This window comes from Microbacterium sp. Ag1 (assembly GCF_001005635.1).
Classification (GTDB): domain Bacteria; phylum Actinomycetota; class Actinomycetes; order Actinomycetales; family Microbacteriaceae; genus Microbacterium; species Microbacterium oxydans.
Genome location: NZ_LBCR01000027.1, coordinates 109890 through 221714 on the forward strand (window position 1 = coordinate 109890; position 111825 = coordinate 221714).

Annotated in this window: 110 protein-coding genes and 1 tRNA gene (1 of these 111 cut by a window edge); 70 read left to right on the top strand and 41 right to left on the bottom strand. The window is 69.0% G+C overall.

The annotated features are described in order from the left end of the window. Positions 1–10: 10 nt before the first annotated feature. The 6 genes from AAY78_RS06645 to AAY78_RS06670 all read left to right on the top strand — a co-directional run bounded on the left by AAY78_RS06645 (position 11) and on the right by AAY78_RS06670 (position 7016). Positions 11–997 carry an EamA family transporter gene (locus AAY78_RS06645; protein WP_046747542.1) on the top strand — a complete coding sequence of 329 codons (987 nt, stop codon included), beginning with the start codon at positions 11–13 and terminating at the stop codon, positions 995–997. A 40-nt stretch (positions 998–1037) separates the two neighbouring features. Next, positions 1038–1703, top strand: a complete 666-nt coding sequence (locus AAY78_RS06650) for a GntR family transcriptional regulator (RefSeq protein ID WP_046747543.1) — start codon at positions 1038–1040, stop codon at positions 1701–1703. A gap of 3 nt (positions 1704–1706) precedes the next feature. Next, a complete protein-coding gene (locus AAY78_RS06655; RefSeq protein WP_046747544.1) occupies positions 1707–3233 on the top strand; it encodes an MmgE/PrpD family protein in 1527 nt (508 codons plus the stop codon). Then, on the top strand, positions 3233–4141 hold the full coding sequence (gene prpB / locus AAY78_RS06660) for a methylisocitrate lyase (RefSeq protein WP_046747545.1): 909 nt from the start codon (positions 3233–3235) through the stop codon (positions 4139–4141). The genes AAY78_RS06655 and prpB overlap by 1 nt, the downstream gene beginning before the upstream one ends. 77 nt (positions 4142–4218) lie before the next feature. Next, positions 4219–5349 carry a bifunctional 2-methylcitrate synthase/citrate synthase gene (locus AAY78_RS06665; RefSeq protein ID WP_046747546.1) on the top strand — a complete coding sequence of 377 codons (1131 nt, stop codon included), beginning with the start codon at positions 4219–4221 and terminating at the stop codon, positions 5347–5349. A gap of 173 nt (positions 5350–5522) precedes the next feature. Further along, complete coding sequence (locus tag AAY78_RS06670) at positions 5523–7016, top strand: MFS transporter (protein WP_046747547.1); 1494 nt, start codon at positions 5523–5525, stop codon at positions 7014–7016. A gap of 21 nt (positions 7017–7037) precedes the next feature. On the opposite strand, the gene AAY78_RS06675 is transcribed toward AAY78_RS06670, so the two are convergent. Further along, positions 7038–7622, bottom strand: coding sequence for an antibiotic biosynthesis monooxygenase (locus AAY78_RS06675; protein ID WP_046747548.1), 585 nt, complete (start codon positions 7620–7622; stop codon positions 7038–7040). 414 nt (positions 7623–8036) lie between these two features. Between AAY78_RS06675 and AAY78_RS06680 the strand changes: the two genes are divergently transcribed. From AAY78_RS06680 to AAY78_RS06695, 4 genes are all read left to right on the top strand, one after another. Further along, entirely contained in the window at positions 8037–9539 is a 1503-nt protein-coding gene (locus AAY78_RS06680) for a CoA-acylating methylmalonate-semialdehyde dehydrogenase (protein WP_046747549.1), read from the top strand. A 41-nt stretch (positions 9540–9580) separates the two neighbouring features. After that, complete coding sequence (locus tag AAY78_RS06685) at positions 9581–10783, top strand: acyl-CoA dehydrogenase family protein (protein WP_046747550.1); 1203 nt, start codon at positions 9581–9583, stop codon at positions 10781–10783. Further along, positions 10780–11685: a 3-hydroxyisobutyrate dehydrogenase gene (mmsB, locus tag AAY78_RS06690; RefSeq protein ID WP_046747551.1), complete on the top strand. Its 906-nt coding sequence runs from the start codon at positions 10780–10782 to the stop codon at positions 11683–11685. Before AAY78_RS06685 ends, mmsB begins: the two co-directional genes overlap by 4 nt. Positions 11686–11796: 111 nt before the next feature. Next, positions 11797–12573 (top strand): enoyl-CoA hydratase-related protein, encoded by a 777-nt coding sequence (locus AAY78_RS06695; RefSeq protein ID WP_046747679.1) that lies wholly within the window; start codon positions 11797–11799, stop codon positions 12571–12573. Between the two features lie 96 nt (positions 12574–12669). Here AAY78_RS06695 and AAY78_RS06700 read toward each other — a convergent pair whose 3' ends face one another. The 3 genes from AAY78_RS06700 to AAY78_RS06710 are packed head-to-tail and all read right to left on the bottom strand — an operon-like array spanning position 12670 to position 14118. Beyond that, positions 12670–13113: a YdeI/OmpD-associated family protein gene (locus AAY78_RS06700; protein WP_046747552.1), complete on the bottom strand. Its 444-nt coding sequence runs from the start codon at positions 13111–13113 to the stop codon at positions 12670–12672. Beyond that, on the bottom strand, positions 13110–13622 hold the full coding sequence (locus AAY78_RS06705; RefSeq protein WP_231589673.1) for an SRPBCC family protein: 513 nt from the start codon (positions 13620–13622) through the stop codon (positions 13110–13112). Before AAY78_RS06705 ends, AAY78_RS06700 begins: the two co-directional genes overlap by 4 nt. Then, positions 13582–14118 (bottom strand): MarR family winged helix-turn-helix transcriptional regulator, encoded by a 537-nt coding sequence (locus AAY78_RS06710; RefSeq protein WP_045264412.1) that lies wholly within the window; start codon positions 14116–14118, stop codon positions 13582–13584. Before AAY78_RS06710 ends, AAY78_RS06705 begins: the two co-directional genes overlap by 41 nt. Positions 14119–14275: 157 nt before the next feature. Here AAY78_RS06710 and AAY78_RS06715 point away from each other — a divergent pair, with 157 nt between their 5' ends. Genes AAY78_RS06715 through AAY78_RS06735 form a run of 5 tightly spaced genes read left to right on the top strand, consistent with a single transcriptional unit; the run spans position 14276 to position 19412 of the window. Then, positions 14276–15052, top strand: coding sequence for an electron transfer flavoprotein subunit beta/FixA family protein (locus AAY78_RS06715; RefSeq protein WP_046747554.1), 777 nt, complete (start codon positions 14276–14278; stop codon positions 15050–15052). A 1-nt stretch (position 15053) separates the two neighbouring features. Continuing rightward, positions 15054–16025: an electron transfer flavoprotein subunit alpha/FixB family protein gene (locus AAY78_RS06720; protein ID WP_046747555.1), complete on the top strand. Its 972-nt coding sequence runs from the start codon at positions 15054–15056 to the stop codon at positions 16023–16025. 2 nt (positions 16026–16027) lie between these two features. Then, entirely contained in the window at positions 16028–17764 is a 1737-nt protein-coding gene (locus AAY78_RS06725; protein WP_046747556.1) for a cytochrome b/b6 domain-containing protein, read from the top strand. A 4-nt stretch (positions 17765–17768) separates the two neighbouring features. After that, positions 17769–18227, top strand: a complete 459-nt coding sequence (locus tag AAY78_RS06730; RefSeq protein WP_046747557.1) for an ASCH domain-containing protein — start codon at positions 17769–17771, stop codon at positions 18225–18227. Positions 18228–18260: 33 nt separating this feature from the next. Next, positions 18261–19412 carry an acetyl-CoA C-acetyltransferase gene (locus tag AAY78_RS06735; protein WP_046747558.1) on the top strand — a complete coding sequence of 384 codons (1152 nt, stop codon included), beginning with the start codon at positions 18261–18263 and terminating at the stop codon, positions 19410–19412. A gap of 76 nt (positions 19413–19488) precedes the next feature. Here the strand turns inward: AAY78_RS06735 and AAY78_RS06740 are convergent, their stop codons facing one another. Next, positions 19489–19998 carry a GNAT family N-acetyltransferase gene (locus AAY78_RS06740; protein ID WP_045264712.1) on the bottom strand — a complete coding sequence of 170 codons (510 nt, stop codon included), beginning with the start codon at positions 19996–19998 and terminating at the stop codon, positions 19489–19491. A gap of 131 nt (positions 19999–20129) precedes the next feature. Between AAY78_RS06740 and AAY78_RS06745 the strand changes: the two genes are divergently transcribed. Both AAY78_RS06745 and AAY78_RS06750 read left to right on the top strand, forming a co-directional pair. Then, on the top strand, positions 20130–20690 hold the full coding sequence (locus AAY78_RS06745; RefSeq protein WP_046747680.1) for an acyl-CoA thioesterase: 561 nt from the start codon (positions 20130–20132) through the stop codon (positions 20688–20690). A 117-nt stretch (positions 20691–20807) separates the two neighbouring features. Beyond that, entirely contained in the window at positions 20808–22208 is a 1401-nt protein-coding gene (locus AAY78_RS06750; RefSeq protein ID WP_052748676.1) for a hypothetical protein, read from the top strand. Here AAY78_RS06750 and AAY78_RS06755 read toward each other — a convergent pair. The 3 genes from AAY78_RS06755 to AAY78_RS06765 are packed head-to-tail and all read right to left on the bottom strand — an operon-like array spanning position 22163 to position 24011. Then, entirely contained in the window at positions 22163–22762 is a 600-nt protein-coding gene (locus AAY78_RS06755) for a hypothetical protein (protein ID WP_156172621.1), read from the bottom strand. The two genes, AAY78_RS06750 and AAY78_RS06755, sit on opposite strands and share 46 nt — an antisense overlap. Next, entirely contained in the window at positions 22759–23319 is a 561-nt protein-coding gene (locus AAY78_RS06760) for a hypothetical protein (protein ID WP_052748677.1), read from the bottom strand. Before AAY78_RS06760 ends, AAY78_RS06755 begins: the two co-directional genes overlap by 4 nt. Continuing rightward, complete coding sequence (locus AAY78_RS06765) at positions 23316–24011, bottom strand: hypothetical protein (RefSeq protein ID WP_046747560.1); 696 nt, start codon at positions 24009–24011, stop codon at positions 23316–23318. Before AAY78_RS06765 ends, AAY78_RS06760 begins: the two co-directional genes overlap by 4 nt. Positions 24012–24191: 180 nt before the next feature. Here AAY78_RS06765 and AAY78_RS06770 point away from each other — a divergent pair, with 180 nt between their 5' ends. The 6 genes from AAY78_RS06770 to rocD all read left to right on the top strand — a co-directional run bounded on the left by AAY78_RS06770 (position 24192) and on the right by rocD (position 31897). Beyond that, complete coding sequence (locus AAY78_RS06770) at positions 24192–27842, top strand: proline dehydrogenase family protein (RefSeq protein WP_046747561.1); 3651 nt, start codon at positions 24192–24194, stop codon at positions 27840–27842. A 51-nt stretch (positions 27843–27893) separates the two neighbouring features. Then, the gene (locus AAY78_RS06775; protein ID WP_230977797.1) at positions 27894–28358 is read left to right on the top strand and encodes a hypothetical protein; all 465 of its coding nucleotides are present in this window, start codon (positions 27894–27896) and stop codon (positions 28356–28358) included. Beyond that, the gene (locus AAY78_RS06780; protein WP_046747563.1) at positions 28358–28588 is read left to right on the top strand and encodes a helix-turn-helix transcriptional regulator; all 231 of its coding nucleotides are present in this window, start codon (positions 28358–28360) and stop codon (positions 28586–28588) included. The genes AAY78_RS06775 and AAY78_RS06780 overlap by 1 nt, the downstream gene beginning before the upstream one ends. Further along, positions 28585–29601 (top strand): NAD(P)-dependent alcohol dehydrogenase, encoded by a 1017-nt coding sequence (locus tag AAY78_RS06785; RefSeq protein WP_052748678.1) that lies wholly within the window; start codon positions 28585–28587, stop codon positions 29599–29601. The genes AAY78_RS06780 and AAY78_RS06785 overlap by 4 nt, the downstream gene beginning before the upstream one ends. A gap of 215 nt (positions 29602–29816) precedes the next feature. Then, the gene (gene ddaH / locus AAY78_RS06790; protein WP_046747564.1) at positions 29817–30695 is read left to right on the top strand and encodes a dimethylargininase; all 879 of its coding nucleotides are present in this window, start codon (positions 29817–29819) and stop codon (positions 30693–30695) included. Then, the gene (gene rocD / locus AAY78_RS06795) at positions 30692–31897 is read left to right on the top strand and encodes an ornithine--oxo-acid transaminase (RefSeq protein ID WP_046747565.1); all 1206 of its coding nucleotides are present in this window, start codon (positions 30692–30694) and stop codon (positions 31895–31897) included. Before ddaH ends, rocD begins: the two co-directional genes overlap by 4 nt. An 87-nt stretch (positions 31898–31984) precedes the next feature. Here rocD and AAY78_RS06800 read toward each other — a convergent pair whose 3' ends face one another. From AAY78_RS06800 to AAY78_RS06810, 3 genes are all read right to left on the bottom strand, one after another. Continuing rightward, positions 31985–32272, bottom strand: a complete 288-nt coding sequence (locus AAY78_RS06800) for a hypothetical protein (protein WP_045264425.1) — start codon at positions 32270–32272, stop codon at positions 31985–31987. Between the two features lie 62 nt (positions 32273–32334). Continuing rightward, positions 32335–33669, bottom strand: coding sequence for an MFS transporter (locus AAY78_RS06805; protein ID WP_082108607.1), 1335 nt, complete (start codon positions 33667–33669; stop codon positions 32335–32337). Positions 33670–33674: 5 nt separating this feature from the next. Next, entirely contained in the window at positions 33675–34115 is a 441-nt protein-coding gene (locus AAY78_RS06810; protein ID WP_046747567.1) for a MarR family winged helix-turn-helix transcriptional regulator, read from the bottom strand. 59 nt (positions 34116–34174) lie between these two features. Here AAY78_RS06810 and AAY78_RS06815 point away from each other — a divergent pair, with 59 nt between their 5' ends. The 5 genes from AAY78_RS06815 (at position 34175) to AAY78_RS06835 (ending at position 38962) form a co-directional block, all read left to right on the top strand. Then, entirely contained in the window at positions 34175–34912 is a 738-nt protein-coding gene (locus AAY78_RS06815) for a copper homeostasis protein CutC (protein WP_046747568.1), read from the top strand. Positions 34913–34947: 35 nt separating this feature from the next. Further along, positions 34948–35799 carry an alpha/beta fold hydrolase gene (locus tag AAY78_RS06820; RefSeq protein WP_046747569.1) on the top strand — a complete coding sequence of 284 codons (852 nt, stop codon included), beginning with the start codon at positions 34948–34950 and terminating at the stop codon, positions 35797–35799. A gap of 264 nt (positions 35800–36063) precedes the next feature. Then, complete coding sequence (locus AAY78_RS06825; protein ID WP_046747570.1) at positions 36064–36801, top strand: DUF1684 domain-containing protein; 738 nt, start codon at positions 36064–36066, stop codon at positions 36799–36801. A gap of 38 nt (positions 36802–36839) precedes the next feature. Further along, positions 36840–37889 (top strand): lipoate--protein ligase family protein, encoded by a 1050-nt coding sequence (locus AAY78_RS06830; protein ID WP_046747571.1) that lies wholly within the window; start codon positions 36840–36842, stop codon positions 37887–37889. A 122-nt stretch (positions 37890–38011) separates the two neighbouring features. Then, a complete protein-coding gene (locus tag AAY78_RS06835) occupies positions 38012–38962 on the top strand; it encodes a DNA-methyltransferase (RefSeq protein ID WP_052748689.1) in 951 nt (316 codons plus the stop codon). 34 nt (positions 38963–38996) lie between these two features. Here the strand turns inward: AAY78_RS06835 and AAY78_RS06840 are convergent, their stop codons facing one another. Continuing rightward, complete coding sequence (locus tag AAY78_RS06840) at positions 38997–39566, bottom strand: TetR/AcrR family transcriptional regulator (RefSeq protein WP_046747572.1); 570 nt, start codon at positions 39564–39566, stop codon at positions 38997–38999. Positions 39567–39732: 166 nt separating this feature from the next. On the opposite strand from AAY78_RS06840, the gene AAY78_RS06845 reads away from it, so the two are divergent. After that, positions 39733–41040: an MFS transporter gene (locus AAY78_RS06845; protein WP_046747573.1), complete on the top strand. Its 1308-nt coding sequence runs from the start codon at positions 39733–39735 to the stop codon at positions 41038–41040. A 29-nt stretch (positions 41041–41069) separates the two neighbouring features. Further along, a complete protein-coding gene (locus AAY78_RS06850; protein ID WP_046747574.1) occupies positions 41070–42578 on the top strand; it encodes a carboxylesterase/lipase family protein in 1509 nt (502 codons plus the stop codon). 24 nt (positions 42579–42602) lie between these two features. Here AAY78_RS06850 and AAY78_RS06855 read toward each other — a convergent pair whose 3' ends face one another. From AAY78_RS06855 to AAY78_RS06865, 3 genes are read right to left on the bottom strand one after another with little or no spacing between them, the layout of a single operon-like run. Further along, positions 42603–42950, bottom strand: a complete 348-nt coding sequence (locus AAY78_RS06855; protein WP_046747575.1) for a cupin domain-containing protein — start codon at positions 42948–42950, stop codon at positions 42603–42605. Further along, positions 42947–44350 carry an NAD(P)/FAD-dependent oxidoreductase gene (locus AAY78_RS06860; RefSeq protein WP_046747576.1) on the bottom strand — a complete coding sequence of 468 codons (1404 nt, stop codon included), beginning with the start codon at positions 44348–44350 and terminating at the stop codon, positions 42947–42949. The genes AAY78_RS06855 and AAY78_RS06860 overlap by 4 nt, the downstream gene beginning before the upstream one ends. Before the next feature lie 28 nt (positions 44351–44378). Beyond that, positions 44379–44846: an Lrp/AsnC family transcriptional regulator gene (locus tag AAY78_RS06865; RefSeq protein WP_046747577.1), complete on the bottom strand. Its 468-nt coding sequence runs from the start codon at positions 44844–44846 to the stop codon at positions 44379–44381. A 99-nt stretch (positions 44847–44945) separates the two neighbouring features. On the opposite strand from AAY78_RS06865, the gene AAY78_RS06870 reads away from it, so the two are divergent. Further along, positions 44946–46397 (top strand): gamma-aminobutyraldehyde dehydrogenase, encoded by a 1452-nt coding sequence (locus AAY78_RS06870; protein WP_046747578.1) that lies wholly within the window; start codon positions 44946–44948, stop codon positions 46395–46397. A gap of 26 nt (positions 46398–46423) precedes the next feature. Here AAY78_RS06870 and AAY78_RS06875 read toward each other — a convergent pair whose 3' ends face one another. Then, complete coding sequence (locus tag AAY78_RS06875) at positions 46424–46948, bottom strand: GNAT family N-acetyltransferase (protein WP_046747579.1); 525 nt, start codon at positions 46946–46948, stop codon at positions 46424–46426. A gap of 50 nt (positions 46949–46998) precedes the next feature. Next, positions 46999–47766 (bottom strand): M23 family metallopeptidase, encoded by a 768-nt coding sequence (locus AAY78_RS06880; RefSeq protein WP_046747580.1) that lies wholly within the window; start codon positions 47764–47766, stop codon positions 46999–47001. A 968-nt stretch (positions 47767–48734) separates the two neighbouring features. On the opposite strand from AAY78_RS06880, the gene AAY78_RS06885 reads away from it, so the two are divergent. The 4 genes from AAY78_RS06885 (at position 48735) to AAY78_RS06900 (ending at position 53986) form a co-directional block, all read left to right on the top strand. Then, a complete protein-coding gene (locus AAY78_RS06885) occupies positions 48735–50261 on the top strand; it encodes an HNH endonuclease signature motif containing protein (RefSeq protein ID WP_082108596.1) in 1527 nt (508 codons plus the stop codon). 207 nt (positions 50262–50468) lie between these two features. Continuing rightward, positions 50469–51617 carry an ROK family transcriptional regulator gene (locus tag AAY78_RS06890; protein WP_046747582.1) on the top strand — a complete coding sequence of 383 codons (1149 nt, stop codon included), beginning with the start codon at positions 50469–50471 and terminating at the stop codon, positions 51615–51617. 90 nt (positions 51618–51707) lie between these two features. Beyond that, positions 51708–52637 (top strand): polysaccharide deacetylase family protein, encoded by a 930-nt coding sequence (locus AAY78_RS06895; protein WP_046747583.1) that lies wholly within the window; start codon positions 51708–51710, stop codon positions 52635–52637. Next, on the top strand, positions 52634–53986 hold the full coding sequence (locus tag AAY78_RS06900; RefSeq protein ID WP_046747584.1) for an MFS transporter: 1353 nt from the start codon (positions 52634–52636) through the stop codon (positions 53984–53986). Before AAY78_RS06895 ends, AAY78_RS06900 begins: the two co-directional genes overlap by 4 nt. Before the next feature lie 47 nt (positions 53987–54033). Here AAY78_RS06900 and AAY78_RS06905 read toward each other — a convergent pair whose 3' ends face one another. From AAY78_RS06905 to galT, 4 genes are all read right to left on the bottom strand, one after another. Continuing rightward, positions 54034–54621 (bottom strand): protoglobin domain-containing protein, encoded by a 588-nt coding sequence (locus AAY78_RS06905; RefSeq protein ID WP_046747585.1) that lies wholly within the window; start codon positions 54619–54621, stop codon positions 54034–54036. Between the two features lie 162 nt (positions 54622–54783). Further along, positions 54784–55770 carry a UDP-glucose 4-epimerase GalE gene (gene galE / locus AAY78_RS06910; protein ID WP_046747586.1) on the bottom strand — a complete coding sequence of 329 codons (987 nt, stop codon included), beginning with the start codon at positions 55768–55770 and terminating at the stop codon, positions 54784–54786. A 48-nt stretch (positions 55771–55818) separates the two neighbouring features. After that, a complete protein-coding gene (galK, locus tag AAY78_RS06915; RefSeq protein WP_046747587.1) occupies positions 55819–57006 on the bottom strand; it encodes a galactokinase in 1188 nt (395 codons plus the stop codon). Next, entirely contained in the window at positions 57003–58205 is a 1203-nt protein-coding gene (gene galT, locus AAY78_RS06920; protein ID WP_046747588.1) for a galactose-1-phosphate uridylyltransferase, read from the bottom strand. The genes galK and galT overlap by 4 nt, the downstream gene beginning before the upstream one ends. A 162-nt stretch (positions 58206–58367) precedes the next feature. Between galT and AAY78_RS06925 the strand changes: the two genes are divergently transcribed. The 6 genes from AAY78_RS06925 (at position 58368) to AAY78_RS06950 (ending at position 64970) form a co-directional block, all read left to right on the top strand. Further along, positions 58368–59324: a LacI family DNA-binding transcriptional regulator gene (locus AAY78_RS06925; protein ID WP_046747685.1), complete on the top strand. Its 957-nt coding sequence runs from the start codon at positions 58368–58370 to the stop codon at positions 59322–59324. Between the two features lie 147 nt (positions 59325–59471). Next, positions 59472–60635: a Gfo/Idh/MocA family protein gene (locus tag AAY78_RS06930; protein WP_046747686.1), complete on the top strand. Its 1164-nt coding sequence runs from the start codon at positions 59472–59474 to the stop codon at positions 60633–60635. 7 nt (positions 60636–60642) lie between these two features. Beyond that, entirely contained in the window at positions 60643–61806 is a 1164-nt protein-coding gene (locus AAY78_RS06935) for a dihydrodipicolinate synthase family protein (protein ID WP_046747589.1), read from the top strand. After that, positions 61803–62681 carry a sugar phosphate isomerase/epimerase family protein gene (locus AAY78_RS06940; protein ID WP_046747590.1) on the top strand — a complete coding sequence of 293 codons (879 nt, stop codon included), beginning with the start codon at positions 61803–61805 and terminating at the stop codon, positions 62679–62681. The genes AAY78_RS06935 and AAY78_RS06940 overlap by 4 nt, the downstream gene beginning before the upstream one ends. 76 nt (positions 62682–62757) lie before the next feature. After that, positions 62758–63822 carry a LacI family DNA-binding transcriptional regulator gene (locus tag AAY78_RS06945; protein WP_052748679.1) on the top strand — a complete coding sequence of 355 codons (1065 nt, stop codon included), beginning with the start codon at positions 62758–62760 and terminating at the stop codon, positions 63820–63822. Continuing rightward, on the top strand, positions 63819–64970 hold the full coding sequence (locus tag AAY78_RS06950; RefSeq protein ID WP_046747592.1) for a glycerate kinase: 1152 nt from the start codon (positions 63819–63821) through the stop codon (positions 64968–64970). The genes AAY78_RS06945 and AAY78_RS06950 overlap by 4 nt, the downstream gene beginning before the upstream one ends. A gap of 31 nt (positions 64971–65001) precedes the next feature. Here the strand turns inward: AAY78_RS06950 and pgm are convergent, their stop codons facing one another. Continuing rightward, a complete protein-coding gene (gene pgm / locus AAY78_RS06955; RefSeq protein WP_046747593.1) occupies positions 65002–66645 on the bottom strand; it encodes a phosphoglucomutase (alpha-D-glucose-1,6-bisphosphate-dependent) in 1644 nt (547 codons plus the stop codon). Between the two features lie 169 nt (positions 66646–66814). Between pgm and pheA the strand changes: the two genes are divergently transcribed. Next, complete coding sequence (gene pheA, locus AAY78_RS06960) at positions 66815–67765, top strand: prephenate dehydratase (protein ID WP_046747594.1); 951 nt, start codon at positions 66815–66817, stop codon at positions 67763–67765. Between the two features lie 30 nt (positions 67766–67795). Here pheA and AAY78_RS06965 read toward each other — a convergent pair whose 3' ends face one another. The 3 genes from AAY78_RS06965 to AAY78_RS06975 form a co-directional block, all read right to left on the bottom strand. Then, complete coding sequence (locus AAY78_RS06965; protein WP_045264467.1) at positions 67796–68005, bottom strand: hypothetical protein; 210 nt, start codon at positions 68003–68005, stop codon at positions 67796–67798. A gap of 83 nt (positions 68006–68088) precedes the next feature. Further along, positions 68089–69129 (bottom strand): LLM class flavin-dependent oxidoreductase, encoded by a 1041-nt coding sequence (locus tag AAY78_RS06970; protein WP_046747687.1) that lies wholly within the window; start codon positions 69127–69129, stop codon positions 68089–68091. A gap of 113 nt (positions 69130–69242) precedes the next feature. Further along, positions 69243–69665, bottom strand: coding sequence for an Hsp20/alpha crystallin family protein (locus tag AAY78_RS06975; protein WP_045264469.1), 423 nt, complete (start codon positions 69663–69665; stop codon positions 69243–69245). Between the two features lie 133 nt (positions 69666–69798). Here AAY78_RS06975 and AAY78_RS06980 point away from each other — a divergent pair, with 133 nt between their 5' ends. Together AAY78_RS06980 and AAY78_RS06985 are read left to right on the top strand one after the other, a co-directional pair. Beyond that, positions 69799–70125: a MerR family transcriptional regulator gene (locus AAY78_RS06980; protein WP_046747595.1), complete on the top strand. Its 327-nt coding sequence runs from the start codon at positions 69799–69801 to the stop codon at positions 70123–70125. 54 nt (positions 70126–70179) lie between these two features. Next, complete coding sequence (locus tag AAY78_RS06985; RefSeq protein ID WP_046747596.1) at positions 70180–71910, top strand: cation:proton antiporter; 1731 nt, start codon at positions 70180–70182, stop codon at positions 71908–71910. A 149-nt stretch (positions 71911–72059) separates the two neighbouring features. Here the strand turns inward: AAY78_RS06985 and AAY78_RS06990 are convergent, their stop codons facing one another. The 4 genes from AAY78_RS06990 to AAY78_RS19210 form a co-directional block, all read right to left on the bottom strand. Further along, a complete protein-coding gene (locus tag AAY78_RS06990) occupies positions 72060–73484 on the bottom strand; it encodes a dicarboxylate/amino acid:cation symporter (RefSeq protein WP_171011061.1) in 1425 nt (474 codons plus the stop codon). Positions 73485–73645: 161 nt separating this feature from the next. Continuing rightward, the gene (locus tag AAY78_RS06995) at positions 73646–73882 is read right to left on the bottom strand and encodes a helix-turn-helix domain-containing protein (RefSeq protein WP_046747597.1); all 237 of its coding nucleotides are present in this window, start codon (positions 73880–73882) and stop codon (positions 73646–73648) included. Further along, a complete protein-coding gene (locus AAY78_RS07000; protein ID WP_046747598.1) occupies positions 73879–74526 on the bottom strand; it encodes a hypothetical protein in 648 nt (215 codons plus the stop codon). The genes AAY78_RS06995 and AAY78_RS07000 overlap by 4 nt, the downstream gene beginning before the upstream one ends. Then, positions 74526–75155 (bottom strand): hypothetical protein, encoded by a 630-nt coding sequence (locus AAY78_RS19210; protein ID WP_052748680.1) that lies wholly within the window; start codon positions 75153–75155, stop codon positions 74526–74528. The genes AAY78_RS07000 and AAY78_RS19210 overlap by 1 nt, the downstream gene beginning before the upstream one ends. A gap of 204 nt (positions 75156–75359) precedes the next feature. Between AAY78_RS19210 and AAY78_RS07010 the strand changes: the two genes are divergently transcribed. The 4 genes from AAY78_RS07010 to AAY78_RS07025 all read left to right on the top strand — a co-directional run bounded on the left by AAY78_RS07010 (position 75360) and on the right by AAY78_RS07025 (position 80147). Further along, on the top strand, positions 75360–77894 hold the full coding sequence (locus AAY78_RS07010) for an ATP-dependent Clp protease ATP-binding subunit (protein ID WP_046747599.1): 2535 nt from the start codon (positions 75360–75362) through the stop codon (positions 77892–77894). A gap of 245 nt (positions 77895–78139) precedes the next feature. Next, on the top strand, positions 78140–78640 hold the full coding sequence (locus AAY78_RS07015) for an amino-acid N-acetyltransferase (RefSeq protein ID WP_046747600.1): 501 nt from the start codon (positions 78140–78142) through the stop codon (positions 78638–78640). Positions 78641–78711: 71 nt separating this feature from the next. Next, entirely contained in the window at positions 78712–79362 is a 651-nt protein-coding gene (locus AAY78_RS07020; protein WP_046747601.1) for a hypothetical protein, read from the top strand. A 374-nt stretch (positions 79363–79736) separates the two neighbouring features. Beyond that, positions 79737–80147, top strand: a complete 411-nt coding sequence (locus AAY78_RS07025; protein ID WP_046747602.1) for a hypothetical protein — start codon at positions 79737–79739, stop codon at positions 80145–80147. A gap of 80 nt (positions 80148–80227) precedes the next feature. Here the strand turns inward: AAY78_RS07025 and radA are convergent, their stop codons facing one another. Then, positions 80228–81595 (bottom strand): DNA repair protein RadA, encoded by a 1368-nt coding sequence (radA, locus tag AAY78_RS07030; protein ID WP_046747603.1) that lies wholly within the window; start codon positions 81593–81595, stop codon positions 80228–80230. A gap of 100 nt (positions 81596–81695) precedes the next feature. Between radA and AAY78_RS07035 the strand changes: the two genes are divergently transcribed. The 5 genes from AAY78_RS07035 to cydC are packed head-to-tail and all read left to right on the top strand — an operon-like array spanning position 81696 to position 88203. After that, complete coding sequence (locus AAY78_RS07035; RefSeq protein WP_046747604.1) at positions 81696–82406, top strand: helix-turn-helix transcriptional regulator; 711 nt, start codon at positions 81696–81698, stop codon at positions 82404–82406. Then, positions 82393–83808, top strand: coding sequence for a cytochrome ubiquinol oxidase subunit I (locus AAY78_RS07040; protein ID WP_029259882.1), 1416 nt, complete (start codon positions 82393–82395; stop codon positions 83806–83808). The genes AAY78_RS07035 and AAY78_RS07040 overlap by 14 nt, the downstream gene beginning before the upstream one ends. 14 nt (positions 83809–83822) lie before the next feature. Then, positions 83823–84851, top strand: a complete 1029-nt coding sequence (gene cydB / locus AAY78_RS07045) for a cytochrome d ubiquinol oxidase subunit II (protein WP_029259883.1) — start codon at positions 83823–83825, stop codon at positions 84849–84851. Continuing rightward, positions 84848–86518: a thiol reductant ABC exporter subunit CydD gene (cydD, locus tag AAY78_RS07050; RefSeq protein ID WP_046747605.1), complete on the top strand. Its 1671-nt coding sequence runs from the start codon at positions 84848–84850 to the stop codon at positions 86516–86518. Before cydB ends, cydD begins: the two co-directional genes overlap by 4 nt. Further along, positions 86515–88203, top strand: a complete 1689-nt coding sequence (gene cydC / locus AAY78_RS07055; RefSeq protein ID WP_046747606.1) for a thiol reductant ABC exporter subunit CydC — start codon at positions 86515–86517, stop codon at positions 88201–88203. Before cydD ends, cydC begins: the two co-directional genes overlap by 4 nt. Before the next feature lie 40 nt (positions 88204–88243). On the opposite strand, the gene AAY78_RS07060 is transcribed toward cydC, so the two are convergent. Then, the gene (locus tag AAY78_RS07060) at positions 88244–89020 is read right to left on the bottom strand and encodes a hypothetical protein (RefSeq protein ID WP_046747607.1); all 777 of its coding nucleotides are present in this window, start codon (positions 89018–89020) and stop codon (positions 88244–88246) included. A gap of 128 nt (positions 89021–89148) precedes the next feature. Between AAY78_RS07060 and AAY78_RS07065 the strand changes: the two genes are divergently transcribed. The 4 genes from AAY78_RS07065 (at position 89149) to AAY78_RS07080 (ending at position 91274) form a co-directional block, all read left to right on the top strand. Then, complete coding sequence (locus AAY78_RS07065) at positions 89149–90195, top strand: hypothetical protein (RefSeq protein WP_046747608.1); 1047 nt, start codon at positions 89149–89151, stop codon at positions 90193–90195. Between the two features lie 51 nt (positions 90196–90246). Next, positions 90247–90337, top strand: a tRNA-Ser gene (locus tag AAY78_RS07070). Between the two features lie 104 nt (positions 90338–90441). Beyond that, on the top strand, positions 90442–90780 hold the full coding sequence (locus tag AAY78_RS07075) for an HNH endonuclease (RefSeq protein WP_156172622.1): 339 nt from the start codon (positions 90442–90444) through the stop codon (positions 90778–90780). Continuing rightward, entirely contained in the window at positions 90777–91274 is a 498-nt protein-coding gene (locus tag AAY78_RS07080; RefSeq protein WP_156172623.1) for a hypothetical protein, read from the top strand. The genes AAY78_RS07075 and AAY78_RS07080 overlap by 4 nt, the downstream gene beginning before the upstream one ends. Positions 91275–91740: 466 nt before the next feature. Here AAY78_RS07080 and AAY78_RS07085 read toward each other — a convergent pair whose 3' ends face one another. Beyond that, positions 91741–92352 carry a TetR family transcriptional regulator gene (locus AAY78_RS07085; RefSeq protein ID WP_046747610.1) on the bottom strand — a complete coding sequence of 204 codons (612 nt, stop codon included), beginning with the start codon at positions 92350–92352 and terminating at the stop codon, positions 91741–91743. A 90-nt stretch (positions 92353–92442) separates the two neighbouring features. On the opposite strand from AAY78_RS07085, the gene AAY78_RS07090 reads away from it, so the two are divergent. Then, a complete protein-coding gene (locus AAY78_RS07090; RefSeq protein ID WP_231589674.1) occupies positions 92443–93084 on the top strand; it encodes a hypothetical protein in 642 nt (213 codons plus the stop codon). 131 nt (positions 93085–93215) lie between these two features. Here the strand turns inward: AAY78_RS07090 and AAY78_RS07095 are convergent, their stop codons facing one another. Further along, positions 93216–94157: a LysR family transcriptional regulator gene (locus AAY78_RS07095; protein WP_046747612.1), complete on the bottom strand. Its 942-nt coding sequence runs from the start codon at positions 94155–94157 to the stop codon at positions 93216–93218. Between the two features lie 121 nt (positions 94158–94278). Here AAY78_RS07095 and AAY78_RS07100 point away from each other — a divergent pair, with 121 nt between their 5' ends. The 5 genes from AAY78_RS07100 (at position 94279) to AAY78_RS20165 (ending at position 102282) form a co-directional block, all read left to right on the top strand. Next, on the top strand, positions 94279–95283 hold the full coding sequence (locus AAY78_RS07100; RefSeq protein WP_046747691.1) for a DUF1852 domain-containing protein: 1005 nt from the start codon (positions 94279–94281) through the stop codon (positions 95281–95283). Between the two features lie 20 nt (positions 95284–95303). After that, positions 95304–96338, top strand: a complete 1035-nt coding sequence (locus tag AAY78_RS07105) for a methionine synthase (protein WP_046747692.1) — start codon at positions 95304–95306, stop codon at positions 96336–96338. A 141-nt stretch (positions 96339–96479) separates the two neighbouring features. Next, entirely contained in the window at positions 96480–97229 is a 750-nt protein-coding gene (locus AAY78_RS07110) for a hypothetical protein (protein ID WP_046747613.1), read from the top strand. A 389-nt stretch (positions 97230–97618) separates the two neighbouring features. Then, a complete protein-coding gene (locus AAY78_RS19215; protein WP_197077677.1) occupies positions 97619–100759 on the top strand; it encodes a DUF7507 domain-containing protein in 3141 nt (1046 codons plus the stop codon). A 122-nt stretch (positions 100760–100881) separates the two neighbouring features. Beyond that, positions 100882–102282, top strand: coding sequence for a serine/threonine-protein kinase (locus tag AAY78_RS20165; protein ID WP_046747614.1), 1401 nt, complete (start codon positions 100882–100884; stop codon positions 102280–102282). A gap of 14 nt (positions 102283–102296) precedes the next feature. On the opposite strand, the gene AAY78_RS07125 is transcribed toward AAY78_RS20165, so the two are convergent. Beyond that, entirely contained in the window at positions 102297–102731 is a 435-nt protein-coding gene (locus AAY78_RS07125; protein ID WP_046747615.1) for a hypothetical protein, read from the bottom strand. A gap of 216 nt (positions 102732–102947) precedes the next feature. Here AAY78_RS07125 and AAY78_RS07130 point away from each other — a divergent pair, with 216 nt between their 5' ends. Further along, on the top strand, positions 102948–103286 hold the full coding sequence (locus tag AAY78_RS07130; RefSeq protein WP_046747616.1) for a DUF7882 family protein: 339 nt from the start codon (positions 102948–102950) through the stop codon (positions 103284–103286). Between the two features lie 68 nt (positions 103287–103354). Here the strand turns inward: AAY78_RS07130 and AAY78_RS19885 are convergent, their stop codons facing one another. Beyond that, complete coding sequence (locus tag AAY78_RS19885; protein WP_164734118.1) at positions 103355–103504, bottom strand: hypothetical protein; 150 nt, start codon at positions 103502–103504, stop codon at positions 103355–103357. A gap of 103 nt (positions 103505–103607) precedes the next feature. Here AAY78_RS19885 and AAY78_RS07140 point away from each other — a divergent pair, with 103 nt between their 5' ends. The 3 genes from AAY78_RS07140 to AAY78_RS07150 all read left to right on the top strand — a co-directional run bounded on the left by AAY78_RS07140 (position 103608) and on the right by AAY78_RS07150 (position 105109). Then, complete coding sequence (locus AAY78_RS07140; RefSeq protein ID WP_046747618.1) at positions 103608–104138, top strand: hypothetical protein; 531 nt, start codon at positions 103608–103610, stop codon at positions 104136–104138. A gap of 65 nt (positions 104139–104203) precedes the next feature. Continuing rightward, positions 104204–104500, top strand: a complete 297-nt coding sequence (locus AAY78_RS07145) for a DUF7882 family protein (RefSeq protein WP_046747619.1) — start codon at positions 104204–104206, stop codon at positions 104498–104500. 36 nt (positions 104501–104536) lie between these two features. Beyond that, positions 104537–105109 carry a hypothetical protein gene (locus AAY78_RS07150; RefSeq protein WP_046747620.1) on the top strand — a complete coding sequence of 191 codons (573 nt, stop codon included), beginning with the start codon at positions 104537–104539 and terminating at the stop codon, positions 105107–105109. A gap of 50 nt (positions 105110–105159) precedes the next feature. Here AAY78_RS07150 and AAY78_RS19705 read toward each other — a convergent pair whose 3' ends face one another. The 3 genes from AAY78_RS19705 to AAY78_RS07155 all read right to left on the bottom strand — a co-directional run bounded on the left by AAY78_RS19705 (position 105160) and on the right by AAY78_RS07155 (position 107056). Next, positions 105160–105330, bottom strand: a complete 171-nt coding sequence (locus AAY78_RS19705; protein ID WP_156172624.1) for a hypothetical protein — start codon at positions 105328–105330, stop codon at positions 105160–105162. Between the two features lie 46 nt (positions 105331–105376). Continuing rightward, positions 105377–105520, bottom strand: a complete 144-nt coding sequence (locus AAY78_RS19710; protein ID WP_156172625.1) for a hypothetical protein — start codon at positions 105518–105520, stop codon at positions 105377–105379. A gap of 135 nt (positions 105521–105655) precedes the next feature. After that, positions 105656–107056 carry a threonine/serine ThrE exporter family protein gene (locus tag AAY78_RS07155; RefSeq protein ID WP_046747621.1) on the bottom strand — a complete coding sequence of 467 codons (1401 nt, stop codon included), beginning with the start codon at positions 107054–107056 and terminating at the stop codon, positions 105656–105658. A gap of 361 nt (positions 107057–107417) precedes the next feature. On the opposite strand from AAY78_RS07155, the gene AAY78_RS07160 reads away from it, so the two are divergent. From AAY78_RS07160 to AAY78_RS07170, 3 genes are all read left to right on the top strand, one after another. Continuing rightward, entirely contained in the window at positions 107418–107768 is a 351-nt protein-coding gene (locus AAY78_RS07160) for a hypothetical protein (protein WP_046747622.1), read from the top strand. Positions 107769–107831: 63 nt separating this feature from the next. Further along, positions 107832–108086: a hypothetical protein gene (locus tag AAY78_RS07165; RefSeq protein ID WP_046747623.1), complete on the top strand. Its 255-nt coding sequence runs from the start codon at positions 107832–107834 to the stop codon at positions 108084–108086. Next, a complete protein-coding gene (locus tag AAY78_RS07170; RefSeq protein WP_231589675.1) occupies positions 108083–108526 on the top strand; it encodes a BLUF domain-containing protein in 444 nt (147 codons plus the stop codon). Before AAY78_RS07165 ends, AAY78_RS07170 begins: the two co-directional genes overlap by 4 nt. Before the next feature lie 18 nt (positions 108527–108544). Here AAY78_RS07170 and AAY78_RS07175 read toward each other — a convergent pair whose 3' ends face one another. The 3 genes in view from AAY78_RS07175 to AAY78_RS07185 are tightly spaced (each overlapping or abutting the next) and all read right to left on the bottom strand, a layout consistent with a single transcriptional unit that may run on beyond the window. Beyond that, positions 108545–109195 (bottom strand): TetR/AcrR family transcriptional regulator, encoded by a 651-nt coding sequence (locus AAY78_RS07175; RefSeq protein ID WP_046747624.1) that lies wholly within the window; start codon positions 109193–109195, stop codon positions 108545–108547. After that, positions 109192–111372 (bottom strand): YhgE/Pip domain-containing protein, encoded by a 2181-nt coding sequence (locus tag AAY78_RS07180; protein WP_046747625.1) that lies wholly within the window; start codon positions 111370–111372, stop codon positions 109192–109194. The genes AAY78_RS07175 and AAY78_RS07180 overlap by 4 nt, the downstream gene beginning before the upstream one ends. Beyond that, positions 111369–111825: the end of a YhgE/Pip domain-containing protein gene (locus tag AAY78_RS07185; RefSeq protein ID WP_046747626.1), read on the bottom strand. It continues 2510 nt past the right edge of the window; only the last 457 of its 2967 coding nucleotides appear in the window; its start codon lies beyond the right edge, outside the window — the gene reads right to left on this strand; the stop codon is at positions 111369–111371. Before AAY78_RS07185 ends, AAY78_RS07180 begins: the two co-directional genes overlap by 4 nt.

Here is a 111825-nt window from a genome sequence, read left to right on the forward strand (position 1 = left end):
GTCATCGATCATGAGTACGGTGAGCAATGACGCGGTTGTGCACTCCGCCAGGGGTGTGCGTCTCGGGCTGCCGCTCGCCCTCGCCGCGGCCTTCGCCTTCGGCATGTCGGGCGGATGGGCGCGGGGGCTCATCGACGCAGGGTGGAGTCCCGGTGCCGCCGTCACCGCGCGCATCTGGGTCGCCGCCCTCGTGCTGCTCGTCCCCACGATCCTGTCGCTGCGAGGACGGTGGACGCTGCTGCGGCGCAATGCGGGCATGATCCTCGCCTACGGGCTGCTCGCGGTCGCCGCGACCCAGCTCTTCTACTTCCAGGCGGTCGCGGTCATGGACGTCGGGCTGGCGCTGCTCATCGAGTACACCGCCCCGGTCGCGGTACTGCTGTGGCTCTGGCTGCGGAGAGGGGAGCGGCCGAGCCGCAAGAGCCTGCTCGGTGCGGCGATCGCTTTCGTCGGGCTCGTGCTCATGCTCGACGTCCTCACGGGTGCCGACGTCAACGTGCCCGGAATCCTGTGGGCCCTCGGCGCCATGGTGGGCGCTGCCGCCTACTTCGTGCTGTCCGCCAAGGCCGACACGGGATTGCCGCCCCTCGCCCTGGCCGGCAGCGGGCTCCTGCTCGGGGCGCTGGGGCTGACTGCGGCCGGCGCGATCGGCGTGCTGCCGATCGCATGGACGACCGACGACATCTCCTACCGGTTCGGCAGTGTTCCCTGGTTCGTCCCGGTGCTCGCGATGGGGGTGGTGGCGACCGCTCTCGCCTATCTGCTGGGCATCGCCTCGACGCGCATGCTGGGGTCGCGGCTCGCTTCCTTTGTCGCACTCGCGGAGGTCGTGGCCGCGCTGCTGTTCGGCTGGCTGCTGCTCGGCCAGCTCCCCGACCTGCTGCAGGCCTTCGGCGGTGTGCTGGTGTTGATCGGCGTGGTCGTGGTGAAGCTCGGCGAGCCCGCCCCTCGCGACCAGAGCGGAGTTTTGTATACGTACAGTCGGCGTAGGGGGTGACAGGAGGCACGCAGGGCGGGTTTATGTATACACTGAGGGGATGAGTCTCGTCGCCGAACGCACCTCCGCGGGTGACCGCGCGTATGCGGCGCTGCTCGACGGCATCCAGTCCGGTGCCCTGCCGGCCGGCTTCGTGCTCGGCGAGGTCGAGCAGGCCGAGCGCCTGGGAGTGAGCCGTACACCGATGCGCGAGGCACTCCGTCGCCTGATCGCCGACGGGCTCGTGGTGCAGCAGTCTCCGCGCGTCACCGTCGTGGCAGACCTCGACGCCGACGACATCCGCTCCCTCTTCGAGATCCGTCGGGCGCTCGAGGAATCCTCGGCACGCCTCGGCGCCGCCCGGGGCGACGCGCAGCTCTTCGCAGCCCTCGCCGACGAGTTCGCGCATGTCGACCTCGACGCCGTCGAGGGTCGAGACGCCTATTACGCGCTCATCGCCCGCTTCGACGCGGCCCTCGACGCGGCCGTCGCCAACGACTACATCGCCTCCGCGCTGCGCACCGTGCGCACCCACCTCGTGAGAGTGCGGCGGATGGCCAGGGACAAGCCCGCCCGACTCGCCGCCTCCGCCGCCGAGCACCGCACCATCGCGGAAGCCCTCGCCGCCCGCGACGGCGACCTCGCCGCCCATGCCACGCACGTGCACCTGCACAACGCGCTCGCCGGCATCCTCGACTCCCTCGATTCCCGTAACAGTGAAGGATAAGAAATGACCGTCAGCCACCACGTCCGTGTGCACCGCAGCGACGAGAACCTCGCCAGGGAAGACCAGCTCGCCTGGAAGATCGCCGAGGTCGCCGCCGACCGGGTCGAGGTCGAGCAGCCCGTCGTCGACATGATCATCAACCGCATCATCGACAACGCGTCGGTGGCCGCCGCTTCCCTCACCCGTGCGCCGATCAACGCGGCTCGTGCGCAGGCGTTCAGCCACCCCGTCTCGACCGGCGGCGTCGGCGCGAACCTCTTCGGCGCCGAGCTCGACCACCGCACCAGCCCCGAGTGGGCGGCCTGGGCGAACGGCGTCGCCGTGCGTGAACTCGACTACCACGACACGTTCCTCGCAGCCGAGTACTCGCACCCCGGCGACAACATCCCGCCGATCCTCGCGGTCGCTCAGCACACCGGCAAGGACGGCCAGGCTCTCGTGCGCGGCATCGCCACCGGCTACGAGATCCAGATGGACCTGGTGCGCGCGATCTGCCTGCACAAGCACAAGATCGACCACGTCGCCCACCTCGGCCCGTCCGCGGCCGCCGGTATCGGCACTCTCCTCGGTCTCGACGTCGAGACGATCTACCAGGCGGTCGGCCAGGCGCTGCACACCACGACCGCCACCCGCCAGAGCCGCAAGGGTGAGATCTCCACCTGGAAGGCGCACGCCCCGGCGTTCGCCGGGAAGATGGCCGTCGAGGCGGTCGACCGGGCGATGCGCGGTCAGACCAGCCCCGCGCCGATCTACGAAGGCGAAGACGGCGTGATCGCGTGGATGCTCGACGGCAAGGACGCCTCGTACGACGTGCCGCTGCCCGCCGCCGGCGAGCCCAAGCGCGCGATCCTGGACTCGTACACGAAGGAGCACTCCGCCGAGTACCAGGCCCAGGCGCTGATCGACCTCGCCCGCAAGCTCGGCCTGCAGAACCCCGCGCTGCGCGACCCTGCGAACATCGAGTCCATCGTCATCCACACCAGCCACCACACGCACAACGTGATCGGCTCGGGCGCGAACGACCCGCAGAAGTACGACCCCACCGCGTCGCGCGAGACCCTCGACCACTCGGTGCCGTACATCTTCGCGGTGGCCCTGCAGGACGGCGGCTGGCACCACGTCGACTCCTATGCCCCCGAGCGCGCTGGTCGCGCCGACACGGTCGCGCTGTGGCACAAGATCACCACGGCCGAGGATGCCGAGTGGACGCGCCGCTACCACTCCGAGGACCCGGCCGAGAAGGCGTTCGGCGGTCGCGTCGAGATCCGTCTCACCGACGGTGAGGTCGTGGTGGACGAGATCGCCGTGGCCGATGCGCACCCCCTCGGAGCGCGCCCGTTCGCCCGCGAGAACTACATCGCGAAGTTCCGTCTGCTGGCGGAGCCCGTGCTCGAGCCCGCCGAGATCGAGCGTTTCCTCGCCCTCGTGCAGCGCCTGCCCGAACTGACCGCCGCCGAGGTCGGCGAATTGTCGATCGTCGCGAAGCCCGGACTGCTCGAAGCCGCCGACGCCCCCAAGGGTCTGTTCTGATGCTGTACTCCACCGTCACACCTGCCGAGAAGAGGCGCCTCTTCCGGGAGCGACTGGCCTCCGGGGAGCTGCTGCGCCTCCCCGGCGCGTTCAATCCGCTGAGCGCCCGACTGATCGAGCAGAAGGGCTTCGACGGCGTCTACATCTCCGGCGCCGTGCTCTCCGCCGACCTGGGGCTCCCCGACATCGGCCTCACCACGCTCACCGAGGTCGCCGGCCGCGCCAAGCAGATCGCCCGCATGACCGACCTCCCCGCGATCGTCGACGCCGACACCGGCTTCGGGGAACCGATGAACGTCGCCCGCACGATCCAGGAGCTCGAAGACGCGGGTCTCGCCGGCACCCACATCGAGGACCAGATCAACCCGAAGCGCTGCGGTCACCTCGACGGCAAGGCCGTGGTCGACGAGAACACCGCGATCAAGCGGATCCGTGCCGCGGCCGACGCCCGCCGCGACGAGAACTTCCTCATCATGGCGCGCACCGACATCCGGGCCGTCGAGGGGTTGGACGCCGCGATCGACCGCGCGAAGGCGCTGGTGGATGCCGGCGCCGACGCCGTGTTCCCCGAGGCGATGCGCACCCTGGGCGAGTTCGAGGCGATGGCCGAGGCGCTCGACGTGCCGATCCTGGCGAACATGACCGAGTTCGGCAAGAGCGAGCTGTTCTCCGTCGACAGCCTCCGCGACGCCGGAGTGAACCTGGTCATCTGGCCGGTGTCGCTGTTGCGCATCTCGATGGGGGCCGCCGGCCGCGCACTGGATACTCTGAACGACGAGGGGCACCTGACCTCGAAGCTCGGCGAGATGCAGCACCGCGCCGATCTCTACGATCTGATCGACTACGAGTCGTACAACCACTTCGACTCGGGCGTCTTCAACTTCACAGTCGACAACACCGGTCGCTGAGCGCAGCGAAGCGGACACACGACGCGGTTGCTGAGCGAGGAGCGCAGCGACGAGTCGAAGTACACGAAGGAGTGACCATGACCGAGCCGGACATCAAGAAGGGGCTTGCGGGCGTCGTCGTCGACACGACCGCGATCTCGAAGGTCAACCCCGAGACGAACAGCCTGCTGTACCGCGGCTACCCGGTGCAGGAGCTGGCGGACACCCAGCCCTTCGAAGCGGTGGCGTATCTGCTGTGGAACGGCGAGCTGCCGACCCCCGAAGAACTCGCCGCGTTCCGGCTGGAGGAGCGGAAGCACCGCGCGCTCGCCGACAACGTGAAGGCGGCGATCGACCTGGTCCCGCTCGAGGCGCATCCGATGGACGAGGTGCGCACCGCGGTCAGCCTGATCGGCGCCTCTGACCCCGGTGCCGGCGGCTCGGTGCTCGACGCGGGTGGAAGCCCAGAGCAGAACCTCGAGCGCAGCATCCGGCTGTTCGCCGCGCTGCCGGCCATCGTCGCGTACGGTCAGCGTCGCCGTCGCGGTCAGGAGCTCATCGCCCCGCGCGACGACCTCGACTACTCGGCGAACTTCCTCTGGATGACCTTCGGGGAGGAGGCGGACGACGTCGTGGTCGACGCCTTCAACCGGTCGATGATCCTCTACGCCGAGCACTCCTTCAACGCTTCGACCTTCACCGCGCGGGTGATCACCTCGACGCTGAGTGACATCTACTCGGCCGTCGTCGGTGCCATCGGTGCACTCAAGGGTCCGCTGCACGGAGGGGCCAACGAGGCCGTGCTGCACATCTTCGACGAGATCGGGTCGGCGGACGCGGTGGAGTCCTGGCTCGACAAGGCCCTCGCGGAGAAGCGCAAGATCATGGGCTTCGGGCACCGCGTCTACAAGAGGGGCGACTCCCGCGTGCCGACCATGAAGGCCGCGCTCGACACCCTGGTGGAGCACTACGACCGCCCGGAGGTCGCGGCTCTGTACGACGCGCTCGAGTCGGAGTTCGTCGCCCGCAAGGGCATCTACCCGAACCTCGACTACCCCTCTGGTCCCGCGTACAACCTGATCGGCTTCGACACCCTCACCTTCACGCCGCTGTTCGTCGCGGCACGCGTGACCGGGTGGACGGCCCACGTGATCGAGCAGGCCGGATCGAACGCGCTCATCCGCCCCCTCTCCTTCTACGACGGCCCTGACGAGCGCCACGTCGGCTGACCCGCCCTTCGAATCGCGCGAATGGCTCCATCTCCACCCGGGATGGAACCTTCGCGCGATTCCAACGCTGTAGCGCCCCGGAGGCTCCCGGGTCAAGGTGGCTGCGGCGAAGTCGGCGACGGGAGTAGGACAGACCCCGGGGACGGAAGCACGTCCCGTACGAAGGAGGGTCCATGTCCGCATCCGACGCCGCCGTCAAGGAGGTCAGGTCACTCGTCCCCGCACGTATGGACCGGCTGCCGTGGTCGCGATTCCACTGGTTGATCGTCGTCGGGCTCGGGTTCTCGTGGATCCTCGACGGCCTCGAGGTGCAGATCGTCGCCGCGAACGGATACGCCGCGACCCTCGGCATGGGGCCGGCCGAGGTGGGGCTCGCCGGCACGTGCTACCTGCTCGGTCAGGTCTTCGGTGCCCTCTTCTTCGGACGCCTCACCGATCGCCTGGGACGCAAGAAGCTCTTCCTCGTCTCCCTTGCCGTGTACCTCGTGGGCTCCGCGGTCGCAGGGCTCGCCTTCGCGCCGTGGTTCTTCTACATCTGGCGCTTCGTGGCCGGCGCCGGTATCGGCGGCGAGTACGCGGCCATCAACTCGGCGATCGACGAGATCATCCCGGCGCGCTACCGCGGACGTGTCGACATCGCGATCAACGGCACCTACTGGGGTGGTGCGGCGCTCGGTGCCGTGGCCAACGTGTTCTTCCTGAACACCGACATCCTTCCCGAGGACATCGGGTGGCGGCTCAGCTTCTTCCTCGGACCCCTCCTCGGACTGCTGCTCATCTACATGCGCCGGCACATCCCGGAGAGCCCGCGCTGGCAGATGACGCACGGACGCGAAGAGGCAGCGGAGCGCAATGTCGACGAGATCGAGGAGCGCATCCGCAAGGAGGGCAAGACGATCCCACCCGTCGACGAGAGCAAGGCCATCACGGTCAAGGAGTACGGCCGCGTGCCGTTCCTCGTGATCGCGAAGGTGCTGTTCAAGAAGTACCCGCGGCGCACGCTGGTGGGCATCACGATGATGGTGACGCAGTCCTTCCTCTACAACGCCATCTTCTTCACGTACGCGCTGGTGCTGGAGAACTTCTACGACACCCCGCCCGCTTCGGCGTCGCAGTACTTCATCGTGTTCGCCGTCGGGAACCTTGCCGGGGCGCTCATCCTCGGGCACTTCTTCGACACCTGGGGTCGCCGTCGCATGCTGTTCGGCACCTACATGCTCGCCGGCCTGATCCTGCTGGTCAGCGCCTTCCTGTTCAACGCCGGGGTGCTGAACGCCGCGACGCACACGGCGTTCTGGTGCGCTTCGTTCTTCTTCGCGTCGGCCGGAGCATCCGCCGCCTACCTGACGGTCAGCGAGATCTTCCCGCTGGAGCTGCGCAGCCAGGTCATCTCGTACATCTTCTCGATCGGTCAGCTGGTCGGCGCGATCGCTCCGGTGCTCTACGGTGCCTTGATCGGGCAGAGCGCCGAGAGCGGCGACCGCGGTCCGCTCTTCTGGGGCTATGTGCTCGGCGCGTCGATCATGATGTTCGGCGGCATCGTCTGCGGCGTCTTCGGCGTGAGCGCCGCGGGCAAGTCACTGGAGGACATCGCGGATCCGCTCTCGCTGGTGGGCTCAGGAGAGAAGGAGGCCGAGAGGAAGGGCGCGTCGTCCGGCGAGAGGTGAGAGGCGTGTCCGGGGCGGCGCTCAGCGCGCGAGCCAGCTCCGCAGCGACCGGGTGACGAACGGGAGAACCCAGTACGCCATGATCGGCGTGAGCACGAGCGTGGTGACGAGCACCCGCAACCAGATCGGCAGTTCGTTCCATCCCGGAACCGGGCTCATCGCGTAGGTGAAGGCGAGGTTGACGGGGAAGAAGCCCAGCCAGATCGAGGTCGCCTGCTTCCAGCGCGGCGGGGCGGGTGCGACCGTGACCGTCTCGGTGGTGCCGTCGGAGGACGGAAGCGTGATCGTCCCGGTGGTCGGCTCGTCGAACCAGCCCTCGATCCCGGTGCGGCGCTTGGAGCGCTCGCTGCGCACGAAACCTTCGCCCATCGACAGCCACCATGCCCGCTCGGCCGACTGCTCCCACGCGGTGAGCGAATCCTCGCTCGCGAAGCGGTAGAGCATGTGCCAGACCTGCGAGTCTTCGCCGGCGCGCACCCAGCCTGAGCCGAGGAAGCCCGGATACTTCGTCGCGAGGTTCACCCCCGTCTGCACCCAGGCGGTCGCCTCGACGATGCGCTCGGGGTCGACTTCGCGGCGGATGGACACGGTGAGGGGTTCGGACATGGTGCGGTCCTCGGGAACGGGCGCCAGGGGTCGGGGCGCCGGAGCGGATGCGCCAGGGTGACGGCGCTTGGTCGATTCTAATTCGGTTGCGGGAGGTTCCCGACCGGATCCGCCCGTGCACAGAGAGACCCCCGCCGACCCGATTCGGCGGGGGTCACGCGGCGTGGGAGCCGCGACGGGAGCGAGAACGCTCACCGTGCGCGCGGTGGACGTGACACCCGATCCGGTCTGAGTCTCTGTCCGCGCATCTGCAGTTCTACCCGGGCGAGATGGCCGGACGGTGAACGCGATGCGAACACCCAACACTGCCGAGAGCGAGGTCGATCCGGAAGATACAAGGATGTCCTAGTAAATGTCCGGTCCTCCGAGTAAACTCCCCAATGTGCCAACGACGGCACGGAGGGATGTCACACAATGACTCGTACTATCCCGCACTTCGTGGGCGGATCGCTTCTCACTCCCGATTCGGGTCGGTTCGCCGACGTGTTCGATCCGAGCACGGGCGCTGTGCAGGCCAGGGTTCCGCTCGCATCGGCCGACGAGGTGCGCCGCGTGATCGCGAGCGCCGAAGAGGCGCAGGTGGCGTGGGCAGCGACCAACCCGCAGAAGCGCGCCCGCGTGCTGCTACGCTTCCTCGACCTGGTGCAGCGCGAGATGACGTCTCTGGCCGAACTCCTCGCGAGCGAGCACGGCAAGACGGTCGACGACGCGAAGGGCGACATCCAGCGGGGGCTCGAAGTCATCGAGTTCTCCGCCGGTGCTCCGCACCTCCTCAAGGGCGAGTACTCCACCGGCGCCGGAGCCGGCATCGACGTGTACTCGATGCGGCAGCCGCTCGGGGTCGTCGCCGCGATCACGCCCTTCAACTTCCCCGCCATGATCCCGCTGTGGAAGGCCGGCCCCGCGCTCGCCGCCGGCAATGCGGTCGTGCTCAAGCCCAGCGAGCGTGACCCTTCCGTGCCGGTGCGCATCGCCGAACTCTTCCTTGAGGCGGGCCTGCCCGCCGGCGTCCTCAACGTGGTGCACGGCGACAAGGAGGCGGTCGACACGCTGCTCACCGACGACCGCATCCGCGCGGTCGGCTTCGTCGGGTCCACGCCCATCGCGGAGTACATCTACGCGACGGCCGCAGCCCACGGCAAGCGCGCGCAGTGCTTCGGCGGTGCCAAGAATCACATGATCGTGATGCCGGATGCCGACCTCGACCAGGCCGTCGACGCGCTGATCGGCTCCGGCTACGGCTCGGCGGGCGAACGCTGCATGGCCATCTCGGTCGCCGTGCCGGTGGGGCAGGAGACCGCAGACGCCCTCGCCGCGAAGCTCACCGAACGTGTCGCCCAGCTGCGGGTGGGCCCTTCCCTCGCCGCGGACGTCGACTACGGACCTCTGGTCACGCGGGCGGCCGTCGAACGGGTGGAAGGCTACATCCAGCAGGGGATCGACGAAGGTGCGACGCTGCTCGCCGACGGTCGCGGCTTCACGGTCGAAGGGCACGAAGAGGGGTTCTATCTCGGACCGACCCTGTTCGACCACGTCACCACCGACATGGCGATCTACCGCGAGGAGATCTTCGGCCCTGTGCTCGTGATCGCCCGCGCCGCCGACTACGAGGAGGCGCTGCGCATGGCCTCGGAGCACGAGTACGGCAACGGGGTCGCCATCTTCACGCGCGACGGCGACGCGGCTCGTGACTTCGCCGCCCGCGTCGAGGTCGGGATGGTCGGGGTGAACGTGCCGATCCCCGTGCCGATCGCCTATTACACGTTCGGCGGGTGGAAGCGCAGCGGCTTCGGCGACCTCAACCAGCACGGCACTGACGCCTTCCGCTTCTACACGAAGACCAAGACGGTGACGAGTCGCTGGCCCGCTGCGGGCATCCGCGACGGCGCCAGCTTCGTCATCCCCACGATGCACTGACCCTTCGACAAGCTCAGGGGCCCAACTTCTAAGGAAAAGCGATGACCATGACCACCGTCACCACCACCGCCGAGGAGCGCGAGGCGATCATCGGCGCCGTCCGCGAGTTCGCCGAGACCGAGCTCGCCCCCTACGCCGCGGAACGCGACGAGAAACACCTGTTCCCCCGGGAATCGCTGAACCGTGCAGGAGAGCTCGGGCTCGGCGGTATCTACGTCGACGAGGAGTTCGGGGGCAGTGGACTCAGTCGGCTCGACACCGTCGCGATCTTCGAGGAGCTCGCGAAGGGTGACCCGGCGGTCGCGGCGTACATCTCCATCCACAACATGGTCGTGTGGATGATCGATACCTACGGTGATGACAGCCAGCGCGCGACGTGGTTGCCGCAGCTCACCGCGATGTCGGAGTTCGGCGGCTACTGCCTCACAGAGCCGGGGGTGGGGTCTGATGCGGCCAACGTCGCGACGAGTGCGGTCCGCGACGGCGACGATTACGTGCTCACGGGAGTGAAGCAGTTCATCTCCGGTGCGGGCGAGGCCGCCGTCTACGTCGTGATGGCGCGCACGGGAGAACCGGGAGCACGCGGTATCAGCGCGTTCCTCGTGCCGGGAGACTCCGAATCCCTCAGCTTCGGCGCACCGGAGAAGAAGATGGGGTGGCATGCGCAGCCCACCCGACAGGTGATCCTCGACGGCGTCCGAGTCCCGGCATCCGCCATGCTCGGCGACGAGGGACGCGGGTTCGCGATCGCGATGTCCGCGCTCAACGGCGGTCGGCTCAACATCGCCGCGTGCTCGCTGGGCGGGGCGCAATGGGCGCTCGACAAGGCTGTGCAGTACGTCCACGAGCGGATGGCGTTCGGCGAACCGCTCGCCGAGAAGCAGTCGATCCTGTTCGCGATCGCCGACATGCGCACCGACCTGCACGCTGCCCGGCTGATGGTGCGCGATGGCGCGCAGGCGGTCGACGAGCACGCGCCGGACGCGACGATGCGTTGCGCCATGGCCAAGCGGTTCGCGACCGATGCCGGATTCGACGTCGCCAATCGCGCCCTGCAGCTGCACGGCGGCTACGGCTACCTGCAGGACTACGGGATCGAGAAGGTGGTCCGCGACCTGCGGGTGCACCAGATCCTGGAAGGCACGAACGAGATCATGCGTCTGATCGTCGGACGCGAGATGCTGCGACCGGCGGGCTCGGCGTCCGTGCAGCGTGGCGGAGATCAGATGCGGAGCGCATCATGACCGGGTCGTCGTCGAAACCGGCCGTGGCCTTCCTCGGACTCGGGCACATGGGACTGCCGATGGCGAAGAACCTCGTCGCCGCCGGTCATGAGGTGCACGGCTTCGACCTGGTTCCGGCGGCGATCGAGGCAGCGCGGGCGGCCGGCATCGCGGTGGCGGCGAGCGGGGCGGAGGCCGTGGCGGAGGCGGATGTCGTCATCACGATGTTCCCCGCCGGGAAGCACGTGATCGAGGCGTATCGCACCGAGCTGCTCGCGGCTGCGCGACCCGGCACGCTGTTCATCGAGTCGTCCACCATCGCGGTCGACGAGGCCCGTGCCGCGCACGCGCTCGCTCTCGCCGCCGGACACCGCAACGTCGATGCCCCGGTGTCCGGGGGAGTGGTCGGCGCGGAGAACGGCACTCTCGCGTTCATGGTGGGCGGGTCGGACGAGGACTTCGCCGCGGCACTCCCGCTCCTCGAGGTGATGGGAAAGCGCATCGTGCACTGCGGCGGATCTGGGCTCGGACAGGCGGCCAAGGTCTGCAACAACATGGTGCTCGCGGTCTCGCAGATCGCCGTCGCGGAGGCATTCGTGCTGGGGGAGCGCCTCGGGCTCGAGCACCAGGCGCTCTTCGACGTCGTGTCTCAGGCGTCAGGGCAGTGCTGGTCGATCACGACGAACTGCCCCGTGCCCGGACCGGTGCCCACGAGCCCGGCGAACCGCGATTACCAGCCCGGATTCGCCGGTGCATTGATGGCGAAGGACCTCGGTCTCGCGCTGCAGGCGATCGAGCAGACGTCGACGGATGCGCGGATGGGCCGACTCGCCCAGGAGATCTACGCCGCGTTCGCTGCCGGAGACGGGGCGAGCCGCGACTTCTCCGGCATCATCACCGACATCCGCGACGACCGCGTGTGATGACGGCCGTTCGAATCGCGCGAATGGTTCCATCGGGCACCTGAGAGCCACCATTTGCGCGATTCGAACGCAGGGGTGAAGGTGGAACGCAACCACGACGGAGAGGGCGACATGACCGAGTACGAGACGATCCTGGTCGAGCAGCGCGGACGGGTGGGGTGGATCACCCTGAACCGGCCGGAAGCGCTGAATGCGTTGAACAGCAGAATCGCCGAGGAGGTGACCGCCGCCGCGCTCGCTTTCGATGCGGACGAGGGCGTCGGCGCGATCGTGGTCACCGGGTCGGAGAAGGCGTTCGCCGCGGGTGCCGACATCAAGGAGATGGAGGGCATGTCGGCGGCGCAGATGCTCGAGACCGATCACTTCGGTGTGTGGCATGAGTTCGCCGCGGTGCGCACCCCCGTGATCGCGGCCGTCTCCGGGTTCGCGCTGGGCGGCGGGTGCGAGCTGGCCATGATGTGCGACATCATCCTCGCGGCCGACAACGCCAAGTTCGGGCAGCCCGAGATCAACCTCGGCGTGATCCCCGGCATGGGTGGCACGCAACGTCTGATCCGTGCAGTCGGCTACTACAAAGCAGCCGAGCTCGTGCTCTCCGGCCGGTTCATGGGGGCGGAGGAGGCCGAGCGCTCCGGCCTCGTGTCCCGTGTCGTGCCGACCGCGGAGCTCCTGACCGAGGCGACGAAACTCGCCGACACCATCGCCTCGAAGTCGCTCCCGTCCGTGTTCGCCGCCAAGGCCGCGCTGGACGCGGCGATGGAGACGACCCTCGCCGAAGGGCTCGCGCACGAGAAGCAGGCGTTCGCCGCGCTGTTCGACACCGCGGATCAGAAGGAGGGCATGTCGGCCTTCCGGGAGAAGCGGTCACCGGACTTCCAGAACCGCTGACCGCTCGTGGACGACTCCGCAGAACTGAGGGCGCCATGCCGGAAGCGACGCTCTGCGTGGTGCCCGATGAGTACTTCTGCGGAGTTCGTCACGCCGTCAGCTGCGGAGTGCGTCGACGATCTTCGTGATCCGGCGTTCGCGCGTCGCTTCCTGCTTCGCCTCGGCCACACTTCGCGCGTGCTCCTTGCGCACCGAGTACGACAGGGCGTCGAAGGCGGAGCGCAGTGCGGGGTCAGCGTCCAACGCGGCGGCGAGCTCGGGCGGAACGTCGACCGTGCGCTCGGCCGCATCCACTCTGATCACGGCGTCGATCTCCTGGCCGATGTCGAGCCCGAGGTCGGCGCGGACGGCCTTGCTGAAGCCGATCATGTTCTCGCTGCCCATGCGTGCCAAGCGCAAACGCGCGGTGCGCCCACCGATCGTCACGGCCACGGGGAACGCCTTGCCCGCACCCAGGGACGCGACCTGATCGTCGGTGAGCAGGATGGCCGCCGCGGGGCCGCGGCCGGTGAGGACGGTGTGCATGCGCAGTTCGCTCATGCCGAAAGAGTACGCCCGGGCTCCCCGAACTCGGCGGCGAGAATCGCGTTGCGCTCGGAGATCAGGCGGCGCATGTACCTGCCGAGGACCAACGCGTCGACCAGCCGACCGAGCGGACCGAACGGTGAGCGGAACGTCACGGTGTCGCGCATGAGCGTGCCGTCCGGATGCTCCTCGAAGCGGTGCTCGTGCAAAAACGCGGCGAACGGCCCGGCGATCTGCCGATCCGAGAACCCGTGCGGCGGATCGACGTCGAACACCAGCGAGCGCAGTCGGAACGGGATGCCGAAGTGGCGTGCTCGCCAGGTCGCCGTCGTCCCCTCGGTGAAGACGCCGCCCGCCGGCGCCTCGACCATCGTCTCGCCGAATCGGGCCATGCTCTTCACGTGCAGTTCGGGGTCGAGCGAGGCGGCGAACACCTCGGCGGGCGTCGCGCCGATGACCGTCTCGAGCGCGAACCGCGGCATGTCAGAGCGCTTCGGGCTGCGGACGCGGGTCGGCGAAGTCACCGGCGTCCTTGCGCAGCCGGGCCACGATCGCCACGAGCTCCGCCGCGTCGTCGCGGCTCAGGCCGGGCTCGGCGAAGACGTCGGCGTTGAGAGCCCGGGTGGCGCGCTCCACGAGTTCCCGACCGGATTCGGTCAGCACGAGGAGTGCGGCGCGTCCGTCGTGCGGGTGCGGCTCACGCGCGATCAGACCATCGCGGACCAGACGCTCGGCCGTGCTCGTGACCGTGGTCGGGTGCACCTGGAGGCGGGCGACCACGCTGGACAGCGGAAGGCTGCCCGCGCGGCTGAACGCGAGCAGTCGCAGCACCTCGTAGCGGGCGAAGCTCAGGGCGAACGGCTTGAGCGCCGCGTCGACGCGTGCGAGCAGCAGCTGCTGGGCCCGCATGACCGAGGTGACCAGGGCCATGCCGTCGGCGGCCTCCGTCCATCCGTGCGCGAGCCACTGCCGCTTCGCCTCGGCGAGCGGATCGATGGGGAGCGGACGGGGTCTGGCCATCTCTCTACGGTAGTGGCGGGAGTGCGGGGCGCGGCGACGGCGCGCGACGCACTCGATCTCGGCACATCTCAGCCCCGGTCAGCACTGAGTCTCAGTCGCAAGTGGGTTGGTACTCAGTATCGCGGTCTAGAATTGCAGGAGTCGTGAGGAGCAATCGATGAAGATCTTCGTCCTGGTCAAAGAGGTGCCGGACACCTATGGCGATCGCAAGCTGAATCTCGAGACCGGACTCGCCGATCGCGCGGCGGGCGACGTCGTGCTCGACGAGATCACTGAGCGGGCCCTCGAGGTCGCGCTCAGCTACGCCGACAAGAACGACGGCACCGAGGTGGTCGCGGTCTCGATGGCTCCGGAGAGCTCGACCGCGTCCGTGCGCAGGGCTCTCGCGATCGGTGCCGGATCCGCCGTGCACATCGCCGATGAGCAGCTCACCGGCGCCGATCTCGGACTCACCGCCGAGGTGCTGGCCGCGGCCATCCGCCGCGGCGCTCCCGACCTCGTCATCACCGGCAACCTGTCGACCGACGGCTCCGGTGGAGTGATCCCCGCGATGCTCGCCGAGCACCTCGGATTCGCCCAGGCCACCGCTCTCACCTCGGTCGAGATCGCCCCCGACGGCATCTCCGGAGTGCGAGGCGCCGACGCCGGGAGCCAGCCGGTCTCGGCGCCGCTGCCCGCCGTGATCTCCATCACCGAGGCGCTCCCCGACGCACGCTTCCCGAACTTCAAGGGCATCATGGCGGCGAAGAAGAAGCCGCTCGAGGTGCTCTCCCTCGCCGACCTCGACGTCTCGGCCGATCCGTCCGTCGCCCCGCGCACCATCATGACCTCGGTGGCGGAGAAGCCCCCGCGCGCGGCCGGAGTGAAGATCATCGACGAGGGCGACGCCGCCGACAAGCTCGTCGACTACCTCGTGCAGAACAGGCTGGTGTGAGATGACCTCTTCCGAGAACCCGATCCTCGTCCTCGTCGACATCGACCCCTCCGGTTACGTCGCGACCAGCACGGCCGCCCTCATCGGCGCCGCCTCCACGATCGGTTCGCCGGTGGCCCTGATCGTCGGCGGCGGTCCTGCGGCCGTGGATCAGGCAGCGGCGGCGGGGGCATCCGTGGTGCTGACCGCCGACGGGGACCAGGCTGCGCTCACGGTGCCGATCGTCGACGCACTGCAGGCAGCCGCAGCCCAGGTGCGACCCGATGCCGTCCTCATCTCGAACTCGATCTCCGGCCGCGACGTCGCCGGGCGCTTCGCGGTGCGCACGAAGAGTGCGCTGTCGGTCGATGCCGTCGGGGTCTCGCGCGATGACGAAGGCGTCGTGGCCCACCACTCGGTCTACGGCGGGGCGTACCTGGTCGATTCGGCTCCCACGTTCGGGACTCCGGTGATCACGGTGCGTCAGGGAGCTGTCGACGCGCGCGCCGAAGCCGTCGCATCGCACTCGGTCGAGGTGCTCGATGTCACTCCGTCCGGGGCCGTCACGGCCACGGCGGGCCCGGTCGAGGCGGTGGAGGTCGCTTCCTCCCGTCCCGAGCTGCGGGGAGCCACGAAGGTGGTCTCCGGTGGCCGAGGTCTCGCGTCGAAGGAGAAGTTCGTGCTCGTCGAAGAGCTCGCCGATGCGCTCGGCGCGGCCGTCGGTGCCTCGCGCGCCGCCGTCGACGCGGGCTACATCCCGCAGTCCCATCAGGTCGGACAGACCGGGGTCTCGGTGTCGCCGCAGCTGTATGTCGCACTCGGCATATCCGGAGCGATCCAGCACCGCGCGGGCATGCAGACATCGAAGAACATCATCGCCATCAACAAGGACGCGGACGCGCCGATCTTCGACGTCGCGGACTTCGGCATCGTCGGCGATGTGTTCACCGTGGTACCGCAGGTGATCGCGGCGCTCGAGGCACGGAAGAAGTAGCCATGGCGACGCGGATGCTGCGACGCGGTCTGCCGCGCGTGCCTGGAGGAGACCCCTGGCCTCCCGCTGATGCGGTGGCGGAGGATGCCACGGTGGATGATCGGGCGGCGGACGCGGTGACGAGCGCGGCGCCCGACGAGCCTGCGACAGGTTCGGAAGTCGCGGTGTCTTCGGACGTCGAGGTGCCTGTCGGGGTGCCCCTCGAGCCCACCGGCCCCGCCGGCCCGGCATCGCCGGCGACCGTGACGGCTGTTGTTGCAGCGGCCGCTCCGGCAACGGCCGGTGGGGCAGCGCGGATCCGTCGCGGTCTGCCGCGTGTGCCGGGCGGGGAGCCTTGGCCGCCGTCGACGTCGCCGACCGCTCCCACTTCTCCCGCCGAGGTGCCCGAACCCGCTGCGGCAGTACCCGCTCCCTCTCCGGGGTCGGCGGTGTCTGACCCCGTGCCGGCTGCGTCAGCATCCGTGCCAGCGCCCGCGGCGTCGACCGCCACAGCGGACATCTCTGCGGCAGAGACCTCCGCCCCCGTCGCGGTGGCCACGGCCGACGGCACCGGTGTCCGACGCGGCTTGCCTCGTGTCGCCGGCGGAGACCCGTGGCCGCCCGCCGACACTGTTCCCCTCTCTGCTGCCGCCCCAGCCGAGCCCGTCGCGCCCGAGCCCGTCGCGCCCGAGTCCGTCGTGCCGGCCGCTGTCGTTCCCGTCGCGGCTGCCGCGACTCCTGCCGTTGCGACCGGATCGTCGTCCGTGCTCGCCGACGTCTCGACTCCGCTCCCGTGGACGCAGACCGTGTGGAACGGACGAGCGCCCCGACACCTCCCACAGACGTCGGCCCCGACGACCGGCCGCCCGCGCCCGACGTGGACCCAGGCGATCGGCGTGCTGTTCGGAGCCGCTGCGCTCGGGGTGCTCGCCGGAGCCGCCATCGCGTTCGTGCGCACGCTCCTGAGCTTCCCGTTCATGCAGGACTTCCTGGCGGCCTTCCCCGGCGAGTACGAGCCCGGGATCGCCGTCGAGCCGGGATTCGCCCCGTGGATCGGGTGGCAGCACTTCTTCAACATGTTCCTGATGGTGCTGATCATCCGCTCGGGGTTGCAGGTGCGCACCGAGAAGCGCCCGACGGTCTTCTGGACCCCTCGCAACAACGCGAAGGGCAAGATCAGCCTCAACCTGTGGTTCCACCAGTCGCTCGACATCCTGTGGCTCGTCAACGGCGTGATCTTCGTCGTGCTGCTGTTCGTCACGGGGCACTGGGTGCGCATCGTCCCGACCAGCTGGGAGGTGTTCCCGAACGCCCTCTCGGCGGCCCTGCAGTACATCTCGTTCGATTGGCCGCACGAGAACGGCTGGAACAACTACAACAGCCTGCAGCAGCTCGCCTACTTCGCCACCGTGTTCATCGCGGCGCCGCTCGCCGCGATCACCGGCTTCCGCATGTCGGGGCTGTGGCCGAAGAAGGCCGAGAAGCTGTCGAAGGCGTACCCGGTCGAGTGGGCGCGGGCGCTGCACTTCCCGATCATGCTGTACTTCGTGGCGTTCATCATCGCGCACGTGGCGCTCGTCATGTTGACCGGGTTCCTGCGCAACCTGAACCACATGTTCGCGTCGCAGGACGCGGTGACGTGGACCGGATTCTGGGTGTTCATCCTGTCGCTCGTGGTGATCGCAATCGGATGGGCGGCTGCGCGTCCGCTCGTGCTCGCCCCCATCGCCAAGGTGTTCGGCAAGGTCTCGGGTCGGTGAGCAGATGAGCGACGAGGTCATCGCAGAGTACTGGCGCACCGTGCGGACCACCCTGCCTCACCTCCCGGAGACGCGGCCGGAAGCCTGGGGGTTCGGGGCGACGCCCGAGCACGCCGACGAGCTGCTGGCACTCGTGCTCGACGGCATCAAGGTCGGCACCGCGTCGTCCCTCTGGGATTACGAAGCGAACGGCGACCCTCTCCCCGCTGTGGGCGAGCTCAGCATCATCCTGGACGGGACCGGCGCCCCGCGGGCTGTGATCGAGACCACGACGATCGACATCACGCCGTTCGACGAGGTCGACGAGGCCCATGCCTTCGCCGAGGGGGAGGGCGACCGCACGCTGACGCACTGGCGCGAGGTGCACGAACGCTACTGGCGCACCCACTCCGAGAACCCGCGCGGCTACGAACCGGACATGCCGGTGGTCTGCGAGCGGTTCCGGTTGGTGTTCCCGGCCTAGAGAGTCCCGAGGGACTGGAGGAGAGGCGCGATCATGGCTGAGGCATACATCGTCGACGCGGTCCGTTCGCCGGTCGGCAGGCGCGGCGGATCGCTCGCCGAGGTCCACCCTGTGGACCTCGGCGCCCACAGCCTTCGGGCGCTCGTCGACCGGACGGGGATCGACCCCGGTGCGGTGGACGACGTGATCCTGGGCGTCATCGACGCGATCGGCGGCCAATCCGGCAACGTGGCCAGGACGGCTCTGCTCGCCGCCGGATTCCCCGAGCACGTTCCCGGGGTGACCATCGACCGGCAGTGCGGGTCGAGCCAGCAGGCCGTGCACTTCGCGGCGCAGGCCGTGATGAGCGGCACGAGCGACCTCGTGATCGCGGGCGGACTGCAGAGCATGTCGCAGGTGCCGTTGACCGCCGCGGCCACCGTGGGGGAGTCCTACGGCTTCACCACGCCGTACGCGCAGTCGCCCGCCTGGACCGACCGCTACGGCGATCAGGAGATCTCGCAGTTCGCCGGTGCCGAGCTGATCGCCGAGAAGTGGGACATCTCCCGCGAGGAGATGGAGCGGTTCGCCCTGGAGAGCCATCGTCGTGCAGCCCTGGCGCAGGACGAGGGTCGCTTCATCGGTGAGATCGCTCCGCTGAACGGTCTCGACCACGACGAGGGTGTGCGCCGCGACACGACGCTGGAGCGGATGGCCGGGCTCGCGCCGCTGCGGGAGGGTGGACGGATCACCGCCGCCGTGTCGTCGCAGATCAGCGATGCGTCCAGCGCCGTGCTCATCGCCAGCGGGCAGGCCGTACGTGACCACGGGCTCGCGCCCCGTGCCCGCATCCATCAGATGACGGTGCGCGGCGACAGTCCGATCCTCATGCTCACCGCTCCGATCCCCGCCACGAGGCTCGCGCTGGAGCGCGCGGGGATGCGAGTCTCCGACATCGACCTGTTCGAGGTGAACGAGGCCTTCGCTCCCGTGGTGCTCGCCTGGATGCGCGAGCTCGATGCTCCGCACGAGAGGGTGAACGTCAACGGCGGAGCCATCGCGCTCGGTCACCCCATCGGCGCGACCGGGACCAGGCTGATGACCACGATGCTCAACGAGCTCGAACGCACGGGCGGACGCTACGGTCTGCAGGCCGTGTGCGAGGGCGGCGGGGTCGCGAACGTGACCATCGTCGAACGGCTCTGACGCCGCTGATCCCGCGGTGACGACAGAGCGGGCCGCCTCCCGGAGGAGACCGCCCGCTCTGTACGTGCTCGGAGGATCAGGGGCGGACGAAGCGCACTTCGGTCAGCGTCTCGCCCAGGAACGGCTCGGTGTGCGATGCGCCGTCGAGGTGGAAACCGTTGCGGGTGTAGAACCGGTGCGCGCGAGGGTTGTCCTCGGCGACCCACAGGTACAGCGGCTCGTCCTTCTCCACGGCGGCGTCGAACAGCTTCTGGCCGATGCCGGTGGAGTGATAGGCGTCGAGCAGGTAGATGAAGTAGAGCTCGCGGAACGCCGGAGCGTCCTTGTCGCGGGCGGGGCCGGAGCCGACGAAGCCCACGATCTCCCCGTCGACCAGCGCGGCGTTCATCTTGAACTCGGGGCCCTGCGAGGCCCAGTGCGTCCACAGTTCGGCCATGCGGCGGGGCGAGACCTTCTCCAGCGCCGCCTTGCTGATCAGGTGGTCGTAGGTCTCGTGCCAGCACTGCGCATGCACGCGACCGAGGGCTTCCGCATCCACATCACGGACCGGACGGACGATGACTTCAGGCTGGGCTTCGGCGCTCATGGTCGTGACTCTACGCGCGGCGTCCGCGAAGGGGAAATCGAGGGGATGTTCGATGACACCCTTCCCGCGGTCATGGAGGTTTCGCACAACGATGTTCGCCGATCGTGCACTCCTGGCTACGATCGATGCTCGTGAACGTGATCTGGCGGACCCTCATGGTGATCCTCGGCGCTCGCCGCCGCGTGCGACGGGGGGAGGCCCTCGACCCCACCGCCGTCGGCAGCATCACCCTGACCACGCTGCCCACCGACATCGACATCCTGCGCCACATGAACAACGGCCGCTACCTGTCGCTGTTCGACCTCGGGCGCTGGGACCTGCTCATCCGCACCGGACTGTTCGATGCGATGAAGGTCCGGGGCTGGTATGCGGTCGTCTCCAGCGAGACGATCACGTTCCGCAAGTCGCTGCAGCTCTGGCAGCGGTTCGAGGTGCAGTCGCGTTTCATCGGGCACGACGACAGGGCGCTCTTCATGGAGCACCGCGCAGTCGTGGACGGCGAGGTCTACGCACGGGCGATCGTGCGGGCCCGGATGCTGCGACGCACCGGAGGGACCGTCAGCAACGAGGAGCTTTTCGCGGCCGTGGGCAAGCCGGAGGGTGTTCCGGAGATCGACGCCTGGGTGCACGACTGGGCAGCGGCCTCGGCGCTTCCTCCCGTGCGGGCGAAGGCCCCGAGCGTCTGGGGCTGAGCGTCTGGGGCTGAGCGTCTGGGGCTGAGCGTCTGGGGCTGAGTTCGAAAACCCCGAGGGGCTGAGCGGCAGAGGAACGTTCTCTCCGTCCGCACCGGCGCGCGGTAGCTTAGGCGTGTGCTGGCGATCCTGACGACGACCGGGCGAGTGCTGTGGCGGCACTGGCCTGCGCTGATGGCGTGGTACCTCGCGGGCGTCCTGGTGCACTACGGGGTCACAGAGATCGCCGGCTTCATCGGAGCCTCGTCGGCGACGTTGGGCTTCCTGGTGCTGCCGATCGCGATCCTCGCCCGGCTGGTGAGCCTGGTGGCGATGTTCCTCGTGCTGCGCGACGGTCTGCGCAACCTGCAGGAGGTGGCACCGCTGCCGGAGTCGCCGGTGGAGCGTCGGCGTACTTTCCTCTCGGCCCTTCTCGCCGGCATCCTGCCGTTCTTCGCGGTGTACTGGGCGCAGGGGCTGCTCGGCGAGGACGTGCGGGCTTACTCGCTCCGCGCTCTCGAGGTGCGCAACGGCATCGTGTGGACGGCGAGCGTGAACGGCGAGCCGCCCGTGAGCTCGGACGACACCGTGCTCAACCTGCCGATCAACGTGTGGACCATCGCGATCATCGTGCTCGCGTTCGCCGGTCGATGGGCGTGGTCGAAGTGGTCGCCGAAGCTCGCGGCCTGGTTGTCGCCGGTGGCGGTGTACTTCGAGGTCGTCTGGGTCTTCTTCTCGGTGATGGTGCTCGGCGACATCTTCGACGCGATCAAGGCCTGGGTCGACAGTCGCGCGGCGATGGCGTACCTCGAGACGGTGCGGGAGGGCATCCTCGACGCCGTGGCTCCCCTGCGCTGGCTGTGGGAGGGGATCGGCTGGGTCCTCTCCGAGGCGGGCCCCGTGCTGCTGGCGCCGCTGGCCTGGCTCACGATCGCCGGAGTCGTCTTCGGACAGGCGATCGTCGCCGAGAAGCTGCGCGTCGAGAGTGAACTCGTCTCGCGGTTCCGTCAGCACACGGAGGCGATCCCCAACCCCCTGGTACGACGGCTGCGCGACCTCGGCGACGAGCTGGGAGCACGCTTCCGGCCGATCGGTCGCGCCCTGCTGCTGATGTGGCGAGCGGGTCCCCTGCTGGTCGCCTCCTACGCGCTGCTCTACGTGGCGGTGAAGGCGCTCGAATCGGTCCTCGGCTTCGGTGTCACCCGGCTGATCGGACCGCAGGACTACGTGTTCTGGGCGGTCGCGGCCCCGCTCGTCTCCCTCGTGCCGCTCCTGCTCATCGAACCCCTCCGCATCGCCGTGATCAGCGGCGCCTACGACGCCACGCTCGGACGGCTGCGACGTCGCCAGCAGGCGCGGCCGGACGCCTCGGCCTCCACGGAGGCGGAAGCGGAGATGCGTGCCGTCGCGGATGCGGCCGGACTACTGCCCTCGTCGGTCGATGCGGTGGCAGCCGCTGTGGTCTCGGCGCCGCCTCGTGACGCCGTCGGCGGTCAGGGTTCGAACTCGAACCTCACGAACGAGCTGCCGGCGCGATAGGGCCGGATGTCGACCCAGAACGGGCCCTCCACGTCGGCAGGAACCACGAACGGCACGATCAACTCGTAAGGGCTCGCCTGCTCGCTGAGGCACGTCTCGGGCTCGTCGGCGCTCCAGTCGAGTCCGATCTCGGCGCGCACCGGACTCCACTCCCGCCCCGTCGACTGCTCCACGAGCACGGGAGCCTCGCACCCGACGCCCTCGGCTTCCGGGTCCACGGGCACCGCGACCGCGATCAGCCGCGTCTTCTCCGGTACGTCGAGGCCGGAGACGTCGTCGATCTCCCCGCCGCGGATCGGGCCCCAGGCTGCGCCGGCGAGGTCCGTCGTCTCGTCTTCCGTCACGACCACCGGGGCGACCGCGCGGGCACCGAACCCGAAGTACTGGTACCACTCCTGCCAACCCACGGCGGCCGCCGTCGCGGGCACGAGGAGGGCGAGTGCGATCAGGGCGACGGTGTTGCGCCGCCACCAGGAATCGCGCTTCGTCGGAACAGCCGCGGCTGCGGGGTCTTCCTGAGGGGCGGGAGGAAAGAGCGGAGGAGGGATCGTCATCGCGCCCACCCGTTCTCGACCAGGAGCACCTCGGCCTCGACGGGGAGAGTCGCCAGATCGATCGGCAGGTCGATCACGCCGTCGCGCAGCACCTCGAAGCCGCCCGATCCCGGCACGCCGAGGCGCAGGGTGGCCCTGTCAACCACGACGTCGTCGGGGAGCTCGAACGCCAGACTGCCGCTGCGGGGAACCGCGGTGACCAGACGCTGAGCGAGGAAGGTGGTTCCACGATCCGTGGCGCTGAACGTGCGCTCGCCGATCGTGAGCTCTGCGAGCCTGAGGGTGCTCAACCGCTGCGTGACCCCGCTCGCGGCGTCGAGGTCGATCACGAGCCAGGTGCCCTCGGCGGACCAGCCCTCGGCATCGGTGACCCGATTCGTGAGATGGACATCGGTCACGGTCGCGACGAGGTTGCGTGTGACGGCCTCCTCGCCGATCTGCGCGACCGCGGGGAAGGGGGCATCCGGAGCGTCGTCGGGGAGCGTGACCTTGACGAGGACCCACGCGCACGCGAGCAGCGCCGTGGTGAGAAGCCAGACGAGCACGTGCTTCTTCATCCGGCGCTCACCTCCTCGATCGTGGTCGTCAGCGTCGCGCCGACGCGGGGATCGTTCCAGTAGTCGCCGCGGATCAGGCTCTGCCCGACGTAGTGGTCGGAGTCGGGGAGGGTGAGCGAGACCTCGTCGCCGTCGCGGAAGTCGTCCGGTCCCACGGCCCAGGTGATCAGCACACGGGCCGGAACGTCGGGCTGGAGCGTGGGCGCGAGCTTTCCGTCGTCGGCGCGCGACACCACCCCCTTGGCATCGAGCCCTTCGATGCGGATGCCGTCCAGGAGAGGAGACACCTTCGCGGGTGATCCGGAAGCACGCGGTTGCGAGAAGGTGTTCACCACGTCCACGGTCACGACGAGCAGGCGCTCCCCCTTTTCCTCGTCGGGATAGATCGCCGCCATTCCGCGCTCGTCGCGCAGTTCGACGCCCACCACGGTCATCGCGAATTCGGAGCCGGAGAACGTCTCTCCGATCGTGAGATCGGGGATCGGGTCGACCGCGGCGGCCTCGAGGCCGCCGAACAGGGCGGTGGTCGCCAACAGCGCCGCCCCCGCGCCGGTGATCAACCACGAGGTCGGGATGAGGTCGATGCTGCGCCGCGCCCACCCCAGCACCTTCGCGCGGGCTCCCCCGTTCGAGGCGGTGACCTCCGCCTCACCGCGCGATGCGGAGGTGCTGTCGGGCGGGGTCGTGGTCACGGCAACAGCTTAGGACCGCGCCGTTCGGCGGTGCGGCATGGTTCGCACCCCGCCCGGCCGCGCTCCTCCGCTCCGGGGCCGCACCGGGCGGCGAGAACGGCCGCATGCGAAGCGGACGCGGATGGCGGAAAGCGGCGGCGCGGCGCGGAATCCGGGGTGTCCAGACCTAGGCTGAAATCCATGGCAGACCTCCCGCCGGATGCCGTGGCATCCGCATCCCTCGCAGACCGCGCCGTCGAGCTGGCTCGGCGGTGGACGATCGAGGCCGCGGCCACAGAACCAGACCCTGCCGCCGCCCGGCTCGCCGGAGTGCTGCAGGACGCGAACGGACTCCCGTTCACCCTGGGGTTCGTCGACGGCGTCATGCGTCCGGAGAGCCTGACCGCCGCGGCCTCGCAGCTGCACCGCATCGCCCCGATCGTGCCCGAGTTCCTGCCCTGGTACCTGCGCTCGGTGGTACGTCTCGGTGGCGGGGTCGCGCAGATCCTCCCGACGCCCGTGGTGCCGATCGCCCGTCGGGTGCTCCGGGACATGGTGGGGCACCTGGTCGTCGACGCGCGCCCTGCCAAGCTCGGCGCCGCGATCGAGCGGATCCGCGCCGACGGCTCCCGGCTCAACCTCAACCTGCTCGGCGAGGCCGTGCTCGGGGAGGCGGAGGCCCGACGACGGCTCGACGGCATCCACGCGCTCGTCCGCCGTCCGGACGTGGACTACGTCTCGGTGAAGGTCTCGGCGATCATCAGCCACCTGTCGATGTGGGCTTTCGACGAGGTCGTCGACGAGGTGGTAGAGCGGCTCCTTCCGCTGTATCTCGCGGCGGCGGCCGACGGCACCTTCATCAACCTGGACATGGAGGAGTACCGCGACCTCGACCTCACGATCGCCGTCTTCACGCGCATCCTCGAGGACCCCCGACTGGCCGGGCTCGAAGCCGGGATCGTGCTGCAGGCGTACCTGCCGGACGCGCTGCCCGCCCTGCAGGAGCTCACCGCGTGGGCGCAGGACCGCGTGGCGCACGGCGGCGCCCGCATCAAGGTGCGTCTCGTGAAGGGGGCGAACCTCGCGATGGAGCACGTCGAGGCGCGGATGCACGGGTGGACGCCTGCGACCTACGACACCAAGCTCGACACCGACGCGAACTACCTGCGCTGCCTCGACTGGGCGCTGCGGCCGGAGCACACGGCTGCGGTGAAGATCGGCGTCGCGGGGCACAACCTCTTCGGCATCGCCTACGCCTGGCTGCTGGCGGGCGAGCGGGGCGTGCGGGAGGCCGTGGAGTTCGAGATGCTGCTCGGCATGGCCCAGGGGCAGGTGCGAGCCGTCTCGCGCGAGGTCGGACCGGTGCTGCTCTACGTGCCGGTGGTGGAGCCAGCGGAGTTCGACGTGGCCATCAGCTACCTGGTGCGGCGGCTCGAGGAGAACGCCTCGCCGGACAACTTCCTCTCCGCCGCCTTCCGGCTCGGCGAGGACGAGTCGCTGTTCGTCCGCGAGCAGAATCGCTTCCTCGATGCGCTCGACAGGGCGGGCGACCCGACGCTGCGCATCGGACCCCGTCGCACGCAGGACCGTCTCGCCCCCGTGCACGAGTCGCTGCGCCCTGCACCCGTCGCCCCGGTGCCGGAGACCGACCTGACCAAGGCGGTGCTCGGCATCTCCCGCGGCTCGGACGACAGCGGCCGGGAGGCGTTCCTGGAGACCGCGGTCTACTCCGCCCGCGAGCTGGAGCAGGACACCGGCGGAGCCCCCGGCTTCGCGAACACCGTCGACAGCGACCCCGCGCTTCCCGCCAACCGCCAATGGGCGCGCGAGGTGCGCGAGCGCATCGCGACCGCCGACCTGGGGTCTGCCACGATCGCGGCGGCGCAGGTGTCCGAGGCGGACGAGCTCGAGCGGGTCGTGCACGGTGTGCGTCGTGCGGCCCCGGCCTGGGGCGGGCGACCTGCCGCCGAGCGTGCCGAGGTGCTGCTGCGTGCCGCGGCTGCACTCGAGGCTCGTCGCGGAGACCTCATCGAGGTCGCGGCCTCCGAGACCGGCAAGGTCTTCGCAGAAGCCGACATCGAGGTGAGTGAGGCCGTCGACTTCGCGCGGTACTACGCAGCCAAGGCCAGGGAGCTCGACGCGATCGCCGGCGCCGTGTTCGTCCCGGCATCCGTCACGGTCGTCACGCCGCCCTGGAACTTCCCCGTCGCCATTCCCGCCGGAGGAGTGCTCGCCGCGCTCGCCGCAGGTTCCGGTGTGGTCTTCAAGCCCGCACCGCAGGCCCGTCGCTGTGCGGCGGTGATCGCCGAGACGCTGTGGGAGGCAGGGATCCCCCGCGACCTGTTGGCGCTCGTCGACGTCGAAGAGGGGGAGCTCGGCCGCGAGCTGATCACGCACGAGGCGGTCGACCGGGTGATCCTCACCGGCGCGTGGGACACGGCGGCGCTGTTCCGCTCCTGGCGCCCGGATCTGCCGCTGCTCGCGGAGACCAGCGGCAAGAACGCGATCATCATCACGCCTTCCGCCGATCTCGACCTCGCGGTCGCCGACCTCGTCAAGAGCGCCTTCGGACATGCCGGGCAGAAGTGCTCGGCGGCGTCGCTCGCGATCCTCGTGGGGCCGGTCGGACGCTCGGCCCGGTTCGCCCGCCAGTTGGCCGATGCCGTGCGCTCGCTGCACGTCGGTCCTCCTACCGATCCGCTGGCCGAGGTGGGGCCGGTGATCGAGCAGCCGCAGGGCAAGCTCGCCTGGGCGCTGAGTGAGCTCGAGGGCGACGAGCAGTGGCTGATCGAGCCGTCTCTCGCCGTGGCGGACGACGGCAGCCGACGGCTGTGGCGTCCCGGCGTGCGCGTCGGGGTGCAACCGGGATCGCGTTTCCACACCGAGGAGTTCTTCGGCCCCGTGCTCGGGGTGATGCACGCCCCGACCCTCGCGCGCGCCGTGGAGATGCAGAACGCCGTCGCCTACGGACTCACCGCAGGGCTGCACACCCAGGATCCGGAGGAGCTGTCGTACTGGCTCGACCGGGTGCAGGCGGGCAATCTCTACGTGAATCGCGGCATCACCGGCGCGATCGTGCAGCGTCAGCCCTTCGGCGGCTGGAAGCGCTCCTCGGTCGGCCCTGGCGCGAAGGCGGGTGGGCCCAACTATCTCATCGGTCTGGGATCGTGGCGCTCGCAGTCGGGAGGGCCGGCCTCCAGCACCCTGCACCTGCGCGGGCTCGATTCGCGCATCACCGCGGTGATCGAGGCGGCACAGTCCTCGCTCGCGTATGAGTCGTTCGAGTGGCTGCGGCGCTCGGCTCTCTCGGATGCGCTGGCCTGGGATCGGGAGTTCGGCCAGGTGCGCGACGTGTCGCGTCTGGGAGTCGAGCGCAACCTGTTCCGCTATCGCCCCGTGCCCGTCGAAGTGCGCGCGACCGACGACGCCGCGCTGCACGACCTGCTGCGCGTGGTGATCGCCGGGGTGCGCTCCGGCGCCAGGTTCGTCATCTCGACCCCTTCCGGTTTGCCCGCCGAGGTGCGCCGAGCGCTCGGAGACCTCGACGCCCCGGTGTTCCTCGAGAGCGACGACGAGTGGTTGCAGCGGCTGCTCCGTCAGGACGCCGACCTCGAAGGCGTCACACTGCCGGCGAGCGATCGAGTGCGACTGGTCGGCGGTCGTGAGGGTGTCGCCGCTCTCCGCGCGGAGCTGGCCGCGGCTTCCGCTGGCGATCCCGATCTCGCGGTGTACGACGGCGAGGTGACGGCGGCCGCCCGCATCGAGCTGCTGCCGTTCGTGCACGAGCAGTCGATCTCGATCACCGCGCACCGTTACGGCAACCTCGACGCCTGGAGCAGTGACGTGATCTGAGTCACATGTAAAGAATTCTTGACACATCTGGTAAGCGGTCGTACGCTGAGCGTGTCAAGAATCTTTTACATCGGAGGCGTCGTGGTCTACGAAGAGCGCAATGCGTGGGCGGGACTCATCGTGAGCCCCATCGTGATGGTCGTCTACGTCGTGCTGGTGCTCCAGCAGGCCGGGGGCGGACCGCTCACCGACGTCGACTGGTTCCCGCTCATGCTGTGGGTGATCGGCGGCGGCATCGTCGCGACGATCCTGCTCAGCGTGGTGTGGGGCATCATCGCCGGGATGAGCGATCCCGACGGGGTCGGCCGCTCCGACATCCGCGACCGCGACATCAGCCGCATGGGTGGGCGGGTGGAGCAGGCCTTCATCGTGATCGCCGGCCTCGGGGTGATCGCGCTGTGCGCTGTCGGGGCCGACGTCTTCTGGATCGCGAACACCATGTTCGCGGGCTTCGCGGTAGCCGCGCTCGTCGGCGGTGTCGCCAGGGTGATCGCCTACCGGCGAGGCCTCGTCTGATGGTCAAGCCCACTCTCGTCTCCAACACCATCCGCGCTCATCGCGAGCAGGCCGGTCTCACCCAGGCCGAGCTCGCCCGCACGGTCGGGGTGACGCGACAGACGCTCATCGCGATCGAACAGCAGAAGTACTCGCCGACGCTCGAACTCGCCTTCCAGATCGCCCGTGCGTTCGGCGTGGGCCTCGACGACATCTTCGAGTACCCCGACACGTCAGGAGCAGCATCATGAGCCGGTCGATGACGGCGTGGCGGCGAGAGACCTACGGGCCGGCCGACGGTGTGACCCTCGAGCGCATCCCGGTCCCGGTGCCCGGTCGCGGCGAAGTGCTGCTGCGGGTGCACGCGACGGCTCTGAACGCGGGCGATGTGCGCCTCCTGCTCGGTGATCCGCTGCTCGTGCGACCGGTGTTCGGACTCACCCGCCCGAAGCATCCGGTGCGCGGCATGGAGGTCGCCGGCACAGTGGTCGCCGTGGGGCCGGACGTCGTCGGCGCCGAGATCGGTGAGGAGGTCGTCGGCGAGCTGGTCGGTGGCGGCGGTCTCGCCGAGTACGTATGCGTTCCCGCAGCACGGCTCGTGCTGATCCCCACCGACATCGCGGCAGAGACCGCTGCCTGCCTGCCGGTCGCCGGTGGTACCGCCTGGCAGGCGCTCGACCTCGCCGGGGTCGGGCTCGCAGACGTTGGCCACGCGGCGGGTGGGGCGCCGCGCGTGCTGATCATCGGTGCATCCGGAGGTGTCGGCACGTTCGCCGTGCAGCTCGCGACTCTCCGCGGAGCCGAGGTATGGGCGACCTGTCGCGACCGCAACGCGCCGCTGATCGAGCAGCTCGGCGCGGTGCGCACGTTCGACCACAGGGAGTCGCCGTTGAGCACGCTCGCGGACGGCCGATTCGACGCGATCATCGACATCGCGGGAGGGATGCCGCTGCGCGAGCTGAAGCGTCTCGTCGTTCCCGGCGGCACAGTCGTGCTGGTCACCGGCGACGGCGGCCATGTGCTCGGCCCCGTCCCACGGATGCTGCGCGCGGTGTTCCTGTCGATCGGCTCGCGGAGCATCCGACCGCTCGCCGCGACGCCACGCCCCGAGGTGCTGGCGAAGCTGCTCGACCTCGTGGCCGAAGGGCGGATCGTCCCCGTCATCGAGCGCGAGTATCCCTTCGCCGAGGCATCGGCGGCTCTCTCCCGACTGGAAGCCGGCCACACGGTGGGCAAGCTCGTGGTCGCCGGCACCGCGGTCTGAGCGTTCATCGGCGGTGTTCTGGTGCCGCACCGACAGTGGTGTGGCGGAGCACCCCCCCACCGCGCTCTGGCGGTGCACAGGGGGCGGGTGACAGAATGGACCCCGGCGTGCCCGAGTCGCATCTTCCCCGACGCCCGCTCGATCGAGCGAAGGGTCGAAGGACCGCCGGGCCCCTGGACAGCGTCCGCCGCGCCCGTCCTCCGAGGAGAGCTCCCATGTCGACGCCTGAAGCCGCCGTCTCCACCGCCCCCGCCCGCACCGCGCACCACCGCCACTACCTGATGTGCAAGCCGGAGCACTTCACCGTCAACTACTCCATCAATCCGTGGATGGAGCCGTCGAAGCCCACCGACACCGCGAAGGCGGTCGCGCAGTGGCAGAAGCTCCACGACCTGTACGTCGAGCTGGGCCACGACGTCGAGCTCATCGAGCCGCTCGCCGGATACCCCGACATGGTCTACACGGCCAACGGCGGGTTCCTCATCGACGGCCGCGCCTATGTGCCCGAGTTCCGCTTCGTCGAGCGCCAGGGCGAGGCTCCCGCCTTCGCCGATTGGTTCCGCGGCGCGGGCTACGACACCGTGATGCCGAAGGAGGTCAACGAGGGCGAGGGCGACTTCCTGCTCGTCGGTGACGTGATCCTCGCCGGCACCGGCTTCCGCTCGACCGGCGACAGTCACCGCGAGGTCGGCGAGGTCTTCGGCCGCGAGGTCGTGTCGCTCAACCTGGTCGACCCGCGCTTCTACCACCTCGACACCGCGATCGCCGTGCTCGATCCGGTGCAGGGTCTCGAGAACGGCGGCCCCGAGCACGCGAACATCGCGTACCTCCCCGGTGCCTTCGATGACGCGAGCCGCGCCGAGCTCGAGAAGCGCTTCCCCGACGCGATCCTGGTGTCGGACGAGGACGGCTCGGTGTTCGGCCTGAACTCGGCGAGCGACGGCTACAACGTGATCATCTCCCCGCGCGCGAAGGGCTTCGAGAAGCAGCTGCGCGAGCGCGGTTACAACCCGATCATGATCGACCTTTCCGAGCTGCTGCTCGGCGGCGGCGGCATCAAGTGCTGCACGCTCGAGCTTCGGGGCGCGAAGTGACCGCGCTGGAGGCAGGCGCCGATGTGAACACCGAGCCGCACGTCGCACACAACTACCACCCGCTGCCCGTGAACATCGCCCGCGCAGAGGGCGCGTGGGTGACGGATGTCGAGGGCAAGCGCTACCTCGATCTGCTCGCCGCGTATTCCGCCGTGAACTTCGGACACCGGCACCCGGCACTCGTCGCCGCGCTCACCGAGCAGCTCGGGCGGGTCACGCTCGTCAGCCGTGCGTTCCAGAGCGACCGCCTCGAACCGTTCGCCGCGGCGCTGGCGGAGCTCGCCGGCAAAGACCTCGTGCTGCCGATGAACACCGGTGCCGAAGCCGTCGAGACCGGCATCAAGGTCGCCCGCGCGTGGGGCTACCGCGTCAAGGGCATCGCCGAGGGCAGGGCACGCATCATCGTCGCGGCCGGGAACTTCCACGGACGCACGACCACGATCGTCAGCTTCAGCGACGACGAGCAGGCGCGCGACGACTTCGGGCCCTACACGCCCGGCTTCGACGTCGTGCCGTACGGCGACGCGGACGTCATCGCCGCAGCCATCACCGACGACACTGCCGCCGTGCTCGTGGAGCCGATCCAGGGCGAGGCAGGGGTCGTGATCCCGCCGGAGGGATACCTGCGCCGCATCCGCGAGATCTGCGATGAGAAGAACGTGCTGTTCATCGCCGACGAGATCCAGGCCGGTCTCGGTCGCGTGGGAGAGACGTTCGCATGCGACCGCGAAGGCGTCGTGCCCGACCTGTACCTGCTCGGTAAGGCTTTGGGCGGCGGCATCCTCCCGGTCTCGGCCGTGGTCGGCGACTCCGATGTGCTCGGTGTGATCCGTCCCGGCGAGCACGGCTCGACGTTCGGCGGCAACCCGCTCGCCGCAGCCGTGGGCCTGCGCGTCGTCGAGATGCTGCAGACGGGGGAGTTCCAGGAGCGCGCCCGTGCGCTGGGAGCCCATCTGGAGCAGGCGCTGCAGCCGCTGATCGGCCACGGCGTCACGGCCGTGCGCATCGCGGGACTCTGGGCCGGAGTCGACATCGACCCCGCGAAGGGCACAGGGCGGGAGATCGCCGAGAAGCTGCTCGAACGCGGCGTGCTGGTGAAGGACACGCATGGACAGACGGTGCGCATCGCGCCGCCGCTGGTGATCCGTGCGACCGAGCTCGACTGGGCGGTGGAGCAGCTCAAGCTCGTGCTGGGCGCCTGACCGACCCGCCGACACGGACAGCGCCACCGCTGTCACGGCCGTCGACTGGGGATGAGACGGCTGGCGGTGGCGCTGTCCTCGTGCCGCTCAGGCCGGTGGGGAATCCGGGTCGAGCGTCTTGAGGGTGTCCTCTTCGGCGGCGTTGTCGGCGTCGAGCTGGTCCTCGGTGTTCTCGTCGCCGCCGAGGGCCGCACGATGGCCCTGGCCGGCGTCGCCCTGGATGGCTCCTCCGGTGGACTCGCCGCGCGAGGCATCACCCTGGATGGCTCCGCCGGTGCCGTCGCCCTGGCCGGAGTCCTCGTCCGGTGCTCCGACTCCGGGTGCGCCCTCTGCCGGGTCCTGCGGGTGGGGGGTGCGTTCCGTGTTCTCGTCCATGCGACGACGCTACGTCGGGTGCGGCCCTCCGCAGAGGGCATTGACAAACAGGCCGAGGATGCTCAGTCGTCGGGGTCGCGCCGCTTGGCGGTGCGGATCGGCGTGGTCACGGCGGCCTCGTCGCTGAACTCGATCGGGTCGACCTCGATCACGCTGAGCGGGCGGGTCTCGTCGAGTGTGAGCAGGAAGCGGCGGTTCTCGTCGCGTCGCAGGCGCCCGGACGTCGCCACCCAGATCACGCCGATCGCACAGGCGACGAATCCGGCCGTGCCGCCGAGCATGATCGCAGCGCGCGGCCCGAACGTGTCGGCGACCCACCCCGCGATCGGAGCGCCCACCGGGGTCGAGCCCATGATCACCGCCATGTAGAGCGCGAGCACACGGCCGCGCAGGGCGGGATCGGTGGTGATCTGCACGTAGCCGTTGGCGGTGGTGAGCAGCGTCACGATCATGAAGCCGGTGAACGTCAGGGTCACGGCGTACGACGCGTAGCTGGGCATCACGGACGACACGAAGGCGGCGATCCCGAACCCGCCAGCAGCCAGGATCACCACCCGTACCCGGGCCCGGTCGCGACGTGCGGCCAGCAGGGCGCCGATCAGCGACCCGATGGCCAGCACCGAGCTGAGCACACCGTATCCGTCGGCTCCCGCACCGAACTCGAGTGCCATGGTCGAGGCGAAGATCGGGAAGTTCATGCCGAAGGCGCCGATCAGGAAGACCGTGACGAAGACGACCTTCAGGTCGCTGCGTCCCCATACGTACCGGAAGCCGGCTGCCAGGCCACCGCGGCTGCGGTTCTTCAGCCGAGGGGCGAGCAGGCTGCGCCGCATCAACAGGAGCGCGAGGAGCATCGCCAGGAAGGTCGCGGCGTTCACGATGAACACCCAGCCCGAGCCGATCGCCACGATCAGCAGGCCTCCGACGGCCGGTCCCACCATGCGGGCGAGGTTGAACGACGCCGAGTTGAGGGCCACTGCGTTCGAGGTGTCTCCGGTGGAGACCATGTCCGAGACGAACGCCTGCCTGGCCGGGGCGTCGAAGGCGTTCACGATGCCGAATCCGAGGGCGAACCCGAACATCATCGGCAGCGTCATGAGGTCGTTGAGCAGCAGCACACCGACCGCGATGGCCAGGGCCAGCAATGCCGACTGTGTCGCGAAGAGGATGTGCCGGCGGTCGAAGCGGTCGGCCACCCACCCCGTCATGCTCACGAGCACGAGGGGAGGCCCGAACTGCAGGGCCATGGTGACGCCCATCGCCGTGGCGTCGTTGTCGGTGAGCTCGGTGAGCACCACCCAGTCCTGCGCGGTGGCCTGCATCCATCCGCCGACGTTGGAGATCAGGGCGCCCGCGAACCAGATCCGGTAGTTGATGTTCGCGAACGAGCGGAACATGGCGCTCATCTCTCCACCACCCGCCGCATCAGGGCGCTCGCTTCGCGCAGTGTGGTCAGCTCGGCCTCGGTGTAGTCGACCTCGCGCAGCATGTCGGCCAGCAGCTCGTCGCGCCGGCGGATGGTCTCGACCACGATCTCGGCACCGGCCGGGGTGATGTCGACCTGCACGCGTCGCCGGTCGTCCTCGTCGGGGGTGCGCACGACGAAGCCCTGTTCCTCGAGGCCGTTGATCGTGCTCGTCATCGACGGCGCGGTCACGCGTTCGCGTTCGGCGAGGGTCGAGACCGTGCGTCGGCCGTTCATGCGCAGGTCGGCGAGCACCGCCAGCTGCGCGTCGCTCATCGAGTCGGCGGCGCGGGCGCAGCGGAGGCGGCGGGCCAGCCGGAACGTGGCCATGCGAAGGTCTGTGGCGGTGAGGCGGAGGGATTCATCAGACGCAGACATTACTTAGATAGCCTATCTAATTTTCCGGATGCCGTCGCGGCAGCGGGCACAATGGAGGGGTGCCCCGAACGCTCGCCTTGGAAATCGCCGTGCAGGACCCCGCCGGAGTGCGCATCGCCAAGGAGGTCGGCGCGGCACGCGTCGAGCTCGCGACGGCTCTCGCCCTCGGTGGACTCACCCCGTCGCCCGCGACGATCGAGCTCGCCGTCGAGACGGCAGGGGTCGATGGCCCCGAGGTGCACGTGCTGATCCGCCCGCGCGCGGGCGGCTTCCACTATGACGACGACGAACTCGCCGTGGCCGAGCTCGATGTGCGCCGCGCGATCGCCGCCGGTGCTGCGGGCGTGGTCATCGGCGCCCTCGACGCCGAGGGGCGACTCGACCTGTTCGCCATGGCGCGCCTCCGAGATGCCGCAGCCGGCGCACCCGCGACGCTGCACCGCGCGATCGACGTGACGGCCGATCCGGTCGCGACGCTGCGAAGCGCCCGCGAGCTGGGCCTGCGTCGGGTGCTCACCTCGGGGGGAGCGTCGGCCGCGATCGACGGCATCGACACGTTGCGTGCGCTCGTCGCGGCCGCAGAGGGCGAGATCGAGATCATGGCGGGCAGCGGCGTCGATGTGGCGAGCGCTCCGCTGCTCGCAGCCGCGGGCGTGGACGCGATCCATTTCTCCGCGAAGCGTGCCGTGAACGAAGACGGCGGCGTGCGGATGGGGTCGGCCTCCGACGGGGTCGGCGGCTACGAGGTGACCGATCGCGACACCGCCTTCGCGATCCGCGACGCCCTCGCGCGGTAGCCGCCTCTTCCGGTGATGGGTAGGCTCGCAGCGTGATGGATACCCGCGAGTTCACCGATGCCTATGGTGTCGACATCGTCTACGACGTCCATCCCGCCGAGGGGACCCCGCGCGGCGTGGTGCAGCTGCTGCACGGCGTCGGAGAGCATGCAGGGCGGTACGGTGCGCTGATCACCGCGCTCACGGCTGCCGGATTCCACGTCTACGCCGACGACCACCGCGGTCATGGCCGCACCGGCATCCGCCAGCACGGCGGCCCGGAGAAGCTCGGCCGTCTGGGCAAGGGCGGGCTGCGTGCGGCCGTGGAAGCCGTCTGGCAGCTGACGGGCATCATCCGCGAGGAGAATCCCGATCTGCCGCTCGTGCTGCTCGGGCACTCGTGGGGATCGTTCCTCGCACAGATGCTCGTCAACGAGCACCCGGACGCGTGGGACGCCGTGATCCTGTCCGGCTCTGCCCTGCGCATGCCGGGCTCACTGAACGCCGCTCCGCTGAATGCGCGCTGGGCAGGTGAGGGCGCGACCGGGCTGGAGTGGCTCAGCCGAGACCCCGCCGTGTGGACCGCGTTCGACGAGGATCCGCTGACCACCGATGTGCCGCTGCTCAAGCTGTTCGGCCCGATCGAGGCGGCGAAGCTGTACGGCCGCCCTGCCAAGGACCTGGGGCACGACATCCCGATGCTCCTGCTGGTCGGGCGGGACGACCCGGTGGGCGGACCGCGCAGCGTGCACAAGCTCGCCGACGAGTACCGCAACCGTTCAGGTCTCACCGACGTCACCACGCTCGTCTACCCCGACGCGCGCCACGAGATCTTCGCGGAGCTGCAGCAGGACGAGGTGCGCGCCGACGTGCTCGCCTGGCTCGACACGCACATCCCCGCACGCTGAGCTCCCGGCTCCACCGCCGAGACCCATGCTCCTCGGCCACACCCACTGTGGCGACCGCTCGCCGCGGTGGGTCTCGGCGGGGAGCGTGGGTCTGGGGCGAGATGTTCCCGCGTGGTGCGGATGTAACGCGACGTTACGCGCGGTGAAGGCGTGTGACACGGGCGTCTCGCGCGCCGCGGGGTCACCGTAGATTCGGGGCAATATTCCGCGCATGAGCGAGGAGTGCCCCGCTCGGCGGCACCCCGCACGGGAGGGAGCGCTCCGATGAGCTTCGTGAAGGACTGGCAGGACTGGCACGCGTCCAGGGAGCGGTACGCGGGCTCGGAGTACGGCCCGTCGGCACTCGAGTCGACGAACTGGCTCATCACGGAGGCCGCGGCCGTGGACGGCATCCCCGGGCTCTGGGCGCTCACCGGCGACGGCGGCATCCGCGGCAGCGAGCTGGGCCAGGCGGGATCCACCGTCACGCTGCGGGGCACGCAGAGCATCCGGCTCGGGCGCCGCGAGCTGCGCGTGTTCGAGCGCCACGGCACGATAGCGCTGCGTGTGCTGAATCCGGCTCGTCCGCAGCGCGAGTGGTTCACCGCGATCGATGCCTATGCCCCCGACGAGCGCTGGCGTCTGCCGGCTGTCTTCGAGGAGACACCCGACGAGCAGATCGTGATCACGTCGGTCGACGGCGATGCGCGGGAGACGCCCGTCGCCGGTCGGCTGCGCTTCGAGCTGGCGGGTGCGCCGCAGACGCTCACCGTGACCCGAGGTGCTCAGGGCGGGCTGAGCGCGGTGTTCGCAGACGGGACGAACGGCCTCGAGACCTACCGCTTCCGGTTCCTTCCGGTCGACGAACCGGCCGTGGACGGCACTGCCGTGATCGACTTCAACCGCGCCTATCTGCCGCCGTGCGCATTCTCCGACCAGTTCGTGTGCCCGCTGCCGCCCGCCGGGAATCGATACTCGACCCCGATCCGCGCGGGTGAGCGCGTCGTCGTGCTCGGAGGCTGACCCGCCGTAACAGGGGCCGCGCGCCTTAAGCTGGAACCGTGCACGGTGAATACAAGGTCCCAGGTGGAAAGCTCGTCGTCGTCGACCTCGAGATCGAGGACGACCGGATCTCCCGCTTCCGGCTCGCCGGCGACTTCTTCCTCGAGCCCGACTCGGCGCTGGACGACATCAACGCCGCCGTCGACGGACTGCCCGTGGAATCGGACGCGACGGCGATCGCCGCAGCCGTCCGCGCCGCGCTGCCCGACGGGGCACAGCTGCTCGGGTTCACACCGGAGGCTGTCGGAACCGCGGTGCGTCGCGCACTCGTGACCGCCCCTGGGTGGCGCGACTTCGACTGGGAGATCGTGCACGAGAAGGCTGCGTCGCCACGCATGAACCTCGCGCTCGACGAGGTGCTCACCTCCCGCGTCGGCGAGGGGCGTCGCCGTCCCACCCTGCGCATCTGGGAGTGGGACCAGTCTGCCGTGGTGATCGGATCGTTCCAGTCGTACCGCAACGAGGTCGACCCCGAGGGAGCTGCGAAGCACGGATTCGACGTCGTCCGTCGTATCTCGGGCGGTGGGGCGATGCTCATGGCCGCGGGGCAGATCATCACCTACTCTCTGTACGTACCGGCTTCACTCGTGGCGGGGATGACCTTCGCCGACTCCTACGCCTTCCTCGACGACTGGGTGCTGCAGGCGCTGCGTTCGCTCGGCATCGATGCCGTCTACCAGCCGCTCAACGACATCGCGAGCCCGACCGGCAAGATCGGCGGCGCCGCCCAGAAGCGGTTGGCGAACGGCGGAGTGCTGCACCATGCGACCCTGTCGTACGACATCGACGGTCAGGTGATGACCGAGGTGCTGCGCATCGGACGGGAGAAGCTCAGCGACAAGGGAACCGCCTCTGCCGCCAAGCGCGTCGACCCGCTGCGCAGCCAGACCGGCCTCGAGCGCGCGGAGATCATCGAACGGTTCAAGGACACCTTCCGCTCGCTGACCGACGCCGAGACCGGGTCGATCTCGGCCGACGAGTACGCCGCCGCCGAGGCGCTCGTCGAATCGAAGTTCGCCACCGAGGCCTGGCTGCATCGGGTGCCGTGACGGCGCCGGCCCCTCACCTCCCCCCTGCGGCGGACACCCCTGACGTCGTGGCAGACACCGTATCCGTGTCAGAGCCGGTCGTGCCGGAGCCGGTCGTACCGCAGCCGGTCGTACCGGGCGCGGTGACGATCGTCGAGGGCGACAACGTCGCCGTCGCCGCGACCCTGCCTTCCGGTTCGTTCACGCTTGTGTACCTGGACCCGCCGTTCAACACCGGCCGCACGCAGGAGCGGCAGGTGGTGACCGCACGGCGGATGTTGGCAACTCCTCAAGAACCGGTGCCGGCCACGGAACCGGTCCCGGGGATCCACGACCTCGTGGGGGTGACCGGCACGGATCTGCGGAGTTCTTCACCGGAGCCGGGTGAGACCGCGCCGGCCGCTGACACCGAGGTGCGGCACGGCTTCCACGGACACGCCTATGAGCGGGTGCGCGGGATGCTGCGCGCCTATGACGACCGCTTCGACGACTACGGCTCCTTCCTGATGCCACGGCTCGAAGAGGCCTGGCGGTTGCTCGCCGACGACGGCACGCTGTACCTGCACCTCGACTACCGTGAGGCGCACTACGCGAAGGTCATGCTCGACGCGGTGTTCGGGCGGGACTGCTTCCTCAACGAGCTGATCTGGGCGTATGACTACGGCGCCAAGTCGCGCAGCCGCTGGCCCACCAAGCACGACACGATCCTGGTGTACGTGAAGAACCCTCGAGGGTACGTGTTCAACTCCGACGAGGTCGACCGCGAGCCGTACATGGCGCCTGGGCTCGTCACCGCCGAGAAGGCGGCGCGCGGCAAACTGCCGACCGACGTGTGGTGGCACACGATCGTGCCCACCACCGGTCGGGAGAAGACCGGCTATCCCACGCAGAAGCCCGAGGGGATCCTGCGGCGCATCGTCACGGCGTCGAGTCGTCCTGGCGACCGTGTGCTCGACCTCTTCGCGGGCAGTGGGACGACGGGAGCGGTGGCCTCGGCCCTCGGACGCGACGCCGTGCTGGTCGACGACAACCCCGAGGCCGTCAGGATAATGAAGACGCGGATGCCGCACGCCGAGGTGACGTCGCTTCGTTGAACCACACTCGGCCGGAGTAGCCGCGACCGTTCCGTCAGGAGGGGCGGAGCAGCACGAGGAACCGCTCGATCTCTGCCGCCATGTCGAGCGAGGGATCGAGCATCCACGCAGCCTGCAGCCCATCGGCCAAGGCATGCAGGGTGCGGACGACCCATGCCGGGTCGAGGTCGGCGCGGATCCGCCCCTGTTCCTGGTCGATGATGAGCTGAGCGCGGGTGAAGGTCTCGATGCGCTCGGTGCGCTCGCGGAAGTAGGCGTGGGCGGGGTGGGCAGGATCCCCGGCTTCGGCGGCCAACTGCGCGTAGAGCTGCACGAGACCGGGGACGGATGCGTTGTGACGGATGACCGCGAGGAACGCGGCCGAGGCGTCTTCGCCGGCGTAGTGCTGCTCGTCGCGGTCGTCTCTGGCGCGGAGGATCGCGACGAACAGCTCCTCCTTGCTGCCGAAGTAGTGCAGCAGGCCCGCCGGGCTGAGTCCGGCGGCGTCCGCGATCTCCCGGACCGACGCCTTGCGGTAGCCGTGCTCGGCCACGACGGCGAGTGCGGCGTCGAGGATCTCCTCGCGCTTGGCGACGCCCTTCGCGTATGCCCCCCGTGTAGCCATCGCTCCAGGGTAACCGTCACGCTCGGATCACAAAAACCAAACAACGTTCGTGAAACGCTTGCGCGGACAGTCGACGATCTGTCAGCATGTCCGACGAATACCAAACACCGTTTGGTATTGACCTGATCACGCTCACCGACCCGATCACGCTCAACGAGGAGCCGACATGTCCGTGTCCCCGCTCGACCCCGCCGCTGAAGTCGCCCCGACCGGCACCATCCGCGCCGTTCCGCCCGCCGCGGGGGAACCGGCGGCGAGTCCGCCCGCGAATCGGCGGCTGCTGCCCAGCCTGCTGATCGCCTCGCTGACCCTGTTCGCCACCTACGGCGGACTCATCGCGATCCTGCTGCCCAGCCAGGTACTGATGATCGACGAGGCGAACAAGGTCGGCAACCTCGCCGTCGTGACCACGATCTCCTTCGTCTTCACGCTGTTCGCGCAGCCGATCGTCGGGGCGTTGAGCGATCGCACGCGCTCGCGGTTCGGACGCCGGGTGCCGTGGATGGTGCTCGGCGCGATCATCGGCGGCATCTTCCTGTTCGGCATGGGCTCGTTGACCGACATCCTCTGGATCACGGTGTTCTGGGTCATCATCCAGGTGGCGCTGAACTTCTTCCAGGCTCCGCTGACGGCCATCACCGCCGACAGGTTCCCGCGGTCTAAGCGCGGCGGCGCGAGCGCGATGATCGGTATCGGCACGCAGGTCGGCATGACGGTGGGCATCATGCTCGCCGGGGCGTTCGCCGCGCAGATCGGCATCGGCTACGCGGCGTTCGGCGGTGCCGTGATCGTGGCGGCGCTGCTGTTCGCCGTGGTGAACCGCGACTGGTCGTCGAAGCACGCCGCGGTGGCCCCGTTCCGATGGGGCGCCTTCTTCCGGGGCTTCTGGATCGATCCGCGCCGCCACCCCGACTTCGCCTGGGCGTTCGGGGCGCGGTTCCTGCTGATCCTCGGCTACTTCGTCGTCAGCTCGTACCAGCTCTACATGCTCACCGACTACATCGGGCTGCCCCTGGCGGAGGCCCAGGGCGCCGTCGTCACGCTCACCCTCGTGGCCTTCATCCCGACCCTGGTCGCCATCGGTCTCTCTGGGTGGTGGAGCGACAGGGTCGGTCGCCGCAAGGTCTTCATCTACGCCGCATCCGTCGTGATGGTGGCAGGGCTGGCGATGCCGCTGCTGCAGCCGAACATGACCGGCATGATCCTGATGAGCATCATCAACGGGGTCGGCTTCGGGCTCTACATCTCGGTGGATGCAGCGCTGATGACCGAGGTGCTGCCGAACGAGGGCGTCTCCGCGGGGAAGGACCTCGGCATCCTGAACGTGGCGACCAACGTGCCGCAGGCCCTGAGCCCCGCGATCGGCGGTGTCATCATCACGGCGCTCGGAGGCTACGCGATGCTGTTCGTCTTCGCGATCGTGTTCGTGATCCTCGCCGCCGTGGCGACCGCGCCGATCAAGGGAGTGCGCTGATGACCGGGAATGACCGGGAGAATACTGTCATGACCGATACCGATTCCGAGACGACCGCCGACTTCGTCGAGGTGGCCACGGCCGCGGGACGAGTGCGTGGCCGCTGGCGTCCGACCACGGGAGGGCGGGGCAATCCCCGATCGGCGGCTTTCCTCGGAATCCCGTTCGCCGAAGCACCGATCGGTGCGCTGCGCTTCCAGGCGCCCGTGCCGAAGGCACCGTGGGAGGGCGTGCGCGATGCGCTCGAGTTCGCGGCGACCGCGCAGCGCGGAGACCCCGGCGTCACGCTCATCCCCGAGCCGAGCATCGAGGGTGACGCCACGCTCAACGTGAACGTGTTCACTCCGAACCCGAGCCGCGCGGGGCAGGAGGTCGGGCTCCCTGTGCTCGTGTGGATCCACGGCGGCGGCTACTTCGCGGGCTCGCCTGCCAGCCCCTGGTACGACGGCCGCAACTTCAACCGCGACGACGTCGTCACGGTCTCGCTCTCCTATCGGCTGGGCTTCGACGGCTTCGGCTGGATCGAGGATGCGCCCTCGAACCGTGGTGTGCGCGACTGGCTGCTCGCCCTCGAATGGGTGCAGCAGAACATCGCGGAGTTCGGCGGGGATCCGTCACGCGTCACGATCGCCGGACAGTCCGCGGGCGGCGGTGCGGTGCTCACCCTGCTCGGCATGGAGCAGGCGCAACACCTGTTCCACGGCGTCTACGCGATCTCGGGCGCGCTCGCCGATGTGAGTGCCACCCGGTCGGAGGCCTTCGGGCGTGCGCTCGCCGCGGCGGCGGGGGTCGAGCCGACCGTGGCTGGGTTCTCGTCGCTGCGCGAAGAACGCATCCTCGAACTGCAGAAGAAGGCCACGGAGCTCGGTCCCTCGTCCCTGGGCAGCGTGATCGACGAGGGGCTCCCACTCGGGCCGACGGTCGACGGTGATCTGCTGCCGCGCTCCACGCGCGAGGCTTTGCGGGCCGGCGTCGGCGCGGACAAGCCGCTCGTCCTCGGGGCGACGGACGACGAGTTCACGATGGTCCTCTCCGGGGCCGAGAAGAAGCTGCGCTGGGTGCCGAGGTCGCTCCTGCTGAACAAGCTGGGACTGCCGAAAGCCGTACGGAGGGAATACCTGGCCGCGAACGCCGACATCGCCGGCCTCGGCAAAGCGCGCCTGGGCGGGCGTCTGCTGACCGACCGGATGTTCCGGACGGCGCTGCTGAACGTGCTCGCCGACCGCGGCTCGGCACCCACCTGGCTGTACCGGTTCTCCTGGCCGTCAGGGCACTTCGGCTTCGCCGAGCACTGCCTCGACGTGCCGTTCTTCTTCGACTGCCTCGACGGCCCCGCCATGGAGCCACTCGCCGGACCGAACCCTCCGCAGGAGCTGGCTGACGAGGTGCACGGAGCGGCCGTCGCGTTCATCGCCGGAGGTGACCCCGGGTGGCCGCGCCATCGGGGTGCCGTGGGCATCGCCCGGGTCTACGACGTGCCGACGCGCGACGTCGCCGATGCCTACGCGTCCGTGCGTCCGCTGCTGCGCGCGACCTGATTCGAGAGCGCCCTCGGTGCGGACTCAGGCGACGTAGATCTTGCGGAGGGTATCGGTGACGGTCCAGGTCGTGCGCATTCCCTCGGCGAGACGCACGACGGAGCCGGGTCCGACCTCCAGATCGGGCAGCCCGGACGAGGCGAACGCGATCGTGGCGTGACCCGACAGCACCACGAACACCTCATCGGCCTCGGTGTCGGTCGCGGTGCCTGGCGTCATCTCCCAGACGCCGATCTCGATGCCGCCCAGCGTCGCCAGCTCGCGGATCGCGGTCGTCGGCGTGCCGGAGAGCACGTCGTCGGAGGGCAGCGGCTCATGCGCGAGGGGCAGGGCCCCGACATCCACCGCACTCCCCGCGGCGAGACCGTTCACGAGTCGAAGCCCATGCCGACGGCGTCGAGCGCCTTGAGGAACAGGTTGCGCCTGCCCTGGTTGTGGTCGGCCCGGTTCATGGCGGCGCGCACGAGATTGACGCCGATCGACGCCGCGGGCTCCGGCGGGAACGGGATGGGCTTCTCACGTACCATCCGAAGCTCCGTGCGCTCCGTCTGCTCCCCGGACAGCTTGTCGAGCATGACGTCGGCGGCGAAACGCGCCGCGCCGACCCCCAGGCCCGTGAAGCCGGTCGCGTACGCCACGCGTCCCTTGCGGGCGGTGCCGAAGAACGCGCAGAAGCGGCTCGACGAGTCGATGGCTCCCGCCCAGCGGTGCGTGAATCGGAGACCCTCCAACTGCGGGAAGGTCGTGAAGAAGTGGGAGGCGAGCTTGCGGTGGCTCTCGATGCGGTCCTCGTACTCCGCACGCACCTTACCGCCGAAATGGTAAATGGCGTCGTAGCCGCCGAACAGGATGCGGTTGTCCTCGGTGAGCCGGTAGTAGTGGAACTGGTTGGCGCTGTCGGCCAGACCCTGACGATTCGACCATCCGATGGATGCCAGCTGCGCGGTCGAGAGCGGCTCGGTCATCAGCACGTAGTCGTACACCGGAACGGTCATCAGCCGGTTGCGCTTGAGGAGCGAGGGGAAGACGTTGGTGCCGAGGGCGACGGCGTCCGCGACCACACGGCCGTCCGGAGTGACCAGGGTGATCGGACCGGACCCGTCGCCCTCGATCGCGCGGACGATGCTGTGCTCGTGGATGTCGACGCCGAGGTCGGCGGCCACGCGTGCCAGCTCGACGCCGAGCTTGGCGGGGTGCACCATGGCGCAGCCGTCGCGATCCCAGTCTCCGGCGAGGAAGGTCTCCGAGTGCACCTCGGCCTGCACGGCTTCGCGGTCGAGGAAGCCGGGCTCTTCGCGATACCAGTCCACCTGGTGCGGCTCGACGGCGACCGCCAGCTGACCCGTGCGCTCGAACTCCGCATCCATGCCGTACCGCTCGACCGTCTCACCGATCCCATCGAGGTTCGCGTGGCCCAGCTCCTCGAGCCGGTCGATCTCCTCCGGCCATCGGCTGACGCCGTTCTCATGGCCGTGGGTGAGGCTCGACTCGCAGAATCCGCCGTTGCGCCCGGAGGCGGCCCAGGCGATGCGCGAGGCTTCGAGCAGGACGACACGACGTTCAGGGTCGCGTTCCTTGGCGCGCACCGCGGTCCACAGTCCGGCGTACCCTCCGCCGACGATGGCGAGGTCGGCACGGACAGTGCCGTTCAACGGCGGGTGCGTCGGCCGCTCGACGTCGTCGAGCCAGAACACCCGCAGGGCGGTGTCCCGGAGCGAGGCGTCGATGACGCTCGCTGAAGGTCGTCGGCGTTCGAAGACGGTGGTGCCCATCGTTCTCTCCGTTCCTCGGAGGCGCGCCTCAGCGCGTGCCCCAGTTGTAGAGGTCCTTGTACAGGCCGGCGTAGAGCAGGCTCTCGGTGTGCGTGATGCCGGGGATCGTGCGGATGCGGGTGGCGATGAGTTCGATGAGGTGCTCGTCGTTCTCGCACACCGCCTCGACGAGGATGTCGAAGGTGCCGAGCGTCACGACCACGTAGGCCAGCTCAGGGATCGTTGTGAGCTCCTGCGCGATCTCGCGCGGGTTGCCGGAGACCCGGATGCCGATCATCGACATGCGGTGGAAGCCGAGCTGCATCGGATCGGTGACCGCCACGATCTGGATGATGCCCGCCTCGGTCATCCGCTGCACGCGCTGACGAGCGGCGGCCTCGCTCAGCCCGACCTCCCGCGCGATCTCGGCGTAGGGGCGGCGGCCGTCCTCCTGCAGCAGTTCGACGATGCGCTTCGAGATGTCATCAAGGGCAGGCTGGGACGGCTTCGTGCTCATGTGTCGATATTGTCAGTGGATGTGTGATCCCGCAACTGATTCAGTCGAATCTACGGGAGGTATCTTCAGATTCCGCAGGGATGTCGATACCATGACCCCATGTCGACTCATCTTCTGAAGGATTCAGCGCCGTTGCAGAACTTCATCGGCGGACAGTACGTGCCCGCACACGGCGCCGGTCGGATGCCGCTTCTGGATCCTGTCACGGAAGACGCGTACGGCGAGCTCCCGGTGTCGGACGTCACCGACGTCGATGCCGCCTACGCAGCTGCGGCTGCGGCCTTCCCGATCTGGCGCGACACCACGCCAGGGGAGCGGCAGCTGGCGCTCTTCCGCATCGCCGACGAGATGGAGTCGCGCGCAGACGAGTTCGCCGACCTCGAGTCGCAGGACACCGGCAAGCCGCGCGCGAGCCTGGTCTCGGACGAGATCATGCAGTCGATCGACCAGCTGCGCTTCTTCGCGGGTGCCGCCCGCAGCCTCGAGGGCAGGGCCGCGGGGGAGTACCTCGCCGGACACACCTCGTTCGTGCGTCGCGAGCCGGTCGGTGTGATCGGCCAGGTGACCCCGTGGAACTACCCGCTGAACATGGCGGTGTGGAAGATCGCGCCCGCGCTCGCCGCCGGCAACACGGTCGTGATTAAGCCCGCCGAGTCGACACCGCTCACGACGCTGCTTCTCGCCGAGATCGTCGCGCTTCACACGCCGGTGGGCACCCTCAACGTGGTGCTCGGCGACCGCGACACCGGTGTCGCCCTGGTGGAGCACCCCACGCCGCAGATGGTCGCGATCACGGGTTCGGTGCGGGCGGGCATGGCCGTCGCACGCTCGGCGGCGAACGACGTCAAGCGGGTGCATCTCGAACTCGGCGGCAAGGCTCCGGCGATCGTGTTCGCCGACGCCTCGATCGAGAAGGCCGTCGAGGGCATCACCACCGGCGCCTTCTTCAACGGCGGACAGGACTGCACCGCCGCCACCAGGGTGCTGGTGCACGCCTCACTCCACGATGAACTGGTCGCCGCGCTGGTCGCGAGGGCGCAGACGCACGCCCGCACCGGGGGGCCGCGCGAGGACGGTGTGCTCTACGGGCCGCTGAGCAGTGCGGCCCAGCTCGCGCAGGTGCAGGGCTTCATCGACCGCCTCCCCGCGCACGCGACGATCGAGACCGGTGGACGCCGCCGGGGAGATCGCGGCTACTTCTGGGAGCCCACCATCATCTCCGGTGTGCATCAGGACGACGAGGTCGTGCAGGGTGAGATCTTCGGACCCGTTCTCACGGTGCAGTCGTTCACCGAGGACGCCGAGGCCCTGGGGATGGCCAACGACGTGCCCTATGCGCTCGCCGCCTCGGTGTGGACGACCGATCATGCTCGAGCGATGCGCTTCTCGCGCGACCTCGACTTCGGGTGCGTATGGATCAACACGCACATCCCGTTCGTGTCGGACATGCCCCATGGCGGATTCAAGCACTCCGGCTACGGCAAGGACCTCTCGCAGTACGGCTTCGACGACTACACGCGCATCAAGCACGTGATGAGTGCGCTCGACTGAAGGGGCCGGCGAGGGGCCCCGGGCGCTCAGGGAGCGAGCTGCTTCACGCGACGGTGCTCACGCAGGATGAGCTGGGGGCGCTCCTCGATCTTGACCGCGCCGTCCTCGTCCCAGCCGTGGCGTGCGTAGAACGCATCCGCGCGATCGTTCCCATCGAGCACCCACAGGTACGCGCGTGCGTACCCGGCCTCGGCGATCCGCTGCTCCGCCGCCTCGAGCAGGGCGTGGCCCGCACCCGTCGACCAGGCGGCGGGGTCTGCGTAGATGCCGTAGACCTCGCCGTCGGCGAGCCCGTCGGGGTCGCGGCCGGAGCCCAGCGATGCCCAGCCGACCAGGCGGTCGCCCCGCACGGCGACGAGGGTGCCGAGGCCCGTGGGTAGCGGCTCCGCGATGATGCGCCGCCAACCCTCGGCTCGCTCCTCGACGGACAGTCCGTCGAGGACGGACTGATCGATGAGTCCACGGTAGGCCGCCTGCCAGGAGCGGACGTGCACGCCGGCGATGCTGTCGGCATCTTCGGCGCGGGCGTCGCGGATCACCAGCGGAGTCATCCATCCAGCCTAGGGGGATCGCCGTGGCCGGAGGGGGTGGACGCTGCGGGTCAGCTCACGTTCTTCTTGAGCCAGGGCAGGGGATCCACGGCGACGGTGTTGATGTGGACCTCGAAGTGCAGGCACGACCCGAAGACGTAGCCGGTCGATCCGACGTCCCCGATGTACTGGCCTTCGTCGACGCAGTCGCCGACCTCGACAGCCCGGCTTCCGTAGGTCATATGCGAGTAGACGGTGCTCACGGCCTGTCCGTCGACGATGCTCTCGATCTGGATCGTCACGCCGTAGCCCTGGTAGCTCTCCGTCGATCGGGAGACGCAGCCCTTCATGGCGGCGTTGATCGGAGTGCCGACCGGCGCGGCGAAGTCCTGTCCGAGGTGCGATCGACCCGGTCGTGAGGCGCCGAACCCGTCGGTGAAGGAGTATGTTCCGTCGGCCATCGGCATCACGATGCGTCCGGCGAGGGGGATGTCCAGCGCGCTTCCCAGCGGCATGCCTGCGGCGATCGCGGCGGCCGCGGCACGGGAGCGCGTCTCCTTGATCTCCTCGGGCGTCGTCGCCGAGAAGTTGCCGCGCGGGGCGATCTCCGCCCGGATCTCGTTCTTCGATGTGTAGGACTGGGACATTCCGTCGGCAAGAGTCGAGACGGGGGCGCTGGCAGCAGCCGCGGGGCCGCTGGTGGGGTTCAATGCAGGAAGCGCGGCTCCGGTGATCAGGACCCCGATCGCCAGGGTGGCGCCGAGTGCCTTGGACTTCGCCCACGTGCGCTTCTCGCGGCGGACCCGGGTCTGAGGAGTCGACGCCGCGCGAGGAGCCATGTGTCGGGGGCGCAGGCGAGGATCCCAGGAACGGGGGGCCTGTGCTGCCTGGGGGTGGGGGTCCGTGGTCTGGGGCTGTGTTGGCGGGGACTGCGTTGTCTGGGGCGCCGCGGTCTGGGGTGCCGTCGTCTGGGGCTGCGTTGCGCGCGGTGCCGTCGCTGGAGTCGGCTTCGTCTGAGACCGTGCCTGAGTCTGCGTCGCCTGCGAGTGGAGGGCTGTCTCGTCCTGGGTCGAGTCCGCGGCTGCGGTCGCTGTGTGAGCTGCCGCGGCTCTGCGGCGTGCGCGCGAGGACCTGAGTGACGGGGCGACAGGCGCGGCGTCTGCGTCGGGTGCGAGGCCGGCTGCGGATGCGGGGTCTGCTTCGGGCACGAGGTCGGCTGCGGGTGCGGGGCCTGCTTCGGGCACGAGGGCTTCGGCGGACGAAGAGGTCGCGTCGGCGAGGGGGAGCGTGTCGGCGGCGTTCGACGGAAGGGAGGAGTGCGCGTCTGCGGTCGCCTGGCGTCGACGATGACGACGGAGAAGCGGTCGAGTCGGATCGGGGACTTCTGTCGGAGCTTCCGAGGCTTCGTGAGCGCGCTCGGGGGGCAGGGAATTCGTGACGGGATCCTTCCGGGAGGCAGATGTACGCGGCGGTCGATCCCCCCGGATGCCACCGTTACCGATCTGTAATTTAATTCGTGAACTCGCGAGCGTCAAATCGAGATCGGACGCGTCGGCATCGATGTGGCCTTCGCCGCGCTCTGTCCTCCGTCGATATCCGCGGAGAGCGTGACGCCAGCGGTGTGTCGATTCTGCATCCCGTGCGGAGTGTTCGGGATGCCATGGCTTCTCGGTGCGCGGCAGCTGTGGAGTACTCGCAGTCCACCGGCTTTGTGGAGTGTTGGAGGCCTCTATCTGTGTTCTGGAATACTGCTCTGAACTGGGCTTATCCCGGGATGAATGTCGGTGGCCCCGAGTTGACTTCGGGTATGAACACTCCTGTGGATGCGCTCAGCCAGGTCGTCGCCGACCTGGATGCGGTGCTGCGTTCCGAGGCAGTGGTGGGTTTGAGCGACGCATCGAAGATGGAGCTGCTGCGAATGGCGGGTGAAGCGCAGCGGCGCGTGGAGGCCGTGGTGGTGGAGGTCGTCGCATCGGTGGAGTCACGCCCGGCGGGTTCGGGCGACCTCGCGTTCTGCGGCCTCTTCGGGTGCCGAACCGTTGGCGAGCTTCTGCAGCGGGTGCTGCGGGTGGATGCGACGGGTGCCACCCGGGTCGTGAAGGCCGCGCGGGCGGTGCGGCGGGAGGTCGATCTGACGTCGGGCGGCTGGTTGCCGGCACGGTGGCCGGCATTGCGCGCGTCCCTCCTCGACGGGACGGTGGGGGTCGACGGGGTTCTCGCGGCGATCGGTCCGATCGAACGGGCCGGCGCCAGGGTGGGAACGGCGGACAGGTTGCGGGCCGATGCGGAGTTGGCGGCGTATGCGCGCGGGCTTCCGGTCACCGAGCAGCGCGCGGATGACCACGGCGGTGCGGAGTCGGAGGTCGACGACGACACCGCTCCTCCGGCGACTCCGGAAGACCTGCGGGTGCTGGCGCAGGTGATCGTGCAGTACCTCGATCCGGATGGTGCCGAGCCTGCGGACGAGATCGCCATGCGGGCGCGGGGGATCGTCCTCGGTCGGGCCAAGGACGGGGTGATCCCGATCCGGGGTGGGCTGCTCCCCGAGGTCGCAGGACAGCTGCGACGCCTCTTCGACGCATACCTGAACCCGAAGGTCGACGGCCCGCCGCGACCTGGTGTCGCTTTCCGGCCCTCTGACACGGCGCACACCTCTTCGCCGGATGTCGAGGGGGCGGATGATGGCTTCCTGCCATCCGAGGACCCGGTGCGGACGATCGACCCCCGGACGCGCGCGCAGAAGCAGCACGACACGCTCGCCGCCGTGCTCTCCATCGCTGCACGTCACGATGACACGCCCCGCCTGGGAGGTGCCGCACCGACGCTGGTCGTCACCGTCACCGCCGAGGACTACGCCACCGGTTCCGGATGGGCTCGCATCGAAGGGATCGACACCCCCGTGTCCACCGGAGTCGCCGCGCACACCGCGTGCGGGGGCGGCGTGCAGCGGGTCCTGTTCGACCCGGCTGGGCGCATCATCGGAATCCACACCTCCGACCGCATCTTCAACGCCCATCAACGCCGGGCGATCACTCTCCGCGACCGTGAATGCCTCATCCCCGGCTGCCATGTGCCCGCGGCCTGGTGCGAGATCCATCACGTGGACGAGCACGCCCGCGGTGGAGCGACTCATACCGACAACGGCGTCGCGCTGTGCTGGCACCACCACCGAACCCTCCCCACCAGTGGATGGGAGATCCGGATGCGACATGGCGCCCCCTCCGTCCGCGGTCCTGCCTGGTGGGATCCGAGCCGGCGATGGCGAACACCACGACCGACCAGCGCTGCTCGTTCCCGACCGACGGTTCGACGCAAGGAGCTGCTGCGGACATGAAACCCGGTGGCAGCGGAACCTTGGGTGATGGTGATGGTGATGGTGATGGTGGCGCTGCTGCATGTGCCGGGTTCTGCGCGCATGCGGTCCGAGGGAATCGGTCCGGGGTGTCGACTGGTCCGACACGATGTGGCATGCTTGCGGGCACTGCGCCCGGCACAGCCAGTGGTGCACGACGCGACGAAGAGAGGCGACCCCGCAACCCCTATGTCCAGACCACTCGCGGGACCGCAGGGCCTGCTCCGCACGCTCAACGGCCGCGCGATCCTCGAAGCTCTCGCGCGCAGCGGTCCGCAGACCCGTTCGGGCCTGATGTCGACCACCGGACTCTCACGGACGGCGGTGACCCAGGTGCTGCGGATGCTCGAGAATGCCGGTGCCGTCGCCCCCGCGGGCATCGACCGCGACACGAGGGGACCTGCCGCAGGACGAGTCGCCCTGCACCCCCGGCTCGGCTTCGCCGCCGCCGTGCACGTCGATCATCACGCCGCCCACGTCGTGCTGGTCGACGCGACCGGCACTGTTCAGGCGGAGGAGCACGGGCCCTTCTCGGAGGCGGATGACCGTGTGGCGCACATCGTCGCGCTCGTGGATCGGTGCCGGCGCTCGGTGAACGCGGCGAAGGCGGCCGTGCACCTGGCAGTCGTCGGAGTCCCCGGCATCGTCACGGCGGACGGAGGCATCCGAGACGACTTCGGCCCCGATGGCGGCCTCTTCCGCTCGGCTCTTTCCACAGCCCTCGACTGCCCCGTCCGCGTCGAGAACGACGTCAACCTCGCAGCGCTCGCAGAGCTCACTGGCGGTGAAGGCGGCACACTCGCGAGCTTCGCACTGCTGCTGCTCGACGATGGGCTCGGGGCGGGCATCGTCATCGACGGGGAACTCCACCGGGGGTTCTCCGGCGTCGCAGGCGAAGTCATGTATCTGCCGCAGACGCCCGTCCCGATCGGCGCGCCCCTCGCCGGCGACGCGGTGGTCGGAGACCTGGCCCTCGGCGTCGGACGAGACCCCGATGCGTCGCTCGCCGACCATCTGGAAGCAGCCGAGCGCGGAGAAGACGCGGCGCTCCAGATCGTGTCAGAGCTCGCCCGCCGCATCGTCCTCGTCGCGGGCACCGTGGGGCTGGTGCTCGACCCCGAGGCGTTCATCCTCAGCGGCAAGGCCGCACACCCGGCCCTCGTCGCCGCGATCGAGCGCATCGCCGCCGAGTACGAGGCGCAGCTTCCGCTCCGGTTCCTCGTCTCGTCGTTCGGAACCGAGGCTCCGCTCATCGGTGCGGTCGATCAAGCCGCGGCAGCGCTCCGCAGCGACCTCTTCAGCCGCATCCTCACGCCAGCTCCCAAGGGTGGCCGCTGAACGACCACCCCGACTCCATCGCCGAAGCCCACTCACCGGCACCACGCCACCCTCCGAGCAACGCCGCTCGACCATCGACAGGATCACCCGATGACCGCACCCTCCGCACTCGCCGACCGCCTGGGACTCGCGCCGGGCACGCGGGCCATCATCCTCAATGCGGATGACTTCGGCATGTGCCATGCCGCGAACACCGCCATCGTCGACCTGCTCACGTCCGCGCGCATCGACTCGAGCACTGTGATGGTCCCGTGCTCCTGGTCGCCAGAAGCGCTCGCCTTCGCCGCCTCCCGTCCGGACCTCGACGTGGGTGTGCATCTCGTGCTCACGAGCGAATGGACGCGCTACCGGTGGCGTCCGCTCACGGGCTCGGACACGACTCTCGTCGACGCTGCGGGCTTCTTTCCGACCGACGTGCTGTCCGTCGAGCAGAACGCCTCACACGAGGATGTTGCCGCCGAACTCTCCGCTCAACTGCAGACCGCGCTCGATGCCGGCGTCGATGTGACGCACCTCGACAACCACATGGGCTCGGTCTACGGGCTCGTGACGGGGCGCGACTTCCTGCGGCCGGTCTTCGAGCTCGCCGCACGGCACGGCCTGCCCTTCCGGCTGCCCCGCAGCATGGATGGCGTGGGCGAGAATCCCGCCCTGCAGGCTCAGCTCGATCGCGCCGCAGCGGCCGCCGACGCGTCCGGCGTCGAGATCATCGATCGCCTCTGGTCGCATCCGTTCGAACTCCTGCGCGAGGACACGCCCGACGAGGAGACGTACGCGGAGGTGCGAGCCGGTTTCATCGCGCTGCTGCGGGCGGTGCCGGCCGGAGTCACCGAGATCTACCTGCACCCGATGGTCGACGACGACGAGCTCCGCGCCGCCGTCGACTTCAGCGCGAGGAAGCGCGGCTATGAGCTGCGCCTGCTGAGCGACCCGGTCGTGCTGCAGGCCATCGAGGACGAGGCGCTCGTACGCATCGGCTGGCGTGACCTGCGCGACCTGCAAAGGGGCAGCGCCCGGTGACCTCCCTGCGCGAGCGCGTCCGGGACCGACGATTGGATGCGGCGCCGACCAGAGCGCAGACGATCGCCTTCGGCGCATCCGGCTTCCCGACCCAACTGATGGCGCAGACCTTCTCCGCCTTCGTCGTCTACTTCTACGTCTCGCACCTCGCTGTCCCGGCGACGGGCGTGGCGATCGCCATGATCGCCCACGGCGTGCTGAACGCCGTGCTGAACCCCGTCGTCGGCACGATCTCCGACCGGCTGCGCACGCCCTGGGGGCGGCGCATCCCTTGGATCGGCCTGGGCATAGTGCCACTCGTCGTCGCCTTCGCGCTGGTCTGGATGCCGCCGGAGCTCCCGGTCACCGGCCTCATCGTCTGGTTCCTCGTCGTCGTGGCCGTCTACGACGTGGCCTTCGTGGTGGTGGTGCTGAACATCTCGGCGCTGTTCCCTGAGATCTTCCGCACCACCGCGGAGCGGGCCCGCGGCAACGTGCCGCGACAGATCTTCGCGATCCTCGGCATGGTGCTCGGCACGGCCGGCGCTCCCGCCCTGTACGGCGCCATCGGCTGGCCGGGAATGGCCATGGTGCTCGGGGCCGTCTGTCTCGTGCTGCTCGTGTGGTCGTTCCTCGGAGGCATGATCGAGCGCCGGACGCCGGAGACGTCGGCGGACTCGTCATCGCCCGACAAACCGGCGGAGGCCATGCGCTGGCGTGATCAGCTGACCTACACCTTCCGTAACCGCGCCTTCGTCCCGTACGTCCTCGGCTCGCTGTTCGTGCAGACGTCGATCGCCGTGATCCTCGCCGCCGTCCCCTTCTACGTGCGCTACTCGCTGCACGCGCCGGAGGGAGAGGGCAGTCTGCTGCTCGGAGCGATCTTCGTGACCGCGATCCCCTCGATCGTGCTGTGGAGCGCGGTCGTCCGCCGCACCTCGCCGCGCACGGCCGTGCTGTGGAGCGTCGCGGTGTTCGGAGTCGCGGTGCTCGGCTACCTCGCCCCGTCGAACGTGCTGAGTGCGGCCCTGGTCGGCGTCGCCGTGGGGGTGGGTGTCGGCGGACTGCTGCAGCTTCTCGAGGTCATGCTCGCGCAGATCATCGACGAGGATGCCGTTCGCACGGGCCATCGCCGGGAAGGCGCCTACTTCGGCGTGAACGGGTTCGTCGTGCGAGGTTCGGTCGTCCTCCAGGCGGTCGTCGCAGCCGTGGTGCTGACGGCCTCCGGCTTCGACGCGGGGCACGGAGACGCCCAACCCGAGAGCGTCGACGGCGGCATCCGCCTGATGCTCGCCGTCGTCCCGCTCGGGTTCACCGCTCTCGCCTGGCTCTGCTTCTGGCTCTACCCGATACGCTCCCGCGACCTCTGACCGTCGCCTCGACCGTCAGCCGAGGTGAAGACGACCGCCGGTCGCGTTCACCAGAGCCGGTCGTTGTAGGGTCGAGCCCACAATGCGACGGTAAGAGTGATGGCCTTCAGCCAGGCGTCGTGCATCTCCTGGGCGTCGTCCGCTGAGGTCGCGCCATTGTGGAGGAACGGGCGGATCGTCAACGTGATCGGCGAGATGAAGCCGATGAGGTCACGCAGTGGGATGTGCTTCGAGGTCGACTCGATCCGGTCGGTCCTGTTCTTCCCGCTCGGGTGGTGCCTCCGGCCGATCTCCTCCTGGTAGGCGAGCCAGGTCTCGTCATACGGTCGGTTGCAGAGGTCGTCGATCCACCGGGCGAACCGCTGACGAACCGCTCCGAGGTACTCCATGCTCGGAGCGCCGTCCTTGCCGGCGAAGGTGGCCACGAGGTGCGGATGAGAGCCGACGAATCCATACCAGACATCGAGAATCGCCTCGGTCTGCGGCACGAGGATGGCTCCGGCGCGGCGGAGGGCGGCTTCGTCAGCGGCGGACCAGAGCACCGACTGCTTCAACTCGTCGAGCTGGCTCATGGTGACCGGGGATTCCGGCACCTCGGGCCGGCCGTAGGTGTAACCGGAGGGGTCTGCGTGCATGATCAGTGTCCTTCTCTCGTCGTCGGCTGGTGGCGGCCGTCGTTCGAAAGAAGATCGGCGCCTGTGGTGTGTCGTTCCACTCTGCCGATCGCGCCAAGACGATGCGTTGCTTTTCGTCCGGTATTTCATACCGATCATCCGAGAATCCCGGACGATGTCCGCTCAGGACGAGACGGATGCCGCCTGTCGTGCCTCCCAGCCCGTGCGCACCATCTCGTCCACCGAGTACCGCATGGTCCAGTCGAGGTCGCGTGCGGCGAGCTCGCCCGTCGCCACGATGCGGTCGGGGTCTCCGGGGCGCCGGGGGCCGACTTCGGGGGTGAAGTCGATTCCGGTCACGCGGGCGACGGCATCCATGATCTGCTTCACGCTGAGGCCGTCGCCGGAGCCGAGGTTGTATGCCGCTTCGAGGGGCTGGCCGGCCGTGAGGCGCTGGGCCGCCGCGACGTGGGCGGCCGCGATGTCGCCGACGTGCACGTAGTCGCGCACGTTCGTCCCGTCTTCCGTGTCGTAGTCGTCGCCGTTGATGCGCGGGGTCTTCCCCGCGATCAGCGCCTCGAACACGATGGGGAACAGGTTGTGCGGGCTGACGTCGTAGACCGTCGGATCGGCGGATCCCACCACGTTGAAGTACCGCAGCGAGGTGTGCCGCAGCGGGCGCTCCGAGTCCGCCGTCGCGATCGCCTGGTCGCGCAGCAGCCACTCGCCGATGAGCTTGGATTCCCCGTAGGGGCTGGCAGGCTTCTTGGCGGTGTCCTCGACGACGAGGGCGACGTCTGGGGTGCCGTACACCGCGGCGGACGAGGAGAAGACGATGTTCGCGACACCGGCGGACTCCATGGCCTCGAGGATCACGCGTGTGCCGTCGACGTTCTGCGCATAGGTGTGCAGGGGGCGCTGCACCGAGACGCCGGCGTACTTGAAGCCGGCGACGTGGATCACCCCTTCGGCGTCATGCTCGCGCAGCGTGCTCTCGACGAGCTCGCGGTCGAGGATGCTGCCCTGCACGAAATCCACGCCTTCGGGCACGAAAGACGCGACACCGCTGGAGAGGTCGTCGAGCACGACAGGCGTGAGCCCCGCGTTCGCAAGCGCACGCACGACGTGGGAGCCGATGTAGCCGGCCCCGCCGGTCACGATCCAGGACATTGCTTCCTCTCCTGCCGCGGATTCGTCGCGGCCCGATGGATCATTCTGTCATGCGTCGCGCCGAGGACCGGCTGAGGGGAGGACCGCGAACAGCAGGGGTTCCCCGAACCCGTGCGCCGCGAAGGAATCCCTCACGGCCTCCGACACCGAGGCGACGTCGGACGCTTCGACCAGAGCGATCGCCGCACCGCCGAAGCCGCCGCCCGTCATCCGCGCCCCCAGGGCGCCGGCGGCCAGGGCGGTGTCGACGGCCGTGTCGAGCTCGGGGGTCGAGATCTCGAAGTCGTCCCGCATCGATGCGTGCGAGGCGACCAGGAAGTCGCCGATCGCTCGCACGCCCTGCTCGCGCAGCACCCGCACCGTGTCGAGCACCCGCTGGTTCTCGGTCACGATGTGGCGCACGCGGCGGAAGGTCACGTCGTCCATCAGACCCTGCGCCCGCGGCAGGTCGTCCACCGTGACGTCGCGCAGTGCCGGCACACCCAGGAGCGAGGCGCCGAGCTCGCAGGAAGCGCGCCTCTCGCGATAGCCGCCGGTGGAGTGGGCGTGCTTCACGCGCGTGTCGATCACGAGGATCGCGAGGCCCGTCTCGGCGACGGCGAGTGGGACGAGTTCGGCGTCCAACGAGCGGCAGTCGAGGAAGATCGCGGTGTCGGGCCGACCGAGCATCGACGCCATCTGGTCCATGATGCCGGTCGGCGCGCCCACCGCTTCGTTCTCGGCACGGCGCCCGATGCGGGCGAGGTGCGTGCCGTCGAAGCCGGTGTTCCACAGGTCGTTCAGCGCGGAAGCCGTCGCGCCCTCGATCGCGGCGGACGAGGAGAGTCCCGCCCCGACGGGCACGTCGGACGCGATGGTGAGGTCGAATCCTCCGAAGGGCCCGCTCGCCGTCGCGGCCTGTCGCATCGCCCAGGCGACTCCGAGGGGGTACGCGGCCCATTCGGGGACGGCAGGGTGGGCGCCCGCGGGGGTGGGGAAGAGCCGATCCAGATCGTCCAGGTCGACCTCGACCGGCTCCTCGGCGAAGGTGGAGGCGACTCGGACCCGGTCGTCGTCGCGCAGGCCGACGGCGGCCACCGTGCGCTGCGGGATGGCGAACGGCAGCACGAACCCGTCGTTGTAGTCGGTGTGCTCGCCGATGAGGTTCACGCGTCCGGGTGCCGACCAGAGTCCGTCCGGCTCGCGGCCGGTGAGGCGCGCGAACAGGGATCCGGCGTCGTCGTGTGCGGCGGTCATGCGGAGGCTCCCGGATCGGTCTGGTCGTCTGCTGTGCGCTCGATGGCCTCGCGGAGTCGCGCGGCTCCGACCTCCGGCGGCACCTCTGCCGCCCACGCCCACATCGCGGCCTCCGAGCCGGCGAGGAACTTCAGCTTGTCGGCGGCACGGCGCGGGCTCGTCAACTGCAGGTGCAGGCGCACGGTGTCGCGGCCCACGTGCACCGGTGCCTGATGCCAGGCGGCGATGTACGGGGTGGGGGAGTCGTAGAGGGCGTCGACGCCGCGCAGCAGGCGCAGGTACAGGGGTGCGAGTTCGTCCCGCTCGGCCGCCGAGGTCTCGGCGAAATCCGCCACGTGACGGTGCGGCATCAGGTGCACCTCGAGCGGCCAGCGCGCGGCGAACGGCACGAACGCCGTCCAGTGCTCGCCCCGGAACACGACGCGCTCGGACGCCTGCTCGGAATCCAGGATGCGCTGGAAGAGGTCGGGCGCGGTGTGGTCGATCGACTCCAGCACGCGAGCGGTGCGCGGGGTCACGTACGGGTAGGCGTAGATCTGGCCGTGCGGGTGGGGCAGTGTCACGCCGATCGCCTCGCCGCGGTTCTCGAACGGGAAGATCTGCTCGATGCCGGGCAGCCGGGAGAGCGCGGCCGTACGGTCGGCCCACGCCTCGATCACGGTGCGCGCGCGGGTGACCGACTGCGTGCCGAAGGAGCCTGCGTGCTCGGGGCTGAAGCAGACGACCTCGCAGCGTCCGACCGAGGTGCGCGTGCGACCGAGGCCCAGGGCGGCGAGGTCGTCGAGACCGCGGGGAGCATTCGCAGCCTGCGGTGCGGTGCCCACCGCCTCGGCGAGAGCAGGACCGAATGCGGGGGAGCGGTTCTCGAACACCGCGACGTCGTAGCGGGACGGCACCTCCGACGGATTGCTCGGCGTCTGCGGGGCCAGGGGGTCGGCATCCGAACCCGGCATCATCACGCGGTTCTGCCGGTTCGCGGCCACCGTGATCCAGTCGCCGGTGAGCACGTCGAGGCGCATGGTCGCGGTGTCGGGTCGCGGGCCGAGGGCGCGGGCATCCACGGAGCGCTCCGGTCCGAGTGTCGTCCCCGGGTCGTCGTAGTAGATCAGATCGCGGCCGTCGGCGAGGGTGGTGGCGCGTTTGACGACGCCGGCGCCGAGGGTCTCGGTGCGCGTCTCGGGAAACTCGGGCGTGTTCACGTAAACATGGTAGGCGCAGCCCCGTGATAACGTCAACACGAGCGAGTCGCGCATCCACCGTGCGCGGGACGGAGGCGGCGGGTGCGAGCACGCGGGAGTGGCGGAGAAGGCGTCGACGTGCCCGGTTCCGACCGCGGGCGTTCGTCCTCCCGCCGGGTGTCGATGGCCATGGTCGCCGAGCGTGCCGGTGTCTCGGGTCAGACGGTCTCCCGTGTCGTCAACGGCAGCCCCCGCGTGGACCCCGATACCAGAGCGCGTGTCGAGACCGCGATGGTCGAGCTCGGATACCGTCCGCACCGCGCGGCCCGCGCCCTGCGCACCGGGCGTTCGCAGACCATCGGACTCGTCGTCACCACGCTCTCGACGGTCGGCAACTCCCGCATGCTCCAGGCGACGGCGGAGGCGGCGGCGGAGCGCGGATACGCCCTCACGCTGGTGACTGCCGCCCGGGGCATCGGTGAGGCGTTCGACCGGCTCGCCGAGCAAGAGGTGGACGGCGCGATCGTCCTGAACGAGGCGTCGGCCCTGGTCTCCGACACCGAGCGCCCGAGCGGGCTCAGGCTCGTGGTCGTCGACGCCCCGACCGAGGCCGGCTTCGCCTCGGTGCACAGCGATCATGCCGGTGGCGCAGCGGCGGCCACGGAACGGCTCCTGGAGCTCGGGCACTCCACGGTCCATCACCTCGCCGGTCCCGCCGACTCCTTCGCCGCCATGGAGCGGGAACGGGGCTGGCGCGAGACCCTCGCCGCTGCCGGCATCGATGCTCCGCCCGTCGTCCGGGGTGACTGGAGCGCCGATTCGGGCCACCGGGCGGCAGCTGCACTGACGGCGGCCACCGCGGTCTTCTCCGCCAACGACCAGATGGCGCTGGGCTTGCTGCGCGCGCTCTCCGACGTGGGGCGCCGGGTGCCGGAGGATGTCAGCGTGATCGGCTTCGACGACGTGCCCGATGCGGCGAACTACCGCCCTCCGCTGACCACCATCCGGCAGGACTTCACGGCCCTCGCCCAGCGAGCGGTCTCGTCGTTGATCGACGCCATCGAAGGGGTGTCGAAGGCTCGCGCCGCCTCGGTCGTCGGAACCGAGCTCGTCGAGCGCGCCAGCACGACATCGCGCTGACCGTCACACCCTCCTGATGCGCCTGTTGCAGTTCGCCTCGATGTCGTGCCATGATGCCGGAAAGCGTTTTCCCATCTTGTGGCCGACCAGCAGGTCCGACCACCGGGGAAGCGCACCGACGGCCTCCTGCGACAGAAACGGAACACCATGGCACAGGCGAACACCCGCGAGATCGGGATCATCATGAACGGCGTCTCCGGGCGCATGGGCTACCGGCAGCATCTGGTGCGCTCGATCCTCGCGATCCGCGAGGAGGGCGGCATCGAACTCGCCGACGGCTCCCGCATCACGGTGAAGCCGATCCTGGTCGGACGCAACGAGGCCAAGCTGGCCGAGCTGGCGGCGAAGCACGGCATCGACGACTACACGACCGATCTCGACGCGGCGCTCGCCGACCCGCAGTGGGAGATCTATGCCGACTTCCTCGTGACCAAGGCCCGCGCGTCCGCGATCCGCAAGGCCATCGCCGCAGGGAAGGCGATCTACACGGAGAAGCCCACTGCGGAGTCGCTCGAGGAGGCACTCGAGCTCGCGCGCCTGGCGGACGAGGCGGGCGTCAAGACCGGCGTCGTGCACGACAAGCTGTATCTCCCCGGTCTGCAGAAGCTCAAGCGCCTGATCGACTCCGGATTCTTCGGCCGCATCCTCTCCGTCCGCGGCGAGTTCGGGTACTGGGTGTTCGAGGGCGACTGGCAGCCCGCGCAGCGTCCGAGCTGGAACTACCGCACCGAGGACGGCGGCGGCATCATCACCGACATGTTCCCGCACTGGAACTACGTGCTGGAGAACCTCTTCGGAGAGGTCAAGAGCGTGTACGCGCAGGCCGCCGTGCACATCGCCGACCGCTGGGACGAGAAGGGCGAGCACTACACCGCCACTGCGGAGGACGCCGCGTACGGGATCTTCGAGATCGAGGGCGGCGTGATCGCCGAGATCAACTCCTCCTGGACCGTGCGCGTGAACCGCGACGAGCTCGTCGAGTTCCAGGTCGACGGCACCCACGGATCCGCCGTGGTCGGACTGTTCGGCGCGAAGATCCAGCCGCGCAATGCCACCCCGAAGCCCGTGTGGAACCCCGACCTCGAGGACACGCGCGACTACGACGCCGACTGGCAGGACGTGCCGACCAACGACGTCTTCCTCAACGGTTTCCGCCAGCAGTGGCAGGAGTATCTGGTCTCCTACGTCGAGGGCACCGAATACCCGTTCGACCTGCTCGCCGGTGCACGGGGTGTGCAGTTCGCCGAGGCGGGACTGACCTCCAGCGCCGAGGGTCGCAAGATCGCCCTGTCGCCGCTGACCCTGGGCTGAGGCGCGCATGAGCACTCTGCGCCTCCTCCGCCCCAGCGGTGAGACGTTCGCCGCCGCCCTCAACGACTCGGGCGCATACGCCCGCCCGACGACGCCGCTGCAGAGTCGTGTCGCCTACGCCGCTGCACACGTCGTGCCGAAGGTGCATGCCGACAACACCCCGGGACAGCCCGCCGACATCGACTGGGATTCCACCCTCGCCTTCCGCCGCAACGTGTACTCCTGGGGTCTCGGCGTCGCCGACGCGATGGACACGGCGCAGCGGAACATGGGTCTCGATGCCGCAGCCACCCGTGAGCTGATCGCCCGCAGCGCTCAGGTCGCGCGCGAGGAGGGCGGTTCGGTCGTCGTCGGCGTCAACACCGACCACATCGCCGAGACGCACATCCCCCTCGAACAGGTGATCACGGCCTACACCGAGCAGCTGCACTTCACCGAGGAGCAGGGCGCCGGACCCGTGCTGATGGCCTCGCGCCACCTCGCCCGTGTCGCCGCCGACGCCGCCGATTACCGTCGCGTGTATCGGGAGGTGCTCTCGCGCGCGTCGACCCCCGTGGTGCTGCACTGGCTGGGTACGGCTTTCGACCCCGAGCTCGCCGGCTACTTCGGTGCGGAGGATTGGCAGACGGCGTCCGAGGTGCTGCTGCAGATCATCGCCGAGAGCCCTGGCAAGGTCGCGGGTGTCAAGATGAGCCTGCTGAACGCCGACTCCGAGATCGCGGTGCGCTCGCGCCTCCCCGAGGAGGTCAGGATGTTCACCGGCGATGACTTCAACTACGTGGACCTGATCGGCGGCGCTGCGGACCGTGCCCACTCCGACGCGCTGCTGGGAGCCTTCGCCGCGATCACCCCTGTCGCGTCCGCGGCGATCCAGGCGTTGGATGCGGGTGACGCTGCGGAGTACCGGCGGGTCCTCGGTCCGACCGAGGCACTGAGCAGGCAGGTGTTCGCGGCGCCCACCTTCTACTACAAGACGGGTGTGGCGTTCCTCTCCTGGTTGAACGGGCACCAGCCTGCGTTCCAGATGGTCGGCGGGCTGCATTCCGCGCGCAGCCTGCCGCATCTGAGCCGCATCGTCGAGCTCGCGAACGACTCGCTCGCGCTCGAACAGCCCGACCTCGCCCGCGAGCGATGGCACAGCATGTTGCGTGTGAACGGAGTGGACGCATGACCCGCGAAGCGCAGACTCCGGATCCGCGACTGTCGATCAATCAGGCGACCATCAAGCACGCCGACCTCGCGACGGCGCTGCGGGTCACGGCCGCCGCCGGCGTACGGTCGATCGGACTCTGGCGTGAGCCCGTGAACGACGTCGGGCTCGACGTCGCGGCGCGGATGCTCCGAGACTCGGGGCTCCGGTTCTCGACGCACTGCCGAGGCGGATTCTTCACGCTGCCGGACGGCCCGGAGAGGCGCGCGGCGCTCGACGACAACCGCCGTGCGATCGAGGAGACGGCGACGCTCGCGGCCGCGGGAGCCGCGGGATCCACCGCTGTGCTGGTGCTCGTCGCCGGGGGGCTGCCCGCGGGATCGCGCGACCTGATCGGAGCGCGCGAGCGCGTGCGCGATGCCATCGGCGTGCTGGCCCCCGAGGCGAAGGCGGCGGGTGTGACGCTCGCGATCGAGCCGCTGCACCCGATGTACGCCTCCGATCGCGCCGTCGTCTCGACGCTCGGTCAGGCGCTCGACATCGCGGGCGACTTCGAGCCCGATGTGGTGGGCGCGGCCGTCGACACGTTCCACATCTGGTGGGATCCGGAGGTGCTCGAGCAGATCGCGCGCGCCGGCCGGGAGGGACGCATCGCCACGTACCAGGTGTGCGACTGGAAGACGCCCCTCGCGGACGATGTGCTGCTCTCACGGCACTACACCGGCGACGGGGTGATCGACTTCGCCTCGCTCACGCGCGCCGTGATCGCGACCGGATACGACCGTGACATCGAGGTCGAGATCTTCAACGCCGACATCTGGACGGACGCTCCGGATCACGTCGTACGGCGGACTGCCGAGACGTTCGCCGAAGCCGTCTCCCCGTACCTGAGGTGAGGATGTCCGGTCGCCGGCGCCGCGTCGTCCCTCGCGGTGATGCTGAGGCGGGACCGTGGCAAGTAGGATCTGGGTCATGACCAAGCCCGCAACGTCCGCGGAGCGGCCAGCGCGGTCTCCGCGTCATGTGCGAGGGCCCGCCCCCACCCTGCACGACGTCGCACGCGAGGCGGGGGTCTCGCTCGCGACCGCATCGCGCGTGCTGAACGGCTCCGAGCGGAAGGTCGCCGAGTCGTTCCGGGAACGGGTGGAGTCCGCGGCCGGGAAGCTGGGGTACACCGCCAACGTCTCGGCTCAGTCGATCGCGAAGGGCACGTCGCCGGTCATCGCCCTGCTCGTCGCCGACATCGCCGACCCCTATTTCGGACAGATCGCGTCAGGCGTCGCCAGGGGAGCGGACGAGGAGGGGCTGGTCGTGACGATCGCGATCACCGAGAGGGACCAGGCGCGGGAGGCGCGGATCGTGCGCGCCCTGCGCGGGCAGCGGCCCCGAGGCCTGATCCTGGCCGCCTCTCGCACACAGGAGGCCACAGAGGCCGAGACCGCGCACGAGCTCGCGGAGTTCGTGAGGCAGGGCGGCCGCGTCGTGGCGTTCGGACCAGACGGCGAGGGAGAGCGTCACATCGAGATCGACAACCGCTCCGGTGCGGAGGCGTTGGGTCGTCTGATGGCAGAGCGCGGATACCGCCGTGCCATCGTTCTCGGCGCGGCGGACGGGGTGCGCACATCGGATGATCGTCTCGTCGGCTTCCGCGCGGGTTTCGAGCAGGCGGGTGGCGTCGTCGAGAGCGTGCATCGTGGCGACTTCCGCCGGGAGTCCGGGGCTGCCGGGATGAGGGCGGCCCTCGACCGCGGAGTGGAGGCCGGCACCCTCGTGTTCGCGATCAGCGACGTGGTGGCGCTCGGGGCGATGTCCGCGATCCGTGACACGGGGCGCGAGATCGGCACCGACATCGCGGTCTGCGGTTTCGACGATGTCCCCGCGAGCAGCGATGTCTCCCCGGCACTGACGACGGTGCGCGTGCCGTTGAGCGACGTCGGGTACCAGGCCTTCCGCGCGACGGTCGACGTCGAGTGGGTGCAGGCCCCGTTGCCGCTCGAGGTCATCGTGCGTGCCAGCACTCCGATGGTCGGCTCGTGACCAGGGTCGTGCTGGCCCCCGACAGCTTCAAGGGCACGGTCGCCGCGGTGGAGGCGGCCGTCGCGCTCGCGGAGGGCTGGGCATCGGTCGAACCCGAGGCTGAGTTCGTGCATCGACCGATGGCAGACGGTGGTGAGGGGACCGTTGCGGCCTTCGAAGCGGCGGTGCCAGGCGCGGTGCGGATGCCCCTCGCGGTCGACGGGCCTGCCGGGGTGCGGGTCGACACCTTCTGGCTGCTGCTGCCGCCGACGGTCGACGCCCCCGACGGCACAGGTGTGATCGACCTCGCCTCGACCTCGGGCATCGAGCTGCTGCAGGAGCTGCGTCCCTGGGATGCGGATACGACCGGCCTCGGCCAGGCCCTGGCCGCAGCCATCGATCACGGTGTCTCACGCCTCGTCGTCGGCATCGGCTCCAGCGCGTCCACCGACGGAGGCACCGGGATGCTCTCGGCCCTCGGCGCGCGGTTCCTCGATGCCACCGGCGTTCCGGTCGCTCGCGGCGCGCGCGGCCTCGCAGACATCGCGTCCGTCGATCTCACCGGGCTGCGCGCGGCACCCGACGTGCGGGTGCTCACCGACGTCACGAATCCGCTCACCGGCCCGCGCGGTGCGGCCGCGGTGTTCGGCCCCCAGAAGGGGCTGCGATCGGTCGACGACATCGCCATCGTCGACGACGGCCTCGGCCGGCTCGCCGAACTGCTCGCCATCGATCCCGCAGGGCCAGGCTACGGCGCGGCCGGCGGAACCGGAGCAGCCCTCGTCGCGTGGGGTGGCGAGCTCGCTCCCGGTGCCGCGGAGGTCGCCGAGCTCATCGGTCTCGCCGATGCGCTCTCCGATGCCGACGCGATCATCACGGGGGAGGGGTCGTACGACGGCCAGTCCGGAGACGGCAAGGTGCCGTCATTCCTCGCGAATCTCGCGGCCGAGGCCGGAGCCGTGGCGATGCTGGCGGCAGGGCGGGTCACCGCAGACGCCGACACCTCGTCGTTCGCCGATGTCGCGTCTCTCACCGCGCTGGCCGGTTCGTCGGAGGCGGCGCTGGCCGAACCCGTCCGCTGGTTGCGCGCCGCCGGCGCCGTTCTGGCTCGCACCGCCGCAGCTCGCACCGCCGCAGCTCGCACCGCATCTGCCGGCGAACCGTCCTGACCGCCGGCGCGAGACCGGCGGTCCGCAGCCGTCAGTCGCCGAGCGCGGCGGAGACCACGGCGCGTGCTTCGGCCTGCACCTCGGCGAGGTGCTCAGGACCGCGCAGGCTCTCCGCATAGAGCTTGTAGACGTCTTCGGTGCCCGAAGGGCGAGCGGCGAACCAGGCGTGCTCGGTCTGCACCTTGAGGCCGCCGATCGCCGCACCGTTGCCAGGGGCGTGCGACAGCTTCGCCGTGATGTCCTCGCCGGCGAGCGCCGTCGCCGTCACCGCCTCGGGAGCGAGCTTGCCGAGGGTCGCCTTCTGCTCCGGGGTCGCCGGAGCGTCGACGCGCTGATACGCCGATGCGCCGAAGGCGGTCTCCAGCTCCTGGTACCGCTCCGAGGGGGTCTTCCCGGTGACGGCGATGATCTCGGCGGCGAGCAGGCACAGCAGGATGCCGTCCTTGTCCGTGGACCAGACCGAGCCGTCCTTGCGGAGGAACGAGGCACCGGCCGACTCCTCGCCGCCGAACGCGACCGAGCCGTCGAGCAGCCCGGGGACGAACCACTTGAATCCGACCGGAACCTCCAGCAGGCGCCGTCCGAGCGACTCGGCGACACGGTCGATGATCATGGACGAGACCAGCGTCTTGCCGATCGCGGCGTCGCGGGGCCACCCCTCGCGGTGCGAGAACAGGTAGTCGATGGCGACTGCGAGGTAGTGGTTCGGGTTCATCAGTCCGGCGTCCGGGGTCACGATCCCGTGCCGGTCGGCGTCGGCGTCGTTCCCGGTGAGGACGTCGTAGGAGCCCTTCTTCGCGACCAGGGATGCCATCGCCGAAGGGGACGACGGATCCATCCGGATCTTCTCGTCCCAGTCGAGCGTCATGAAGCGCCATGTCGGGTCGACCTCGGGGTTCACGACGGCGAGGTCGAGGTCGTGCATCTCGGCGATCAGCGACCAGTACTCGACGGAGGCCCCGCCCAGCGGGTCGGCGCCGATGCTGACGCCGGCGCTGCGGATCGCATCGATGTCGATGATCGACGGCAGATCGCGCACGTAGGCGTCACGGAAGTCGTAGCCGGTGAGGGAGTCCCAGTCGATGTCGGCGAAGCGCTCCAGCTTCACGCCCTCGAGCCCCGCGGCGATCAGGGTGTTCGCCCGGTCGGCGATCCAGCTTGTCGCGTCGGTGTCGGCGGGCCCGCCGTGCGGAGGGTTGTACTTGAATCCGCCATCGCGCGGAGGGTTGTGCGAGGGGGTGACGACGATGCCGTCGGCGCGACCGGGGTCGTCTGCCGCCTTGCCGCGGTTGTAGGTGAGGATCGCGTGGCTGAGGGCCGGAGTCGGCACCCACGAGTCGCGGGAGTCGACGCGCACGTCGATGCCGTTCGCGAGCAGCACCTCGATCGCGCTGCGCTCGGCGGGGAGCGACAGCGCGTGCGTGTCGCGTCCGAGGAACAGCGGACCGGTGATCCCCTGCGCGTCGCGGTAGTCGACGATCGCCTGCGTCGTGGCGAGGATGTGGTTCTCGTTGAAGCTGTTCGACAGCGACGATCCGCGATGGCCGCTGGTGCCGAACACGACGCGCTCTGCGGCCACCTCCGGGTTCGGCGTGCGGTCGTAGTAGGCGGCGATCAGTTCGTCGACGTCGATCAGGTCACTTTCCTCCGCGGGGAGGCCGGCACGGCTCGTCATCCTCTCAGTCTGCCCCCTGTTCGGCGTGATCGCATCCGGAAGAGGCCCTCTTCCTCTCCCGCCTCGCCGTTCTCGTCGCGATATGACAGCCAGAACCGCCGACGAAGGTCGAATATTGCGACGGGAGGGGAAGTCACGCGGGGGAGCGGCGCCGTCACCGAGGGATAAGGTGAAACCCGTGACTGAACGCCGCACCTACAGCTATCTCGGCCCCGCCGGCACCTTCACGGAGGCGGCGCTCGATCAGGTGGCCGAGGCCCGCGGGCAGGACTGGCGCCCCGTGCACAACGTGGGCGAGGCTCTCGCCGACGTGCTCGAGGGGCGCAGCGACGCCGCGATGATCGCGATCGAGAACTCGATCGAGGGCGGGGTGTCCACCACGCAGGACGCTCTGGCGACCCTCCCCGGTCTGCGCATCATCGGCGAGTACCTGGTGCGGGTGAACTTCGTGCTGGTGGCCCCGCGCGGCACGACGCTCGACCAGGTCGAGGTCGTCGCGGCGCATCCCGTCGCCTACGCGCAGTGCCACGGCTGGCTCGGCGCGCACCTGCCGTCGCACTCGCACGTGCCGGCCTCGAGCAACGTCGCCTCCGCGATCGGCGTCCTCGACGGAACGCTGCCCGCCCAGGCCGCCATCGCGGCTCCCGGCATCGTGAACCACTACGACGTCGATGTGCTGGCGGAAGGCATCGGCGACAACGCGCAGGCGGTGACCCGTTTCGTGCTGGTCACCCGCACCACCCGTTCACCGGAACCGACCGGCGCGGACAAGACGTCCCTGATCGTCGAGCTTCCGCACGACCACCCCGGATCGCTCCTGGAGATGCTCGAGCAGTTCTCCACCCGCGGCATCAACCTGTCGCTCATCGAGTCGCGGCCCATCGGCGATGAGCTGGGTCGCTACCGGTTCGTGATCGACGCCGACGGCCACATCGAGCACGAGCGCATGGCCGATGCGCTGCTCGGCATCCGCCGGTTCAGCCCCCGCGTCGTGTTCCTCGGGTCGTACCCGCGGGCGGACCGTCAGATCGTGCAGTACCCTGACCGCTACTCGGACGACGTGTTCGTCGAGGCGCGCGATTGGCTCCGCGGGATCCTCTCCGGCGAACCGGAGTCCTGACTCTCCCGGTCCGTCAGGCCGTCGAGCCGCTCAGTGCTCCTGGAAGCGCGGCCAATCGCTCCCCGGCGTCATGTGCGAATGCAGCGCACCCTTCGCCGAGGCGAGGCTCGGGTAGGTGCCCGTCGTCGCGTCGGCCCCGACCATCGTGACCGTGTAGCCGTCCTCGTCGTGGCGGATGCTGCCCACAACGCCGTTGCGTCCGTAGGCCACCCAGAGTGCGAGTGTCTTCGTGGTGCTCATTGTCGAACCCCTCTCTCTGCCGCCGAGGCTACGCCTGCCCGCAGGGGAAGGCCAGGGCTTGACAAGCGGCCGTCACGGGCGGCTCAGAGCGCAGCGGCGATGAGCTCCAGAGTCTGCGCTCGTCCGGTCGGGGCGTCCTTCGGCTCGGCGTCGTAGGCACCGGCGACCGGTGAGAGCATGACCTCGTCGACGCCGTGGCGCTCGGCGAAGGCACGCACCTCGGCCGCGACGCTCTCACCCGTGCCGACGAACCAGCGAGAGCGGGCGGCCTGCACGACCTCGTCGGTAGCCGGGTCGGTGACGGCGGACATCGCTTGCTCGACGGTCTCGAGAGCGGCGAGGGGTTGATTGAGCCGCAGGCGCGCCATCATCCGCAGCTGCGGCAGCGCGCGAGCCTCCGCCTCGTCCTGGGTCGGCGCCGCCACCGCGTTCACGGTGAGGAACGTGCGCGGCTCAGGGTGCTCTTCGCTGGGGCGGTACCCGGTGCGGTAGAGATCGAGCGCGCGTTCGAGACCCTGCCCCGAGAAGTGGTTGGCGAAGACGTAGGGCAGCCCGTGGGATGCGGCGAGCTGGGCCGAGTAGTCGCTCGATCCGAGCAGCCAGACCTCGGGGGTTCCGGTCGCGGCCGGAGTGGCGCGCACCGTGTACTCCCCGCCAGAGGTGAAGCGCAGGGCGGCTCCCTCGCCGGAGAGGAGTGCGGCGATGTCCTGCACATGGCGCGGGAACTGCTCCACGTCGCTCGTCGTTCCCGAACCGCGGAGCAGCTGGGTGATGACCGGGTCGCTTCCCGGAGCGCGCCCGAGGCCGAGGTCGATGCGGCCGGGCGCGATCGCCTCGAGTGCCGCGAACTGCTCCGCGACGATGAGCGGCGCGTGGTTGGGCAGCATCACGCCGCCCGAACCGAGCCGCACGCGCGAGGTGCGGGTGGCTGCGGCCGCGATCAGCACCGCGGGAGTGGTCGACGCGACCGACGGCATGTTGTGGTGCTCGGCGAACCAGTAGCGGCGATAGCCGAGGCGGTCGGCGACCTCCGCGAGAGCGAGCGAGGCGGCGACGGCCTCTGCGCTGGTCTGGCCGGTGCGAACCGGGACGAGGTCGAGGACGGAGAGAGCTGTATCGGGCATCGTCGGTTGCAACGCGTCCGCAGGCGCCGTCATTCCCCGTCTCGCCCGGTTCGCCCGGCGGTGTTCAGGGCCCAACGGGGTGGGGGCGACAGTCACGCCGCCCCCACCGTTCGTCAGGCGTTGATCGCCTCGCGCTGATCAGCGGACTCCACCGTGATCTTGCGTGGCTTGGCACGCTCGCTCACCGGGATGATGACGGACAGCACACCGCTCTCGTACGAGGCGCTGATGCCGTCGAGGTCGACACCCTCGCCGAGCGAGAACTGCCGCAGGAAGGAGCCGGATCCGCGTTCACGGGCGAGCCAGCGCACACCGTCACGGGTGTCGGGGGTGCGCTGTGCGCGGATCGTGAGCTGGCCGCCGTCGAGATCGACGTCGATCGAGCCGGGGTCGGCCCCGGGAAGGTCGGCGTGGAGCACGTACCGGTCTCCGTCGCGGAAGAGATCCACCGGCATCGGCCGGGGAGCGCGAACGGAGTCCAGCACGCTCGCGGCGAAGCGATCGAGCTGGCTGAAGGGGTCGAAGGTCAGTGCCATGAGGTTCTCCTTTCGTGCTGCCCTGAGGGCTAATCGGCGGTGCAGGAGATCTGCACCATTGCTATAGATTTTTTATAGACAACTCGTGTTAGATTTGCAACTCCGAATCCCGCCGACCTCAGGGGGTGACCGCATGCCGCATCGTGACAGCCGGACGCCGCTCTACGGCATAGCCGTCGCAGCGCAGCTGGTCGAGCTGCCCGAGGCGACGCTCCGCCTGTTCGAGAGCAAGGGCTTGCTCACCCCCGCCCGCAGCGAAGGCGGGACCCGCCGCTACAGCGATGACGACATCGAACGGCTGCGGCGAGCGGCCTCACTGCGCGAAGACGGCGTGAACATCGCCGGGATCGCTCGGATGCTCGACCTGCAGGATGCGAACGACGACCTGCAGGTGCGCAACGAGCAGCTCCGCGAAGCCCTCGATGCTCAGCGCGGGAGAGGCCGCCGCTCCGCCGACTGATCGATGGTGCGACGCGGCCGACCGTCCATCGGGCCCGACCACTACCGTTGAGGCATGGAAGCAGGCATCTTCTACGTCCTCGTCGGCTCGGTCGCCGTCGCTGCCTTCGCGCGGTGGCGTGGATGGCCTGCACCTCTGCTCGTGACGGTGGTCGCGCTCGCCGCGTCGTTCCTCCCGTTCGTGCCCGATCTCGACATCGACGGGCATGTGCTCTTGAGTCTCGTGCTGCCGCCGCTGCTGTACTCGGCCGCCCTCGATGTCTCCTTCGTCGGGTTCAAGCGCAGCCTGCCGCAGATCCGCCGTCTCGGGATCTGGCTCGTGCTGCTCACGGCCCTCGCCGTCGGGTTCGTCGCCTGGTGGATCCTGCCCTCGCTCACGCTTCCCGGCGCACTGCTGCTGGGCGCGATCGTCGCTCCTCCCGACGCGGTGTCCGCCGCGGCGATCGGTCGTCGGCTCGGACTGCCTCGACGCATCATGACCGTGTTGTCGGGCGAGAGTCTCATCAACGACGCGACCTCGCTCACCCTGTACCGGGTGTTCGCGGCGATCCTCGCCGGGGCGACGGTCTCGGTGTGGGGCGGGGTCTTGCAGTTCCTGCTGGCTGTCGGCGTCGGTGTCGCCGTCGGACTCGTCTTCGGGATCGTCCTGCACCAGCTGCGCATGCGCATCAGCGATCCGGTCGTCATCGGCACCTTCGGACTGCTCGCTCCGTTCGGTGCGTACGCGATCGCCGAGCATCTGCTCGGATCGGGAGTCCTCGCCGTCGTGGCGATGGGGCTCTACGTCGGCTACAACTCGCCGCGCACCGACTACACGACGCGCCAACAGGAGAAGCCGCTGTGGCTCTCGGCCGACCTGTTGCTGGAGAGCTTCGTGTTCGCCTACATCGGGCTGCAGTTCCCTCGCGTGCTCAGCGACCTCGGCAGCGAGTCCGTCGGACAGATCCTGCTGCTCTCCGGCGCGGTGCTGCTCGTGGTGGTCATCGTGCGGCCCCTCTACATCTACCCGACCAGTGCGTGGTCGAACTTCCAGGACCGCAAGCGTCTCGAGCGCTGGGATCGCGGTGTGGAATCCGGGGAGTTCGAGAAACGTCACCGCAAGTCGCGTCGCTGGGGGAACTACACGGCGGACGAACTGCGCAGCCACATCGTTCGGGAGCAGATGGCGGGACTCACCCTCACGTGGAAGGACAGCGCCGTCATCTCCTGGGCGGGCATGCGCGGGGTGGTGACGCTGGCGATCGCGGTGGCGGCGGCCGACCTCGCGACCCTCGACACCGAGGCGTCGCACGCGATCGTCGTCGTCGCGTTCATCGTCACGGTGGGCACCCTGCTGCTGCAGGGGCTCACGCTGCCCATGCTGATCCGTGGTCTCGGCATCGAGCGCGACGCGGATGAGGCGGAGGACGAGGCGGCTCTTGCGGAAGTGCGGGAGAAGAGCCGCGAGGCCGGCAAGGCCTATCTCGCCGAGAAGCGTGTGGAGTGGGAGGCGAAGTACGGCGAGGTCGATCTGAGCGTGTTCGACGCGTTCACGAAGCGTATGACCCGGGTCGAGAAGGACACCGACGAGGCGCAGAAGGTCGAGGACGCCGTGACCCGGCCCTCCTATGACGACCTCGTCGCGCTGTCCAGAGGGTGGTTGCAGGTGCGCCGCGACATCCTCCTCGCCGAGCGCGACGCCGGCAATCTCGACGAAGAGGTGATGCGGGAGCTCATCGCCGCGATGGATGCCGAGGAGCTCGCGCTCGACACGCGCGGTGCCACCCGTCAACAGAGCCGCGCCTGACGATCCCTCCCGCTCCCCCTCCCTCACCTCCGCCGAGACCCATCGTCGTCGCCCAGACCCATCGTCTGAGACGTCTGCGACTGTGGGTCTCGACGACGCGCGTGGGTCTCGGCGGAGGGGAGAGGGGGAGAGGGGGAGAGGGGAGGGGGTCAGCGTGCGCTGACCGGCTCCTTGTCGGCGGACGCGTCCGCCTCGGGAGCGTCGTCGTCGCCGGAGTCGTCGGCGAAGGGGAGGCCCTCGCGCGGAGCGTTGTAGAGCTCCTCGTTCAGGATGCCCTCGCGCTTGGCGACGATGGTCGGGATCAGCGCCTGACCCGCGACGTTGACCGCGGTGCGGCCCATGTCGAGGATCGGGTCGATCGCGAGCAGCAGCCCGACGCCCTCGAGCGGCAGGCCGAGCGTCGACAGCGTCAGCGTGAGCATCACGACCGCGCCGGTGGTTCCGGCGGTGGCGGCGGAACCGACGACCGAGACGATCACGATCAGCAGGTACTGCACGAAGTTCAGCTCGATGCCGAAGAACTGTGCCACGAAGATCGCGGCGATGGCCGGGTAGATCGCGGCGCAGCCGTCCATCTTCGTGGTCGCGCCCAGCGGCACGGCGAACGAGGCGTAGGAGCGGGGCACTCCCAGGTTGCGCTCGGTCACGCGCTCGGTGAGGGGCAGCGTGCCGATCGAGGAACGGCTGACGAAGGCCAGCTGCACCGCGGGCCACACGCCGGAGAAGTACTGCTTGATCGACAGGCCGTGCGTCTTGACCAGGACGGGGTAGACGACGAACAGCACGAGCGCGAGGCCGATGTACACCGCGGCGGCGAACCAGCCGAGTGAGGCCAGCTTCTCCCAGCCGTACTTGATCACTGCAGAGCCGATGAGGCCGAACGTGCCGAGCGGGGCGATGCGGATGATCCACCACAGCACGCGCTGGATGACCTTGAGCAGCGACTCGGTGAACACGAGGAACGGCTCTGCCTTCTTGCCGGCCTTGAGCGCGGCGATGCCGATGACGGCCGCGACCACGATGACCTGCAGGATGTTGAAGCCGACGCTGGAGCTGAAGGTGCCTTCGACGGCGCCGGGGTTGGTGCTGACCGTGAGCCCGAGGAAGTTCTGCGGGATGAGACCCAGCAGGAAGTTCCACCAGGTGCCGACCGTGTACGGGTCGCCGGTCTCGAGGCCCTCGCCGGCGCGGTTGCCCGGCTGGATCACGAGGCCGAGGACGATGCCGATGATCACGGCGATGAACGCGGTGATCGCGAACCACAGGATCGTCTGGCCGGCTAGGCGCGCGGCGTTCTGCACGCGGCGCAGGTTCGAGATGCTGGCGACGATGGCCGTGAAGATCAGCGGGACGACGGCGGCGCGCAGCAGCGTCACGTACGAGCTGCCGATCGTGTCGAGGGTCGCCGACAGGCCGTTCGGGTTCTCGGCGGTGGCGCCGAGCTGGCGGCCGATCAGACCGGCGGCGACGCCGAGGACGAGGGCGGCGAGGATCTGGAAGCCGAACGACGTCAGCAGCTTCCGGACCGGTCCGCGGGTGTCTGGCGCCTTCTGGGCGCGTGCGGTGGTGCTCATGGGGTGGGGACTCCAGGATCGCGGCGCGCCGAGTGCGCGCCATGAGGCCCAACGCTATGACTCCCTGAGAATTCCCTGGGTGCATATGACGAAGGATGACGCTCCCGAGCTCAGCGGGGGAGTGAGTTCAGCGGGGGAGTGAGTTCAGCGGGGGAGTGGGCTCAGCGGGGAGCGAGCACCAGCAGCTCGCCCACTTCGCAGTCGAGCGCTTCGCAGATCGCGCGAAGGGTGGAGTAGCGGATGGCGCGGGCGCGGTCGTTCTTCAGGACCGACAGGTTCACGATGCTCACCCCGACCGCGGCGCTCAGCTCGGTGAGGGTCATCCCGCGATCGGCGAGCAGCTCATCGAGTCGGCAGTGGATGCCGGTGAACTCGTCGTCGCTCTCCGCCGGGGTCACACCAGCCCCTCCGTGTCCTTCTCGAGCGCGAGCTTCTCGTTCTGCAGGCGGATGCCGCGGCGGAACGCGACGGCGATCAGGCCCACGGTCACGCCGGTCGCGAAGATCGGGGCGACGCTCCAGAACTCGATCGGATGCGCAGGTTCTCCCTCACCGAGGCCGAGTGCTGAGGTGACGCCGTTGCGGCCCATGGTCTCGAACATGACGATCAGGATCGGCGCGACGACCAGGGTCCAGCCGATCACATCGAACGCGCGGGCGTTGCCGCGCACGAAGAAACGTCCGCGCAGGAAGTTCCAGGCGACCAGCGTGACCGACCCGATCACCAGCAGGGCCGCGAGCGCCCACAGGGTGATGGCGGCGATGATCGCCCCGACCGACACCGCGTTCACACCGGTGGCGAAGACCATCACATCCTGGGCTATCCCCTCGACGGAGATCGCGCCGGAGTCGGTGGTCGCCGAGATCGGCTGCTCGTCGATCGGGATCGACCACGCGATCCCGGAGTCGCGGAAGGTGCCGGCGACGCGAAGGATCGTGGCGAACGCCACCGTCAGCAGAGCCGCGGCGGCGTAGAGGATCACGGCGATCGCGTCTGCCGTCTCGGAGCGGGTGGGTGCGGTGGTGCCTGCGGTGGTCTTCATCAGACGAGTCCTTCCGTGTCGCGCTGCAGCCGCTGGCCGATCTCGAACGCGCCGGCGACGACCACGAGCGCGAAGCCCCACCCGAACGGGGCGAGGTCGATCGACATCTCGAACGCCGGGACGCCAGCGGAGACGAGGTTCAGCTCGGAGGTGATCTCACTGAACGCGTTCGCGCGCACCGCCTGGCTCATCAGACCGCCCGCCATGACGGCGAGCGCGGCGACGGCGATGCCCCAGGTCGCCGCACTGCCGAAGGGGCGACCGATGAAGAGGCGGATGCAGAGCCAGGCCACCGCGACACACAGCACGATCGGGCCCAGGACTGCGAGAGCATCGGCGATGGCGAGCAGGAGGCGGGGAGAGAGGCTGAGGCCGGTGGCGGTGAGCGTGACGGTGTCGTACTGTGCATCGAAGATGTTCGAGGACGCCGCGAGCACTGCGGGCGCCTCGGCCGTGCTCAGCGGCATCGACGGGACGGTGACGGACTCGCCCGTCATCAGGACGGCGGTGCGGACGCCTGCGCCGATCAGATCGACGACCGCGATGGCTCCCGCGGCTCCGGCTATGACACCCAGCACGGTCTTCTCCACCAGGCTCGCCGCTCTGGTCGCGGTCGGTACATCGGTCATGGCGCCTCCTTCTCGGTGGTCTGATTCGGACCCGTTGTTATCGACTGTCGTTAACATAACGACAGTCGATAACCCCGTCAACCTCCGGTATGCCCACGGCGAACACGGGCATACGTGCCGTTCGCGGTGGTTACTCTCGATGTACAGGCGCAGAGAACGCCATAGGTGTCAGCGCTTCGCCCCGTGCGAATAAGGAGTCACAGCATGTTCGAGAGATTCACGGACCGAGCCCGTCGAGTGGTCGTCCTCGCCCAAGAAGAGGCGAAGATGCTCAACCACAACTACATCGGAACCGAGCACATCCTGCTCGGTCTCATCCACGAGGGTGAAGGTGTCGCTGCCAAGGCGCTCGAGTCGCTCGGCATCTCCCTCGACGCCGTGCGCGAGCAGGTGCAGGACATCATCGGCCAGGGTCAGCAGCAGCCGACCGGCCACATCCCGTTCACCCCGCGCGCCAAGAAGGTTCTCGAGCTCAGCCTCCGCGAGGCCCTCCAGCTCGGCCACAACTACATCGGCACCGAGCACATCCTGCTCGGCCTCATCCGCGAGGGCGAGGGCGTCGCCGCCCAGGTGCTCGTCAAGCTCGGCGCCGACCTCAACAAGGTGCGCCAGCAGGTCATCCAGCTGCTCTCCGGCGCTCCCGGTCGCGAGCCGGCGTCCGTCGGTGCGCAGACCAACGACTCGCAGGCGGGCGCTCAGGGCGGCTCGGCCGTGCTCGACCAGTTCGGTCGCAACCTCACCCAGGCCGCACGCGACAACAAGCTCGACCCGGTGATCGGGCGCGAGAAGGAGGCGGAGCGGGTCATGCAGATCCTCTCCCGCCGTTCCAAGAACAACCCCGTCCTGATCGGCGAGCCGGGCGTCGGCAAGACCGCCGTCGTCGAGGGGCTGGCCCAGGCGATCGTCAAGGGCGATGTGCCCGAGACGCTGAAGGACAAGCAGCTCTACTCGCTCGACCTCGGCTCGCTCATCGCCGGTTCCCGCTACCGCGGTGACTTCGAGGAGCGTCTGAAGAAGGTCACCAAGGAGATCCGCACGCGCGGCGACATCATCGTCTTCATCGACGAGATCCACACCCTCGTGGGTGCGGGCGCCGCCGAGGGCGCGATCGACGCGGCCAGCATCCTGAAGCCTCTCCTCGCCCGCGGCGAGCTGCAGACGATCGGTGCCACCACGCTCGACGAGTACCGCAAGCACTTCGAGAAGGACGCCGCGCTCGAGCGCCGCTTCCAGCCGGTGCAGGTGAACGAGCCGACGCTGCCGCACGCGATCAACATCCTCAAGGGTCTGCGCGACCGCTACGAGGCGCACCACAAGGTGCAGATCACCGACGGCGCGATCGTGGCCGCGGCGAACCTCGCCGACCGCTACGTCTCGGACCGCTTCCTCCCGGACAAGGCCATCGACCTGATCGACGAGGCCGGCGCACGTCTGCGTCTGTCGATCCTGTCCAGCCCGCCCGAGCTGCGTGAGTTCGACGAGAAGATCGCCGCCGTGCGCGAGCAGAAGGAAGTCGCCTCCGAGGAGCAGGACTTCGAGAAGGCCGCCTCCCTGCGCGACGAGGAGAAGAGCCTCCTCGCGGAGCGTCTGCGCCTCGAGAAGCAGTGGCGTGCGGGCGACGTCGCGACCCAGGCGGTCGTCGATGAGGGTCTGATCGCCGAGGTGCTCGCCCAGGCGACCGGCATCCCCGTGTTCAAGCTGACCGAGGAGGAGTCCAGCCGACTCGTCTTCATGGAGAAGGCGCTGCACCAGCGCGTCATCGGTCAGGAGGAGGCCATCGCCGCCCTCTCCAAGACCATCCGTCGTCAGCGTGCCGGCCTCAAGGACCCGAAGCGTCCCTCCGGCTCGTTCATCTTCGCCGGCCCCACGGGTGTCGGAAAGACCGAGCTGGCCAAGGCTCTCGCCGAGTTCCTGTTCGACGACGAAGCTGCGCTGATCTCCCTCGACATGAGCGAGTTCGGTGAGAAGCACACCGTCTCGCGTCTGTTCGGTGCCCCTCCCGGATTCGTCGGATTCGAAGAGGGTGGCCAGCTCACCGAGAAGGTGCGGCGCAAGCCGTTCAGCGTGGTCCTCTTCGACGAGATCGAGAAGGCGCACCCGGACATCTTCAACTCGCTGCTTCAGATCCTGGAAGAGGGTCGTCTCACCGACGGTCAGGGTCGGATCGTGGACTTCAAGAACACGGTCATCATCATGACCACCAACCTCGGTGCGCGCGACATCGCCGGCGGACCCGTCGGCTTCCAGATCGAGGGCAACGACTCGACCAGCTACGACCGGATGAAGGGCAAGGTGAACGAAGAGCTCAAGCGGCACTTCAAGCCCGAGTTCCTCAACCGTGTCGACGACATCATCGTGTTCCCGCAGCTGTCGAAGGAAGAGCTGGTGCAGATCGTCGATCTGTTCACCAAGCGCCTCGGCGAGCGTCTGCTGGACCGCGACATGACGATCGAGCTGTCGCAGGCCGCCAAGGAGCGTCTGATCGAGATCGGCTTCGACCCGGCCCTGGGCGCCCGACCGCTGCGTCGCGCGATGCAGCACGAGGTCGAGGACCGTCTGTCGGAGAAGATCCTGCACGGTGAGCTCAACTCCGGAGACCACGTGAAGGTCGACGCGAAGGACGGGCAGTTCCTGTTCGAGCACGGCCCGCGCGATGGCGGTCCCGTCGCGGTCGGTGTGAACACCGGCGGCGGCGCGATCTCCGGCACCCCCGACCTGGCGGTCGCCAGCGGGGAATGACCTCCCGGAACCACGAGAAGGGGCGGATGCTGCGGCATCCGCCCCTTCTTGCGTCCCCGCCTCGTGCGTCCCCGCCTCTTGCGTCCCCGCCTCTTGTGTCCCCGCCTCGTGCGAAAACCCAGACCATGCCGCGGCGCCTCGGCGCGTCCAGGCCCGACACGCCTCGAGGGCATCGGATGGTCTGGGTTTTGGCATACCGACCACGGCTGAGGGACATGCCCAGGGGTGGGTTCTAGGCTTGAGGTGTGAGCGAGTACATCGTCCGTCCGGCGCGCAGCGCCGACATCGTCGGCATCCGTGACCTGCTGCAGCCGCTCGTCGAACAGCGCATCCTGCTCGGCAAAGACCTGGCGGTGCTGTACGGCGCGGTGCAGGAGTTCGTCGTCGCAGAGGCCGATGGCGTGCTGATCGGATGCGGGGCGCTGCACGTGTTCTGGGAAGACCTCGGCGAGGTGCGCACTCTGCTCGTGCGCGACGACTGGCTGCACCACGGTGTCGGGCGCGCGATCGTCGACCGCCTGGAGGAGAACGCCAAGACGCTCGGCCTGACCCGCCTGTTCTGCCTCACGTTCGAGGTCGACTTCTTCGGGCGGCGCGGTTACACCCCGATCGGCGAGCAGGTGGTCGACTCGGACGTGTACTCGCAGCTGTTGCGCAGCGGTGACGCGGGTGTGGAGGAGTTCCTCGACCTCGCCCACGTCAAGCCGAACACGCTCGGCAACACGCGCATGCTCAAGGTGCTCTGACCACGCACGTTCGTCCGCGTGTGCCGTGGGGCCTCCCAGGCTGAGCGCGGCGGATCGCTTAGCCTGGAGTCATGCCCCGTCGCTCTGCCGCCGTCTACCGTCGTCGGCGACTGGTCGTCATCCTCGGTCTCATCCTGGCCGTCGCCGCGATCGGCATCGGCGCCTGGTTGCTGATCGCCCGCCCGTGGGCCTCGGCCGACACGTCATCGACGCCGACGTCCACCCCCTCCACGTCGCCGTCACCGTCCGCGGGCGCGACGACCGAGGGGCAGTCGCCCTCTCCCGATCCCTCCTCCGAGCAGACGCCGGCGATCGTCGCCTGCGAGGCGGCGGACATCGAGGTCGCCGCCGTGACCGACGCCGAGAGCTATGCGCCCGGCGTTCTGCCGAAGCTCTCGATCTCGCTGACCAACAAGGGCACGAAGGACTGCACGCTCGACGTCGGTTCCGCCACCCAGGCGTTCACGATCTCCAGCGGTTCGGACGAATGGTGGCGTTCGACCGACTGCCAGGAGAACCCGAGCAGCATGATCGCCACGCTCACGGCGGGTACCACGGTCACGAGCAAAGACCCCGTCACCTGGGATCGCACCCGGTCGAGTGTCGAGACCTGTGCCCAGGAGAATCGGCAGCGAGCGCCTGGGGGCGGAGCCTCGTACCACGTCGAGGTATCCATCGGCGGTTTCACGAGCCCCTCGAGCGCGCAGATCCTGCTCTACTGAACGACGTCGCACCGACGACCGATCGCTGCGCAGCTCCGTCCCGCTGAGTTCGAAGCGATCTCAGACGGCGCGTTCGAAATCCGTCGTCGCTCGACGGGTATCGCACGAAATGGAGCGATGTCGCCTGCCTTCGCCGCACGATGCTGACATCCCCCACTCTTTGGGATACCATAGAAGCGACTCTCCGCATCTGCGGCAACAAGCCATCCCCAGTGGCGTCGAACTACAGCGTCCCCAGCGCTTCGACATCGCCGCACGAGAGTCCGAGGGCCCTCTCGAGTACCCCAGTCCCCAATGTGGGACTCGAGAGGGCCCCAATCGTCTCCGCTGTCGGATCGGCACTCTGAGCCCGGCGCTCTGCATAAGCTGGATGCATGGCAGCGAAGAAGGCGAAGTCCGGAAAGAACAAGCCGGCACCCGAGGATTTCCGTTCGGACGCTCTGGCGCAGGCTCTGGAGAAGCAGGATGTCGCTGCGGTCGCGCTCGCCCTCCGGCACGGCACCACGATCGTCCCGCTCATCAAGCCCGGCGCGCGGGACAACCCTCTCGACAGCGGCGAGGTGTGGACGTATCGCGACCCGAACACCGGTGACCTCGCCCTGCTGCTCTTCAGCGACGCGAAGAACAAGCCTGCCAACCTGCCTCCAGGAGTGGGCATCTACAGCGCGGACTGGCTGCGGAAGTTCCTCGCGGCGCATCCGATCACGACGGTGTTCCTCGATATCGCCGGGCCGCACCCGATGCAGGCCGATCCCGCTGAGCTGCTCAAGGCGCTCGACGCCTGACACGCGACGCCTGACACACGGCGTCAGACCCTCCATGCCTGACCGTCGACGTCAAAACCGCGACGCGGAAGCGCGGGCGGTCAGAACGGGGGGATGTCGCGGTCGGATCGGCGTGAGGTGTTGCGCGCGCGCACATCGCTCAGCGCGGCTCGGAGCGTCTTCGAACGATCGTCGACCACCTGCTCATAGCCGAGGCGCGCGGCCTCGGAGCGTCGCTGGGCCGCCTGCGTGACCGGCCTGATCTCCCCGGCGAGGCTCAGCTCGCCCACCGCCGCGACCGTGCGCGGAACCGAGATCTGCTGGATGGAACCCGCCACGGCGATGGCGATCGCGAGGTCGGCCGCGGGTTCGGTGAAGCGCACACCGCCGACCGTGGACACGTAGACGTCGAGGCTGCCGGTCGCGATGCCGGCTCTCTTCTCGAGGATGGCCAGCACCATGGCGACTCGCGAAGAGTCGACGCCGTGCACGATGCGGCGCGGGTTCGGGGCGTTGCTCGGCACCGTGAGCGCCTGCACCTCGACGGGGAGGGCGCGTCGACCCTCGAGCGAGATCGCCACGCACGTGCCTGGCTCGGTCGCCCCCTGCGAGAGGAAGAGCCCTGAGGGGTCTGGCACCTCGGCGATGCCGCCGCCGGTCATCTCGAAGCAGCCCACCTCGTCGGTCGGACCGAAGCGGTTCTTGAGCGCGCGGACGAAGCGCAGCGAGGTCTGCCGGTCGCCCTCGAAGTGACACACCACGTCGACGAGGTGCTCGAGCACACGGGGCCCGGCGACCTGACCGTCTTTTGTCACGTGGCCGACGATGATGATCGGCAGGTCGCGATCCTTGGCGATGCGGATCAGCGTGGCAGCCACCTCTCGCACCTGGCTGGGCTGCCCGGCGGCGCCGTCGATCAGGGACGACGAGACGGTCTGCACCGAGTCGACGATCACGAGCTGCGGCTTGACCTCGTCGATGTGGCCGAGGATGGTCGCCAGATCGGTCTCGCTCGCGAGATACAGCTCGTCGTGCAGCGCGCCAGTGCGCTCGGCGCGCAGGCGCACCTGACCGGGGGATTCCTCGGCGCTCGCGTAGAGCACACGGCGTCCGCCGCGAGCCGCTTGCGCTGCCACCTCGAGCAGAAGCGTGGACTTGCCGACGCCGGGTTCACCGCTGAGCAGGATCGCCGCCCCCGGCACGATGCCGCCGCCGAGGACACGGTCGAACTCGCCGACGCCGCTCGAGCGACGCGGTGCATCCTGCGTCGTGATCTGCGTGATGGGCCGGGCGGCACGGTCGGCCGTCGGCGCGACCGGCCCCACCCGACGGAGGATGCCCGTCTGCGCTGCCTGCTCCTGCACCGTTCCCCACTGCTGGCACTCGCCGCAGCGTCCGACCCACTTGGCGGTGGTCCACCCGCATTCCGTGCACACGTACGCGGGAGGAGCGGGTTTCCGGGTGGCCATGCCCCCAGGCTATCGCCGGCATCAGACATCCCTATCGGCCAGGTGTTTATTCACGGCCGATCCTCTCGGCAAACTCGCAGTGTCGCGGGATACTGGGTTCATGGCCAACGGCGGGCCCGTCTGCGGGCCGATCTCGAGCTACTCCCGGGTGCAGATCCTGCACTTGCTCTTCGAAGCGGGAAGTTCGCAGACCCGGGGCGAGCTCTCGATCACCGAGCTGTGCGAAGCCACCGGGCTGCACCCCAACACGATCCGCGAGCACCTGCAGCGCCTGATCGAGGGCGGCTACGTGATCCCCACGATCGAGCACCGCACGACGCGGGGCCGACCGCGCACGCTGTACAGCGCGGCGACCGGAGCGCCAGGGGCCTCCAGTCCCGTGGCCCGAGACAAGGCGAAGGCGGCAGCCCGTCGCGGCGACCTGATGCGGAGCATGCTCCCCGACGCGGCATCCGGACTCGGTCGCGAAGCCACCTATCAGTTCGATGCGCTCGTCGAGCACCTGGAGGAGAGCGGCTTCGAGCCCGTGCTCGACGACCGCAGTCTCACGGTCGACCTCAGCCCGTGCCCGCACGCCGCCGGACGGTCGGAAGACCGCCCGATGCTGTGCCGCGTGCACCTGGAACTCATGCAAGGCGTCCTGAACGAGGCAGGCGGACCACTCGAAGCCGAGTGCGTGCGCGACGCTGTCCTCCCGTCGGACTGCACCGTGCAGCTGCGCGACACCACCGCGCCGCTGGTCGAGGGAACGCTGCGTCACAGCACGAAGCAGCGGCACCACAGAACAGGAGTCGTGCATGGAATGGCTTGATCCACTCGCTCTGGCCCGATGGCAATTCGGCCTGACGACCGTCTACCACTACCTCTTCGTGCCGCTCACGATCGGCATGGCGCTGGTCGCGGCGATCTTCCAGACCGCGTGGGTGCGCACCGGCAAGGTGCAGTACCTGCACCTGACCCGCTTCTTCGGGAAGATCTTCCTGATCAACTTCGCCATGGGCGTCGTCACCGGCATCGTGCAGGAGTTCCAGTTCGGCATGAACTGGTCCGACTACTCCCGCTTCGTCGGTGACGTGTTCGGCGCCCCGCTCGCCTTCGAGGGCCTGCTGGCCTTCTTCTTCGAGGCGACCTTCATCGGCCTCTGGATCTTCGGCTGGGACAAGCTCCCGCAGAAGCTGCACCTCGCCACGATCTGGTGCGTCTCGATCGGCAGCATCCTGTCGGCGTACTTCATCATCGCTGCCAACGCCTTCATGCAGAACCCCGTCGGGTACACGTTCAACGAGGCGACCAACCGCGCCGAGCTGACCGACTTCTGGGCGCTGCTGACCAACCCCGTCGCGCTCGCCGCGTTCCCGCACACGATCTTCGGTGCGTTCATGTTCGCCGCCGGTGTCGTGATCTCGGTCTCGGCCTGGCACCTCTCGCGCGGCCAGCACTTCGACACCATGCGCATCTCGCTCAAGTTCGGGCTGTGGGCCATGATCGTCTCGACCGCGGGCGTCGTGCTCACGGGCGACCAGCTGGGCCTCGCGATGTACGCCGCGCAGCCCATGAAGATGGCGGCGGCCGAGGCCACGTTCAACACGGTCTGCGGTCCCGATGCCTCGTTCAGCATCTTCACGCTCGGCACCCCGGACGGCAGCTCCGAACTGTTCTCCATCCGCGTGCCCTATCTGCTCTCGCTGCTGTCGACACACACCCTCGACGCGTGTGTGCACGGCATCAACGATCTGAACGCCGAGTACGCGCAGACCTACGCCGCCACCGGTCTGACCGACTTCGCCCCGGTGCTGTGGATCACGTACTGGGCCTTCCGCTGGATGATCGGCCTGGGCATCGCCGCGGCGCTCGTCGCCGTCGCGGGCCTCTGGGTCACCCGCAAGGGCGCCAAGAAGCCGGTCGCACCGTGGATGTGGAAGGTCGCCATCTGGTCGTTCCCGCTCGCGCTGGCCGCCAACATCATGGGCTGGGTCTTCACCGAGATGGGCAGACAGCCCTGGATCGTGTTCGGGCTGATGACGACGCAGGACGGTGTCTCGCCGGGCGTCAGCGGGCTCGAGGTGCTGATATCGCTCATCGCGTTCACCGCGATCTATGCGGCGCTCGCCGTCGTGGAGATCCGCCTCATCATCCGGGCCGCCCAGAAGGGGCCCGACACCGAAGAGAAGCCGCATGACGAGACGGCCCAGCTGCCGTCGGTCGTCTACTGAGAGGGAGGAGCATCATGGATCTCGCAACACTCTGGTTCTTCATCGTCGCCTTCTTCTTCGTCGGCTACTTCGTCCTGGACGGCTTCGATTTCGGAGTCGGCATGTCCCTGCCGTTCCTCGGCAAGAACGACGTCTCGCGCCGACAGGTCATCAACACGATCGGCCCGGTCTGGGATCTCAACGAGACCTGGGTCATCGTGGCCGGCGCCGTGCTGTTCGCGTCGTTCCCCGAGTGGTACGCCACGCTGTTCAGCGGCTTCTACCTGCCGCTGCTGCTGATCCTGCTCGCGCTGATCCTGCGCGGTGTCTCGTTCGAGTACCGGCACCAGCGCGACAGCGCGAAGTGGAAGGCCGGCTTCGACCGGATGATCGTGATCGGCTCGGTCGTTCCCGCTCTGCTGTGGGGTGTGGCGTTCGGCAACATCGTGCAGGGCGTCGCGATCGACGAGAACCACATCTTCGTCGGCGGCTTCTTCTCCCTGCTGAACCCCTACGCACTGCTGGTGGGCGTCACCACGCTGCTGCTCTTCTTCCTGCACGGGGTGCTGTTCGTGGCACTCAAGACCGATGGTCAGGTGCATGAGGATGCGCAGAAGCTCGCAAAGAAGGCCGCCATCCCGACGATCCTCGTCGCAGCCGCGACGGTGATCTGGACGGTCGCGATCGCGATGGGCCGCGAGGCTCCGCTGCTCTGGCTGGTCATCGCAGCCGGTGCGCTCGCGGCGGTCAGCCTGATCGCGGCGGTCGGCTTCTCGCTCGTCCGTCGCGACGGGTGGGCGTTCTTCGCCGGCATGCTCACGGTCATGTTCGCCGTGGTCATGCTGTTCTCCGCCCTGTTCCCGTACGTGATGCCGTCGACGATCGACCCGGCCTACAGCCTCACGATCGCCAACGCCTCGAGTACCCCGTACACGCTGCAGATCATGAGCTGGACGGCCCTGATCGCGATGCCGCTCGTGCTCGCGTACCAGGCGTGGACCTACTGGGTGTTCCGCAAGCGCGTCACCCGGAAATCCATCGAGGGGGCTCCGGCGCACGCGTGAAACCCGTCGATCCGAGACTGCTGCGATACGCGGGTGCCGCGAGGGGTTTCCTCGCGGCATCCGCGTTGATCGGCGTCGTCCAGACGGCGGTCACGATCGTCTTCGCGTGGCTGCTGACCGACGCGATCACGGGGGCGCTCGCGGGGCGTGACGTCACCTCGTCGCTGCTCTGGCTGCTGCTCACGGCTCTGCTGCGCGGCCTGCTCATCGCGGCCTCGGATGCCGCGGGCACACGGGCGGCCGCCAAGACGGGGATGCAGCTGCGCACGGCGCTCGTGGCTGCGGTCGGGAGGCTCGGGCCAGGGTGGCTCGCGCAGCGCAATCAGACGGCGCTCGCGGTCACGGCCGGTCACGGGCTCGAAGCTCTCGACGCCTACTTCGCCCGGTACATCCCGCAGCTCGTGCTGACCGTGATCGCGACGCCGGTGCTCGTCGCGGTCATGTGGTGGCAGGACTGGCCGAGCGGACTCACCGCAGTGATCACGCTGCCGCTGATCCCGTTGTTCCTCATCCTGATCGGCATGGCGACCCGCACCGTGCAGACCCGGCAGTGGCAGACGCTGCAGCGCCTCGCGGCACGCTTCGCCGACACGGTGCAGGGGCTGTCGACGCTGCGACTGTTCGGACGCGACCGGCGTGCGGCCGACCGCATCGAGGTCACCGCCGACGAGTACCGCCGCGAGACCATGAAGGTGCTGCGGTTCTCGTTCCTGTCCGGCTTCGCGATGGAGCTGCTGGCCTCGATCGCGGTGGCCCTGATCGCGGTGTCGGTCGGCTTCCGGCTGCTGTCGGGCGATCTGACCCTCGAGGTGGGGCTGTTCGTGCTACTGCTCGCTCCCGAGGCGTTCCTGCCCATCCGGCAGGTGGGGGTGCAGTTCCACGCGGCGGCCGAGGGGGTCGCGGCGACGGAGGACGTCTTCGAGGTGCTCGATGCGGCGGGGGAGCGCGCGCGGATGCAGGAGCTTTCGACGGATGTCGGAGGAATCGCCGCCGAAACCCCCGGCATCCGTGAATCGGTCATGCATGTGGACACCACCGTGGAACCGGCGAACGGCGGAGACCTCGTGGTCGAGGGTCTGCGGGTGCGCGACCTGCCGTCCGTGTCGTTCGCAGCCGGGCCGGGGACCATCACGGTCATCGAGGGGCCGAGCGGGTCGGGGAAGTCGTCGCTGCTGGCGGCACTCCGGGGCGCGGTCGAGTTCGAGGGGACGGCGTTCTACGGCGGCGCGGACGTGCGGGGGATCGCGCCGTCGGTGTGGCTCGCCTGGGCCGGACAGGCACCTGGACTGACGCGCGGGACCGTGGCGGCGAACGTCACCCTCGGTGATCCTGTGCCGGACGCAGGTCGGGTGCGCGCTGCGCTCGACGACGCCTGCGCCGAGGGGATCGACCCCGCGCTGGAACTCGGCGTGCAGGGGGCGGGGCTGTCGGGCGGGCAGGCGCAGCGGGTGGCTGTCGCCCGCGCCCTGTATCGCCAGGGATCGGCGCCCGACCGCGTGCTCGCACTCGATGAGCCGTCGAGTGCGCTCGACCCCGAGACCGAGGACCGGCTGTGGCGATCGTTGCGCGAGAAGGCGGATGCCGGGGCGACGATCCTCCTCGTCTCCCACCGTCGGACCGCACGGGAGATCGCGGATCAGATCGTGGCGCTGGGGGTGAACGCATGACTGCACCCCGCACAACCGATGCCGCGCATTCCCGCGGTCACCGGGTCGGCGCCATCCTGCGACTCGCGCAGCCGCCACTCGGCCGCTTCGTACCGGGACTGATCTGGGGTCTGCTCTCGGCCGCCGCCGCCGTGAGTCTGCTCGCGGTCAGCGGGTGGCTGATCGTGAGCGCCTCGATCGTCGATTCGCTGGTGCCGCTGTCGATCGCCGTCGTCGGTGTGCGCTTCTTCGCCGTCTCGCGCGCGGTCACCCGCTATCTGGAGCGCCTGAGCGGACACGATGCCGCGCTGCGTCAGCTCGCCTCGACTCGTGCCGACATGGTGCGCCGGCTGATCCCTCTGTCGCCGGCGGGACTCGGCTCGACGGACCGCGGGCAGGTGCTCGCAGCTCTCGTGGACGACGTCGAGAACCTGCAGAACCTGCCGCTGCGAGTGGTGCAGCCGCTCGGTGTGGCGGCGCTCGTCGCGGTCGGAGCGGTGGGCTTCCTCGCGTTCGTCTCGCCCCCGGCCGCCCTCGCTCTCGCGGTCTGCCTCCTGGCCGCCGCGGCTGCAGCGATCGGACTCGGTTGGGCGTTCGGCTCGCACGCCGAAGCACGGGTCTCGGAGCGTCGGGCAGAGCTCTCCGCAGCTCTCGTCGACTACCTCGGGAGCCTCGACGTTCTCATCGCCTACGGGGCGGAGCGACAGGCGCGGGCGCGGATCACCGCCGCCGATGCGGCTCTGCGACGCGTGGTCGACCGTGCCTCCCTCGCTCAGGCCGTCGCGGCGGGTGTCGTGTCCGCCGTGGCCGGGGCGGCATCGGTCTGGGCGCTCGCCGTGGCGGCTCCGGGTCTTGCGGACGGCTCGATCGACGGTCCGTGGCTGGCCGTGGCGGTGCTCGTGCCGATGGTGGTCTTCGAGGTGTTCGGAGCGGTGCCGATCGCTGCGGCGTCATGGCGGAGCGTGCGCGCGAGCGCCGGGCGCATCGTCGACGTGCTCCCGGAGCGGATGCCGGAGGAGTTGCGTTCCGACGAGGGGGATGACGTGGAGTTCGCGCGCACTCCCGAGCTGCATCTGCGCGGCGTCAGGGCGACCTGGCCCGGCGGCACGCCCGCGCTGAAGGGAATCGACCTCGACCTCCGCGCCGGTGAGCGCGTGCTGGTCGCGGGACCGAGTGGGGCGGGCAAGAGCTCGCTCGCGGCGACCCTGGTCGGCTTCCTGCGCGTGGAGGGCGAGTATCTGGTGGGTGGTCGCGACGCCGCAGAGCTCTCGGGCCCGGCGCTGCGACGCGTGATCGGACTGTGCGAGCAGAGCCCTCAGCTGTTCGACGAGGACATCCGCCAGAATCTGCTCTTCGCGCGCGACTCCGCCTCGGACGAGGAACTGCTGGCGATGCTCGACCGGGTCGGACTCGGTGACTGGGTGCGGGAGCGCGGGGGCCTCGATGCGAGGGTGGGTGACCGCGGCGCGCTGGTGTCCGGCGGTCAGGCGCAGCGGATCTCGCTCGCCAGGGCGCTGCTGCGCGGCTTCCCCGTGCTGGTGCTCGACGAGCCGACGGCGGGCGTCGATCCTGAGGCATCGGATGCCCTGCTGCGCGATCTGCTGCTGGCCGCGGGGGAGCAGTCGGTGCTGCTGATCTCGCACGTGGCGCCGCCGGCGGGGACGGTCGACCGCGTGGTGCGGATCCACGACGGCCGCACGGTCTGACGCCGTTGGCTCCGTGCGGGGAGACCCGCCGGCCGACGTCTCAGACGTTCATGTCCACGGGCGGTTCCATCACGATGCCCTGTGCTTCGAACGCGCGACGGCGCTCTTCGATGCGGCGATGCAGCTCGATCTGGGCGGCGTCGACGAACCGGGGATCGAGGTCGACGGTCTTGGGGTGCGGGTCGCCGTGGTTGGCGGCGATGTACGCGTCGAGCTCGGGGCCGCTGGTCCACGAGGTGATGAGGGCGTACCGGGGTGCCGTGCCGCGGTGCCAGACCGCGTGCCAGAAGCGCTGCGTGTCGACGATGATGCGGGAGCCGGCGCGCAGCGGCAGGCGGATCTCGGTCGCGGGGTCGAAGCGATCGGAGCGCAGGATCAGCATCGACTCGGTGTCGTCGGAGAGGTTGAAGAAGCCGCGGACGACCCAGCCGGTGCCCTCTTCGTTGAGGCGGTTGTTGTCGTCCTGGTGCAGGTTGTAGATCGCGTCGGCGTACTCGTTGGGCTGCAGCTCGATCACGCGGCATCGGCCGATGCCCGCGCCCGGTTCCTGGGCCCGGCGCTGGAGCGTCGGGGCGATCGCGACCTGCGAGTCGACCCAGACACCGTCCTTGTCGGTGCGCGGCGGGGTGTGGTTCCAGAAGCCGTTGCAGTCGACGTCGCCGGCATAGCTGGTGAGCGGGGCGAAGCGCGTGATGCCGGAGGAGCGCCAACCGACGTACTCGAGGCCCAGCCATTCAGCGGGATCGGTGGCGGAGGTGTGGTCGTCGAGCACGACGTAGCCGGTGTCGGCCAGTGCCTCGGACGTGATGAAGCCCATGATGGAACCTTCCCGTCATCGCTGCCCCCACAGGCGGCGGGTTGTAAGGCCATCCTAACTCGATCGCCCCCGTCCTGGCGGAGCCGCCGCCGGGGAAAACACCGCCGACCCGCCGATATTCTGGGGGCATGACTCAGCCGCAGGGTGCCCTCCTCGTGGGCAGCGTGAACTACGACGACGCCGAGACCACGATCCGCACCGCCGCGGAGACGCTCGGCACTCGACTCCGCCGCATCCCGGACGGCGAGGTCGGCAAGCGGTTCCACTGGATCATGTTCCAGCCCGACGTGATCGGACTGGCCGAGGGCATCGAGCGCATCGGCGATGAACCCATCCCGTTCCCCGCCGGCATCGATGCCCGGGGTCTGCGCATCGGCGAGGGCGTGGATGCCTCGGCCATCGAGCTGCCGCCGCTCGGCTACGCAGCCGCCGCGATCGAGTCGTATGCGGTGTTCGAGCGACTGCGCGCCGAAGGTGCGGTTCCGGCGGAGGTGCGGTTCCAGGTGTCGTTGCCCACGCCGCTCGCGGTGATCGCCTCGTTCTTCCACGGCGATGATCGCGGCGCCATCGAGCCCGTCTACACCGCCGCGATCCTGCGCGAGCTCGAGGAGATCCTGGCCGCCATCCCGCACGAAGACCTCGCCGTGCAGTGGGACGTCGCCAGCGAGATGGGCATCATCGAGCGCGCGGCCGGGTACGGATCCGTGATGGAGGCCTGGTGGCCCGGCGACCCGTTCGCCGGACTGGTCGCACGGCTGGCCGCCCTGGTCGACGCGGTGCCCGCCGACGTCGAGGTGGGCGTGCACCTCTGCTACGGCGACGCGGGGGAGAAGCACTTCTTCGAGCCGCGCGACGCGGCGAACCTGGTCCGGTATGCGAACGCCGTCGTGGCCGCATCCGCGCGTCCGCTCACCTGGCTGCACCTCCCCGTGCCGATCGACCACGACGACGAGGCCTACTTCGCCCCGCTCACCGACCTCGCACCGGTCGACGAGCTGTACCTGGGGCTCGTGCACCGGGAGGACGGGGTCGAGGGCGCCGCACGTCGCATCGCCGCCGCTGCTCCGTTCGTCTCCGCGTTCGGGGTCGCGACGGAATGCGGCATCGGCCGCGCACCCGCCGGATCGACCGAGGGCATCCTGCGCACGCACGCCGAGGTCGCCAGCGCCTGGTGAGCTGCTGCTCTCGATTCGCGTGGACGCCCCGCGTCGCGTAAGCTGTTCCGCGGTGACGTGTCCGAGCGGCCGAAGGTGCAACTCTCGAAAAGTTGTGTAGGGTAACCCCCTACCGTGGGTTCAAATCCCACCGTCACCGCCACCACGAAGGCCCCGCATCCCTTGTAAACACTGGGATGCGGGGCCTTCGTCATGTTCGGTGATCGGTCTGCGGTAACGCAGCAAGGGCGTCTCCGCGGATATCTGTTGGCAGGACGTGACGCGGCAAACTGCGATTTGTGCGGCCGCCGGCTGCCTGCGTCGCTGCTAGTGGCAGCCCACATCGTGCCGCGGTCTGTTTCCGACGAGGACCACCGGAAGGACTTCGCAGCGATCGCGATGCTCGCCTGCAACCTGGGGTGCGACGAGCTGTTCGAGCAGGGGTATCTCGTCGTCGACTCTGAGGGTGCCGTGCGAGCGGGGCGCGATATAGAGACCGTCGCGCTGCAGGTGGTCGTCGAGGAGCTGGTTGAGCGGTTGTGTACCGCCCACAACACGAACACGGCCGCGGACTTCGCTCGCCACCACAGGCTGGTGTGGGCATGACGGTCCTGCCGCGGGATGATGGTGACGTGCCCGAGACTCCGCGTCTGATCCTGAATCGCACCGGCGAGACGCCGCGCGTGCTGCACCGTGAGGACTGCCCGACGATCCAGCACCAGGCACGCGGCGACATTCGTGAAGAGCTGCCTCGTGCTGGATACCAGGTCCTCGAGTCCTACGAAGACGGTCGTTCGCTTGTTGGATCCGTCGAGGGCGTGGACCGAAACTACTACGAAGCCTTGTACGTGACCGTCGACGAGCTCCAGGCTGCGGGACGGTACAGGCGCTGCAAGGTGTGTGCGCCGGATGCACCGGACGGGCCGCCACCGGAGAGCGTGACGCGCAAAAAAGCCGCGGGGCCCTTCGTCATACCCGAGTCAGTCGTTCTGATTCCGGATAGCCAGAGGATCCGGTGGCAGACCGTCACCGATCTGAGACGTCTCCCGCACGTCACGACGAGGCTGAACCCGCTTCTGTCGCCCGAGGTAAAGGTCTGAGTGCTCGTCCGAGGCGCTGAGCTGGTCAGAGGGCTCCGGGCGGGGCCGCTTGCGGAATGCAGCCACTACGGCAAGCACCGCGAATGCAATGACCACAAGGGCGAGGCCCCAGATAATGCCAGCTTCGGTGAGCCATTCGAAGGCAACCGCGGCCCACAGCAGCGCGAAAGCCACGACGATCAGAGTGATAACTACCGCACGTCGCCATCTAACGTTCATACTTCATGCTAGGTCAGCGCCGGACGGCATCGAAAGGGGTTGTGTCCGGGGGAGCGGATGCACTTGATCGTCGACCGAGAGGACGCGGAGATTCCCTAGCCGGCAACGAGATCTGCACACCCCATCGCGAACTTCGCGGTGTAGTCGACGTGCCCGCAGGCGCTTCTCTCAGCAGCGAGAACCTCTTCCATCGAGGCTGCGGGCTTACCGGCAGCTGACGGTTCGGGCGCCAGGGCGGTGGCGATCATCATGCGGCGGGCCATTCGCTCATGACCGCGTGGGCTGCGAGCCGCAGAGTCGTCGTCTCGGCCTCGATGCCCACGGCGTCGAAAGGCAGCGCGCGTTCGGTCATGAGCCCCGCCAGCACGGTCGAGAGGAACCGTGCTCGCTCCTCGACCCGACCGGCGGGGACCACGCCCTCGTCGATCAACGTGGTCAGCCACTGCGCGATCCGATGTCGTCCCATGCGGTCCAGGGCGATGTAGGTGGCCGCTTCGTCTTCGGACGGAGGCGTGGCCACGTACGCCTCGTAGAGCGCTCCCCACTGCTTCCGCGCGCTCTCGCCCACGCCGATTTGGCGGAGGATGAGCTGCAAGCACGCGATGAGCCTCTCCTCCGCCGTCAGAGAACGATCATTGATCGGATCATCGGGGATCTCCAGGTCGTACATCGCGGCCACCACCGTCTCGATGAGTTCCCGCTGCGTCGGGAAGAAGTGGCGTAGCGACCCCGTGCTCACCTGAGCGCGGGCGGCCACTGCTCTCACGCTCAGACGTGCGGTCGGGTTCTCGCCCAGCATGGTTGCCGCGGCGATGAGGATCTTCTCCCGTGTTCCCGGTTCCTTCGACGCTTCGTCCATTTCTCCCTCATGAGCCATCCGTCTATAACAGTGTGCTAGTTTAGCCCGTCGTCGGCTATCACGCTGTATTAGATTCTGGAGGGCGAGATGATGGCGGGAAAGAACTGGCGCAACCGTCGCGTTCGTATCGGTTCCGGCGAACCGCTGCGCCGCTATCGCTGGTGGCAGATGTTCGGTCGGTCACTCCGATCGATCACGCTGCGCTCTGCCGACGGCACGACGTCGACGTACACGGTCGACGTCCGTCATGCCGGCGATATGACCGACGGTGAGATCCGTGCGCGTCTCTACGTCGACGGAGCGCTGCAGTCCTACGCGAAGATGCCCACACGCTTCGCAGTGCCAGGCGGACACATCGAGGTGGCGATCACCGGGTTCGGGCTCAAACGGTGCCACTATGTGCGGGCAGACGGTGTGGAACAGCAGCTGTCGCCCGATCCTCGATCCGCCGAAGGGCGTCGCGCTCGCTTGCACGAGCGGCATCCCGGAGTGAGCCGTGTGATCGGCCTCGTCTCCATCGCGTTCGTCGTGGTCGGCCTCAGCGTCGAGGTCCCTCAGATCATCGAGGCCCTCTCGAAGATCCCCCTGATCGCCGACTCGATCGGTACCTTCACCTCGCCCATCCGACTCCCGCTCGAGCTCAATCTGCTCGTCAGTCTCGCCGCTGTCCTCGGCAGCACGGAACGAGCCCTGCGAATGCGTTCGAGCTGGATCGACGAGCTCGCGAGCTGACCCCCACGAAAGGAACGACCATGCACCAGAGCGGCCCTGTCACAACACCGGTGCCGCATGTCCCCGACGCCGCCTTCGGGCTTACCTGAGCCGCCACTCCGGGGCGGGTGGGCGATGAGGGGTGATGGCCCTCACCCGAGCAGTTCCACCCCGAACTCGGAGACGACGGCGCGCAGTTCGGCGAGGTAGCGCTGCGCCTGCTCGGTGAGCGGGATCGCCGAGTGGCCGATCCATCCGATCTCGATGTTCTCGTCGACGTCGAGCGGGATGGCGACGATCTCGGGGTCGAGGTCGTCGCTGATGATGCCGGTCGAGATGGTGTAGCCGTCGAGGCCGATCATCAGGTTGAAGATGGTCGCGCGGTCCGAGACGCGGATGTCCTGGGGGCTCGAGAGGGTGGAGAGGATCTCCTCGGCGAAGTAGAAGGAGTTGTTCGCGCCCTGGTCGAACGTGAGCCTCGGCACGTCGGCGAGATCGGCGAGCGTCACGCGCTTCCGCGCGGCGAGGGGGTTCTTGCGGGAGATGAAGATGTGCGGGTCTGCGACGAAGAGCGGGTGGAAGGCGAGCCCGGAGTCGCGGAGCAGCTTGTCGATCACGTTGCGGTTGAAGTCGTTGCGATAGAGGATCCCCAGCTCGCTGCGGAGGGTGCGGACGTCTTCGATGATGTCCCAGGTGCGCGTCTCGCGCAGGGAGAACTCGTACTCGGTCGCCGCGGTCGCCTTCACCATCCGCACGAGGGCGTCGACAGCGAACGAGTAGTGCTGGGTGGAGACGCCGAGGAGTCGCCGGGACGGCGGACGACCGAGGTAGCGCTGCTCCAGGAGCGCCACCTGCTCGACGACCTGCCGGGCGTACCCGAGGAACTCGACACCATCGGTGGTGAGCGTCACGCCCCGGGCGGAGCGGATCAGGAGTTCGCGCCCCACTCTGCCTTCGAGATCCTTCATCGCCGCGGACAGGGTGGGCTGGGCGACATAGAGCAGGTCGGCGGCGGCACTGATCGATCCCTCCGCGGCGACTTCGATGTAATAGGTGAGCTGCTGGAGGGTGATGCCGTTCGAGCGCTTGGCCATAGATTCAACCTATGCCACGGCATAGTCGACGCGCATTACCCGATGGGCCCTTGCAGTCGTCATCATGGAGAAACCCCCGATCGAGGCCGAGCCCGGCCGATCTTCCACCGATTGGCCGCTCATGGCATCCGAATTCACGTTCCGCATCACGACGACCCGTTTCGACGAGGAATACTCGCCGTCCGACGACTCGCGCATCACCACGAACTTCGCCAATCTGGCGCGCGGCGAGCACCGTCAGCAGAACCTCCGCAACGCCCTGACGATGATCGACCGGCGGTTCAACGATCTGGCGCACTGGGACAACCCGAGCCGCGATCGCTACACGCTCGAACTCGAGATCGTCTCGGTCGCGATCCAATTCGCCACGGAGGGGGAGGATCGGGAGTTCCCTCTTCTCGAGGTGCTGGAGGTGACCATCGTCGATCGGTCGACGGGCACGCGCACCCAGGGCATCGTGGGCAACAACTTCTCGTCGTACATCCGCGACTTCGACTTCAGCGTGCGGTTGCCTGCGGCCACCGCGGCCGCGGGCGGCTTCACCGTTCCCGACGACTTCGGCGACCTGCACGGCAAGCTCTTCCAGCACTTCCTCGACTCCGAGGCGTACCGGGAGCGGTTCACGTTGTCGCCCGTCATCTGCATCAGCGTCTCGACGAGCAAGACGTACCGTCGCACCGAGAACCACCACCCGATCCTCGGTGTCGAGTACGAGCAGAAGGACGGCTCGCTGACCGACGAGTACTTCGGCAAGATGGGCCTCTCGGTCCGCTACTTCATGCCGCGAGGCAGCGTCGCCCCGCTGGCGTTCTACTTCCGCGGGGATCTGCTCAGCGACTACACGAACCTCCAGCTCATCGGCACGATCAGCACGATGGAGACCTTCCAGAAGATCTATCGACCGGAGATCTACAACGCGAACTCCGAGGCCGCGAGCATCTACCGGCCGACGCTGGAGCAGCAGGACTACTCGGTGACCAAGATCGCCTACGACCGCGAGGAGCGCAGCCGGCTCGCGGCCGAGCAGGGGCGGTACGCCGACGCGCATCTGATGACCCCGCACGGCGAGCTCCTCGAGAGGTGGGCCGCCGGCCGTTCCGCAGACTCGCTGGTGTCCGTCGGATGACGAACGGACGAGCCCCGATCATGACCGAGATCCTTCCCACCTCCATCGTCGGCAGCCTGCCGAAGCCTTCCTGGCTGGCCGAGCCCGAGACGCTCTGGTCCCCGTGGAAGCTGGAGGGCGATGCCCTGGTGGAGGGCGTGCAGGACGCGCTTCGCCTCACTGTGCACGAGCAGCGTCAGGCCGGCATCGACATCGTCAGCGACGGGGAGCAGTCGCGCCAGCACTTCGTCACGACGTTCATCGAGCACCTCTCCGGTGTCGACTTCGACCAGCGGGAGACCGTGCGGATCCGCGACCGGTACGACGCCAGCGTGCCCACCGTGGTCGGTGCCGTGAGCCGCGAGAAGCCCGTGTTCGTCGAGGACGCGAAGTTCCTCCGCCAGCAGACCGACCAGCCCATCAAGTGGGCTCTGCCCGGTCCGATGACGATGATCGACACGCTCTACGACCGTCACTACAAGAGTCGCGAGAAGCTCGCCTGGGAGTTCGCGACGATCCTCAATCAGGAGGCGAAGGAGCTCGAGGCGGCCGGGGTCGACATCATCCAGTTCGACGAGCCGGCCTTCAACGTGTTCTTCGACGACGTGCAGGACTGGGGCGTGGCCGTGCTCGAACGCGCAGCCGAGGGGCTGCGCGCGGAGACCGTGGTGCACATCTGTTACGGGTACGGCATCAAGGCGAACACCGACTGGAAGGCGACCCTCGGCTCGGAGTGGCGGCAGTACGAGAAGTCGTTCCCGCTTCTGCAGCAGTCGAGCATCGACACCGTCTCGCTGGAGAGTCATCACTCGCACGTGCCCCTGGACCTCATCGAGCTCATCCGGGGCAAGAAGGTCATGCTCGGAGCCATCGATGTGGCGAGCCCCACCATCGAGACTCCGGAGGAGGTCGCCGACACCCTGCGGAACGCCCTCCGCTTCGTCGACGCGGACAAGCTCGTGCCGAGCACGAACTGCGGGTTGGCGCCGTTGTCGCGTGACGTCGCCCGCGGCAAGCTGCGGGCGCTCAGCGCAGGTACTGCTCTCCTTCGCGAGGAGCTCGGCTCCGCGCTCTGATAGCCTCGAGCTTCCGTGCAGCAACCTGAGGAGGTGGTACCCGTGAACGAACTCACGTCGGTGCTCCTCCAGGGAGACACGGTCGGGCGATAGGTCGTCCGGGAGCGCCGCTTCTTCGCCGCACTCCCGAGAGGCACGACCATGCATTTCACTTCACGACGAATCCTCGACGACCGCGTCACCGAGCGCACGTTCACACTCGGCGACGTCTCCGGCATCCTGTGGACGCCGCCCGCCGCAACGCCGACCGCTCCCGTCCCGCTCATCCTCATGGGCCAGCCCGGCGGCATCGGCATGCGGCGCATGTATCCGAGACTGGTCGCGCGTGCCCGCAACGCCAGCGCGCAGGGCTTCGCCGCCGCGACCATCGAGCTGCCGGGGGCAGGCGAACGCGCTCCACTGCCCGGCGCCGAGCTCGCCAGGGCCGACCTCGTTCGAGCGATCACCGCGGGAGAGGAGCCTTCCGCGGATGTCGTGGACCGGCTGATCCTCCCTCTGGTCGACCGGGCTGTTCCCGAATGGCAGGCGACGCTCGACGAGGCCCTCGAGCTTCCGGAGATCGGCGACCGGGTCGCGTTCTCCGGAGGGGTGATCGCGATCGGCACCCGCCTCGCCGCGATGGATGCACGCATCGTGGCCGCCGGACTCTTCGCCGGCAGCTTCGTCCCACGCTCGACGATGGCAGAGGCCCGACGGGTGACGATCCCGCTGCACGTGCTGCTCCAGTGGGACGACGAGGGCAACGACCGCCAGATGGCACTCGACCTGTTCGATGCATTCGGCTCGACGGAGAAGACGCTGTACGCCAACATGGGCGGCCACACCGGAGTGCCGGCGTTCGCCGGGGAGGACGCCGCCCGGTTCTTCGCCCGTCACCTCGGGGGTGCGTGAGGGCAGGAGGCCGAGTGATCTGACCGGGGCGCGGAGGCGAGGCGCTCGCCGAGGGGGAGGGATCCGGCGAACGCCCCGTCTGCACCCGATGCCTGCGAGCGCGGCCCCCCACGATCTCGCGCTACGACCGGAGCACGATCAGGATGCGCCTGATGGAGCCGGAATGCAATGCACCTTCGTGTTTTCCTGCGCAGTCTGGACAAAAGTCATCATCGCTTTGGGGTCGCCTATCCTCGCGAATGGGTGGCTTCCTCTTGCACATAGCGAACGCCCAGGTCTACGCTCCGGCTGGGGGAGATGTCCGACCGGAATGAGTCGCGATGTCCAGTGGTGCGCAGTGGAGGAACAAGGTTCGGCGAGGTTCTGAGCGTCGCGGGTACGCGCGTTCGATGCTCGCGGCGATAGGGGTGCTGCTGCTGGGAGGCGGAGGAGTCCTCGCGGCTTCGGCTGCGGTGGCCGCGCCGGGGAGTCCAGGAGTTCCACAGGCGCCGGCCACCGCGGTGTATCTGGAGACCTTCGAGAATCAGACCGCGACCAACGGCATCCGCATCGGTCAGTACACGGGCGGTGCAGCGGCGAACACGGAGACGTACGTGACGAGTCCGAACTGGGCTCCGGTCGCCGACCAGTGCAACGGCTGGGTCCTGCGCTCGACGACACCGCGGAACGCGGCCGTGACCGGCGTCGATTCCGGCTGTGATGCCACGGCATGGGCATATCTCCAGGGCATGGCGACCGCGATCGGCCTGTACAAGGGCCAAGCGTTGGCGGCGGCTCAGCAGAACCAGATTCTGTCCGAGTACACCAACGGCGGCTCCGCGCCCGGTCCCGGCGTCGAGTTCCAGACTGCGAAGCCCATCACGGCAGGGATCGTTCCCGGACACTTCTACCTGATCAGCGCTATCTACGGTGCCGCGAACTGCGTGTCCGAGGGTCCGACACTGAACCGTGTCGATCCGCGGCTGAGTTTCAACCTGATCGTGAATCAGACGGGCAGCGGGCCTGCGCCGGGCACGGGAGGGGGCACGGTCACCACCCTCGCCAGCGGTCTCAACCCGTGCACGGACCCGGCAGCGCGAGAGATCACTGTGGGCGGGAGGCTCTTCCACGTCGCGGAGCTGCAGTCTGCGGGGTTCCGTGCGGACGCGACGACGACCTCGCTCGGCGTGCAGCTGTTCAATGCCGCCGGGGGCTTCCGCGGGAACGACAGCGGTTTCGACGATCCTCGCATCGTCGACGCGACGCCGCAGCTCGACAAAGCGTTCAGCCCGTCGACGGTGAAAGTCGGTCAGACCTCCACGCTGACATTCACCATCACCAATACAGACGACCTCGAAGCGAAGAACGGGTGGTCCTTCACCGATACCCTCCCGGCAGGGCTCCGGTTCGCGGGCGACCCCGCCACCGACTGCCCGGCGGGAGTGGCGACGGTCAACGGAACGACCGTGAGCGGGACCGGCAACATGGACGCTGGGACCGTCTCGTGCACGTTCACGGTTCCGATCACCTCCGATACCGAAGGCTCGTACACCAACGGCCCCTCGAACATCGGTCCGATCAGCGGGCTGCTTCAGCCCGGTAACAGCACGGTCGTCTTCACCACTGCTGACGCGCCCGCGATCAGTCTCGTGAAGTCCTCGAGCTTGACCGACCCGGCGCAGTACGTGCTGAACGCCCCCGTGACGTACTCGTTCCTCGTCACCAACACGGGGAACGTCGATCTCACCGCGATAGCAGTCACCGAGACGGCATTCAGCGGCACGGGTAGCCCCCCGGTCACTTCTTGTCCGCAGACCACGCTTGGTTCCGGCGAATCGATGACATGCACCGCCGGGTACACGCTGACACAAGCAGACATCGACGCGGGCGAGGTGACCAACACCGCGCAGGTGACCGGCACTCCACCGGAGGGTGATCCGGTCAGTGCGACCGACGATGCCGTGATCTCGGGGAGCGAAGCACCGCAGCTCTCTCTCGTGAAGACGGCTGACGCGAGCGGTGTGCAGTCGCCGACACGCGTGGGCGATCCCATCGACTACACGGTCCTCGTGACGAACACGGGCAACGTCACACTCACCGATGTCGCGGTGACCGACACGTTGCTCGGAGGCGCCATCGCTTACGCGTGGCCAGGCGTACCGGGAACCCTCGCTCCCGGCCAGAGCGTCACCGCCACCGGAACCCACGGCGTGACTCAGCCGGACATCGAGATCGGTGCGGTGACGAACACCGCCAGCGCGACCTCCCGAGACCCCGATGGTGCCGAGGTGCCTGCAGGGCCGCAGTCGACGACGACGCCCCTGAACCAGCTTCCTGTTCTCGCCCTCGAGAAAGAGGCGACACCGTCCTTCGGAACGCCGCCGGCCCCCGGCGAACTGATCACGTTCTCTTTCACGATCACCAACGACGGCAATCTGCAGCTCCGAGACGTCGCGATCACCGATCGACTCGCCGGCCTCTCTGCAATCGCCTACACATGGCCCTCCGATCTAGGCACACTCCCACCGGGTGCGTCGGCGACAGCCACGGCGACCTATGCGATCACCCAGGCTGACATCGATGCCGGTGTGGTGCTGAATTCGGCCATCGCCGATGGGACGACCGAGAACGGCGCGAACGTGCCATCGAATGAACCCGACACGGAGACACCGATCACCCAGGCGCCCGCCCTGACGCTGGTGAAGACCGCGGATCCTGCGGGGATAACCGAGCCGGCCGAGATCGGCCAGCCGATCGCGTACTCGTTCACGGTCACGAACGCGGGCAACACCACTCTCACGAGCGTCGCGATCACAGACCAACTCGCCGGCCTGCCGGCTCTGACCTATACCTGGCCCTCCGCGGACGGAGTGTTGCGGCCTGGGCAAGAAGCGACAGCGACGAGCACGTACCTCGTGACTGCGGCGGACATCGACAACGGTGAGGTCACCAACAACGCCACGGCCTCGGGGCAACCGCCCACCGGAGATCCCGTTTCGTCGGAACCGCAGACGACGACGACGCCGCTGATGGAGGCTCCGTCGATCGCCCTCGTGAAGACCGCGGACGCGGGCGGGATCACCGACCCTGCAGTACCCGGGCAGTCGATCATCTACTCCTTCACCGTGACGAACACGGGAGGTGTCGCACTGACGGACGTCACCATCACCGACGCGCTCACCGGGCTGCCTCCGCTGGTCTACACCTGGCCCGCCGTCGAAGGAGTGCTGCTTCCCGGTGAAGCGGCCACGGCGACGAGCACCTACGGCATCACCGCTGCCGACATCGACCGGGGGGTCGTGACGAACAACGCCATCGCGTCGGGTCAGCCGCCGACCGGGCAACCGATCGTGTCTGATCCGGCGACGACGACCACGGAGCTCAGGGTGATGCCTGTGCCCACCCCGACACCTGCGCCGCGCCCTGACGCCGGAGGGTTGTCGAACACCGGTGGCCCAGTGCCTGTCATCGCCCTCGCCGTCGCCGCAGGGCTGGTCGTCACGGGAACTCTCCTCGCCTCGGCTGCCCGCAAGAGGAGGATGCGCGGCTAGCGACCAGTCCGGATCCGTCCGGACGGTTCCCGCTCCTGTCAAGGCCCGATACGTCGAGGACGGATCATCCTAAAGTCATCGAATGCCGCCCTTGACCCGACGGGTGGCAGGAGGACTCGCCGATGATCGAAGACTCTGCGCCCACGGACTCTGCGCCCACGCAAGAGCTGCTGGGCGGGCGCTATCAGCTGCGGGAGTGCGTCGGACAGGGCGGAATGGCCCGTGTGTACCGCGCCGATGACGTCCTGCTCGGCCGGACGGTGGCGATCAAGCTGCTGAACGGGGGGAGCGAGGGCGTTCCGTCAGACCGTGCGCGCAGTGAGATGACGCTGCTGGCCTCGCTCAACCACCCCGCGATGGTCACGCTCTATGACGCCCAACTGGTGCCGGGCAAAGCCGAGTACCTGGTGATGGAGTTCGTCGACGGCCCGACCCTCTCCGCCCGCATCGCCCAGGGCCCCGTGCCGCCGACCGACGTGGCCATGATCGCCGCGGATCTCGCCGAAGCGCTGCATGTGGTGCACGGTGCCGGCGTGGTGCACCGCGATGTGAAGCCGTCGAACGTGCTGCTCTCGCCCACCTCGCTTCCGGGGAGCCGTTCGGGCGCGAAGCTCGCCGACTTCGGTATCTCCGTGCTCGTCGATGATGCCCGGCTGACGTCGCCCGGTGTCGTGATCGGCACTGCTGCGTACCTCGCCCCCGAGCAACTCCGGGGCGCGCCTCCTGCTCCGGCGGCCGACATCTACTCCCTGGGACTCGTGCTGCTGGAGGCGCTCACCGGGAAGCGGGCGTTCGGCCAGGCGGAGGGGATCGGCGCGGCGATGGCACGTCTGATCGAGGTCCCTGAGGTGCCGAGATCCGTAGGCCCGCAGTGGGCGGAGCTGCTGGCCCGGATGGTGGCGATCGCGCCCGAGGACCGGCCCAGTGCCGCTGCCGTGTTCGCCGCGGCGTCCATGCTCGCGTCTGCGCCGGCCATCCCGCCTCGCCCTCCCGTGCCCGTGATCGCCCCTCCGGTCCCGGCGATGAGCGCCGCTTCCGCTGCCAGCACCGCACCGACACTGCTCCTCTCCTCGAAGCCCTCGGACCGTGTGGTGCCCACGCGTCGCCCGACTCGACGGTGGGGAGTGATCGGCACCGCCGCTGCCGCGGTCGTCGCCGCCTCCGTGCTCGTGGGGGTGTGGGCGGCAGGTCAAGGGTTCGGAGACACCGGCGACCTGGAGACCGGCGATGTCGATTCCGTCGTCACCGAGCAGACGCCGGGAAGCTCGCCCTCGCCGGATCCGACACCGGATCAGGCTGACGCGCAGCAGGACACCTCGGGGACTGTCGTCCCCGTCGTCCCGGCTGAGAACACGCAGCCGACACACGTCGATCAGGTCGTCGATCAGACGAAGGACGAGCGCAAGGCGGCGGAGCAGGCGGCCAAGGACGAGCGCAAGGCGCAGGAGGAAGCCCAGAAGAAGGCCGACCAGGAGCAGGAGAGGGCGGACAAGGAGCAGGAGAAGCGGGACGCGAAGAAGTAGCGCCCCCGACCCGATCAGCCCGCGGCGGCGCGCTCGCCGTCGGAGTTCGGCGTCCAGCCGTACCAGCCGCCGTCCGTGGCCATCACGCTCCAGTCGCCGCAGACGAAGACGGTCTTCGCCTTGTACGGATCGGGGGCGCCGTCGAGCGTCCAGGACGGCGCCGACTGCCGCTCGACCTCGGTGCAGGCATCGGCGAGGTCGGAAGCGCTGGTGAGGAGGATGACCGCGTCCTCGGCCTTCTCGAGCGTCGAGGTGCGCACGGTGATCTGCGAGGAGTCTGCGGGAATCCAGTCCGCGTCGACCTCCGCCCCCTTCGCGAAAGCGGCCGCATCGTCGAAGGTGGAGGTGGACTGCTTGTGGACGATGCTGTCGAAGGCAGAGCATCCGCTGAGGGAGAGTGCGCCCGCGACGATCAGGGCGGAGGCGGCGAGAAGCGGTCGTACGTTCATGCCCCCAGCCTCGCGGCTGTGCCGGCCTCGCGGCATCCCTCGCGCGAGGTATCGGCGTACCTCGGACGGATGACTCGTGGGTCGTGTCGTGAGTCGTTCCGCGACGGTCGACGGTCCGGATGTCCCCCATGTGTGCGATGCTGGAGAAGACCACTCAGCGATCATCTCGGTCGCGCCTCTGGCACGGGTTCCCGTGGCGAAACAGAGGAGCGCCTCATGGGCAGGTTCATCTATGAAGGCGACGTCAAGACCGAGATCGAGGATCGTGCGCTGACGCACATCCAGCTCGTCATGACCGCGAAACTCCGTCGAGGCGAGCCGTTCGGTTTCAGCTGGAAGGAAGACGTCAGCATCGGCGGCGGACGCACGACCGTCTGGGTGCATGGCGGCAGCGCGCTCGTCTTCAAGTACAGCGGGAGTCGTCAGCCCTCGATCAATCGCGAGTGGATCGAAGCGCTTGCTTTCACCGCGAACTCGCCGAGCGGTCTGTATCTCGTGCCCGAGCCGGCGGACGCCGCGCCCCGCGAGCCGAACCGGGTGCTCGAGCGGGCCTGACCCAGAACGACGCATCCGCCCACAGTCGATTCGGCCGCGAACGGATGCGTTCGTCATCTGCCGGGGGTTCAGCCGCCGGACGGGTTCTCGAGCGGTTTCCCGTTCTCGTCGGTGGTCTCGTCCTCGAGCACCTCTTCGGTGTCCGGAGCGCCTCCCGATGCGGTGTCCGCCTCCTCATCGGGGCCGGGCGTACCCTGGGTGTTCTTCGGATCGCTCATGCTTCTCTCCTCTCGTCGGGACTGGCGACGGTAGTCCTCGGAGTCGATCGACATCAGGGGGTTGACCGGCCACGGGTGCAGGGGTGCTGATAATCTGCGGGCCATGCAGCCAGCCGAGGACGAGCGCACATCGCCGGGCGGAGAGTCGGCCGACCTCGTCACCGCCTCGATCAAGGAGCGGATCTACGCCACCTTCACCGGCCTCGCCATCGTGCTCGTTCAGGCCTCGAACGTCGAGCACACCAGCGCCGCGCGGGCGAGCATCACCCTTCTCGTCGGCATCGTCGCGATCGCGGTGGCCGGGTTCGTGGCAGAGCTCCTTGCCCACCTGGCCGTGCACGCGACCTTCCCTGATCGGCGGGAGTTCGGGCGGATGCTCCGCCTCACGAGCACGGCGATCGCCTCGGCGGCCATCCCGCTCCTTGTCCTCCTCCTCGCGGTGTTCGACTGGGTCGAGTTGGGCACCGCTCTCACGATCGCCTCGGTCGTCTACGTCGCCATCCTCGGATTGATCGGGTACGTCGCCGTCCGTCGCACCCGGGCGCCCTGGTGGAAGCAGGTGATCGCGCTGGGGATCCTGATCGCCCTCGGCGGGCTGGCCATCCTCATCCAGCAGCTCGCCCACGGGCACTGAGGGCTCTGCTCTCGCGTCGAGCGCCGGAACCCGAGAAATGTCCTGCTCCGGAGTAATCTCAGAGGATGGGAACTCTCGAGTACAACAGCTCTCGTCCTCCGATCAAGGTCGACGACGCGACGTTGGCGCACCTGAAGATCGTGATCGGCACGAAGCTGCGTCGACACGAGAGTTTCATGATGACGTGGCTGCCCGAGGAGAAGAACCCCGCCGGCCGTCTCACCATCTGGATGCACCCCGCCATCCCTCTGATCCTCGCGTTCGACGGCGCGACGATGCCCGAGATCGACACCAAGCGGATCGAGCGCATGATGGAGCACCTCAACGCGCGTGGTGAGCTCGTCCTCGACCAGCTCGGCTGAACTCGTCCGCTCGTCCCGCTTCCCTATAGTGGGGTCATGCGACGTCGCTCCGCCCTGGCCCTCGGTCTGTCCGCCGTCCTTCTGCTGACGGGGTGCGCCTCCGCGGTGGGCGACGGCTCCGCCGCGCCCACGTCCGAACCCACCGCCACGCAGAGCGCACCGCCCGCGGGAGTCGACGCGGCAGCCGAGGAGCAGGCACAGGGCTGGCTGGATGCGGCCGTCGTGCCGCCGGGGGCCGTGCGCGTGACCGAGAAGCCGGTCTCGTTCGGCTCCTACCAGGGGTGGCCGTGCCAGCCGGTCGCCCAGCTCGAGGGCTACTGGACCGTGGCCGACTCGACGGTTGCAGGGGCTGCGAACTGGTTGCGAGAGAACCCGACAGCGGATCTCGTCAGCACGGCATCGGGCATGGCGTGGCCCGAGGATCCGAACCTCGACGGCGTGCTCATCGGCTACATCCCCGCCGACGAATCGCAGCAGGGCGTCGTCTACACCGTCGCGAAGATGGACTCGGGCGTCGCGATCCGGGCGGAGGTCGCGGCCCTCAGCGCTTCGGCGACGTGTCCTTCCCTCGCGCCCGGAGAGATGCTGGGCAAGCCGGGACAAGGCTGAGCGCCCCCGCGGAAGTCCGCGAAGGCGCTCCTCTCACCTGCTGAAGGCCGTCAGTCTTTGCCGGGGTTCTCGGCGTCGGTGCTGTCGTCCGTGCCGGCGTCCTTGTCCGTCGGCGGCACGGACGGCGGGGTTCCCTTGCCGTCCTCGGCCCCGAGGTTGTCGTTGTCCTCCGGCCCGGGAGAGGGCTCGGTGCTGATGTCGTTCCGGTCGTTCGTGCTCATGGGATCCTCCTTGGTCGCTGGGGGTTCTCGACGCGCGTCGACGTTCTCAGGGCAGGTCTTCGACGCCGATGCCGTCGCCGTCCTCGTCGCCGTCGTCATCGATATCGTCGTCGGTCGATGGCATGTCCGGGTCGATGCCCTGAGCCTCGATTTCGGGAGTGTCGTCTGAGTGGTGCTGGGGATCTGACATGCGGGTCTCCGATCGATCAGTGGCTGGTCGACCAGTGTCGCCCGACTTCCGCCCGGTCCGTCTGCCCGTTGACAGGTGGGCGCCCGCGAGCGGACAATCCCGGTTGCGGCTCAGCGGACGGCGGAGAGGGAGGGGTCAGCGGCGGGTGCGGGCTCGGGTCTTCGCGACGCTGGCGAGGGTGGCGCGGACGGGGGTTCCGAGGTAGAGGCCGAGCGAGGCACCGGAGGCCAGACCGATCCCGATCACGGCCGCATCGATGAGGGAACCGCCGGCGAGCAGCATCCCCGTCGACGTGCCCGCCGCGTGGACCATCTCGAGCAGGCCCTGGAACACGGCCACTCCGGGAACGAGCGGCACGATCGCCGCCGTGGTCACCGCGACCGAGGGGACATGCAGGTTTCGCGCGATCAGCATCCCGAGGAAGCTCGCCAGCAGCGCGCCCACCGCGCTCGCCGCCGCGGGGTGCAGGTTCAGCGCCACCGATCCCGTGTAGCCCGCGAGGGTCACGGCACTCAGGAGCGCGCTGACCAGGATGATCCGGATGCCGGCGCCGTTGAACACCGCGACGGCGACCGCGATGATGATCGCACCGGCGAACTGGTTCACGGGCGGCCCGAACGGTGCGGGGTCGTCCGGGAGGTCCATCGTGAAGCCCAGGACGCCGCCGAGTTCGAGGCCGACGAGGATGCCGATCACCACGCCGAGGGTCTGCATGGTCAGATCCAGGATGCGCCCGCCTGCGGTGAGGGCGAAGCCGTCGATCGCATCCTGTGCCGCGCCGACCACCGTGAGACCGGCGAGCATCAACACGATGCCCGAGGCCACGATGATCGATGGGCGGATGCCGACGAACGGCTCGATCCCCGCGGTGCCGAGCGCCGAGACCACCACGGCCACGATCGTCGTCACCAGGCCTCCCGCGATCTGGCTGAAGAACAGGGGGACGCGGAGCCGCGCGAGCCCGGCCTGGGTCAGGGCTGCGCACAGCGCGGCGACGAATGTGAGTCCGACGATGATCGGTGCGGCACCGAGCATGATGCTGACGCCGACCGCGAGCAGAGCGCGCGCGACGATCACGACCGGCTGCTGGTAGCGGAACGGCACGCGCCGGATGGCGCGGAACGTGGTGCGGGCGGATTCGAGGTCGAGGCCGCCGTCGATGTCGGCGACCAGGGCCTGCACACGCTGCAGCTTCGCGTGGTCGGGCGCCGTCACCCGCACCACCCGCACCAGGGTCTCGGGCCAGACCTCGCCGCTCAGGTGGAACGACACCGTGATGGAGTTGTACGTGACGTCCACCTGCACGCCGCGCATCCCGTAGGCATCGCACACCCGCGTGATCGCGAGCGTGACCTCGTGCGCGGAGGCGCCGACGGCGAACATCGACTCCCCGATGCGCGTCGCGAGGTCGAGCACGCGGGGGACCGTGCGCTCGTCGATGACGGGCATGGCCTCGGTGTGCGCGACCGTCGAAGGATCGGTGTGCAACAGGCGACGTACGGAGGAGAGCAGCGGCCGGCGGGAGTTCGCGGACATATGGTCCATTCTCTCGCCGGTGCCGCCGATCGCGGGGAAGACTGTCCGGTCCTCCGCGACCCGAACGCGGAGGACCGGCGAGATCGAGTGAGCGGGTGCGTATGCGCACCCACCCCCGAGCCGCCGCCCGGACCCGAGAGAGAATCCGGACACGCCGCCGGTTCGACCGACGTAGAGCGCTGAAGCGGCTCTTCGTGTCGGCCACGATACGCGGGAACCGCGGCAACACTGTTATCGGGCACCCTCCCTTGACGGAAACCTCGACGCGCTGGTAGCGACGCGGTGGGCATGGTTAGCGTTCGAGAGGGCCGCGATGCAACCCCCTTGGGTGTGCTGCGCCGATCGTGGCACCGTCGTGGATATGAAACTCGTGTCCTATGCAGGCCAACAGGTGGTCACGACCGACGACGTCGCCGACGCGCTCGTCGCGCTCGCCGCCGCCATCGCGAGCGAAGGCGAGTCGGCGGCGCTCCGGCTCCCGATCGTCATCGATGGGAAGAAGGATTCCGCCGATCTGATCGTCGGCGTCGGCAACGACCTCCTGGTCGGGCCGCAGACCTCCGACGGCGACGATCCGGACTTCTCCGACGAGGCAGCGGAGATCCGACGCCACCCCCTCTTCCCCCAGCGCGCCGCCGGAGATGAGGATGAGGATGACGAGATAGGTATCGCGTCGATCGACTTCGACATCGACCACGGGGCACGTGCGTAGCGCACCGACGCGACCGCTGTAAAGGGGAGCGCGCAACGGATACCGTGCGCCTAGTCTGCTGAGGTGCCGAACTCCGCCCTGCCCGATCCCGACGTCCTCTGGGCGTGCGTCGAGGAGGGCTTCCATGTCGGGAGCCGCCGCGGCGACTTCCTCGGATACATCGACAGGCAGCCGGACGGCGAGTACCGCGCGTTCGATGCCCGATCACGGTCGCTCGGCGACTTCCCGACCCTGCGGGCAGCGACCGCCGCGGTCGAGCAGCTGACAGACGCGGCATCGTCCGAGATCCACGACGGCGAGCAGGGGGCCGCGCTGTGAGCTCGGCTTCGGCCACCGGTCTGGTGTCGCTCGTCTATACGAGCACGGCATCCCAGCCGTTCAGGGAGACCGAGCTCGAGCAGCTGCTCGCCGTGTGTCGTCGCCTCAACGACGGGCGCGGCATCACCGGCATGCTCCTTCACCGAGACGGTCGCTTCATCCAGGTGCTGGAGGGGCAGGCGGACACGATCGCCGGCCTCGTCGACACCATCCGCCGTGACTCCCGGCACCGCGACCTGCGCGTGCTCCTGACGCAGTCGATCACCGAGCGCCGCTTTCCGGACTGGACCATGGGGTATCGCGCCCTGCACGTCGGCGAGAGCCGCCCTTCGGGCTTCCGGGACTCGTTCGCCGACCTGGACGCCGGTGCAGACGTCGACACCACGCTCAGGGCGCTGACCGAGCTCACCCTGTGGTTCCGGGTACGGGCGCGCGACTGAGCACGCGTCAGCAGGCGCTCAGCCCCGGGCGAAGATCTCGGGATGCGCGTCGATGAGCTCGGCCTGCTCGGTCCAGGAGAGCCCCACGATGCTGAGCACCACGCGCACGACGGTCGCGTCGGCGTCGGTCGTGGTCAGCCGCAGCTCGCGCAGCGTGGCCCTGGCCGTCTCCTCGATCAGGAAGGCGAGCAGTTCAGGGGGCATGTCGCCGCGGAAAGCTCCCGACCCCACCCCCACTGCGGTCAGGTCGCGGATGCGTCGTCGCAGCGGAGCCAGGGCGCGGACGGTGTCCGCCAGATGCGCGTCGTCGAGTGCGATGTTCGCCGAAGCGCGCACGGCCGAAGCCTCCCGCCAGAGCCGAGTCGCCATCCGCGCCAGGGTCACGCGCGGATCGGACTCGTCCGTGGTCTCGGCGATCGCGTTGAAGCGCTGCGCCCCCACCGCGATCACCTCGCGCAGCAGGCTGTCGCGGTCGGCGAAGTGGCCGTAGACGGCTCGGCGTGTGAGACCCGCGGCCTGCGCGATCGCATCGAGGGAGGCTGTGGGATTGGTCGCGAGCACCGATTGCGCCGCCCGCAGCAGGGACTCTCGGTTGGCCAGGGCATCGCGACGCCGGCGCGGAGCCGGAGCGGCGGTCTCCTGCCCGTCTCGCGGAGTCGCGGTGCTCACGACATCACCTTGGTCGAGGCGAGGGCATCGACCAGTTTGCGGTTGTAGTTCACGAGCGGCCGCCGCAGCACGAGACCGAGGAGGAGAGCGGGGACGATGAACAGCGCGAGAGCACCGAGCGACCACCAGAAGTCGCCCAGATAGACGCCGGCGATCGCCGAGCGAACCATGTTCACCGCGTAGGTCGCGGGAAGGAAGGGGCTGATGCTCTGGAACCAGTCCGGCAGCAACTGCAGCGGGTAGGCGCCGCCCGAGCCCGAGATCTGGATCACCAGGAGCAGCACCGACAATGCCTTGCCCGCGTTGCCGAACGCCACGACCGCGGTGTAGACGATCAGCGTGAACACGGTCGAGATCGCCCACCCCGCCAGGATCAGCAGCAGCGGATGCGCCGGTTCGATCTGTACGAACAGGATCAGTCCGAGCGTCAGGAGCGTGCTCTGCGCGAGGCCCACCAGACCGAAGACGCCGTAGCGGCCGAGGTACTTCTGCGTGGGGGTGAGCTCCGGCCGGTCGGGCAGCGTCTCGCCGTTCACGTCCGTGCGGATCGTCACGGTCATCAGAAGAGCGCCCACCCACAGGGCGAGGATCATGTACAGCGGAGCCATGGCCGCGCCGAAGCCTGCCACGGGGAACACCGCGGTGCGGTCGAGACGCACGGGCTCGGCGAGCGAGGTCGCCAGCACACCGGGGTCCGCGCCGATCAGGGCACTGAGGTCACCGGTGTCGGCGGCTTTTCCGATGGACTGCTGCACGCCGTCGAACCTGTCGGCCAGGGAGTTCAGCGCCGCCGACAGCCCGGTCGTGGCCTCCTGGGCACGGGACAGGGTGGACAGTACGGAGTCGGACGCCCCGGACAGGCCCGACGTGATGCCGGACAGGTCGGAGCGGATCGCCGAGACGTCGGAGCCGATCTGCGCGAGCGTCGACGAGAGGGCGTTCAGCTTCGTCTTGAGCCCGTCGTCGTACGCGGTTCGCGCGTCGGCGATCGCCTTCTTGGCGTCGGCGATCGCGGCGCTGATCTCCTGGTGGGAGCCCTGCGCCGCGTCGTTGCCGGCCGCGATCTGCGTCGCCGTGTCCTGGAGCCGCTGCTGCAGGGCCTGCTGGCGCGCGATCGCCTCGTCGAGTCGGCTGATCACCGCGTCGAAGTCGGACTGCGCGGAATCCGGCAGGTTAGGTCCGACCTGGGTCTCCAAGGTGTTCTTCACGGCCTGGTACTGGTCGATCTGCTGCTGCACGCGCTCGGCGAGCGTGGTGATCGCCTGCACCTGGCTTCCGCTGAGCGAGTCCGCGCCGGCGTACAGCTCGTCGATGCGCTGACCGACGGCGTCGTAGCTGCTCGACGTCGCCGCGAGGGCGTCCGCCAGCGACTGCGCGGCCGTCTGCAGGGTCGACTTGAGAGCGCCCGCCGCATCCACACCGCTGCCGAGGGCGCCAGAGGTGTCCTTGAACGCATCGCCGGCCGAACCGACCAGGCCAGAGGCGCTTTCCAGCAGAGGACGACTCGCCTCGAGCAGAGCGGTGAACGTGTCGGCGGTCGTCGCCCCGGACCGCAGTTGGTCCCCGACGCTGCCGAGTCGCGCCTCGATGCGGTTCAGCGCCGCCTGCGTGTCGTCATCCGTGAGATAGTCCGACATCGATGAGACGAGGCCGAGCGCCACATCGCCGAGGGTCTGGGCGAACGTGTCGCTGATCGCGGACGACACGCCTTCCGCACCCTGCCCCGTGATCTTGGGGGCCAGGGCGTTCTTCTTCTCGTTCGTGTAGAGCGCGATGTGCGTGCGGTCGCCGCCGTCGGCGTAGAACGTCAGCATGTCGGCACTGAAGGTCTCCGGCAGCACGATCGCGGCGTAGTACTCGCCCGACTTCGTCCCGTCGATCGCATCGTGCTCGTCGGTGATGACCCAGTCGAGCTGATCGTTCCCGCGCAGCTGGGAGAGCACCTGTTCGCCGACGTTCACGCGGATCGGCACGAGATCGCTCTCGTACCCGGCATCCGTGCTCGCGACAGCGATCTTCAGATCCTTGGTGTTGGCGAACGGGTCCCAGCTGGCGATGACGTTGAACCACGTGAACAGCGAGGGGATGACGACGAGGCCGAACAGCACGATGCAGGCCATCACGTTCTGGGTGGCGTGACGCACGTCGCGGCGCGTCAGATCCAGGATGTTCTTCACGCGCGGTCCTCCCCTTCGGCTCGCTCGGCGGTGTCTTGTTCTGCGGTGTCTTGTTCTGCGGTGTCTTGTTCGGCGGTGTCTCCTTCGGCGGTGTGTTCTTCGGCCGTGTCGTCTTCAGTTGTGAGTTCGGGCGCGGTGTCGGGTTCGACGGGTCGGCGCTCTGCGGGTCGGCCCTCAGCGGTGGCGGATTCGGAGCTGCCGGACTCGGGGGCCGGGCCCTCGGGCTCCTCCACCGACTCCGCTTCTCCGTCCGGCTCGAACCACTCGGTGAGCAGCGCGTGTGCCTCGGCACCCGAAGCCGTCTCGGTGTCGGCAGCGGGCGCGGTGTCGGCAGCCGTCTCGGTATCGGCAGCGGGCGCGGTCCTGGTGAGCGGAGCGGTCGTGGACACGTCGTGGGCAGCGGTCCCCACGGGCAGGGCCGCGTCCCGGACTGCGGGTCCGGCGAGCGCGAGG

What these genes read in the sequence shown, in the direction of transcription:
- AAY78_RS06645 (WP_046747542.1), top strand. Translation starts at nt 11, where the DNA reads ATGAGTACGGTGAGCAATGACGCGGTTGTGCACTCCGCCAGGGGTGTG.
- AAY78_RS06650 (WP_046747543.1), top strand. Translation starts at nt 1,038, where the DNA reads ATGAGTCTCGTCGCCGAACGCACCTCCGCGGGTGACCGCGCGTATGCG.
- AAY78_RS06655 (WP_046747544.1), top strand. Translation starts at nt 1,707, where the DNA reads ATGACCGTCAGCCACCACGTCCGTGTGCACCGCAGCGACGAGAACCTC.
- prpB (WP_046747545.1), top strand. Translation starts at nt 3,233, where the DNA reads ATGCTGTACTCCACCGTCACACCTGCCGAGAAGAGGCGCCTCTTCCGG.
- AAY78_RS06665 (WP_046747546.1), top strand. Translation starts at nt 4,219, where the DNA reads ATGACCGAGCCGGACATCAAGAAGGGGCTTGCGGGCGTCGTCGTCGAC.
- AAY78_RS06670 (WP_046747547.1), top strand. Translation starts at nt 5,523, where the DNA reads ATGTCCGCATCCGACGCCGCCGTCAAGGAGGTCAGGTCACTCGTCCCC.
- AAY78_RS06675 (WP_046747548.1), bottom strand. Translation starts at nt 7,622, where the DNA reads ATGTCCGAACCCCTCACCGTGTCCATCCGCCGCGAAGTCGACCCCGAG.
- AAY78_RS06680 (WP_046747549.1), top strand. Translation starts at nt 8,037, where the DNA reads ATGACTCGTACTATCCCGCACTTCGTGGGCGGATCGCTTCTCACTCCC.
- AAY78_RS06685 (WP_046747550.1), top strand. Translation starts at nt 9,581, where the DNA reads ATGACCATGACCACCGTCACCACCACCGCCGAGGAGCGCGAGGCGATC.
- mmsB (WP_046747551.1), top strand. Translation starts at nt 10,780, where the DNA reads ATGACCGGGTCGTCGTCGAAACCGGCCGTGGCCTTCCTCGGACTCGGG.
- AAY78_RS06695 (WP_046747679.1), top strand. Translation starts at nt 11,797, where the DNA reads ATGACCGAGTACGAGACGATCCTGGTCGAGCAGCGCGGACGGGTGGGG.
- AAY78_RS06700 (WP_046747552.1), bottom strand. Translation starts at nt 13,113, where the DNA reads ATGAGCGAACTGCGCATGCACACCGTCCTCACCGGCCGCGGCCCCGCG.
- AAY78_RS06710 (WP_045264412.1), bottom strand. Translation starts at nt 14,118, where the DNA reads ATGGCCAGACCCCGTCCGCTCCCCATCGATCCGCTCGCCGAGGCGAAG.
- AAY78_RS06715 (WP_046747554.1), top strand. Translation starts at nt 14,276, where the DNA reads ATGAAGATCTTCGTCCTGGTCAAAGAGGTGCCGGACACCTATGGCGAT.
- AAY78_RS06720 (WP_046747555.1), top strand. Translation starts at nt 15,054, where the DNA reads ATGACCTCTTCCGAGAACCCGATCCTCGTCCTCGTCGACATCGACCCC.
- AAY78_RS06725 (WP_046747556.1), top strand. Translation starts at nt 16,028, where the DNA reads ATGGCGACGCGGATGCTGCGACGCGGTCTGCCGCGCGTGCCTGGAGGA.
- AAY78_RS06730 (WP_046747557.1), top strand. Translation starts at nt 17,769, where the DNA reads ATGAGCGACGAGGTCATCGCAGAGTACTGGCGCACCGTGCGGACCACC.
- AAY78_RS06735 (WP_046747558.1), top strand. Translation starts at nt 18,261, where the DNA reads ATGGCTGAGGCATACATCGTCGACGCGGTCCGTTCGCCGGTCGGCAGG.
- AAY78_RS06740 (WP_045264712.1), bottom strand. Translation starts at nt 19,998, where the DNA reads ATGAGCGCCGAAGCCCAGCCTGAAGTCATCGTCCGTCCGGTCCGTGAT.
- AAY78_RS06755 (WP_156172621.1), bottom strand. Translation starts at nt 22,762, where the DNA reads ATGACGATCCCTCCTCCGCTCTTTCCTCCCGCCCCTCAGGAAGACCCC.
- AAY78_RS06760 (WP_052748677.1), bottom strand. Translation starts at nt 23,319, where the DNA reads ATGAAGAAGCACGTGCTCGTCTGGCTTCTCACCACGGCGCTGCTCGCG.
- AAY78_RS06770 (WP_046747561.1), top strand. Translation starts at nt 24,192, where the DNA reads ATGGCAGACCTCCCGCCGGATGCCGTGGCATCCGCATCCCTCGCAGAC.
- AAY78_RS06780 (WP_046747563.1), top strand. Translation starts at nt 28,358, where the DNA reads ATGGTCAAGCCCACTCTCGTCTCCAACACCATCCGCGCTCATCGCGAG.
- AAY78_RS06785 (WP_052748678.1), top strand. Translation starts at nt 28,585, where the DNA reads ATGAGCCGGTCGATGACGGCGTGGCGGCGAGAGACCTACGGGCCGGCC.
- ddaH (WP_046747564.1), top strand. Translation starts at nt 29,817, where the DNA reads ATGTCGACGCCTGAAGCCGCCGTCTCCACCGCCCCCGCCCGCACCGCG.
- AAY78_RS06800 (WP_045264425.1), bottom strand. Translation starts at nt 32,272, where the DNA reads ATGGACGAGAACACGGAACGCACCCCCCACCCGCAGGACCCGGCAGAG.
- AAY78_RS06805 (WP_082108607.1), bottom strand. Translation starts at nt 33,669, where the DNA reads ATGTTCCGCTCGTTCGCGAACATCAACTACCGGATCTGGTTCGCGGGC.
- AAY78_RS06810 (WP_046747567.1), bottom strand. Translation starts at nt 34,115, where the DNA reads ATGTCTGCGTCTGATGAATCCCTCCGCCTCACCGCCACAGACCTTCGC.
- AAY78_RS06820 (WP_046747569.1), top strand. Translation starts at nt 34,948, where the DNA reads ATGGATACCCGCGAGTTCACCGATGCCTATGGTGTCGACATCGTCTAC.
- AAY78_RS06825 (WP_046747570.1), top strand. Translation starts at nt 36,064, where the DNA reads ATGAGCTTCGTGAAGGACTGGCAGGACTGGCACGCGTCCAGGGAGCGG.
- AAY78_RS06840 (WP_046747572.1), bottom strand. Translation starts at nt 39,566, where the DNA reads ATGGCTACACGGGGGGCATACGCGAAGGGCGTCGCCAAGCGCGAGGAG.
- AAY78_RS06845 (WP_046747573.1), top strand. Translation starts at nt 39,733, where the DNA reads ATGTCCGTGTCCCCGCTCGACCCCGCCGCTGAAGTCGCCCCGACCGGC.
- AAY78_RS06850 (WP_046747574.1), top strand. Translation starts at nt 41,070, where the DNA reads ATGACCGATACCGATTCCGAGACGACCGCCGACTTCGTCGAGGTGGCC.
- AAY78_RS06860 (WP_046747576.1), bottom strand. Translation starts at nt 44,350, where the DNA reads ATGGGCACCACCGTCTTCGAACGCCGACGACCTTCAGCGAGCGTCATC.
- AAY78_RS06865 (WP_046747577.1), bottom strand. Translation starts at nt 44,846, where the DNA reads ATGAGCACGAAGCCGTCCCAGCCTGCCCTTGATGACATCTCGAAGCGC.
- AAY78_RS06870 (WP_046747578.1), top strand. Translation starts at nt 44,946, where the DNA reads ATGTCGACTCATCTTCTGAAGGATTCAGCGCCGTTGCAGAACTTCATC.
- AAY78_RS06875 (WP_046747579.1), bottom strand. Translation starts at nt 46,948, where the DNA reads ATGACTCCGCTGGTGATCCGCGACGCCCGCGCCGAAGATGCCGACAGC.
- AAY78_RS06880 (WP_046747580.1), bottom strand. Translation starts at nt 47,766, where the DNA reads ATGGCTCCTCGCGCGGCGTCGACTCCTCAGACCCGGGTCCGCCGCGAG.
- AAY78_RS06885 (WP_082108596.1), top strand. Translation starts at nt 48,735, where the DNA reads ATGAACACTCCTGTGGATGCGCTCAGCCAGGTCGTCGCCGACCTGGAT.
- AAY78_RS06890 (WP_046747582.1), top strand. Translation starts at nt 50,469, where the DNA reads ATGTCCAGACCACTCGCGGGACCGCAGGGCCTGCTCCGCACGCTCAAC.
- AAY78_RS06895 (WP_046747583.1), top strand. Translation starts at nt 51,708, where the DNA reads ATGACCGCACCCTCCGCACTCGCCGACCGCCTGGGACTCGCGCCGGGC.
- AAY78_RS06905 (WP_046747585.1), bottom strand. Translation starts at nt 54,621, where the DNA reads ATGCACGCAGACCCCTCCGGTTACACCTACGGCCGGCCCGAGGTGCCG.
- galE (WP_046747586.1), bottom strand. Translation starts at nt 55,770, where the DNA reads ATGTCCTGGATCGTGACCGGCGGGGCCGGCTACATCGGCTCCCACGTC.
- galK (WP_046747587.1), bottom strand. Translation starts at nt 57,006, where the DNA reads ATGACCGCCGCACACGACGACGCCGGATCCCTGTTCGCGCGCCTCACC.
- AAY78_RS06925 (WP_046747685.1), top strand. Translation starts at nt 58,368, where the DNA reads ATGGCCATGGTCGCCGAGCGTGCCGGTGTCTCGGGTCAGACGGTCTCC.
- AAY78_RS06930 (WP_046747686.1), top strand. Translation starts at nt 59,472, where the DNA reads ATGGCACAGGCGAACACCCGCGAGATCGGGATCATCATGAACGGCGTC.
- AAY78_RS06935 (WP_046747589.1), top strand. Translation starts at nt 60,643, where the DNA reads ATGAGCACTCTGCGCCTCCTCCGCCCCAGCGGTGAGACGTTCGCCGCC.
- AAY78_RS06940 (WP_046747590.1), top strand. Translation starts at nt 61,803, where the DNA reads ATGACCCGCGAAGCGCAGACTCCGGATCCGCGACTGTCGATCAATCAG.
- AAY78_RS06945 (WP_052748679.1), top strand. Translation starts at nt 62,758, where the DNA reads ATGACCAAGCCCGCAACGTCCGCGGAGCGGCCAGCGCGGTCTCCGCGT.
- pgm (WP_046747593.1), bottom strand. Translation starts at nt 66,645, where the DNA reads ATGACGAGCCGTGCCGGCCTCCCCGCGGAGGAAAGTGACCTGATCGAC.
- AAY78_RS06965 (WP_045264467.1), bottom strand. Translation starts at nt 68,005, where the DNA reads ATGAGCACCACGAAGACACTCGCACTCTGGGTGGCCTACGGACGCAAC.
- AAY78_RS06970 (WP_046747687.1), bottom strand. Translation starts at nt 69,129, where the DNA reads ATGCCCGATACAGCTCTCTCCGTCCTCGACCTCGTCCCGGTTCGCACC.
- AAY78_RS06975 (WP_045264469.1), bottom strand. Translation starts at nt 69,665, where the DNA reads ATGGCACTGACCTTCGACCCCTTCAGCCAGCTCGATCGCTTCGCCGCG.
- AAY78_RS06980 (WP_046747595.1), top strand. Translation starts at nt 69,799, where the DNA reads ATGCCGCATCGTGACAGCCGGACGCCGCTCTACGGCATAGCCGTCGCA.
- AAY78_RS06985 (WP_046747596.1), top strand. Translation starts at nt 70,180, where the DNA reads ATGGAAGCAGGCATCTTCTACGTCCTCGTCGGCTCGGTCGCCGTCGCT.
- AAY78_RS06990 (WP_171011061.1), bottom strand. Translation starts at nt 73,484, where the DNA reads ATGAGCACCACCGCACGCGCCCAGAAGGCGCCAGACACCCGCGGACCG.
- AAY78_RS07000 (WP_046747598.1), bottom strand. Translation starts at nt 74,526, where the DNA reads ATGAAGACCACCGCAGGCACCACCGCACCCACCCGCTCCGAGACGGCA.
- AAY78_RS19210 (WP_052748680.1), bottom strand. Translation starts at nt 75,155, where the DNA reads ATGACCGATGTACCGACCGCGACCAGAGCGGCGAGCCTGGTGGAGAAG.
- AAY78_RS07010 (WP_046747599.1), top strand. Translation starts at nt 75,360, where the DNA reads ATGTTCGAGAGATTCACGGACCGAGCCCGTCGAGTGGTCGTCCTCGCC.
- AAY78_RS07020 (WP_046747601.1), top strand. Translation starts at nt 78,712, where the DNA reads ATGCCCCGTCGCTCTGCCGCCGTCTACCGTCGTCGGCGACTGGTCGTC.
- AAY78_RS07025 (WP_046747602.1), top strand. Translation starts at nt 79,737, where the DNA reads ATGGCAGCGAAGAAGGCGAAGTCCGGAAAGAACAAGCCGGCACCCGAG.
- radA (WP_046747603.1), bottom strand. Translation starts at nt 81,595, where the DNA reads ATGGCCACCCGGAAACCCGCTCCTCCCGCGTACGTGTGCACGGAATGC.
- AAY78_RS07035 (WP_046747604.1), top strand. Translation starts at nt 81,696, where the DNA reads ATGGCCAACGGCGGGCCCGTCTGCGGGCCGATCTCGAGCTACTCCCGG.
- AAY78_RS07040 (WP_029259882.1), top strand. Translation starts at nt 82,393, where the DNA reads ATGGAATGGCTTGATCCACTCGCTCTGGCCCGATGGCAATTCGGCCTG.
- cydB (WP_029259883.1), top strand. Translation starts at nt 83,823, where the DNA reads ATGGATCTCGCAACACTCTGGTTCTTCATCGTCGCCTTCTTCTTCGTC.
- cydC (WP_046747606.1), top strand. Translation starts at nt 86,515, where the DNA reads ATGACTGCACCCCGCACAACCGATGCCGCGCATTCCCGCGGTCACCGG.
- AAY78_RS07060 (WP_046747607.1), bottom strand. Translation starts at nt 89,020, where the DNA reads ATGGGCTTCATCACGTCCGAGGCACTGGCCGACACCGGCTACGTCGTG.
- AAY78_RS07065 (WP_046747608.1), top strand. Translation starts at nt 89,149, where the DNA reads ATGACTCAGCCGCAGGGTGCCCTCCTCGTGGGCAGCGTGAACTACGAC.
- AAY78_RS07080 (WP_156172623.1), top strand. Translation starts at nt 90,777, where the DNA reads ATGACGGTCCTGCCGCGGGATGATGGTGACGTGCCCGAGACTCCGCGT.
- AAY78_RS07085 (WP_046747610.1), bottom strand. Translation starts at nt 92,352, where the DNA reads ATGGACGAAGCGTCGAAGGAACCGGGAACACGGGAGAAGATCCTCATC.
- AAY78_RS07090 (WP_231589674.1), top strand. Translation starts at nt 92,443, where the DNA reads ATGGCGGGAAAGAACTGGCGCAACCGTCGCGTTCGTATCGGTTCCGGC.
- AAY78_RS07095 (WP_046747612.1), bottom strand. Translation starts at nt 94,157, where the DNA reads ATGGCCAAGCGCTCGAACGGCATCACCCTCCAGCAGCTCACCTATTAC.
- AAY78_RS07100 (WP_046747691.1), top strand. Translation starts at nt 94,279, where the DNA reads ATGGCATCCGAATTCACGTTCCGCATCACGACGACCCGTTTCGACGAG.
- AAY78_RS07105 (WP_046747692.1), top strand. Translation starts at nt 95,304, where the DNA reads ATGACCGAGATCCTTCCCACCTCCATCGTCGGCAGCCTGCCGAAGCCT.
- AAY78_RS07110 (WP_046747613.1), top strand. Translation starts at nt 96,480, where the DNA reads ATGCATTTCACTTCACGACGAATCCTCGACGACCGCGTCACCGAGCGC.
- AAY78_RS19215 (WP_197077677.1), top strand. Translation starts at nt 97,619, where the DNA reads ATGCTCGCGGCGATAGGGGTGCTGCTGCTGGGAGGCGGAGGAGTCCTC.
- AAY78_RS20165 (WP_046747614.1), top strand. Translation starts at nt 100,882, where the DNA reads ATGATCGAAGACTCTGCGCCCACGGACTCTGCGCCCACGCAAGAGCTG.
- AAY78_RS07125 (WP_046747615.1), bottom strand. Translation starts at nt 102,731, where the DNA reads ATGAACGTACGACCGCTTCTCGCCGCCTCCGCCCTGATCGTCGCGGGC.
- AAY78_RS07130 (WP_046747616.1), top strand. Translation starts at nt 102,948, where the DNA reads ATGGGCAGGTTCATCTATGAAGGCGACGTCAAGACCGAGATCGAGGAT.
- AAY78_RS19885 (WP_164734118.1), bottom strand. Translation starts at nt 103,504, where the DNA reads ATGAGCGATCCGAAGAACACCCAGGGTACGCCCGGCCCCGATGAGGAG.
- AAY78_RS07140 (WP_046747618.1), top strand. Translation starts at nt 103,608, where the DNA reads ATGCAGCCAGCCGAGGACGAGCGCACATCGCCGGGCGGAGAGTCGGCC.
- AAY78_RS07145 (WP_046747619.1), top strand. Translation starts at nt 104,204, where the DNA reads ATGGGAACTCTCGAGTACAACAGCTCTCGTCCTCCGATCAAGGTCGAC.
- AAY78_RS07150 (WP_046747620.1), top strand. Translation starts at nt 104,537, where the DNA reads ATGCGACGTCGCTCCGCCCTGGCCCTCGGTCTGTCCGCCGTCCTTCTG.
- AAY78_RS19705 (WP_156172624.1), bottom strand. Translation starts at nt 105,330, where the DNA reads ATGAGCACGAACGACCGGAACGACATCAGCACCGAGCCCTCTCCCGGG.
- AAY78_RS19710 (WP_156172625.1), bottom strand. Translation starts at nt 105,520, where the DNA reads ATGTCAGATCCCCAGCACCACTCAGACGACACTCCCGAAATCGAGGCT.
- AAY78_RS07155 (WP_046747621.1), bottom strand. Translation starts at nt 107,056, where the DNA reads ATGTCCGCGAACTCCCGCCGGCCGCTGCTCTCCTCCGTACGTCGCCTG.
- AAY78_RS07160 (WP_046747622.1), top strand. Translation starts at nt 107,418, where the DNA reads ATGAAACTCGTGTCCTATGCAGGCCAACAGGTGGTCACGACCGACGAC.